Consider the following 115343-nt stretch of genomic DNA (forward strand, 5'->3'; position numbering starts at 1 on the left):
TTTTAAAGAGCGTTGCCAATCCACTTAAGCCACTCAACTTCCTAAATCTAATTAAGATGCTAAGCCCTGTCCGTGTCAGCGAGGGCGTATATTAAAGATCTACAGATTTTGTGCAACCCTTTTCAGAGAAAAAGGCTAATTAATATCGTTTAATTTTAAAATACAGTAAAGATCGATCAAAGAACAAACAGCAAAACTATAAATCGATCACTTACCAATCAACAATCGAGTATTAAAGCCCTTTTTTAATACTTTCCCAATCTACACTGGGAGATCTAAGACCATGTCCACCAGCATAACCGGAGCTTTTTGGTTCTTCCCAACAGTCTAGAGATGAAGGATCTAGCTTATAAATTTCCACCTCTAAAGGATGACAAGTAGATAGTGGATCTTTTGCATCAGGCCCCCATAGATCAACAGACAAATCCCCACCAGGGCAACAGGATAAAGCACACAAAAGATCCATCTCTGCAAAGAACTCTAAATAATCTCCTTTTTTTGCAGGGCAAGCTTTCATGAAATATTTATCGTCATCATTAAGCCCTGTACACTGAAAAACATTTAATACATCATGCACATCAAACTCAGTTAAACCATAGGGTAAAACAGCTCGAACAAGATTCGAATGACAATGAAAATCAAAATCTTCGCCTGTTAAAAGTTTATTAACATACGGGTCACAGCGCGTTCCTAATAAATCATGGACTCTACCACCCTCAGCATCCTGGCCATAATCAGCAAGCGTGTCATCTATTATCGTTGCCATTGGTCGAAGAAATGGTAAGGTTGACCAAAGACGGTCATAAGTGCTGACATGCGCACTTTGTAATTGACGAGTACGAGATGCCCACATGCGCTCACGAGGATCATGCTTATTCCACATATTAAAATCCCCAACCTGCGGCCCCTCAGAAACACGAATACGAAACACATGCCCTGCAGGAACTTCCCAAGCCTTTCCTGATCGCATAGGGATTTTAATCGTGTCTACCAATGTTCGCTGAGCACTCCCTTCTTTTAAAGAACTATAAAAAACTTTATCTACTGCTAACTTTGACCCTGATCCTGCTCTGTAGGCCGCTTCAACATTACTCATAATCGACTCCATTTTATTGAATATTTGACTTAGGCTAATGAAAGTGGAAACTCAAATAAAATGACATTTTTTAAATATACATGACAAAAATTAATGAGATTCAATAATGAGGCATCCGTATACTGCGCTACACACTTTTCATCTTGTTGTGCGTTTCCAAAGCTTAAAGCACACTGCAGATCACTTGCACTTAACTGAGTCTGCAGTCAGCCATCAAATCAAACGCCTCGAAGCCCAACTTGGATACAGTTTATTTTATAAATCAGGTCGGCAGCTTAAAACGACACCCGAAGGAAAACGGCTATCCTTGGAATTGTCTGCTCCTTTTGATCATATCGACCAAATACTTTCTGAACCCAAAAACACCACTCACAATACAATTACTCTTTATTGCCTACCGTCATTAATCGAATTTTGGCTACTTCCTCGATTATTAAAATTTAAGGCAGAACACCCTAATTATGAGCTTATTATTAAATATCACTCCTCCTCTCCAGACTATTTGGACGAACACAGCTTACGCATAGGCAGTCATGAACAGGAAAGCCATACACCTTATATACGTTCAAAAATTTTGTCTGGCGAAACAATCCCTGTATGCAGTCCAATTTACATGAATCGACAGCACGTTTTTTCCAGTAAAGATTTATTAGAAACAGACTTATTGCATGACCACACAGAGGAAGGCTGGAGAAATTGGTTTGCTCTTCAAGGCCTCACTTTGAATAAACCAACCCAACTTGTCTATGAAGATTTTCACCTCTTAAAAATGGCCACTATTGCAGCACAAGGCGTTGCTCTGTGCCCAGAAGCACTCATTCAAGAAGATTTAAAGAGTGGAACGCTCATCGCACTGTCGACTAAGAGGAGTAATATCGGTCATTACTATGCTATCGAACAAAATAAGTATGCACATACCAACATCAACACATTAGTTGAATACCTAATTTAAAATCAAAAAGGCCTCCTGATTTTTCAATTAGGAGGCCTTTAAAAGCAGTTACTAATGGACTATTAACCCAACCACTTTCTCGCGTTTTGGAACAAGCGCAACCAAGGTGCTTGCTCTTCCCATTCACTTGGGTGCCAACTGTGTTGAACCGTGCGGTAAACACGCTCTGGGTGAGGCATCATAATAGTCACTCGACCATCTTCTGATGTTAACCCTGTTACCCCTTCTGCAGAGCCATTTGGGTTAAATGGATAGCGTTCTGTCGCTTGTCCATAGTTGTCTACATAACGAAGCGCCACTTGAGCAGATTTCGCCAATGCGGCAATATCACCTTCATTACGATACTCCGTTTGACCTTCACCATGAGCCACCGCAATTGGCATTCTTGAGCCTTCCATTCCTGCTAACAAGATAGAGTTCGATTTCTGAACTTCCACTTGCACAAGACGAGCTTCAAACTGTGCCGATTCATTACGCACAAATTTCGGCCAATGATCCGTACCCGGAATAAGTTCATGTAAAGTCGACAACATCTGACAACCGTTACACACACCTAACGTAAAGGTATCTTTGCGTTTAAAGAAGGACTCAAATTGATCACGAGCTACCTCATTAAAGAGAATGGATTTCGCCCAACCTTCACCAGCACCCAATACGTCACCGTATGAGAAACCACCACAAGCAACTAAGCCGTTAAATTCATCAAGCTTAGTTCGACCAGACAAGATATCACTCATGTGAACATCGACTGGCGTAAATCCTGCTTTGTGGAAAGCCGCTGCCATTTCAACCTGACCATTGACGCCTTGTTCACGTAAAACCGCAATTTTCGGTTTTTTCTCTGCACCAAGGAATGGCGCCATAACATCTTCGTTAAGATCAAAGGTCAATTGTGCCGTTAAACCAGGGTCTTTGGCGTCTAACAAATTATCAAATTCTTGTTGAGCAGATTCAGGATTATCACGCAAAGACTGAATTCGGTAACTTGTTTCAGACCAAACACGTTGCCAGTTAATGCGCGTTTCTTCCAATACAGTTTCACCAGCAAAACGAACACGGATAGTATCGTCACCAGACAAAGTCGCGACAGGTAATACAGATACACCAACTTTTTCGTAAGCGGCAACAATCTCAGCAACATCGAATTCATTTACCTGAACCACCGCACCTAGCTCTTCGCTGAATAATGCTGGCGCAACTTGTGCACGATCTGACACAACAGCATCAAGGTCAATATTCAAACCTAAATGACTCGCAAAGGACATTTCTGTCAACGTAGCAAATGCACCGCCATCAGAACGGTCATGATAAGCAAGTAATTTGCCTTCTGAATTTAATGCTTGAGTCGTATCAAAGAAACCAGCCAATACAGCAGCATCATCCACATCCGGTGTTTTCTGACCAAGCTTGTTATACACCTGAGCAATCACAGAACCACCCAAACGATTTTGGCCCGCACCCAGATCAATCAATAACAAACGCGTATCGGCTTTGTTTTGTAATTCTGGCGTCAAGGTTTGACGAACATCCGCAACAGGGGCAAACGCAGTAATCACAAGAGACAATGGAGAAGTTACGGCTTTTTCTTCACCTTCCTCTTTCCAAACTGTCTTCATAGACATAGAGTCTTTACCAACAGGAATCGCGATATCCAATGCTGGACACAATTCCATACCAACGGCTTTGACTGTTTGATACAGCTTTTCGTCTTCTCCTTCATGACCGGCCGCGGCCATCCAGTTTGCAGACAATTTAATATGGTTACGCTTTGTGATTTTAGCGGCAGCCAAGTTAGTCAATGCTTCACCAACGGCCATACGACCTGATGCTGGCGCATCCAATAACGCCATTGGCGTACGCTCACCCATTGTCATGGCTTCACCGGTATAACTGTCTAATGACGACGTCGTCACCGCCACATCAGCAACGGGCACTTGCCAAGGGCCAACCAACTGATCACGCGCGACCATACCTGTGATCGAGCGGTCACCAATAGTAATCAAGAAGTTCTTACTAGCAACGGTTGGCAAGCTCAAAACACGCTGCGCGGCATCAGCAAGATCAACGTCTACTGCAGTAAAGTCATCCCCAGCAATCACTGATTTATTGCCTTCACGATGCATTTTTGGTGGCTTACCAAACAATACAGACATAGGCAGGTCAACTGGCTTATTACCAAAGTGCGAATCTGCCACTTCTAAATGTAGCTCTTCTTTCGCATCACCAACAATGGCAAATGGGCAACGTTCACGTTCACAAATCGCGGTAAATTCATCAACGCGATCTGGAGAAACAGCCATCACGTAACGCTCTTGCGATTCGTTACACCAAATTTCAAGAGGCGACATGCCAGGCTCATCATTCAGCACTTTACGCAAATCGAAGCTACCGCCGCGCTCACCGTCTTTTACCAATTCAGGCAAGGCATTAGACAAACCACCTGCACCTACGTCATGGATAAAGCTGATTGGGTTTTTGTCACCCAACTGCCAACAACGGTCAATCACTTCCTGACAACGACGTTCCATTTCTGGGTTACCGCGTTGAACAGATGCAAAATCAAGATCTTCGTTACCGTCAGAGGACGCCATTGAAGAAGCCGCACCGCCACCGAGACCAATCAACATGGCAGGCCCGCCCAAGACGATTAACTTCGCACCGACCTTAATTTCCTGTTTTTCAACATGTTCTCGGCGAATATTACCTAAGCCACCCGCCAACATAATCGGCTTATGATAACCACGCACCTCTTCTTGAGAAGCGCCTTGAATTTTTTGTTCGTAAGTACGGAAATAGCCTAAAAGATTTGGGCGGCCAAATTCGTTGTTAAACGCCGCACCACCAATAGGCCCTTCAATCATAATATCCAAAGGCGTCACAATACGAGAAGGTTTGCCGTAATGACTTTCCCATGGTTGTACAAAATTAGGAATCTTCAAATCTGAAACCGTGTAGCCACTCAAACCTGCTTTTGGTTTAGAGCCAACACCTGTTGCGCCTTCATCACGAATTTCACCGCCAGAGCCAGTTGCCGCACCTGAAAAAGGTGAAATCGCCGTTGGGTGATTATGCGTCTCAACTTTCATCAGGATATCGATGTTTTCTTGACTAAAATCGTATTCGCGATTTTCAGGAGACGGATAAAAGCGTCCAGCGAAATGCCCTTCCATCACGGCAGCGTTGTCTTTATAAGCCGACAAAGTACCTTCTGAATTATGCTCGTGTGTGTTCTTAATCATCTTAAACAAAGAGCGCTCTTGCTCTTCGCCATCGATCGTCCACGATGCATTGAAAATTTTATGGCGACAATGCTCAGAGTTCGCCTGTGCAAACATCATTAATTCAATATCAATTGGGTTACGACCCAATTCAACAAACGACTCAACAAGGTAGTCAATTTCATCGTCTGCTAACGCTAAGCCTAACGTTTGGTTTGCCTCAACCAACGCTGCACAGCCACCAGCCAACACATCAACACTTGCCATTGGTGCAGGCTCTGCATGAGAGAACATACTGCTTGCGTCGCTTAATGCCGGAAGCACGCTTTCAGTCATTCGATCATGAAGAATCATCGACAACAAATCTAACTCTTCCAGCGTTAATGGCTGAGAACTGTGAATAAAGTATTCCACGCCACGCTCAACACGAGACACAGTTAACAATCCACAGTTATGGAGAATATCCGTCGCTTTAGATGACCAAGGTGAAATGGTACCTAAACGAGGAACCACTAACACGCTTTGTTCAGACGAGTGAATTTGGGAAGATTTAGGACCGTAAGCCAAAGCGCGTTCAAGAACGGCCTCTTGCGCAACCGTAAGTGTTTGATGGTCAGCCAACTCCACGAAATGGAGAAATTGAGCATCCACATCAGTAACCGATGCAACAGATGCTTTCATATTGGCCAATAACTTTGCCTTGCGAAACGCCGATAGCGCTGCGGAACCATGCAGGGTTAGCATGTTGAGTCTTGCCTCATTTTGTAGTTTTGGGGGAAATGCTGCGGTATTTTAAATCAATGAGGCAAATAGAGGCTAGCGGAGTCTGAAATTTCTGCGCAAATTAATGAAAAAAAGTGGTTAAGGTGATTTTTTAGCCAGTTCTTTTAATTTCTTCTTTTGCTCACGGCGCATTTGAAAAAACGTTGTTAATTGCACTGACGCCTGTTCGGACAACACGTTTTCTGTCACCTCGACGCGATGATTTAAAAAAGGCGCATCAAAAAAACATCCTTGGCTCACCACCGCACCACTTTTAGGTTCCGTCGCGCCATACACCACCCGACCAATGCGAGCATGAACAATCGCACCCGCGCACATGGAACACGGCTCTAACGTCACATATAGCGTGGCATTCGGCAAGCGATAATTACCAACAGCTTTACACGCCATGCGAATAGCCTGAATTTCAGCGTGCGCCGTTGGATCACATAATGAAATCGGGGAATTATAACCTTCGCCTATCACTTCTCCCTCTAATACAACAATCGCACCGACTGGAATTTCATTTTCTGATGCCGCTTTGCCCGCCAACTCAAGCGCTCTTTCCATCCATTCTTGATCTTTCATTATTGATTCACCTCAAAGCGCTGACATTGCTTTAAATACATAATTGCCTTTCATGCACAAACCGCTCTACACTCAGTTCAACAAGATAATAAACACAAGGAGATTGAACTCATGCAAACAGTGGCAGACTTAATGTCGAAAAACTTAATTACTCTAAAAGAAAATGACTCCTTAGCGAAAGCCAAAGAGTTGATGCACGAAAAAAACATCAGAAATATTCCTGTTCTCAATGATCAGGAGGAATGTGTTGGCATGTTGACGCAACGAGAATATCTACGTCACGCCTTTCATTTGGTTAGTCAGTTTGGCACCCAACAAATATCCAAAAAAGAGCAACAAACACCTATCGCCAATGCTATGAACAAAGACATATTAACAGTCAACCCAGACATGAAGTTAAGTGCCGCGGCAGAATTTTTCATCGAAAACAAATATGGGTGCTTGCCAGTTATTCAAGATGACAAACTTGTCGGCATACTCACACCCATTGATTTCGTAAAACTAGCCAACAAAATGCTCAAAGAATCAGCCTAACTAAGCACTCGCTAAATGTTCATTGGAGCTAGAAGCGGAAAGTTTCGCTTCTGACTCTATATGAACATCAAGAGCTTGAACCCCAAAATCCGTATCGGACAAGATAAAGCTCACCGCTTGGCCTTTTCGAAGTGTTTTATGCCCATCACGAACGATAGATTTGTAATGTACAAAGACATCACTCTCTTCCTCTCTTTTGATGAAACCAACACCTCTAGCGTCATTAAACCACTTAACTTTTCCAGTTAATCGTTCCATTACCTTCGCCTCTTTTTTTATTTTTATTAAAGTAAGCGCAAGACGGATTGTCGATATGACAACCCGCCTTTGTCTATTTTACAAAGATTCTATATTGATTTTTTGTTCTTCTAGCTTGCTAACCGTCAACTGTAAGTCGTCACATTTAGCGCGCTCTTTCTCAACAACGACTGCCGGCGCTTTCGCCACAAAACTTTCATTCGATAGCTTACCTTGTATACGCTGTAATTCTTTGGACGCCTTATCGATTTCTTTCTGTAATCGAACCAACTCGGCGCCTTTATCAATTAGACCTGCCATTGGCACTAACACTTCCATGTCACCAACCAGTGCTGTCGCAGACATAGGAGCTTCATCACCCGACTCCAACCAAGTCACTGTGCCTAGTTTCGCCAATGTTTGCAAGAAAGTCAGGTTCGCTTCAAGGCGTAATTTATCCTGATCTGAGCCATTACGGAACAGCACGGTCAAAGGCTTAGAAGGAGAAATATTCATTTCACCTCGAATATTACGAACACCTTCGATAACGCCTTTTAACCAATCAACATCCGCTTCCGCTTGAGCGTCTTTTTTACTCTCTTCAGCTTCTGGGTATTGCGCCACCATCACAGTGTCACCACTTACGCCAGCCAATGGAGCAACGCGCTGCCAAATCTCTTCGGTTAAGAATGGCATCATAGGATGAGCTAAGCGTAAGAAAGCTTCTAGAACACGCACTAGAGTGCGACGAGTTCCAGTCAATTGAGCCGCTGTTGCATTTTCATCCCACAGAACAGGCTTAGACAATTCCAAATACCAATCACAGTATTCGTGCCACATAAACTCATACAAAGCCTGTGAAGCCAAGTCATAACGGTGAGTTTCAAAGGCATGATTCACCGCTTCTTCCGCATGCTGCAAACGTGAAATAATCCATTTATCAGCAAGAGATAACTCAACATCAGCACCACTTTGTCCGCAATCTTGATCTTCTGTATTCATCAACACATAACGCGTTGCATTCCAGATCTTATTACAGAAGTTGCGGTAACCTTCTAGGCGATTAAGGTCGAATTTAATATCACGACCACCAGAAGCCAAAGAGCATAGAGTGAAACGCAAAGCATCTGTTCCGTAAGCTTGAATGCCTTCTGGATAAGTCTCACGGGTATTTTTTTCAACTTTCTCTGCCAAGCGCGGCTGCATCATACCGTAGGTACGCTTTGCAACCAGTGACTCAATATCAATACCGTTAATCAAGTCTAAAGGATCAATAACATTCCCTTTTGATTTCGACATTTTATCGCCACGTTCATCACGAATAAGGCCTGTAATGTAAACTGTTTTGAACGGCACTTTATTGGTGAATTTCAACGTCATCATAATCATTCTGGCAACCCAGAAGAAGATAATGTCGAAGCCTGTTACCAATACATCGGATTCACTAAACTCCGCGAAGTCCTGTGTTTCTTCGGGCCAACCTTGTGTTGCAAAGGTCCAAAGCGCGGAAGAAAACCACGTATCTAAAACATCTTCATCTTGTGTTAATTTAAGATCCGCCGCCAAGTTATATTTAACTCGTACCTCTGCCTCATCTTTGCCTACATAGAACTTACCATCAGCATCGTACCAAGCTGGAATTTGATGTCCCCACCACAGTTGACGAGAAATACACCAATCTTGTAAATCACGCATCCAAGCAAAATAAGTGTTCTCCCACTGCTTAGGAACAAACTGAATATCACCATTTTCAACCGCTTCGATCGCAGGCTTCGCCAAAGTCTCAACAGCAACGTACCATTGATTGGTTAGATAAGGTTCAATGACGGTATTACCACGCTCACCACGAGGTACTTTTAGTTTGTGATCGGCTATCTTCTCAAGCAAACCTAATGCGTCGAAATCGGCAACAACGGCTTTACGAGCTTCAAAGCGATCCATTCCACGATATTTTTCTGGAGCAACGTTATTAATCGCCGCATCATCCGTCATAACATTAATCAGCGGCATGTCATGACGTTTACCCACTTCATAATCATTAAAGTCATGAGCAGGGGTAATTTTCACACAACCAGTACCAAACTCTTTATCTACATACTCATCCGCCACAATAGGAATACGGCGACCAACTAATGGCAACTCAACCTCTTTACCAACCAATGCAGTGAAACGCTCATCATCTGGCGCTACTGCAACTGCAGCATCACCAAACATAGTTTCAGGACGTGTCGTAGCCACCACAATGTAATCTTTACCGTCTTCTGTTTTTACACCATCTGCTAGCGGATAACGGAAGTACCACATAAAGCCATTTTCTTCTTCAGAAATCACTTCCAAATCAGAAATAGCCGTATGCAAAACGGGATCCCAGTTAACAAGACGCTGACCACGATAAATTATGCCTTCATCGAACAGGCGAACAAACACTTCTTGGACCGCCGCAGACATACCAGGATCCATAGTGAAACGTTCTTTATCCCACGCAACAGAGTCACCCAAGACTCGCATCTGATCAGAAATAGTGCCACCAGACTCGCCCTTCCATTCCCATACTTTTTCAAGGAATTTCTCACGACCAAGATCATGACGAGTTAGATTCTGTGCAGCCAACTGACGCTCGACCACCATTTGTGTCGCGATACCCGCGTGATCACTACCTGGCTGCCATAATGTTCGGCTACCTTTCATACGTTCACGACGAATCATGGCATCCATCAAGGTATGCTGGAAAGCATGCCCCATATGCAGACTGCCAGTCACGTTAGGCGGTGGAATCATGATAGAGAAAGGCGTGCCGTTGCCTTGAGGTGAAAAATATCCACCTTCTTCCCAACGTTTATAAATAGGTTGTTCAATACTCTGAGGTTGGTAGTTTTTTTCCATTATGGTGTCTTATAGCTCTTTATGTAGCGGTCAATTTGATTTTGCGGAATTATAGCTTGTTGAAACAAGATAAAAAATAACATGCACACTATTAAACGTATCAACCGTGTGCAAAACACAGAAGATTAATCTTTTTTGTAAGTACTACTGGAGGAATACAAGGCCTCCATTACTTCAGAAACCAATTCAGGTAAGCGTTTTTCAAGAACACCCGCAATGGTTTTTGCAATAAGTTCTTGCGAAAAACCAGCAGAGGGAACGTCTTCCACTTTGTCATTATTCAAGCCATCGAGCGTCTGCGTCAAATGGTCTTCTTGGCTAGCACATGCAGCCACTTGCTCAGCAACAACATCCATCAAAATTGGAATATCATCTTGATTTCTCAACGCTGAAATCAATGTATCTTCATCTGGTTCAAAAACTTCGTTCTTTTGAGTGGCGACATCTGACATAAGGTAAACCAATATTCAAAAACAATATTCGACAGCTGAGCACATCAAGCGGCTCATCCCATTATTTATCTTTTCAACTTTCGCATTGCAGCACTTAAAAGTCCACCCTCACCCACTTTTCCCGACCAACAAGCAAGCCAAATAAAAAAATAAAACCTTGATAGCATTCACTTTTATATACAAAAAAGCAGTGGTAAAAAATCACCACTGCCTTTTATTCACCATTGATTTTTAGCTTATACTTTCGCTAACAGATAACGAGTCAATAAAGCAACAGGACGACCACTCGCACCTTTGCTTGCGCCTCCAGTCCAAGCTGTACCAGCAATATCCAAATGCGCCCAAGGGTAAGATTCCGTAAAACGAGAGAGGAAACAAGCTGCTGTTACTGAGCCTGCCTCTGGACCACCTATGTTAGCAATATCCGCAAAGTTACTGTCCAGTTGTTGCTGATATTCTTCATCTAATGGCATTTGCCAAACCTTATCTGCTGCCGTTTGACTCGCCGCTTTCAGTTCAGAGGCCAAGTCATCGTTGTTAGCGTACATACCAGAATTCACGCTACCCAAAGCAACAACACACGCGCCCGTCAAAGTAGCAATATCGACTACAGATTTCGGCTCAAAACGTTCGATGTATGACAACGCATCACACAATACCAAACGCCCTTCTGCGTCCGTATTCAAAATTTCAACGGTTTTGCCAGACATCGTTTTCACAATATCGCCCGGCTTCGTCGCACGAGCGCTCGGCATGTTTTCTGCCGCCGCGACCACGGCTGTGAAGTTAAGCTTAGGTTTCAATTCGCAAATGGCTTTCATCGTTCCGAAGACACTTGCCGCACCACACATGTCGTATTTCATTTCATCCATTTTCGCGCCAGGCTTCAATGAAATACCACCCGTATCGAAAGTAATACCTTTCCCTAACAAGACATGAGGCGCATCGCCTTCTTCGCCACCGCGATAATGCATAACGATCAAATAACTTGGCTGATCACTACCATGCCCGACAGACAATAGGCAGTTCATACCCAATTCGTCCATTTTAGATTCGTCTAACAACTCAACATCGATAGAAAACTCTTCTGCTAATTGTTGAGCTTTTGACGCTAAATAACTTGGCGTACATACGTTGCCAGGCAAGTTGCCCAACTGACGAGCAAACGCCGAGCCATTTGCTGTTGCCGTGCCTATCGTCAATGCTGTTTCATCCGAACCTTGGATCAACAAAGACGCCACCTTAGTTGCTTTCTCAGCATCACTCTCTTTAAAGCCAAGAAAATTATAAAAGCCTTCGTTTAGCCATTGAGACACCAATGCAATAATGTCCGATTCAGAACGCCCTTTTAAGGTCAGCGCCGCACTGGCAACCGCAACAGATTCATAAGGCAAACCTTTAATTTGAGCCGCAACCGCCGCAATCACTTTACGTGCCTGCATATCACTCAATTCAGCGTCTTTACCAATACCTACCAACAAAACAGCTTGAGCAAAATCTTGCGTCATAAGTGGAAGCAATAATGTCTGTGCCACACCGCCTTTAAAGACGGCCGTGTCACGTAACTGGGAAATTTGCCCAGCAACGTTTTCATCAATCCATGCGGTAGATTCAGGCAATGCGCCTTCTGCAGGAACAAAAGCAACAAGCAAATCTGCTTGCACTGTAGATAAGCGATCAAATAGCGCCATATTCATGAAAAAACCCTCAAGCAAATAACTTTCAAAAAAAACTGGATAATGTCCTTCTTACCACGAGATAATGGGGCCTTTCGAAATGTAATCAACTCTACGTGTAAAAAAGTAGAATTCATCCAGAGGTGACTTTGAGACTATTCAGATACTTAGCGAAAGAAGTACTTGTGTCAACCGCTGGCGTTACCCTTATTTTATTACTTGTGACGCTAGGCAGCCGCTTTTCTTCCTACCTAAGCCGCATAACCGAAGGCAAAATGACTTTCGAGTTCTTATTCATCATCCTTGGTTACCACATTCCAAGCTTCATACAAATGGTACTACCGCTAGCTTTCTTCCTATCTCTATTACTCGCTTTCGGTCGTTTGTACATAGAAAATGAAATGTCAGTCCTCTTCTCCAGCGGCATCAGCAAAATGAAACTGGCAGGCTACACTCTGGGCATTGCGATGATTGTAGCCACAATAAGCGGCAGCATTAATTTCTGGATTGCACCGTACAGCGAATACAAAGCCGAAGAAGCATCGCAAGAACAAAGCCAACTCTCTTCTTTCGATTTATTAATACCTGGCCGCTTTGAAGGCAGTGGACAAAAGACTATCTACGCAGAAAGTTTCACCCATGATGAAGGCTGGATAAACCAAGTCTTTCTTTCAGATATTGTTCACAAACAAAGTGGCAATACACTGGTACAGACTCTCGCCGCTTATGTTGAACAGATTTCTGTTCCCGCTGAGAACAACCAACGCTATCTTGTTTTTAAAGATGGCACTCGATACGAAGGCAAACCAGGCACTGCGAATTATCGAGTGACCCAGTTTGATACTTACGCTGTCCAAATAGAGAATAGCTCCACAGGAGTTATTGACAAACCTCACACAAAAAGCCTTACTGAGCTCATAAAAAGCTCAAAAATCTTAGATCAAGCAGAACTCCAGTGGCGAATTTCTCTCGTTATCATAATTCCAGTCTTAGCCATCATTGGGCTTTCCCTGAGCCAGGTAAATCCTCGACAAGGACGCTTCTTTAAAATGCTGCCCGCCATTCTTATTATGATCTTTTACATAGCCATGCTTATTTGGGGGCGAACCGGCATAGAGAAAGGCCGCATTCCTACCTATTTAGGCTTATGGTGGATTCATGGCGTCTTTACTATTATAGCGACTGTACTTTTCATGCAATACAACCAAGTATTTGCACGTCGCAGAAAAGCATCAACAAGCCAACTAAAGCAAAGCTAGCGAGCAAAAGTACTTATGAATAAAATAGATAAATACATCTCCAGCAGCGTTTTATGGTCTTTTTTAATAGTGTCATTAGTACTACTTGGTTTAGATTTCACCATCACATTTATCGAGCAAATCAAAAAAGTAAATGAAAGCTATACTATTCAATCTTTACTCCAAGTAATGACCCTACGTTTACCCGGAAAATTCGCAGAGTACATTCCGATCGCTTCTTTAATTGGCACTCTCATTGGCCTAGGCTCGCTTGCTTCCACATCGGAATTAACTGTCATGAGAGCCGCAGGAATGCCTATCTGGCGAATCGGCCTCTCCGCATGCCAACCCATTCTTTTCATCTCATTACTAGGGATAGGCATTTCTGAATTTGTGGCACCCGCCGCAGAACAAAAAGCCAACTTAATAACAAAAGTTGAAGACCAAAAAAATGGTGAGTTTTCATTAAGTGGTGGAGTCTGGTTAAAAGCGGATAATAACTTTGTTTATATAGACGCAGCAGACAGTGAAGGAAAGCTCTATGGAGTACAAATTTTCTCACCCAATGATCAGCAACTCAGCCACATCATTACTGCCGAAAGCGCTCAACATATAGAAGACTCCACGTGGCAGCTCAATAGCGTTATGGAGACAACCTTCTACCCAGATCATATTGATTCAAAAAGTCTTATTCAAAACACCTGGACAATAAACATACAACCAGAACATTTATTTCTGGCTTCTCAAGACCCAGAGGCCTTGTCCTTAAGCCAACTAGTAAGCTACCAAAAATACCTTAGCCTACAAAAGCTCGACTCATCCCAATACGAGTTACAGTTTTGGATGACAGCGTTACGACCTCTAGCCTCTCTTGCTTTGGTTCTTGTGGCCTTATCAAGCGTCTTTGGGCCATTAAGATCATCCACTATGGGCGGGCGAATTTTCTCTGGCGTATTAATAGGAATTGCATTTCAGAACGGATTAAATTTATTTGGTCGAATGAGTGTTGCTGTCGACTTTCCACCTATTTTTGGTGTGAGCATTCCCATTTTGATCTGCTTTTTGGCTGGCGTCATTCTGATTCGACGAAGAGGTTAAGCATCACCAAAGACACTCAACCTTCCACGTAAACCGATAACATAAAACAGCTAACTTTTTATGAAGCGAGCAATTCTATTCAAGGCTTCTTCTAATCGCAGCTCATCACAAGCATAAGCAAAACGAACGTATTTATGGGCATTTTTAACCCCAAAATCGGCTCCTGGGGTTAAAGCCACTTTTTCACTTTCCAATAAAGCCAGACACCATGCCATTGCATTCTCAGTAATAGAGGAAACATCTACATAGACATAAAAAGCACCGTGCGCTGGCGCAACAACGGGCAAGCCAATATTCTTAAGCCCTGCCAATAAAACCAATCTACGTGCATTCAATATTTTTCGACGCTCTTCGCATTCACTAAGCACAGCAGGAGAAAAAGCCTCAATGGCAGCATATTGAGAAACACTTGGAGCAGAAATAAATAGATTCTGCGCCAACTTGGTCGCCCCCTCTATCGCCCACTCAGGTACAACCAACCAACCTAAACGCCACCCCGTCATTGCAAAATATTTTGAAAAGCTATTAATAACAAAAATATTGTCATCAATTGATAGTGCTGAGAAATCTTCACCTTCGTAAACAAGCCCTTGATAGATTTCATCAACCAACAAATGACCGCCCTGTTCCTGCACTTCTTCCCAAGCATTCGCTATGTACTCTTTACTCAGTACCGCTCCTGTTGGATTAGACGGCGACGCTAACCACAATCCTGTCGTCTTATCACTCCAGTTTGATGGCAAGCGAACCAGATCCATCTCGAACCCACGCTCAACGTCAGTCTCAATAAGCTTAGCAGTCGCTCCTACCTGAACAAGAAAATGCCGATTACAAGGATAACAAGGGTCCGGCATCAAAATCTCATCTCCAGCATCCACCATTAAAGACGCCATTAACAACAAGGCTCCAGAAGCACCCGGCGTCACAATAATTCTTTCCGGTGCCACATCGACTTGATAGCGACTGGCGTAATCCTGACTAATTGCCTGTTTTAGCTCTGGCAAACCTGTCGCCGAGGTGTAACCTGTTTTACCCGCTTCGATCGCCTGAATACCTGCTCGATTCACCTCTTCTACCGCGACAAAATCCGGCTCACCAATTTCAAGATGAATAACATCTTCCCCTTGCGCCATTAGCGCCTTCGCTCGCTCCAAAATAGCCATTACTTGAAACGGTGCAATGTCATCAACTCGTGCCGCCAATTTATGCTTTTTCATTAAGCGCTCTCTACCTTTTTTAAACTTTTCATAGACGTTTGCGTAAAAAATAGTGGTTTACAGTGAAATTATCTGGTAAGTTTCCGGCCGAAAATTAAACCACCTAATCTTATTAGTTTACAGGTTACCACAAGGGACACCTGCGAAGTGAGGCAATGCTATGCCAGAAATGAACCCTGATTCATTAATGAAAGACTTCACCCCTTATGTTGCTAAGGATGGCGAAGAATACATGAACGAGAACCAGTTGGCGCACTTTAAAAGCATTCTATTCAACTGGAAGCAAAATCTGATGGAAGAGGTTGATCGTACGGTTCATCACCTCAAAGAAGAAGCAGTAAACTACGCTGACCCTAACGACAGAGCCAGCCAAGAAGAGGAATTCAGCCTAGAACTTCGTGCTCGTGATCGAGAACGTAAACTGGTGAAGAAGATCACTCAGACAATGGAACGCATTGACGCCGATGACTACGGTTTCTGTGATGAGTGCGGCATCGAAATCGGCATTCGCCGCTTAGAAGCTCGCCCAACAGCAACCATGTGCATCGATTGCAAAACATTGGCTGAGATTAAAGAGAGACAAATCGGCGGCTAATTTAGTGCCCAACGATCTCCATTCATTGTCGATCAAGTATCGAGGCCGTTTTGCGCCTTCGCCAACCGGCCCACTCCATTTTGGCTCCCTAGTCAGCGCATTAGCGAGCTATTTGGATGCAAAGAAACACCAAGGTGACTGGCTTATCCGCATCGAAGATGTCGATGGTACTCGCTGCAAAGAAAGCTTTGCGAGCCAGATTCTCAACACCCTCCATAGCTACAACCTTTTCTCTGACGAAGATATCAGAACACAAAGCAACCACACTCAAATATACGAGCAACAGCTCTCCAATTTAAAAAGCAAACAACTCGTTTTTCCATGCAATTGCACACGACAATCTCTTACTCAAAATAATGGACTCCATCCAAGCACCTGCAAAAGCACGACAAACCAACCTCACTCTTGGCGTTTAAAAGCCAGCGATGCAGTCTATGAATACGAGGATCTCATTCAGGGAACCTTGAGCTTTGCCAATGATTTAAAAAACAACACGCCCATCCTTAAAAGAAAAGATGGCTATTTTTCCTACCAACTTGCTGTTGTCGTAGACGATCATTTGCAAGAAATCACACACCTCGTAAGAGGTGCGGATTTAATCGAAACCACAGCACAGCAACTTTACTTATACGATCTGTTTGAGTGGACTCCACCGAGCATTTGTCATATCCCACTTATCACCAATAAAACAGGCGACAAGATCAGCAAGCAAAACCACGCTAAACCGATTAAAAATGGCGATATTTCAACACTTCTACGCGCACTCCATTATTTAGAAATAAACCTAAACTCGCCGCAGTCAATCGAAGAAGCCTTACAGCTAGCAATAGACGCCTGGAAACCAAATAAACTGCGCAACATCAAATACCTACCTCTCGAAGAACAAGACCAGCACTTCATTTCTTAATTCTCACTTGAGAGTTAAACTCCAGATACCCTTTACTCGCCTTCACATAATACGAGATACACTAACTCGACCACCTTATAATTACGTGTGTATAATGGTTACATCAGTTACAAGAGGTGACACTTAATGCACAGCATAATGATTATTTGCCCGGATCACTCGCCACTCAAAGAGTCTGAAAAGTGGTTATCAAGGTACGGCTTTCAAGTAAATTCAGGTACATCCCTTGAGCAAGTAGATAAATATTATGAAATCAGTGAGTTCAACCTTTTATTGGTTGATCAAGAAATCATCAACCACTTAAATAACAACAAAGCAGCGCTCCCACAAACACCTCGCCATATCATCTTAGACGCTAGACCCAGCCTAAGCACAGGCACATATAACATGTCACAAGGGGCAGCTTACTACCTTCCCCTACCAACAGATTCAGAAACACTACTCAAGCATGTAGTTGATGTACTCGAGCAAAAAGAAAGCATAGAACAAACCACTCCAGTTCTTTTCTCTAACACTAGCTCTCACACGAAAGATTCACTCCCACTAGGAACACCAGGCAGCGACATCATTGGACAATGCCCTCCAATGCTCGACCTTTTCAGAGACATTAAAAAAATCGCTGCAACCGATGCCACAACACTCATTCGCGGAGAGTCTGGAACGGGCAAAGAATTAGTCGCCAAAGCCATTCATAACACTAGTCTCAGAAAGCACAATCAGATTGTCAGCATCAACTGTGCAGCAATCCCAGAAAACCTAATAGAATCAGAGCTTTTTGGCCACGAAAAAGGGGCATTTACAGGCGCCACAGCCGCCCATGACGGTTTAATAAAAACCGCAGACAAAGGCACACTTTTTCTTGATGAAATAGGCGAATTACCCTTAGAAGCACAAGCAAGACTATTAAGAGTTTTACAAGAAGGCGAAGTTCGACGAGTCGGTGCAACAGAGTACAAAAAAGTCAATATTCGACTAATTGCAGCGACGCACCGAGATCTATTCGACATGGTCAAAAAAGGTCGATTTCGAGAAGATTTATATTACCGTTTATACGTTATGGAATTACTCCTGCCACCTCTGAGAGAACGAGGAGACGACATATCTATGATCGCGAAAGCCCTGCTCGAAAAAGCCTGCCAGAAACACAACAAACCCACCAACCACTACAGCCGAACATTCGACAAAGCGATTCGGTCACACCACTGGCCTGGAAATGTACGAGAACTTGAAAACGCCATAGAAAGAGCCGTTATTTTAAGCCCACCAGAAAGAGTGGAAGCAGCTAACTTAAAACTGGCCGCCCAGCAAAATAAGCCAAACAATCTCGACAAGGCATTGGAGTCTAATACCACCTCTCAGAAAGGCACAACATTGGACGACTACCTAAAACACTTCATCCTTACGCACCAACACAAGATGACAGAAACCCAACTTGCACATTCTTTGGGCATATCAAGAAAAAGCTTATGGGAAAGACGACAAAAATTGACAATCCCCAGAAAAGTAACAGAAAAAAGGTAACACTTGATACCAAAATACCCAAAAAATAAAAACAATATTGTAAAAAAAGTGTCCAATATTTTCATAAAACACAATAAAATCAGCATCTTATTATTTTTGGCACAACAAATGCTTTATAGATTTCACAACGATAAGAAGATTGACAAAGAATAAGAATAAGTTAGTCGTCGTATGTAAGTTCTTAAAAATAAAAATAAAATATAAGAACACCATGACCTCTTCAAATAAAAATAAAAAATTGAGGTCGTGGGTGGAAAATCGCTTTGGATAATTGATTTTTTTAGATATTCAAGCCCTAGGGCAATGAAAACAATGCAAAAATAAAAATAATACAGAAGTAGAACTGCAAAAGCAGCACTAACTTTGTTTTCGGAACTAGTATCTTCATGTATCCAAAGCGATTATTTTGTTTACTACTTAAGTAAATCAACTATCGCTTCAATAACACCTCAACCTCGCATCGAATTAAATCAGCCCTTTATCCGTGTAACTTCACAGCATCACGTGTAGAATATATATTTTCGTTAACTTTAAAATTTGTTGTCTAATGTTTACAGGATTAAAATCTCTGGTACACAAAGCTACCTCACTGTTATCTTCACCCAAGATACAGTCATACCCTATTGTTATCCCTCGCGACCAACACAGCTTATCTCGTCAAGACTTAAGTCCAAATGCGGTCAAAGTACTGTATCGTTTAAATAAAGCAGGTTATGACGCGTACCTTGTTGGTGGCTGCATTCGAGACCATATCATTGGCGCGAAAACAAAAGATTTCGACGTAGTAACAAACGCCACGCCAGAAGAAGTTCACGCAACCTTTTCAAACTCTAGGCTGATCGGCCGTCGCTTTAAACTCGTCCACGTAACCTTTGGCCGAGAAATTATCGAAGTATCTACTTTTAGAGCAAACACAGCTCAAGATGACAAAGAAAGCACGCCACAAACTTCCTTGAAAGGTAAAGACTCTGCCCGTTCAACTCACGGCATTGTGTTACGAGATAATGTTTATGGCAGCATTGAAGAAGACGCCGAACGACGCGACTTCACTTTCAACGCCCTTTATTACAATGTTCAAGATTTCAGCATCCACGATTTCTGTGGTGGACTAAAAGACATCGAAGACAAAAAAATCCGCATCATTGGCGATCCTAGACAGCGCTATCAAGAAGATCCTGTACGCATGCTACGAGCCATTCGTTTTGCCGGTAAACTAGGATTCGAAATAGAAGCATCAACAGCAGCGCCAATTAAAGAAATGGCGCATTTGCTAGACCATATTCCACCTGCTCGCCTTTTTGAAGAAGTATTAAAGCTACTAGGCAGCGGCAACGGCATAGAAACCTTTGCCTTATTGCGCCAATACGGATTGTTCCGTTATTTGTTTCCAGATACTGACGCCTTACTGCAGAGCGGCTGGAAGCGAGATGATATCGATCCGGAAGCCTTCATCTTGCAAGGTTTAAAAAATACCGACAATCGCATTCAAAACGATAAAACCACTGCGCCGTATTTCTTATACGCGATTCTACTTTGGCCGAGCGTTACCTTACGTCACGAAGAATTTGAAGCGCAAGGTATGCCGACAACGCCAGCGCTACACCAAGCTGCTAACATGGTGCTCGACAATCAGGTTGCTTCAACAGCAATCCCACGTCGTTTCTCTACACCAATGAGAGAAATTTGGGATATGCAGTTCCGCCTACCAAAACGCTACGGCAAACGCGCCTTCGTATTACTTGATCATCCTCGTTTCCGTGCCGGATTTGATTTCTTACTTATCCGAGAAATGAGTGGCACTCAACTTAATGACTTAGGTGATTGGTGGGAAGCTTTCCAACACGCGACGGAAAGCAAGCAACGTGAATTAATCAAAAGCATTGACGCTCGCACCAACGACAAAGAAGGCCCTAAAAAACGTCGCCCTCGTCGTCGTAGAAAAAGCAACGGATCCGCTAATAAAAACACCAATACAACAAGTGAAGCTGCTAGCGAATAAGAGGACGACGCTGTGATACAAGCTTATATTGGCCTCGGCAGCAATCTTGAAAACCCCGTTGCGCAAATTCAGCAAGCCATTAAGACGCTACGAAATCATAATAGCGTGCATGCTTTTCACGTCTCACCCATCTATAGCAGCAAGCCCGTTGGCCCACAAGATCAACCTGACTACATTAACGCCGCCGCAACGTTTATGACGGAACTTTCTCCTCTTACACTGCTCGATTTATTACAAAATATTGAGCAAGCGCAACGAAGAATCAGAGAGCGCCATTGGGGACCACGCACACTCGACTTAGATCTGTTATTGTATGGCCAAGAAACCATACAAAACTCAAGACTCACAGTACCTCATGCATTTATGTTGGAACGTGGGTTTGTTATGCAACCACTTAGTGATCTTGCTCCCGATATGCTCTTGGCCAACGGCAAAACCGTGACCGAGCAGTTACACCAACTTGATACCAGCGATTTGGTCTTTATCAAAGAAGAATAAACTATGTATTCAGATAACACGCAAAGAAAACTCACCAAGCCTGTGACTTTATCGACTCTAAAACAGATGAAGGCAGACCAAGAAAAGATTTCCGTACTTACCGCTTATGACGCCTCTTTCACTAACGTAATGAACGCCGCCGGCGTGGAAATGATTTTAGTCGGCGACTCTTTAGGCATGGTAATACAAGGTCGAGACAGCACACTTCCTGTCACCATTGAAGATATGTGTTATCACACGGCGGCGGTAAAGCGAGGCAACACCAACGCCTTTATTTTCAGCGACATGCCTTTCATGAGTTACAGCAAACCAGAACAAGCCTTGGACAACGCAGCTAAGCTGATGCAAGCCGGCGCGAGCATGATCAAATTAGAAGGCGGCAGCTGGTTAGCGGATACTGTTCGACTGCTCAGCCAACGCGGCATTCCAGTTTGCGGACATTTGGGCTTAACACCTCAGTCTGTGCATAAATTTGGTGGCTATAAAGTACAGGGCAAAACTCAAGAAGCCGCGGATTTATTACTCAAAGAGTCTTTAGAGTTGGTTGACGCTGGGGCGGACATGCTGCTGTATGAATGCATTCCAACCGAACTGGGTAAAACCCTCACCGAAGCCGTTCCAGTGCCAACCATTGGCATTGGCGCTGGCCCGCATACAGATGCTCAGGTTTTAGTGGTACAAGACATGATTGGTCTAAACCTTGGTCACACACCTCGTTTTGTGAAAAACTTTTTAACCGACGGCCGTAACATTACTGAAGCCTTTGAAGCCTATGTTAAAGAAGTGAAAGACATGACGTTTCCAGGCCCTGAACATGGATTCAAATCATGAAAACTTTCCACACCGTTGCCGAGCTAAGAGCCGCACTAAAAGTTGAACGACTTAAAGACAAAAGCATTGTCTTTGTACCAACAATGGGGAACTTGCACGACGGCCACATGTCTTTGATTCGTCGAGCAACAGAAGAAGGCGACGTCATTGTGTCGTCTATTTTCGTCAACCCAATGCAGTTTTCCGCCAACGAAGACCTGGAGCGTTACCCAAAAACATTGGCGGAAGATCAAAAGCTACTTGAAGCAAACGGCTGCCATTACTTATTCGCACCCGATGCGCTAGAAATGTACCCAGATGGCAAACGCAGCCAGACGCAAATTGAAGTCATCGGTTTGTCAGATATTTTATGTGGTGCATCGCGTCCGGGTCATTTTGTTGGTGTTTCCACTGTCGTCACAAAATTATTCAATATGGTTCAGCCAGATTGTGCCATATTTGGTAATAAGGATTTTCAACAACTGAAAGTTATTGAAGACATGGTGCGTGATTTAAGCTCCAACGTTCGCATCATTGGAGTAGACACAGCGCGCAACGAAGATGGCTTAGCCATGAGTTCACGTAATGGCTACTTAACAGAAGAAGAAAGACGCATTGCACCTGCAATGTACCAAACCTTGTTATGGGCAAAAGATCAGCTCATGACAAACAGTGCGAGTCACGAGGACATTCGCGAACAAGCTCAGCAGAAGCTTGAAGCGGTTGGTTTCCGTCGTGATTATTTTGAAATACGCGCACAAGATAATTTACAAATACCATCAGAGAAAGAGAAGAGCCTAGTCATTTTGGCTGCGGCATACCTAGGAAGCGCACGTTTAATAGACAACTTGTGCCTTGAATTAGCCTAATTCACTTTTAGTGAAAGTGTTGCATTGATATGCAACGCTCTTTCAACAAATTAGGGAGATTGTAATGAGCTCACCCACAAAATTAACTGCATGGAAAAAATTAGCTGACCATCAACAACAACTGAACGCAGTTGATATGGCTTCTTTATTTGCGGCAGACCCAAAACGCGCAGATAAATACACAACCCAAGCCGCTGGCTGGACATTGGATTACGCCAAGAACCGCGCCAACGATACAACCCTTGCCCTACTTACCGATCTGGCGAAAGAAGCCGGATTAGAAACGGCCATCAAAGGCATGTTCAGTGGCGCCCATATCAACAACACAGAAGACCGCTCAGTATTGCACATCGCGCTACGCGCCAGCCAGGCACAAGACTCGCTCATGGTAGATGGCGTCAATGTTTTAGAAGAAGTTCGTTCTACCCTAAAGCAAATGGGAGACTTTGTTGCCCAGCTTCACAGTGGCGAATGGAAAGGCTACACAGGCAAAAACATCACAGACGTAGTTTCCATCGGTATCGGTGGCTCTTACCTTGGCCCTAAAGTGGTTGCAGAAGCCCTAACACCTTACGCCCAAGAACAAGTGAAAGTGCATTTTGTGGCAAACATTGATGGCTCCGACATCACTGGCAAGCTAAAGCAAATGAACCCAGAAACCACACTTTTCGTTGTGGCATCAAAAACCTTTGGCACATTAGAAACCCTTTCCAATGCCAACGCCGCACGTGACTGGTTCTTAGCAAATGGCGGCACTCAAGAGACAGTGAGTAAACACTTCGCTGCAGTGAGCTCTAACGTGAAGAAAGCCGTCGATTTCGGCATGGCGGAAGAAAACATCTTCCCAATGTGGGATTGGGTTGGCGGTCGCTACTCTCTTTGGTCAGCCATTGGCTTACCGATTGCCATTGCTGTTGGCATGGGCAACTTCTACGCACTGCTCGATGGTGCACACCAAATGGATGAGCATTTTCGCACAGCACCATTTGAAGAAAACCTACCTGTCATCATGGGCGCACTTGGCGTGTGGTACATCAATTTCCACAACGCACAAACTCACGCCTTAATTCCTTATGATCATTACTTACGCGCCATGCCTGCTCACATTCAGCAGCTAGACATGGAAAGTAACGGTAAAGCGAATCTATTAAATGGCGATGGCGTAGAAACCGACACTGGCCCAATCATCTGGGGCGGCGCTGGCACAAACGGCCAACACGCCTACCACCAGCTTTTGCATCAAGGCACACGCCTTGTACCTGTGGATTTCATCGCGCCTTTGGTAAGCCATAACCCAATTGGCGATCATCACGCACAATTGTTTGCAAACTGCCTAAGCCAATCACAAGCTTTGATGGTGGGTAAGACCCTTGAGCAAGCCAAACAAGAACTGCGTGATGCTGGCGCATCGGATGACCAAGTAGAAGCCATTGCGCCTCACAAAGTCATCAAAGGCAACCGCCCAAGCAACACTCTGTTAACAGATAAAATGACACCAGAAACCGTTGGCGCCTTGATCGCCCTTTATGAGCACCGTACTTTTGTACAAGGTACAATCTGGGGAATCAACTCATTTGACCAATGGGGCGTGGAACTGGGTAAAGTACTGGGAACAGACATCTTTAACCGCCTTGTTAGCGACAGCGACAACAGCGCACTGGATGCCTCAACCCAAGCTTTGATTGAAGCTTTCAAGAAAGCTCAGTCTTAGCTTAAAAAGAGAAACTCAGCTTTCTAGCACTGAACTAAAAACACCAGCCTCGGCTGGTGTTTTTAGTTATCTCTGCAAACATCGTAGGGCATCATGAGCGCAGCGTAATCTGCCGTTGAAAACGACCTTTTTGTAGGTCGTGGCTTTAGCCCGACAACTCCATCACATAACATCAAACCAAGCGGCGTTTCTCTTCGAAACTCGCGCCTACCTCATCGAAACACCGCTTGGCTCCACTATAAATTATATTAAATTCTATATATGTCTTATTGTTAAAGAACACTCTTCTTTCTAATCACAGTTTTTTCGCATTTGTATTAGGCAAAGAATGAGTTTTTAATATCAATAAATATACCTGCACTTCGAAATAACAAATGTATACACGATTAATTAACAAGAGTTCTCTTCATGACTGCAATCGAAAGCATCAAACGTCAATTGAAAGACTTTGCACCTCAAAAAGATAGAAAACCAGATTGGATATGGGATGGAAATACAAAACGTTTCTCAATTCCAAGAGACCAGTTTCCTACTCCAAATCTTTTACGATTTCTTTTACAAGGAGTCTGTGAATTCACTTTGGAACGCCCAGAAGAAAAAATGCATTGGATCATACCATTTACTTACAAGGGAGAGAGCTGTGCAATTTCTAATGAGAAATTCGGTTTATACTTTTACTCCGTAAAAAATAGTGAAGCAAAGCCAAAAGAAGTTTTAGGAAAGCTGGAAAAAAACCTCAAATCAGCTGAAAAAAATATTCTTAAAGACTTTGCTAAACAACAAATAAAAGACGGCAATATAACCATCTCAAACCAATTCAACCAGCTTGATAATCGATATCACTATTTTAGAGAACAAGCAGTGTCAAATTACACACCGCAAAAAATTAAAGGTGATATAAAGAGTATTAAAGAGACAATCAAACTATTAAGACTAGAAAGCAACGCTAGTCATGAAGGAGGATATAACGCACTAGCGATGATTGATGCTTATTTTAGTCGTTTAGAGCACTTCTTAGTACTTGCACTTCCTTTTTCCAATTACGACAGAGAACAAGGTGATCTAACAAAGTTTGTCAGCAAAAACTGGTCAGGAAAGCTTAAACATATACTTAATATTCGTGAATCCAAAACGAAGAATCATTACGACACGCTAAATGAAATAAAAGAAAAATATCGGAATACATTTGCACATGGTGGTTTTGAAAAAGAAGGCCAATCATTTTTCTTTCATCTCGGGGATATTGGAATTGTGCCAGCAAGCATATCTGGCAGAAAGCATAGCGTCCACTTCAATCATTTCCCGATAGATAAAGAAATATTCGAGAATATCTGCTCACAGCTCGATGCTTTTGATAAATATCTGTCCGACTCCGTACTTCAAAATGCTTGGAAATTCGCTCTAAGTGGACTAAACCTCGCTATGGATGATGACAACTTACAAGACATGCTTGAAGCAGCAAAGAATCCAGACATGTTTGACGCTTGGATTGAACGGCAACAAGACCTTTCTGATAGATATACTAATGCAGAATATTAATGAAAGACTTATTTATTAATAACTAGAGCTCCACCCCATATCTTGCACTCCTGCCGCCGCCTTCTAAGCGACACAAACACTCTTTCTCAACCAAGTCACTAAGGTCACGGGTTGCGGTGGCTTTGGAGCTGCTGGTGATACTCATGTATTTCTTCGCCGTCATGCCACCTTCAAAGCCGTCTGCTCCGGCATCCAAGAGTTTGTTAAGCACTTTCTTTTGACGTTCGTTCAATTCAGTGTACTTATGTTTCTCCCAGAATTTGGCCTTTTTCAGCACAAAGTCAACTTTCTGAGCGGCTTCTTGTTGCGCCAATAAAACGGAATTGACGAACCATATAACCCAATCTGTGATGTCTAAATCGAACTGGCTGGCTTTGTTTAGTCCGTTGTAATAGGCGTTTTTATCTTTCTCTATTACTGTAGACAGGCTCAATAATGGCGGTCGGTTCAGATCTTGAGCCAATGCCATTTCAGCAATCGCTCGCCCAACTCGGCCATTGCCATCATCAAATGGGTGAATGGTTTCAAACCACAAATGGGCAATAGCGGCACGGACAGGGCCAGACAACTCAATTTCTCGCTCTGCTGTTAATGGATTAGAGCGGTTAAACCAATCTAGAAATCGGTTTATTTCTGTATCAACTTGATCAGCGGGTGGCGCTTCGTAATGCACTTTTTCATAACCAATTGGACCAGAGACGATTTGCATTGGTTCTTTGGAATCCCGCCATTGACCAATCTTAAGGTCACGAGGAAGCAAGCTGTTTTCTTTCTGTGGAAGAACCAACCTATGCCACTGGAACAAAGTGTCTTTTGTAAGTTTATCTGCAAAGTGATTACGCACATCTACCATCAAAGCCGCCATACCTTCTGCTCGTGGGTCAGCAACTCGTGTCGTAGGATGACTCAAACCTAAGAAGTTCTTGATAGAAGAACGCACGTCTTCTCGATCCAAACGTTCGCCTTCTATTTGGCTGGTATGAATGACCTCACTCACCATAAGGTCAATGTAAGCGTCGTATTGCAGAGCACTTTCAAGTTGACTCATTCCACCTGACAAACGCCCTGCTTCCAAGGCGTAACGATACAAAGCCTCTTTGCATTGCGATTCCTCAAAGGTAAAGTTTGGCCAATCTGGGTGTTGCCAGCTGTATTTCATAAACATGAGCCGATTAATCAATCTATTCGGCTCATAATATCATACTTTTATGAGCCGAATAAACACTCTATTCGGCTCATACTACATAACCAAACCTTCGTCACTCTATGGTAGACACGCAAGTGCGTGTATACTACGCGCGCCTTTATTGGCCCTGTCGTAGCACCAGGTAAAAAACACGAACCTAAATTTTTTAGGGGATGAGTGCTGCATTGTTATTAATCACTAGGACAATGCATTATGTTTCGTATTCGTAAATCATTTCAATTTTCTGCCTCGCACCAATTACAGGGTTTGCCTGATTCTCACCCTTGCAGTCGTCTGCATGGCCATAATTATGAAGTCATCATTGAGCTGGCTTCCGATACATTGAACAGTACTGGGTTTGTTCGGGATTACCGTGAGCTTGCTGATTTCAAAACCTATATCGATGAAACGCTCGACCATCGTCACTTAAATGATGTGCTTGGCGCTGAGAACACTACTGCTGAGCGTTTGGCTCAACACCTTTACCATTGGAGTAAAAACCACTGGCCAGAAGTCAGTGCGGTGAGCGTGTCTGAAACCCCAAAAACATGGGCGGAGTATCGACAATGATTGCCATTTCAGAAATATTCGGCCCGACCATACAAGGCGAAGGGTCACTCATTGGCACGCCAACTGTGTTCGTACGAACCGGTGGTTGCGATTATCGTTGCAGTTGGTGCGATACACTTCATGCAGTGGATAAAAAATACAAGAACGATTGGATAGACATGTCTGCCAGAGATGTTTTCAATCAAGTCGAAGTATTAAGCGGTGGCAAACCTATTCTGGTCACTTTGTCTGGCGGGAATCCTGCCATTCAAGATTTATCAGAATTAATCAGACTTGGTAAAACCAAAGGTTATACATTTGCCATGGAAACCCAAGGCAGTGTCAGTGCGGCTTGGTTTGCTGAGCTTGATTACCTTACGCTCAGTCCAAAACCACCTTCTAGTAAAATGAAATTCGACAAAATGCGTTTTGATATCGCTTTAGAACAAGCAGGAAACGCAGATAAAACGTTAAAGATCGTCATTGCTGATGAGAACGATTTAATCTGGGCGGAAGAAATAAAAGCCTTATACCCAAATCTCCCTCTGTACCTTCAGCCTTGCAACTTTGAATTAGAAGATGCTCCAAGCATAGATACTCTGACATCGAAAACGCTGAATTTAGTAGATGAAGTTATTCGACGTGGTTGGTTCGATGCCACCGTTTTACCACAACTTCATGTGTATTTATGGGGCAATGAGAAAGGCGTGTAAATCATCCATGCGGTTCTCACTAAGCTGAGAACCGCAGGAAATTACACAAGGGATATTAAGCAACTGTCTTCACAAACCAACTTTTCATTTCCTCTAAATTACTCTTATGGTTTGGGTAACGCTCAATAAGCTCATCTACACAATGCGCAATAGCGTCAGGAAGATAAGGAACGTCAATCAGGCGCTTCGCCAACTCTTCTATAGGGTCTGGAAATAAACTGTCGGTGAAAGTTTGCGCTGAGGTTATTTTCGCCTTTTGCAAATTCAGGTGAATTTCCACACCCCCCCACTTAAATCGCTCATCCAAATAGTGTGTAAACTCTGGTGATTTTCCGAAGTTCCAATCCCAGCTTTGTTGCTTTTCAAACTTTTCAACAAAATCTGGGAGATCAGGCAAAGCGTCTGGAGAAATCATTTCAATACGCGGCGTTTCACCAAAGTACTCACAAAACGCCTCAATGATGGCATCAGATGCCAATTCATGATTAATGCCTGGTGTAATGTCATTAAGGTTTGTCACACGAGAACGAACAGACGTGATGCCTTTTGATTGAAGTTTTTTTGGATCAGGATTTAAGTAATTGGCTAAACGACTTAAATCTGCGCTGAGCAATAAAGTCCCATGATGAAAGCCTCGGTCTTTTGTTTCTTTATAAGCTGAGCCAGAGAATTTACGCATCTCATCACCTTCTCCAACCACCAAATCATTACGACCGTTGGCGTAGCCTTCAATACCAAGCTTTTTCAAACCATCTAAAACAATCCGAGTAGACACTTCTTTGTCGTATTCAGATTTACCAGCCATAAAAGTAAAATTCGTGTTGCCTAGATCATGGAACACCGCTCCGCCACCACTTTGACGACGAGCAAGGCTAACAGAGTCTTCTTCCATCTTCTTCAAGTTACACTCTTTCCATGGATTCTGTGCTCGACCAATTACAACTGTGTCAGCATTTCGCCACAAAAAAAGCACTCGTTGATCCGCTGGCATAGACCGAAAAATACAGTCTTCCACCGCGAGGTTAAAGTGAGGGTTATTAGAATTGGACAACAAAATACGACTTGCCATTGAGTATCCTTACAAATGATGAAACAAACGCCAAATATAGCATAACAGCGAAAACTAGGTTCCAGATTCCTAAACACATGGTTTTTATCCCCTTTTGATCTATATCATTTATTACAACTCGCCCCTCTATTAAGTTAAAATCTACTAATCGATATTTCCTATAAACCTTCTCAAACACTCAACAGGAATTCCAATGTCTGATGTAACGCAAACGCTGATAAAAAATCTAAAAAACATCGTTAGTCAACAGTACACCCTAACCAGCCCAGACAAGATGCAGCCTTATTGCAAAGGGTTCCGGTTTGGTTCTGGCGAAGCGATTGCCGTTGTACGCCCGTCAACACTGTTAGAAGTTTGGGAAGCGTTGAAAGCTTGTAATGAAGCAGATGTTATCGTCATCATGCAGGCCGCAAATACTGGCTTAACAGGAGGTTCAACACCTGACGGCAAAGACTATGATCGCCCAATCGTGATTATCAACACTATGCGCATCGACCAGATTCAACTAATAGACGAAGGGAAACAAATCGTCGCACTGGCTGGTAGTACTTTATTTGGTCTAGAAGAAACCTTAGCGCCTTATGGACGTGAGCCTCACTCAGTGATCGGTTCTTCTTGTATCGGTGCCTCTATCGTCGGTGGTATTTGTAATAACTCTGGCGGCGCACTGGTTCAACGTGGTCCAGCGTACACAGAGCTTTCTATTTTTGCTCAAGTAGAAGCGGATGGCAGTTTATCCTTGGTAAACAATTTGGGAATTCACCTTGGTGATTCTCCTGAAGAAATTCTTACCAACCTGCAAAACCAAAGATACCAAGCAAAAGACATCGAATTTACTGAAAAACGTGCTTCTGATAACGAGTACCATGAACGTATTCGTGACGTAGACGCAGATACTCCTTCTCGTTTTAACAATGACGGTCGTCGCTTACACGAATCGGCAGGTTGTGCTGGTAAATTAGCCGTCTTTGCTGTTCGTATGGATACTTTTGCTATTCCAGAAAAACAACAGGTTTTCTATGTAGGCACAAATGACACAGAAGACTTTTATCACATTCGTCGTCACATGTTAGGCAACTTTGAGAATCTTCCAGTCTCAGGTGAATACATTCATCGCCAATGCTATGACGACTCTAAAATATACGGAAAAGACACTTTTATTGTCATTGATAAGCTAGGCTCAAAATACATTCCAAAACTGTTCGGACTAAAACGTACCGTAGATCGTATTGCGGGGAAATTCTCGTTTTTACCAAGCAAATTGTCTGATCGAATCATGCAAGGGCTGAGCTATTTGTGGCCAAATCATTTGCCTAAGCGCATGGAAGAATACCGTGACAAGTACGAACATCACTGGATCATTGAAACCAGCAATGGTGGTGTCGATGAAGCTCGTAAATACTTAACAGAGTTTTTCAAAGATAAAGACGGCAGCTTCTTTGAATGTACTCCAGAAGAAGGTGAAAAGGCTATCTTACACCGTTTTGTGGCTGCCGGTGCGATCGGACGTTACCATGGACTGAACAGTTCAGACTTAGGCAGCATGATGACCATAGACGTGGCTTTCCCTCGCAATGAGAAAGAATGGTTTGAAACATTACCACCTGAAATCGAAAACCAAATAGCTCGTAAATACTATTACGGTCATTTGTTCTGCCATGTTATGCACCAAAACTACATCGTGAAAAAAGGTGTGGACAGCAAAGCCTTGAAAGATCAAATCCTAGCAAGCTTTGACAAAAGAGGCGCAGAATACCCAGCAGAACACAATGTAGGCCATGAATATGCAGCAAAAAACACACTCAAAACCTTCTACAAGAAAATCGACCCAACAAACAGCTTTAACCCTGGTATAGGTAAAACCTCCAAGTTAAAGCACTGGGCTGAAGCCGCTGGTGAAGACAGCTGTGGTTGCTGTGGGAGCCAACAAGACTAAGTCATTTCTCGCTTAGATAAACAACAAAAAAGAGCGCCACAATGGACGCTCTTTTTTTATTTCATATCTTTTTGACAGGCATAAAAAAGCCGCTTAGTGATTTCACTAAGCGGCTTTTAAGCTTACTTTTATATCAATCAGATATATTCAACTTTTTCGATTTCGTAAGTAGCTTCGCCGCTTGGGATTTTAACAGCAACTTCATCGCCTTCTTCTTTCCCAATAATGGCTTTCGCGATGGGCGATGCATAAGAAATTTTCTTCTCTTTCACATCCGCCTCATCATCACCCACAATCTTATAAGTAACCGTATCTTCCGTATCCACATTATAAAGTGTGACGGTTGTACCAAAAATCACTTTGTTTGATACAGGCATAGAGGCAACATCAATCACCTGTGAATCTGCAAGTTTTCCTTCAATCTCTTTAATACGACCTTCAGCAAACCCCTGCTCTTCACGAGCGGCATGATACTCTGCATTTTCTTTTAAATCGCCATGTTCACGAGCCGTTGCAATGTCTGCAATTACGCGAGGACGAACTACAGTTTTAAGGTGGTTTAACTCGTCTCTAAGACGAGCTTCACCTTCTACTGTCATTGGTACTTTTTTCATTATTTCCCCAAGTGCAAATCTTGTAGTCTTCTGACTTTAGTTTCGCCAGTTAGGCCTATTGCCAAACTAGTCGCTTCAGCGCCAGCTAATGTTGTAGTGTAACAAACCTTGCGCTGTAATGCTGTACGGCGAATCACAGAAGAATCCGTAATAGCTTGAGTTCCTGATGTGGTGTTAATGATGTAATCAATTTCACCATTTTTCATCATATCAACAATGTGTGGGCGACCTTCGTTCACTTTATTGACTTTACGAACCTCAACACCATTTTCGGTCAAGTATTTTGCTGTGCCTTCCGTACCAACTAGGTCAAAGCCTAAATCGGCCAAACGGCGGGCAACGGCAACCGCACCTTCTTTGTCCATATCGCGAACACTGATGAAAGCACAGCCCGATGTTGGCAACACAGTACCGCCACCAAGCACCGCTTTACCAAAGGCTTCAGCAAAAGTATCGCCAACACCCATGACTTCACCAGTCGATTTCATTTCAGGCCCAAGAATCGGATCAACGCCTTGGAACTTGTTGAATGGGAAAACCGCTTCTTTCACGCTGTAGTAAGAAGGGATAATTTCATCTGTGAAACCAAGCTCTACCAAGGTTTTGCCAGACATAACCAAAGCGGCTAACTGAGCCAAAGAACGACCAATACACTTAGACACAAATGGCACAGTACGCGATGCACGAGGATTCACCTCGATCACATAAATTTCACCATCTTGCACTGCAAGCTGAGTATTCATCAAGCCGATAACACCAAGCTCTAGCGCCATACTCTTAATCATGTCGCGAATCTTGTCTTGAACTTCGCTCGACAAAGAGTATGGAGGCAAAGAACAAGCTGAATCACCAGAGTGAACACCCGCTTGTTCGATGTGCTGCATGATACCGCCGATAACCACTTGATGACCGTCAGAGATACAATCGATATCGATCTCAATCGCAGCATTCAAGAAGTGATCAAGCAAAACAGGACTGTCGTTAGAGACTTTCACAGCGCTTGTCATATAACGCATCAATTCTTTTTCGTTATAAACGATTTCCATCGCACGACCACCTAATACATAAGATGGACGAACAACTAACGGATAACCTATATCTGCTGCTTTTGCCGCCGCTTGTTCAACACTACGTACCGTCGCGTTATGAGGTTGTTTGTAACCTAAGCGTTGAATCATGCTTTGAAAACGCTCACGGTCTTCCGCACGGTCAATAGACTCAGGCGTTGTACCTATAATAGGCACACCTTCATTTTGCAAAGCTCGAGCAATTTTCAGAGGTGTTTGACCACCGAATTGTACGATAACGCCTTTTGGTTTTTCTTTACGAACGATTTCCAAAACGTCTTCTAGCGTTACCGGCTCGAAGTACAAACGGTCAGATGTATCGTAATCCGTAGAAACCGTTTCTGGGTTACAGTTCACCATGATGGTTTCGTAACCGTCTTCACGCAAACCTAATGCTGCATGTACACAGCAGTAATCAAATTCGATACCTTGACCGATACGGTTTGGACCACCACCTAAGATAATCACTTTATCTTTATCACTTGGTGCTGCTTCACATTCTTCTTCGTACGTTGAGTACATGTACGCCGTATCTGTTGCGAATTCCGCAGAACAGGTATCCACACGCTTGTAAACAGGGTGAACATCCATCAAGTAACGACGCTCACGCATGGATTTTTCAGTCACATTTAACAAATGTGCAAGACGAGAATCTGAAAAGCCTTTACGTTTCAAACGACGGATAACGTCGTAAGTCATGTCAATCAAGCCTTTATCAGCAAGCGCGTTTTCTTCCTTGATCAAATCTTCGATTTGTACCAAGAACCAGTGATCAACGCCTGTAGCTGCGTAGACTTCGTCTATTGTCATGCCTGAACGGAATGCATCGCCAATGTACCAAATACGATCCGCACCTGGAGATTGCAATTCATAAGCTAATTTTTCTTTGCTGTTCTCTTCAGCAAGGTTTAACTGAGGATTGAAACCGTCAGAACCCACTTCTAAACCGCGTAATGCTTTTTGCAAAGATTCTTGGAAAGTACGGCCAATCGCCATTACTTCACCCACAGATTTCATCTGAGTGGTTAAACGATCATTGGCTGTTGGGAATTTTTCGAAAGTGAAACGAGGAATTTTAGTCACAACATAATCGATTGCTGGCTCGAAACTCGCTGGCGTTTGACCACCTGTGATGTCGTTTTGCAACTCATCTAATGTGTAACCGATCGCCAATTTCGCTGCGATTTTCGCAATTGGGAAGCCTGTCGCTTTCGATGCCAAAGCAGAAGAACGAGACACACGAGGGTTCATCTCGATGACTACAAGACGGCCTGTTTTCGGATCCATACCAAACTGTACGTTTGAACCACCTGTCTCAACACCGATTTCACGCAATACCGCCAAAGAAGCGTTACGCATGATTTGATATTCTTTGTCTGTTAGCGTTTGTGCTGGCGCCACTGTGATCGAGTCACCCGTGTGGACACCCATGGCATCGAAGTTTTCGATGGCACAAACGATGATGCAGTTGTCTTTTTTGTCACGGACAACTTCCATCTCGTACTCTTTCCAACCGATTAGAGATTCATCGATTAGCAATTCGTTGGTTGGCGATAAATCCAAACCGCGAGTACAAATTTCTTCGAACTCTTCCATGTTGTAAGCAATACCGCCGCCGGTGCCGCCCATGGTGAAAGAAGGACGAATGATACAAGGGAAGTTAACTTCCGCCTGAACTTTCAATGCTTCTTCCATGTTATGAGCAATACCAGCGCGAGGGCATTCTAGGCCAATCGCTTTCATTGCTTGGTCGAAACGGTTACGGTCTTCCGCTTTGTCGATAGCATCTGCCGTCGCACCGATCATTTCAACATTGTATTTAGCTAGTACACCATGACGCTCTAGATCCAAAGCACAGTTCAAAGCTGTTTGACCACCCATAGTAGGTAGAACCGCATCTGGACGTTCTTTTTCAATGATCTTCTCGACTGTCTTCCACTCGATTGGCTCAATGTAAGTCGCATCGGCCATCACAGGATCTGTCATGATTGTTGCTGGGTTAGAGTTGACAAGAATGACTCGTAGGCCCTCTTCTCGTAACGCTTTACACGCTTGCGCTCCAGAGTAATCAAACTCACAGGCCTGGCCGATGATGATCGGTCCAGCACCTATAATTAAAACGCTTTTTATATCAGTACGTTTTGGCATAGTCTTTCGTTCCGCTCCCTTTAGGCTTTTGAGGCTGTGATGTTTTCAATGAACTGGTCGAACAAAGGCGCAACATCATGCGGCCCTGGGCTTGCTTCTGGGTGACCTTGGAAGCTGAATGCACTTTTATCTGTACGAGCAATACCTTGCAGAGATGCGTCAAACAAAGATTTGTGAGTCATCACAAGGTTCGTTGGTAAAGAACCTTCATCTACCGCAAAACCGTGGTTTTGGCTGGTGATCATCACTGTGCCTTTTTCAATCGCTTGAACAGGATGGTTAGCGCCATGATGGCCGAATTTCATCTTCTTAGTTTTCGCACCGGATGCCAAAGCCAACAGCTGATGACCAAGACAAATACCAAATACCGGGATTTCAGTTTCCAGAATTTCTTTGATGGCTTGAATCGCGTAATCACAAGGCTCTGGATCACCAGGGCCGTTAGATAGAAAAACGCCATCAGGATTCATTGCCAACACTTCACTGGCTGGCGTTTGCGCTGGCACAACCGTCAAACGGCAACCGCGCTCAACCAACATGCGAAGAATATTGCGCTTCACACCAAAGTCGTAAGCAACTACATGGAACTCAGAAGAATCTGCCGTTGTGTGACCTTTCACAAGATCCCAAGTAGATTCTTTCCATTCATATGCTTTCTCGACAGTCACTTCTTTCGCTAAATCCATACCTTTCAGACCCGGGAAAGCTTGTGCTGCAGCGATCGCTTCTGCTGTTTTGTCTAAAGCGTCATCACCTGCGATGATGCAACCCGCTTGAGCGCCTTTTTCACGCAGAATTCGAGTTAGCTTTCGTGTATCGATGTCGGCAATACCCACAACACCTTTACGTTTTAGGTAAGCATCAAGAGATTCTTCAGAACGCCAGCTGCTAGAGATCAAAGGAAGATCACGAATAATCAAACCTTCGCACCATACATTGCTGGATTCTTCATCTTCAGAGTTAACGCCGGTATTCCCGATGTGGGGATAGGTCAAGGTGACCATTTGTCGAGCATAGGAAGGATCGGTAAGAATTTCTTGATAACCAGTCATTGAGGTATTGAATACTACCTCAGCAGTTGATGAGCCATCAGCTCCGATCGACACACCTTTAAATACTGTGCCGTCTTCCAGAGCTAGAATCGCTGTTGTTGCCAAAGGAACCTCCCGTTTAAAGCCTATTCAGGTTGCAAAAAAGCGAGACGAACCTAGATTCATCTCGCTTTTAAATAATTGCGTTTTTGATGCCGGTTTATCTTAGCTTTTCCGATAAATCTCTCGATCAAAAAATCTGAGCAATTTTACTACCATACGCAACCAGCGTCCACCTTGAATCCCAAGTAAATCGCCAAAAACGCTCGTTTTTCACAGCTTTTTAATTGACTCTTTAGTCAGAAATTAGCAATCCCTAGCAGAGTAAATCATCCGCTACTTTTTGTGCGGTTTCATATCCTTTCAAATTACCCAAAACAGTCAATGCAAAGACCATTGCAACAGCCGGCCCTTTTCCAGTCAGAATGTTCTCATCCATCACAACAGGAAGATCGGAAATGTATTCCGCGCCCGTTAAGCCGTCTTCAAAACCTGGGTAACAAGTTGCTTGTTTATCCACCACATAACCGTGGGAGCCAAACACAACAGACGGTGATGCACATACTGCTGCCAACAAAGCATCTTCTATATCATGTTTTTCTAACATGTTTGTTAACAATTCACTGTCGCGCAAATGTTCAGCACCTGGCATACCACCAGGTAAAACAATAGCGTTATACATTTCATCGGCGACTTCAGCCAACAAAACATCCGCTTCTAACTTACAGCCATGCGCCATCGTCACTTGTTTAGCGTCATGCACACTCGCCACAGTCACTTCCACACCACCACGACGCAATACATCAATAATAGTAATGGTTTCAATATCTTCATTGCCATTGGCAACAGGCACCAACACTTTGCTCATACTCATGCTAAAACTCAGCCTTTTCTATTATTCAATTCGTTTCATATTTTTAAAGTAAACAAGCAAGCCGATTCACGACCTTGCTCTGTTTGGTAATAATTCTTTCGACGCCCGACCAGTTCAAACCCCAACGATTCATATAAAGAGACAGCGCCTACATTTGACTCTCGAACCTCCAGCAGACATTCCGTCACACCTTCTTGTTTTGCAAAGCCCAACCATTCATTCATCAGTTTTTTGGCCAAACCTTGGCGACGTGCCGCCTTGCTCACAACCACCAATTCTAATTCTGACTGATCCCCCCATTGAGATGCCGTTAACCATCCAAGTATTTGATTCTCAGCCTGTTCTGATTCTTTATCTGCGGTCTCCACCAGCCAGTTTTTTCGTGTTTTCAAGGCATCTAGAATCAAAAACTCCCCCCAAGGATGCGGGTTTGATAAAGCATCAAGGCGAGCAATGTCAGAAAGGTCGGAATCAACGCAGGCAGGACGAATACAAGACGCTATCATTTAGCGCTTGTCTCTAAAAAAGCTAGCTTGCATCGCTTGCCATGCGTCTTTGCGTAACTCTGGAATTCGGTAAAGCTCAGGCAGACTGACAATACGAGCTGTTGGGTATTGTTTCAGAACACTGTTTTCAGGCAAGTCATCAATGAGTTGAGTGATTTGATTGCCAGCCAGTACCAACATAGGCGCATCGGAAAAACTGTTCGCCAATCGGCCAACATAACTTTCTACCGCACCAAACAACCAGTCTGAACGCCCTAAGAAATGCGGGTTTTTTAAAGCATCTGGCCACGAAAACGCACTGCTTTGCCATTCTTCAACAGACTCTTTTAATAAGGCTTGCCCCATCTTTAGAGCAAGACGCTCAATGTCTTCTGCTTGAGAAAAAACATGTGGCACATCACTCAGAATCAATAACTTATTCGATAAAGCATAAGCGCGAATGTCTAAATGCATCATTTGATGCTTCGTTTCTGGCTGAGCCTCAACCGCAATATCTACCGCCAACTCTTCAATTGGCTGCAAATCCTCTACGATAATCTCAGGCCCAGCATTTAATTGTTCACGCAGATAATTAACCGACTTTTCTTTCTCTTCGGGCAAGACTTTAACAATAGGCTCAGGGATAGCAGCCCCGAAACCTCCGATGTCTGTCGATTGCTCTGCTGACGAAAACACACTATCGGAAGGCAACTCAATCACAGAATCAACGCCTGTCACCGCCCAAGGTTGCGCTGGTGAAAAGACGGTTCCAGCAACCCCTTCCGGTGCGGACAACCAAGACGCCACGCCCATTTGCGCTAGGCAATGAGTTTGAAAAGCTTCATTTGGAGTAAGTTCGCGGAACATATACTTTTAATATCTCTGTTTAAGACTACTGAAAATAGATCGAATAATACTGTTTAAACGCTGTCAATTGTTGATTGCAATCATCACACAAATATACGCTGATAGAACACAAGATGCCACTTACTCACCGCAAGATTCAATGGTCTGGTATTCATCTCCTGTGTATAATCACGCCATTGATAAGTCCCCGAAAAAAAGCTCATCTTCGAATAAGGTACACATTATGATCTCTATGCTATCCCGCTTAGCTATTATTGCGGCCGTGTCTATTAGCAACTTAAGCTTTGCCAACGGTTTACCTGATCTAAAAGGCCGCACTATTTCAGCCGTCACCGAAAACGCCTACACACCTTTGAACTTTGTTGATCCAGCGACTGGTAAAGGCATTGGTTGGGAATACGATGCCATGAATGAAATCGGCAAGCGTCTTAATGCCAAAATCGAATGGCACTTAAGCAGCTGGGACACTATGATCCAAGCCGTAAAACAGGGCCAATACGACGTTGGTATGGATGGCATCACGATCAACGAAGAGCGTGCACAACAAATTGATTTTTCTGATGCTTACATGACATCACAACAATTCATGCTGGTTCGTGCTGATGAAGATCGCTTCACCGATGCAGAATCTTTTGCTGCAAATGATGACTTTCATTTTGGCGCACAAGCAGGCACAACCAACTTTTACGTTGCGGTTTACGATGTATTAGATGGTAACGAAGACACCCCTCGCATCACCTTGCTAGAAACCTTTGGCGCATCTGTTCAAGCGCTGAAATCTGGCGACGTAGACAGCGTACTCATGGATGCGGCTTCTGCTCGTGGTTACATTGGGGCAAATCCTGGCGCATTCAAAATTATCGGAGGCCCTCTAGGCTCAGAAGATTTTGGTTTTATTTTTACGCCCGGCTCTGACCTTGTCGCTCCGGTTAACGCAGCGATTAAGAGCATGAAAGACGATGGTACATTCGACGCACTGAATAAAAAGTGGTTCTTCGACTACAACCAATAACCAGCTTATAGACAAGGATTCTTTTTAAAGAGTCTGCTCGTAACCGATCTTCTCAGAATAACCAGAAGATCGGTTTTTTCTTTATTCAACCACCTGTAAATGGTTTTGCCATTACCTAATGATGCCCTTGAAACGAACTCTAGAACGCACACCTTGGTGGTTAGTCACTGCCATTATCATCGGTTTAGTCTTGCTGTGGAACATGGCAACCGACCAAAGCTACCAACGCATCGCAGGCGCTTTAAGCCAAGGGTTGCTCACAACCATAGGCGTTAGCTGGCTTTTCTCGTCATCGAATTATTCGAGAATGCGCCCGCTTCTACGTGGAAATATTTCGAGGCGTACCAGTACTCGTTCTCTTGTTCTACATCGCTTTTGTTGGCGCACCGGAAATGGTCAACCTCTACAATTGGACACTGCAAATTCCAATTGAAGCAGGTTGGATTGAAAAAGCCCGTACGCGAGACTTCACTCTACTTTGGCGAGCTATCATTGCTCTTGCGATTAGCTACAGCGCCTTCATTGCAGAAGTTTTCCGAGCAGGAATTCAAGAAGTCAGTAAAGGACAGACAGAAGCAGCGAAAGCATTAGGACTTTCCAATTGGCATCGATTTCGACTGATCACCTTGCCGCAGGCCATGCGCAAAATATTACCACCGCTCGGCAACGACCTTGTGGCCATGATCAAAGACTCAGCTCTCGTCTCCGTGTTAGGCGTTCAAGACATCACACAGCTCGGGAAAGTTTTTAGTTCCTCGACCTTTCAATTCTTCGAAACCTACAACGTCGTCGCCTTTATGTACTTGGTACTGACGTTGAGCTTATCTTTATTGATTAGAGCCTTTGAAAGTCACTTAAGGCGTAATGATCATAATTAATAACAGAAGAGCCCTTTGCACGATGCTACGAGCGACGATAAAACAAGTCTTTTCAACCCGTTATTCGCAAGCGCGGTGATCGTGCAAAGGTTTCAGGTTATTTTTCTGAAATGCCAGCTGATTTTATAAGCGGCGCCCAAGTACTGATAGAGTCCGCAACAAACTGAGTATATTCCGCACTGGTCATTGCACTATGAGTAATACCTAACTCTATTAATCTTTCTTTAACAGCGTCACTAGAAAAGATTGCAAGCACGGTATCATTAATGGTTTCTGTCATCTTCGCATCCATTCCTGCAGGAGCAGTAAGACCAACCCAGTTTTCAATAACAACATCGTAACCTTGCTCTCGGAAAGTCGGTACATCAGGTGTTTGAGGGTTACGCTCTGGGGATGCAATGGCGATTGCAATCGCTTCTCCATCAGCAATCATGTCTTTGTTCTGAACGACCATGTCGTAGAACATATCAAGAACACCTGCGCGGAAATCTTGAATAGCGGGCGCACTTCCTTTATATGGAACATGGATAGACTTTGTATCTAATTTCGCATCAACCGCTTCCCCAAGAATGTGGGAAATCGAACCAACGCCACTTGAGCCATAGGCTAATTCTTTTGATTGAGCGTAAGAGATATATTCCTTCACCGTCTTAATTCCTAGCTCTGGCTGGACGAAAAGCCCTGGAGCTGAAGCGCCAATATAGGCAACATGAGTAAAGTCTTCGATCGGTTCATAAGGAATCGTTTTGAACCTTGTAGGTGAAATGGTAAAGGGTGCATTGTTTGCGAGCAGTAACGTGGTTCCATCCGCTGATTGGCGGCTAACATAATCTGCTGCAACCGTGCCTGCTGCTCCTGGGCGATTATCAACAACCGCTTTCTGGCCGTAGTCAGAATCCAAATGCTTGGCTAATAAACGAGCCACAAGATCACTGGTTCCACCCGGTGGGAATGTCACAACGATTCGCACAGGCTCACTGCTCCATGCTCCTGGTGCAGCAAGAGAGACAGGCGCTAATGTCATGGCAAGTGTAGCCAGTCCGGCACCTAATAATACTTTTCGATTATGAATCATTTGTTGTTCCTCTGTTATTTAGTAGGTTGAGTTTTAGATGTTCTAACATGACGATAATTTGAAATGGATTTGTACACAGTAAAGGCAAGAATCCCCACTGTGATAGCAATTAAGGTGGCGCTGATTGGGCGTTCCAAAAACACCATCGCATCACCTCTAGCAAGGAGCATTGAGCGGCGTAAGTGTTCTTCCATCAAAGGCCCTAATACAAAACCGATTAGCAAAGGAGCTGGCTCAAACCGATACAGCCGCATGACATAACCAATAGCGCCTATAACTAACGTTAACCAAATATCGAAAACATTATTATTTAAGCTGTAGACCCCCATACAAATGAGCACCATGATGGTTGGGTACATGTACTTATAAGGAATCTTTAATAAACGTGTCCAAATACCAATAAGGGGAATATTTAGAATCAGCAGCATGATGTTCCCGATAAGGAAACTAGCAACCAGCCCCCAAAACATATCTGGGGCTTCTGTTAATAGCCTTGGTCCAGGTGTGATGCCATGAATCATTAAGGCGCCAATAACAAGCGCCATTGGAGGGCTACCAGGAACCCCAAGCGTTAATGTCGGAATGAAAGCGGTTTGTGTGGCTGAATTATTTGCAGCTTCTGGCACAGCAACAGCAGGAAGAACCCCAGTACCAAATTTTTTCTTTTGTGGAGAAATACGTTTTTCAACGGCATAGGCAATCGCTGCCGCAATGGTTTGACCGGTTCCAGGTAAGGCGCCAAAGAAAGAGCCAATAGATCCGCCACGTAAAATAGGTGAAAGAAGGGATTTCCATTCCGCTTTAGAAGGATAAAAATCATTGTAATCAATCGATTGCGTTGTACTTCCCTCTCGATTATCCCGTATGGATGCAATGAGTTCACTGACGCCAAATAGCCCCATAGCGACAATAACAATGTGAACACCATCACGTAGTTCTGGAATACCCATTGTGAATCTTTGGTCACCTGTTGTTAGGTCAATGCCGATTGTGCCAAGCATTAACCCCAAAACCACCATAGCAATACCTTTTAGAGCACTGCCATTACTGACCGCAGAGGCTGCAACCAAACCAAGTAAAATGACCGCAAAATAATCAGGAGGACCAAAAGATAGTGCCAACTGAGCGAGCGAAGGTGCTAGCGCAGCCATGACCAGCATACCGATAATTCCGCCACCAAAAGAGGCCATAGCGGTAGAAAAAAGCGCAACGCCAGCACGGCCTTTTTTAGCTAATGGATATCCGTCAATGCATGTAATCGACGCAGCAGGTGTGCCCGGTATGTTCATTAATATTGAAGCGATTGAACCGCCATATTCGGCGCCATAATAGACACCTGCAATCATTACCAAAGCGGATGTGGGATCCAAATAAAATGACAAAGGTAGAATCATTGCTATCGCGGCAAGTGACCCAATACCTGGTAAAACGCCAATGAAGGTACCAAGAAAAACACCAATGAAGCAGTACATTAAATTTTCTGGCTGCAAAACAATGGATAGCCCTTGTGCGAAGTTCGCTAAAATATCCATAATTAAAATCCCACGAAAGGTTTGAAAGGTAAATTCAATAGTTCAATAAATAGGATCCAGCAGGCGATACCGACACAACTACCCAGCACAGTTTTACTGACTAGAGATAAGTTTCGCTCTGGCAAGCTTGCAACAAAGACAGTCAAAAACGCCGCAGGAACCAAGCCTAATCGCTCCGCCGTTAATGCAAAAACAGCCAATGCAGCACAGATCGCCGCAGATCCAATCCAATCTGGTGTACTTGATAGGCCATCACCTCGTAGTTCATAAAAACAAATAGCAAGCGACAGCGCTCCTAGGATCAAACCTGTGATAAAAGGAAATGCTCCTGTCCCTAAACGAAATGGCGAGCCAAGCCCTAGCTCTATACCACCAATCACAAAAACAACACTGATGATAAAAAGAACGCCCCCACCAATAACGCCAGACCATACCGCAAGGCTGGAAGTAGGGTGATTTGATTTAACGCTGTGCATTGTTTTGCTTTCGGCGTTGGTGTTACCAACACTAGAAAGTGTTTGAACACGTGCACTACTAACAGCATGAATTTGTTCAATGGCTCTTTGGACTTCTGCTTCACGACTATCAGCAAGGCGCATTTCAAAGCTTTGTATTACGCTTCCCATGTCCTCATGGCAAGCAAGCGCAACGATAAAAGGGAAACCGAATTTTTCTTGGTATTGATCATTTAAACTAGAAAGTTTTTCTCGATACTGGCTATCTTGTGAGGTCAGGCCGTGACGTGCTTGCTCCTGTTGTGAAGCTTCTGTCATTAAATGTGGCTGATTTGGCGCAAGCTCAGGATGAGCCCTAAAAAGTGCAAGAGACTCTTCTTCATTCAATTTGCGCAATTCATGAAGAATGGCATCACAAAGCGCTTTATCATCAGCAAAAGGACGATGTTCGGACACTCTTTTCGCAACAATGGGCGCCCGTTCGATCAAAGGTAAAATCATCGAAAGCGCTAGATCATCATCTGCATCATTAAGTTTAGAAAGAGTATTCATACGACCCTAGAATCTATGGATTTAAATAGAGATTAGGGCGTTATTTCATTCCCGTCTATAGAATAATATCGAACCTTTTATTCTAATTAATAGAATTCAATTTATAATAATATCTTCAGCTTTCTAGGACATAAAGGAAGAAAAGTAAAAATAAATTAAGGGGTAAATAGATTATCTAAAGAGTCGTTAGATTGTTCTAACAATTGCTCAGCAATATGAATGATTTTCGTACCGACATCCGGTAATGGCATTTGGGCGTTCGATATTATTGCAATGGATTGTTGAAAAAGGTCTTTGTCGCTAATCGGAATAAACTTCAATGCACCTGATTTTATTTCAGGCCCTGCATCCACTTCGGAAGTCACGGAAATATATTTCCCTGATACTGCCAGTAACTTCATGAGCTGGACTGAACTCACCACAACAGAGTTCACCGCTTTTTCAAAAATCCACCCATGTCGCGCTTCCAAGAGCTTTCTTATGGGAAGTGAAGAGCTTTGAAATGCCACAGGAAAGGTCACAAACTCTTCTAAACTGATGCTTTTTTTTGCTGCAATAGAGTGATCTGGCGAAGCAATACAACCTAATGGAAACTCCTTTGACCAATGGTAAATAAGATCAACATCAGGCTGAGGATTTGCCACAATGGCAATATCAAAATCGCCATTGATAACGCCTTTCACAGCACGATCAGGACTGGTTATCTCAAATTCGGTTTGGACCCGAGGAAACTTATCACCTATTTCACTGGCTAATTCGAGTGCCAGCCCATTTACCATACCATCCATTGCGGCAATTCGAATATGACCGTATTCAACACCTCGATTAGCTTGCATAAGTGTCCAAAGTTTGGCGCTATCAAATCGCCAGTTCCTTGCTAAATCCAATACCAACCGACCAGCAGGAGTGAGCACCATGCCTTTTACATTGCGATCAAAAATCAATTCTCCTAAATCTTCTTCAATCGCTATGATTTGACGATGAATCGCGGACGCAGATATTCCTGTTTCGCGAGAAGCGGCCTGAATGGATCCAAGATGAGCAACTTGCTCGACGTACTGTAGCGAACGAGGAACTAAATGAAGAGCCATGTTATTTTTCTCACACAATGAATAGAAAGTAGATACTTAGATTGCATTCTAAAGCACACAAGCTTTCATGAATTATACCAACCTTGTAAAGGTCGTTAGAATCGAATAATCCTTTTTCGGACCGACTACCGAGAAGCTCAATTGAAATTGTCTGTCAGATAAAAACTCAAACTTTGCGTCATAATGATCTTTGATACACAAATGGTGTGACTTGAGAGTACTGGCTTGAGTAAAAGCGAAACTCAAAAACAAATCGCCCTTTGTTGCGCCATCAGAGAAGAAAATATCAAAGCCTTCATCGGTCATTCGATATTGATAAGTACGGAACGCATTTGGCTTTTGATCTTGGCTTTTATTCTGAATATTTGACAGAACCATCGCTTCTTGGAAATCCAAGCATTGTTCATGCTCATCATTCACCTGAAACGTAGCTTGCCCAGTAATTTCTCCAAAGCCAGAAATCGCTCGCTGTACTTTCCAACTGCCTACAAAGTAAGACAACACCTCTTTTGCTTCTATTTCGTGCATTATAATTCTGAACCTGTAGACGTTTTGCTTAAAAGAAACCGAGAATGTTACCACCAGTTTTTAATAAATCATTAAAAGCCAATACTTATCGAAAAAACATTGTGCAAAATAATTTTGAATAACCCTCTATTCAGCGAAGGTGTATCTCTTTTTCTATTATTTCTACTACAGAAACATGCAAACTCTTCGACCTAATATGCTTATTAGGGATAATTCAACGTCCAGTTTTGAAGCTTTCTTGCTCATTTGCAAGAAACAGTCTGATGCGTACTTATTTTGCTAAAAATCTGCATATTTCGGCAATTATGCACTTAAAATCGCCTATTCGGCAAAGACAAGGGAAGCGTCTTTTCAGCTATTTCAATCCCAAAAAATTCCTCTAATATGAACTTCATCAGACGGGGATTTGCTTACCAAGTCCCAAGTAGAAATTAAATATATAGAAGGAAAACATCATGAAAAAATTAGCAGCAATCGCAGCAACTCTTGTTACAGCAACTGTTTTATCAACTTCCGCTTTTGCATTAGACAATGACAACCCTCGTGAAGAACTTCGTAGCGCTAAAGTTGGCGTTGAAGCATTAGCAGTAACGTTAGAAAACCTAGGTCAAACAGTTGATACAAGCGTTGATTTGAATGGAGCTTACACTCTTAGCCAAAAAGAAGCTGTTTACAACGCTAAACAGGCTGAGCTTCAAACTCAATTTAATGAATTCCGTGCTCAATAAGAGCGTAATTTAAAATTAACGATTAAATTCAATTTTAAAAGGATACTACCATGAAGAAATTAACAGCAATCGCAGCAACTTTTATCACAGCATCAGTTCTATCTACTTCAGCTTTCGCATCAAATGACGACAGCCCTCGTGAAGAGCTACGTAGTGCTAAAGTAGGTGTTGCAGCACTAGCGGTAACACTAGAAAACCTAGGTCAGACTGTTGACACAAGTGTTGATTTAAATGGTGCGCACACATTCGGTCAGAAAGAAGCGGCTTACAATGCTAAGCATGCTGAACTTCAAGCACAATTTGATTCACTGCAACTAACTTCAGCGGAATAATCCTCTTTTCCGTTTCATTTTAGATGCCTCCCCTTGAAAGAAGCCTCAATGTTGATTCCCCTTCGTTGAGGCTTCTTACTTTTTTACCCTTTCATTCCTTCACTCTTCATCACTAACGCATCTCACAAACTAAAAAGTCAGCCTCTAAAACGTAAGTTCTCTCTAGATAGTTGATCAACAGAAGTTTTGCCCATTAGTTTCATATCTCGCTCAAGCTCCGTACGCATGAGCCCTAACGCACGCTCAACACCAGGTTGACCAGCTGCAGCAAGTGGATACAAATACATTCTGCCAATACCCACTGCTTTTGCACCAAGCGACAAAGCTTTCAATACATGAGTGCCACGCTGCACACCACTGTCGAAGATCACATCGATTTCATCCCCAACTTCATCAACAATTTCGGCCAGTTGATCAAACGAACTACGAGAACCATCCAACTGTCGGCCACCGTGGTTAGAAATAATGACGCCTGTGCAACCAATTTCGACCGCTTTACGTGCGTCTTCTCGGCTCATAATACCTTTTAGACAAAACTGACCATCCCAGAATTTCACCATTTCGGCGACATCATCCCAGTTCATTGAAGGGTCAAGCATATTGGTAAAGTAGTCACCAATAGATGTAGCACCACTGCCCATGTCAATGTGTTCATCAAGTTGCGGCAAGCTGAAAGGTTCGTGTGTGACATAATTAATGCCCCACATGGGTTTCAGAACAAATTGCAGTATGCCTTTCAAGTTGAGTTTAAAGGGAATAGAAAAGCCAGTCCTCAAATCCCTTTCACGATTGCCTCCTGTAATGGAGTCCACCGTTAGCATCATAACTTGTACACCGGCGTCTTTTGCCCGCTGCATCATGGCGCGATTTAATTCTCGATCTTTGTGAAAGTAAAACTGATAAACCTGAGGTGTATTGGTTTGTTTTGCAACTTCTTCCATACTGACTGTACCAAGAGAAGACACACCAAACATGGTGCCGTATTTCTCTGCCGCGCCAGCAACGGCACGTTCACCATCATGGTGAAATAAACGCTGTAACGCCGTTGGAGAGCAGTAAACTGGCATATCTAGCTTCTGACCCATCACAGTCACAGAAAGATCGACATCCTGAACACCAGTTAAAACACTCGGCACCAAATCACAGGTTTCAAAAGCGGCCGTATTGCGACGATAAGTCGACTCATCATCAGAACCACCATCGATATAATTAAAGATCGGGCCTGGCAAACGCTTTTTAGCTAAAACCCGAAAATCATGAAAGTTATGACAATCTTTTAGTCGCATCATTGTGTTCCTTATTTTTTAGTTGCTCACTTAATCAATTCAGTCACTATAGTACGAGTTTCATTTATGATAAATATGACACAAAATAATAAACTCTTTCTTAAAATGGCGTAATAATAGTGAATGCAGCAGATTTAACACTTTTTGTTTACGTGGCCGATACAGGTTCTTTCAATAAAGCCGCCCAATTAGCAGAGCTATCCACCCCCGCTTTAAGCAAAAGAATCAGTCGCCTTGAACAAGCACTTGGCGTGCAATTAATTCACCGAACAACAAGACGGCTTAGCCTGACAGAAGCAGGAGAAAACCTTTACATACATGCTAAAAACATAGAAGGACAAGTCAGCGACGCCGTGGCGGCGGTATCTGCTTTCAGTCACGGGCTAAGTGGGCACATAAAAATCTCTGTGCCCACCATTTCTGGAGAGTTACTACTGGCCGAAGCGATCGCTGAGTTTTGCCAAATGTACCCAAACATCACAGTGGATATGCGCCTAGAAAATGACTTTGTGAATCTGGTCGAAGAAGGGCTCGATCTTGCGGTTCGCACCGGAAAATTAGAAGACTCCAGCTTAATCGCCAAGCCATTGATTCAATCCAATTGGGTGGTTTGTTGCTCACCAAGTTACATTGAAACACACGGTAAAATCACTCTTCTAGAAGAACTAAAAGAGCACAATTGCCTCGCCTATACGTATCAGGCACAAGGCTCATTCGATTGGCGCTTTATTAAAAATGAGATAGGTAAAGGTTCGACAGAAGAAAACGTGCGAATCAGCGGAAGTTTAGCCACCAACAACGCTCAAGCCTTACGCAAAGCCGCTTTGGCAGGCTTCGGTATCGTTTATGTACCTCGCTGTTGCGTCTATGAAGATCTACAGAAAGGCTCTTTACAAGCCATTTTGACCAACTACCAACCACGACAACTTGGCGTCTACGCAATTTACCCACAGACTAGATATTTACCAGAAAAACTTAGGCTACTGATAGAGCATATAAAAAAAGCCTATCAAAACAAGAAAGAGTACTTTTAAAAAAAGTATCAAAACAAAGGCATTTGGTCGCCTTCTTTAGGCGGTACTTTGAATTGTCGACAATCAAGAAAGCTCAGTCGATTACCATCCAGCCCATGTTTTCTTCTGGCCATATGAAAACGCTGACTGATCAAGTCCGCAAACACACCCTCGCCAGTCATACGTTTGCCGAATTGACTGTCGTAAAGCTTTCCACTTCGCATGTCCATAATACGCTGCAATACATGATCGGCCCTATCTGGGTAATGTTGCTTTAACCAATCTTTAAACAATGGAGCTACTTCATGGGGAAGGCGCAACATAACGTAGTTAATAGATTGCACACCTACCTCAGCGGTTGCCGCGACAATCTCTTCTAATTCATGGTCATTAATAAAAGGTATGACAGGCGCAGCCAAAGCACTAACAGGAATACCCGCTTCCCGCAGCGTTCGGATTACCTTCAAACGTGTTGCTCCAGAAGCGGTTCTTGGCTCTAAAATACGCTTTAAATCATTATCCAATGTGGTCACACTGATGGCCACATGAATCAGGTTCTTCTCGGCCATTTGCGCCAAAATATCAATATCACGCAGAATCAAAGTGCTCTTAGTAATAAGGGAAATCGGCTGGCGATGAGCCAAAGCGATTTGTAATAAATCGCGGGTGATTTTCAGCTCCTTCTCAATAGGTTGGTAGGCATCAGTATTAATCCCAATCGCGATCGGCTGGCAACGATAATTCGCGTGAGCCAACTCTTCTTCGAACAAATACGCGGCATTGGTTTTCGCCACCAGCTTTGTCTCAAAATCCAATCCTGGAGATAAATCTAAATAAGCGTGAGTTGGTCGAGCAAAGCAATAAATACAGCCATGTTCACAACCTTTATAAGGGTTAATGGATTGACTAAACGGCACATCTGGCGAACTGTTGCGACTAATGATGCTCTTAGTTCTTTCGTGGCGAACCTCTGTTTTCGGTGACGATGCTTCCAATAAAGCCACATTTTCGTCATTTTCATCCACTTCCACCAAAGTAATGGCAAAACGCCCAGCTAAATTATTGGCTGTACCTCGCCCCTTAATTGGCGAATGAAAAGGATTCGTATTATTTGAAATAGACATAAATAAATCCAACAAATACTGTATATATATACAGTTATTTTGAGCATTTTAAATTCACAATGCAAGGCTTATTCACCTTAATTTCCTGTTAGCATAAAAGGCATTCAATGATTGTTTTTGGTATTTGTTGGAGAAAGCTTTTATGTCAGAATACTTTGCTACTGTGGAATGGAAACGTTATTCACAAAACTTTCTAAACCGGCAATACAGCCGCGCCCATGAATGGAAATTTGAAGGTGGTGTGGTGGTGCCCGCCTCCTCTTCCCCTCATATCGTTCCTATCCCCATGTCTGTTGCTGACAACGTGGATCCAGAAGAAGCCTTTGTAGCTTCTATCTCAAGCTGCCATATGTTGTTCTTTCTCGACTTCGCTTCCCGCAAAAAACTCATCGTAGAACAGTACATAGACAAAGCGGTCGGCACTTTAGCCATTGGGCCAAATGGCAAGCAGATGATGACAGAAGTGGTATTAAAGCCAGAGGTAATCTTTGTTGGAGAAAGGCCAAGCCCAGAAATATTAAAGGCCCTACATCACCAATCCCACGAGGCCTGCTTTATTGCTAACTCAGTGCTGACCAATGTGAGAGTGGATGAGGTCTTTTACAAGTGATGACTTACAAGGCATTAATAAATAATGCGTAAGCGTTTAAAAAAACTACAAATGCAAAATTGAAATATAAGCTTTAAGGGCACGGCTTCACCAATTCAAATTCACAATAGCCGTAATCCGCTCCATTTATTCTCACTGAAACGGCATGCGTTCCTGAGTAATATTGACGAGTTGTAATGACTTTAAAAGGATGCGTTTTTTGTATGGTTAATGTTTCTGAGGGCGAAAGCGTGACACTCTTCCATTTAAAGACTTTCGCTGTTAATGAACCATTGGCTTTTTTATGATGAACCAAATAGTCAATAATCAAGGTTTGTTCATGCTCTGCTGAAGACGCTATTATCAACTCGAATGTTATATCATCGCCTATGCATACTGAGCTTGTTAACGTGTTCAGCGCGTTCAATGTAACTTGTGCAGGGTGAATACCAAATGCCGCTAAGGCCTCTGGATGACCTTGTTTGATTAAAGTACGGCACGCGTGTTTTACCAATCGCAGACGATTCTTTTGTTGGTCTTTATTTATTGGCTGAGCTTCTGCTTGTAACCAATCTTTCGCAATACTTGCGACCTTATCTGGGTGATCTTTAGCAATATCATTTAGGTGATTTGCTACCGAGCGTCTAACATATTCTTCCTCGTCATCCCTTAATACTGTTAACAAAGGTATTAGCGGCGAAGGGTCTTTTATCAAGTTAGGCAATTGCATGGCCCAAGGTAACCTTGGCCTTGTGCCTTCGCTCACCAAACGACGAACATGATAATCATCGTCATATACCCAAGAGGAAGTAATAGCGAGTGCTCGTTGCTGATCGGCAATGATAAAAGGTCGAATATCGAACTCTGAGGAAAAGTACGACGTCATGTCTTTAAGCAAATTTAGACTTAGCTCAAAGTTTTCTAACCCATGCTGAGCAACAACCATACCTAGCGGCATCATCGCCCAGCCGCATAAACCCTCTTCATCACTTTGTTGTGAGACTTTAAGGTTAGCATGGGGCCGAGTGTGTAACATCCGCCTTAATATTGAATACCTAAGGTTTAGCTCTACTGGCAAGACTTTGTGCATCTCGTCGGCAATAAGTTGCGCTCGCTGTTTTAGCTCTAAACTATCGAGCTTCGCTTCTATAGTCCGACAAAATGCTTCTTCGTTAAAATTTGGTTCAGAAGGAAGTTGTTTGGATAGATGAAACGCAAATAAGCGCACCAACGACATCGAGAGTTTATCTTTGAAAGCTTCCATCACAGTCCCCTAAATATACGTTCAATGGCGAATCTTTATAGGCCATTACAAGGATGATGTAACCTAAAGCCTTCACTTTACAATGAAAACCTATTTTACTCTTCAGAAATGGTATAAAACCTTTCTACCTGTTGAGTCACCTTACCCCAATGTGACGCCTTCACTCGGCCTTGGTGCTTTTCAAAAGCGGACTTGTCGGTGAACTCTTCATAAACATCGAAACGGTACGGATTGTTTGAATCTTGGGTGACTGTAAAAGTAATGCAGCCAACTTCTTGATGAGTCAGTGCGATATGGTTTGGCAATTCACTCTCAACCGCTTCCAAGTCTTCCCTTGGCACTTCAATATAACCGCTTAATCTTATCTTCTTCATACTTTTCCCTAGTGTTTAAAAGACAATTTCCAATCAAACTTTACCGCACACACCGCCAGTAATACCAGTAAAACCCCCAGCCCTTGCCATAAACTGATTTGTGTTGAAAAGGCAGCATAATCGACAAAAAGAGCGGTAACAGGGTAAATAAAAGACAATATGGCGATTAAACTGGTCGGTAACTTTTGGAAACTGTCGTACATGATGATGTACATAAACCCTGTTAGTACGGCACCAAGAACCAAGAGATCAATCCATTGACTTGTCTGGGTTGGTAAGTGAGAAAAATCCATAAAAGGTAATAGCATAAACACACCAATAACCACCTGAACCAAAGCAACAAAGGTGGACGGCACTTGGCTAAATTTTTTGGTTAGCAGAGTTGTTACCGTATAAAGTAGGGCGGCACCTAAGGCGAGCAATAAACCAATGATTGCAGAAGGCTCAGATGAAAAATCCGCATCACCCGCGAAGAGCGCCGCGATTGCTTTTAGGTCTAGCTCAACAATTAAGAATAAACCGATAAATGCCATACTGAGCCAAAAGAGTAATGAGCTTGACAGTTTTTCTCGAGTAATAAGTGCGCCTGCTAGTACCAAAAATAACGGTTGCATGTGATACGCCACAGTGGCGATGGAAAAGGGAATGTAGTGAAACGAAGCAAAGAGAAAAATCCAATTCGACACCAAGGTGATACCACCTAAAATAATCGCCCATAACACACTACGCTTGAAAAACTCACGACGTATTAAACCAGAAAAATACGCATAAACACCTAAGACAGTCGCGCCTATAACGCAGCGAAAAAACACTACATTCCATAAAGACTGTTCAGAACTGATAACAAAATAACCTATGGTTCCTGACAATATCATAGCGAGGACAAGCTCAATCGTGCCGACGCTGGTGGCTGAACGGTTCATGGTTTTCTCCTTAGTTTTGCATTGGGTGAACAAACTGCTCTATGGTGAGTAGAATAAAGACTAATCAACGCCATTGGCAGACATAAAAAAGGCAAATATAGAGAGTTACCCTTTATTTTGGAGGCAAAAATGCGAAATGACTTTAGAAAAAATGAATTCCACCTAGATGGTATTGATACCAAGCTAATTGAACTCTTGTACGATAATGCGAGAACCCCAGTGAGTGAGCTTGCTCGCACTGTTGGTATGACGGCTCCCAGTGTTAATGAACGTTTAAAACGGCTTGAAGAAAGTGGTGTGATTGCAGGCTATCGAGTGGATATTAATCCTGCTGCTCTAGGCTACAGCTTAATGGCGATAGTACGTATGCGCCAATTTCCCGGAAAAATGCAGGAATTAGAAGCACAGATTCGCGCCATTCCCGAAATCGTAGAGTGCGATAAAGTCACCGGAGACGACTGTTACATCGCGCGTTTATATCTAAAAGATATCAGCCAACTTGACCCTATTCTAGACAGCATATCGGAGCTTGCCGACACCAGCACCGCCATCGTCAAATCGACACCCGTAAAACGGCGACTGTTGATATAAACAGACGCCCACAATGTTTTACGAAACATTCAAAACCCTCTATCCCAGAACAGAAGGGTCTTGCTGGATCATCAAAGCCTTCATTTCTTCAAAGTGCTGACGAGAGAAGTCTTCTATTTTTTCCCAATCACGGGCTGTTTTTTCAGCGACTTCATCAGACAGTACATTCAATTCTTGACCAGTAGACAACGCCGTAATAAAGATTTGGCAGGCGCGCTCTAATGTCCACATATCATCGAATGCCACGCCAATATCTGTTCCCGCAACCATCACCCCATGGTTGCCCATCAATAAGCGGCTGTTATTTTTCAATAAGCCACACAGTCGCTCACCCTCTTCCACGGTATCTGCCATGCCACCAAACATAGTATCCACAGAAACACGATTAAAATAACGGGCGGTATTTTGATCGACAGGAAGAATTTTGGGGTCTTTCATCGTAGAAACGGCCGTGGCGTATACAGGGTGCAAATGCATGGCAACACGCACATGGGGTAATTTTTGATGAAGCTGACCATGAATAGACCAAGCGGTTGCATCCACATCAGGACGTTCTGCCGTAGAAGGATCATCCGCATCCAAAAGCAACAGATCACTGGCTCTTATGCGTGAGAAGTGCTTCCACTTAGGGTTAATAAGAAATTTCTTCCCATCTTCTGATACGGCCGCACTAAAATGATTGGCAACAGCTTCATGCATGCCAAGATGGGCAAAAATACGAAAAGAAGCCGCTAAGTCGATTCGTATTTGTTCTTCACTAGGGAAAGACATTGTTATCTCCTAAAAAATATTTCCTAATCATAAAAACCTGTGCAGACTCGCATCCACACAGGTTTTTATTGACCATTACATTAATTAAGGCATAAGATTTTTAAGGTCTTCTGCGTTTGGCGCTTGGAAGTTATATTTTTCTAATAACGCTGTGTATTCAGATGTTTTACTGAATTTTTCAATACCAGCAATCAGTGTATTTTTGACTTCATCATTGCCCTTTTTAACCGCGAAGCCATTTAATACAGGGTAAAGAATTGTATTAGAAGACACACCAATACGCCCGTTCAGCTTTTTCACAACACCTTTAGCAATAGAAGCATCGGTAACTTGCACTTCAACGGCACCAGATAAGACAGCTTGAGTCGCTTCAGGGTCTGTTGGGTACTCACTGATTTTAATAGAACCTAAACCGTTAGCATCACAGTAATCCACTGATATGCTTTGCACTTGTTTAAGGAATGCCGTACCTGCCATTGTCCCTACTTTATGACCACATAGATCTTCAAATACTTTAGGCTGAAAATCCTTGGCCGTAGGCGCTACGATAGATTGGCCACTTTTTAGATAAGGAATCATATCAATTACTTTTACTCGCTCAGCCGTAATATACATAGAGGAGTTAATAATATCGTAGCGACCACCTTGCAAGCCTGGAATTAAATTGGCCCAGCGAGTATCAAGGTTTTCAGATTCAATCCCCATTACTTTCGCAACACCCGCTAAAAATTCAATATCAAAGCCAGCAGGCTTGCCCTTATCCATATATTCATAGGGCGCATAAGTCATATCGGAGCCCGCAATGATCTTCCCTGTTTCTTTAAAGGCAAAGGCACTTGCGGAAGATAAAATTAAAGCGGCACTCACAGCAACAGTTGCAACACCAGTAACCAGTGAACGAGTTTTACATTCAGAATATTTCATTGTATTTCCTTTCATTAATTTAAGGGATTAATCTTGATTAGCTTGTTGAACAAAAAACGATGCGCCTTTGGGTTTCTGAGGCAACTTCAACGTGTTCTCTACACTTCTGACTTGACCACTTTCTTGTCCCCAGACCATTTCGCCTGAGTGAACACTAGGGAGTGGGCTCTCTCCATATGGGAGAGCATCTTCAGCGGCGTAAACATTAATAAATATGGTACGAGGCAACTCTGTGTCATTCGGGCTTGATGCGTGTAATAAACGCGAATGCATAAAACAAACGGAACCCGCTGGACCATAGCAAGATACAGGGCTCTGGCAGCGCTCTTCTTCCACCTTTTCGCTTATGGTTCCCGTAAATACGCCATCATGCCAATGGGTAAACAACTCTCTTTTATGACTACCAGGAATCACTTGCAGCGGGCCATTTTCTGGTGTGACATCACTGACCATCAGTAGACTTGTGATTAAGTCATCATTACTGTGAGGCGTAAATGGGAAATCTTGATGCCATTTCACTTGCGTCGCCGTATGAGGCAATTTGGAGTTAATTTTTCCGTGGTGAAAACGCGCACCCGAGCCACCAATCAACTGACCAGAGTACTGGGCCACTTTCGATTCTAAGGCGATCCTTTTGTATGTATCAGATACTTCTGTCGGTGATGCGACTCTTCGCAAAGATGGATGCTCTGCACTGTGATCATGCTCAACATCAAAACGAGCACGGCCATCAATGGTTTCACCGTACGCTTGCGTCTGTTTACGGCTTTCTTCAACCCAGCCATTGAAGTCTTCCAACAGGGCAGAAATGTCTTGTGCATTTAATACATTTTCAACAAGCAAAAAACCGTCTTCGTGGTATTTATCAATTTGCCATTGTTCTAGCATCAGATACTCCAAATTTACTCAGTTAAGCTTAACGATACGTCTTTAAGGAAAGCTTCTACGCGTGGATTATCTCCTCGTCTCAATGCCTCAGGTGATTCATCACACACCACGCGGCCTTTTTCCATGAACACAATTCGATCAGAAACGTTAAAAGCGAAATTCATTTCATGAGTGACGATCACCATGGTGATGCCGTCTTTCGTCAAATCTTCAATCACTTGCAACACTTCATTCACTTTTTCAGGGTCTAATGCAGAAGTCGGCTCATCAAACAACATAATGCTTGGCTTCATCATTAAGGCTCTGGCAATCGCAATGCGCTGCTGCTGCCCACCAGACAATTGATGAGGGTATTTCCAAGCGTGCTCTAACATTCCAACCTTGTTCAAAAGTTGGTACGCCTGCATTTCTAACGCTTTTTTCGGTGCCAATTTGTGGTAACGGGGCGCCAATAGTAAGTTGTCCATAACAGACAAATGCGGGAACAGATTAAAACTTTGGAACACCATCCCGATTTCTGTTCTATGTTCAGGATGTTCAATGACACGTGGCTTGCTTGAAACTTGACGAAGCAATTTGATAAATGGGTTGCCATTCAACTTGATTTCACCGTTATCAAGTTGCTCCAAACCGTTCAGGAGTCTTATCAAGGTTGTCTTACCAGAACCTGAAGGCCCTATAATAGACACCACTTCACCGGTCTGTACGCTCAAATCAACGGCACCAAGTACTTCCACATCGTTATAGCTTTTGTGTAATTTATGAGCCTCCAATGCTGGCCCATCAATCTCTGCCGCTTTTTCCGCTTTCAATTGCGGAGCGTTCGATATTTCCTCAATCAATTCTGCTGAAAGCTGCTGTTTTGGCTTCGCTTTCGTTACATCCAAGGCGTTCTCTAAAAAGCGTAATAAGAAATCAAAAACCGTCACGATCATCACATAAAAGATCGCCACAGCGGCCATGGTTTCCAATACCAAAAAATTCTGTGTATAGAGTCGCTGACCAACGAGCAATATTTCTGTTAGCGACACCACGGAAACCAACGAGGTTAACTTCACAATAGAAACCAGCTCATTGGTTAATGCAGGCAACGCCACACGAAAGGCTTGAGGAATGATGACCAAGTACTGAGCACCAACAAAACGAATACCGAGCGCCTTCGCAGCCTCACCTTGCCCCTTCGCAATAGAGAGTAAACCGCCGCGATGTATCTCAGCGATATAGGCGCTTTCACACAACACCATGGCAAGTAAGCCAGCAAGGAAAGGATTGGATAAAAAGTCCCCTGTAGCAGGAAATACCAAAGGCATGTTGTAAACAAACATCAATAAAACGAGAAGAGGTAAACTGCGAAACAACCAGATATAAAATTTTGCAGGGATATTTAAAATGCCGTATTTAGATTGTCTGCCCAAGGCAAGAACAAAACCAAACACAATACTGATTAACCAACTGGCAATACTGAGCTGTACCACAGTCCAACTTGCCAACCAGAAGTCCGATAAGCTGAACAAGCTAAACAAATATTCCCAATCAAATACCATAATACTCGTATCCTCATTTCAACCAGTTTGTTACAAGCGATTAATTAACAAGCGACAGACATAAACCAAAAGTCGATCCTTGCTTGAATTTATAATCAGTATGTAGGGGGCTGAGTATGGCTAGCAATTAGTATTTTTTTCTCTTCTGCTTCGGAAAAAACTATCTAAAAGGCTCGCACCACAAAATAATATTTGTTCAGGTTTTGCACTAAAATGATTCGTTTTTTTCCCTGTAGCATTCACTCTAGCAAGAAACAAAAGTCATATAAAATCCTTATATTTCAATAACAAAGGCGTTATAGGCGCAAACATTGCATAGATAAAAAGTATTCTAAAATTATATTTGAGCATATTTTTTGTATAGGCAGTCACGATGAGACATTTCACTCTAAAGCAACTCCATTACTTCACCACTACGGTTGAAAAAGAAAGCATCGTTGAAGCATCCAGAAAACTACACATTGCCCAACCTTCTATCTCGACAGCCATAAAAAACCTAGAAAGCTCATTTGGGCAGCAGCTCCTTATCAGACATCACGCTCAAGGTATTTCACTGACGCCAAGTGGCCGTCGCTTTTATGATAAGGCCAAAGAATTACTGCGAGCGTCCTATGAGTTTGAGCAAAATTCATTGGCAGACAGTGACATTATCAGTGGCAAAATATCCATCGGTTGTTTTGAATCCGTCGCACCACTTTACATTCCTAAACTCATCTCAGGCTTTAAAGAAACCTATCCAGGTATAGACATTCAGCTGCATGATGGACAGCAACACGAAGTGATGGCTGGGTTGCATCGTGGGCAATTTGATCTTGCACTTTTATACGATTTAGAAATTGATAATTCGGTACGAAAAGAGCCACTTAACGCGCCTCATAAACCGTATGCTCTATTACCAGAAAACCACCCACTTGCCCTTAAGGAATCCGTCACACTAGAAGAGTTAAGTCAAGAACCAATGATATTGTTGGATGTTATTCCAAGCCGAAATTACTTCTTAAACATCTTTGCTGAAAAAGGCTTGTACCCAAAAGTCGCCTACACTTCCCCATCCATTGAAATGGTGCGCTGTATGGTGGGACAAGGCCAAGGCTTCTCTATCTTGGTCACTCGCCCTTGCAACAAGATGACCTATGACGGAAAACGACTGGAATATGTTGAAATTGAAGACGATATGGAAAGCTCAATGTTGATCATGGCTTACCTGAAAACTGACGAGCCAACCAAACCAGCTAGACTCTTTATGGATTACTGTTTAAACACAGATTTAGAACCTTCTTTCTAAAAAGCACGACTTAAAAGCCGCACCAACATGGCGCAGAGAATCACAGAAAACACCTTTTTCATAGGTGTTTTTTTATAGTATCCCCCCTCATATAAACCCAATAATGCTTAGATATTATTTTCCTATTCAGTTAACACAATTATTGTAATTTACCTGTTTTTTTGACTGCCATAAGCTAACAAGACCTCTAGATATTTTTAAATTAAGAAGGCACGCAAATGACAGTCAATATTAAAGAAGTGGATACTTTAGTCGTAGGTGCAGGACAAGCCGGCATAGCAATGAGCGAACATCTCACTCGTCAAGGCGTTCCTCACCTTGTACTAGAAAAGAATCGAATTGCCGAAGCTTGGCGAACAAATCGGTGGGATTCTCTTGTGGCGAACGGCCCAGCTTGGCACGACCGCTTCCCAAGTATGGAATTCTCAGATGTGGACCAAGACTGCTTCGTACCAAAAGATCAAGTCGCAGACTACTTCAACGACTACGTCAAAAAATTTGAGTTGCCTGTTATAAGCGGTATTGAAGTCTCTAATGTAGAGAAAAACAAAGAAGGCTCTGGTTTCATAGTACAAACCTCTGACGGCGTTTTTCATGCTCAGCATATCGTTTCTGCAACAGGCCCATTTCAATCGCCTGTTATCCCTTCTATCGCAACTGAGGATCACGGCATCCATCAAATGCATTCAGCGGATTACCGCAACCCAGAAGCACTTCCTGAAGGCGCGGTGCTCGTAATAGGCGCTGGCTCTTCTGGCGTACAGATTGCTGATGAGCTATTGCAATCAGGGAAAACGGTTTACCTTTCTGTTGGCCCTCACGATAGACCACCTCGCAGCTATCGTGGCCGTGATTTTGTTTGGTGGTTAGGCGTATTAGGCCTTTGGGACGTTCCAGCTAACGAACCGGGTAAAGAGCATGTCACCATCGCAGTAAGTGGTGCCGAAGGCGGCAAAACCATCGACTTCCGCCAGCTAGCGGAACGAGGCATGAAATTGGTCGGGCGCACTCAGTCTTTCAATCAATCAACCGTCCTCTTTAGCAACGATCTAGCCGACAATATCCGCGCAGGTGATGATAACTACCTATCGCTACTAGATAGAGCTGATGCATACATTGCTGACAATGGTTTGGACCTTCCAGAAGAACCTGAGGCAAGAGAACTATTACCTGACTCTCATTGCATGACGAATCCAACCATTGAACTGGATATGAAAGCCGCAGGCATTCAATCCATTATTTGGGCAACAGGTTACTCAACCGATTATAGCTGGCTCAATGTGGACGCTTTTGATGACAACAATCAACCTAAGCACCACCGCGGTGTATCGAAGCAAACTGGCGTTTATTTCTTAGGTTTGCCATGGCTGTCACGCCGAGGCTCTTCATTCATATGGGGTGTTTGGCACGATGCAAAATACATTGCTGATCAGATCGTCATCCAACGCCAATACAAACAATACAAACAATACACTAGCCCAGCGGCTAAATAGGGGAAGTTATGCCTACTCACACACGTATCAGAATGTTTAACACCAAAGAAACCTACCCAAATCAGTCTCTTGATAACGACCTTTGCCAAGCCGTTGTGGCAGGCAATACGGTGTATGTAAGAGGACAAGTCGGTACCAATTTCGACGGCAAGCTTATTGGTCTTGGCGATCCAGCCGCCCAGGCAGAACAAGCTATGAAGAACGTGAAGCAGCTATTAGAAGAAGCTGGTAGTGACCTGTCTCATATTGTCAAAACAACCACCTATATCACAGATCCTCGTTTTCGTGAGCCAGTGTATCGCGAAGTCGGCCGTTGGCTAAAAGGCGTTTATCCCATTTCAACAGGCTTGGTTGTCGCTGGTTTGGCGCAACCAGAATGGTTGATGGAAATTGACATTATCGCCGTCATTCCAGATGAAAAATAACGAGGAGGTAAGATGACTATTTCTATCACAGCGTATTGTCCTGAAACCGGTCAGTTAGGCATCGCCATCAGCTCTTCCAGCATCGCGGTCGGCGCGCGTTGCCCATGGTTACTAGCCGGTGTTGGTGCGGTATCCAGCCAAAACATTACGCTGCCATCCTTAGGCAGCAAAACCCTTGAATACATGGCGAATGAGCTGTCGCCTGAGGAAGCTCTCAAGAAAGCCTTATCGGAAGATGAGTTTAGCGATTATCGCCAAGTCACTGCGATCAATACCAAAGGGGAAACTGCCTGTTTCAGCGGCGCACAATCCCTTGGGATTTACCATACGGTGGCAGGGAAAAACTGCATTGCCGCGGGTAACATGCTTTCTAAACAGTCGGTGATTGATGCCATGATCAAAGCCTTTGAAGCGTCCTCAGGGGAACTGGGTGATCGGCTTTTATTGGCTCTAAACGCAGGCGCTGAAGCCGGTGGCGAAGCTGGCCCTGTGCATTCAGCGGCTTTGAAAATTGTCGAAAGTTGCTCTTGGCCTCTTGTTGATTTGCGTGTTGATTGGGCAGATGAGCTGCCAATAACTGCTCTGTCAAAGCTGTGGAGCGATTATAAGCCTCAAATGCAAGCCTACGTGACTCGTGCTTTAGACCCTCGCCAAGCACCGAGCTACGGAGTACCGGGAGATGAGTGATTCTCTTGCAGACTTTTCACCGTCCTTGCAGCACATTTTCAAGAAATTGCTGCAATTTGACACGGTGAGTCGACATTCCAATATTGCCTTAATTCGATTCATAGAAAGCTACCTTAATGAGCTAGGCATTGCGTCCCAGCTTATTATGAATGACGAGAAAACCAAGGCGAATTTGTATGCTCGATTAGGCCCAAAAACAGAAGGCGGCATTATGCTTTCTGGGCACACAGACGTTGTGCCTGTGGACGGCCAGAACTGGACAGTTGATCCATTCAAACTCACTGAGTTAGACGGAAAATGCTATGGTCGAGGCAGCGCTGATATGAAAGGCTTTATTGCCTGTGTTCTGGAATCCGTACCACGCTTTAAAGAATCCAATCTACGACTTCCCTTGCATTTGGCCTTTTCCTATGACGAAGAAATAGGCTGCTTAGGCGTCCGATCCTTAATCGAGCACATCCATTCATCACCCGAAAAACCCGCCATGTGCATTGTTGGCGAACCCACGAATATGGAACCCGTTTATGGTCACAAAGGGAAAGTGGCGATGCGCTGCAATGTACATGGTCATCCATGTCACTCTGCTTATGCGCCACAAGGTGTGAATGCGATTGAATACGCCGCCAAATTAGTGAATAAACTGTCTGATTTAGCTGAGCCACTAAAAGAGCATCAAGACGAGCGTTTTGATCCACCTTACAGCACTCTGCAAACTGGCGTCATAAAAGGCGGAACGGCACTCAACATTGTGCCCGAACACTGTCACTTTGACTTAGAAATGCGCTATTTACCGCAAGCGGATCACAGTGCCAGCTTGAACGCATTGCAGGACTACGCGAAAAACACCCTTGAACCAAAGATGCAATCGGTTAACGCCAATACAGGGATTCAATTCGAAGTCTTAGCGTCTTATCCGCCACTGCTTACAGACCCGCAATCGGACTTTGCCCAATGGGTGGCGAACTGGAGCAACAGTCAAAATTTCGGCACCGTAGCCTTTGGCACCGAAGGCGGGTTATTCGACGAAGCCGGCGTCGCCACCATCGTCTGTGGCCCAGGCAGTATGGAGCAAGGCCATAAGCCCGATGAGTTTGTCAGCGTAGAACAACTGAAAAGCTGCCACCACATGCTGGAAAACCTGCGCCACTGGATGAGCGAATAACACCTTAACCTCTCCTGACAGTTTTAAGGAAAGCCAATCACTACGAGGAAGAACACACATGACAGCGAAGAAAAAAGTCGTTTATTACAACATGCCCGGCGACCTGAGCCATGAAGAAAAGCTGCTCAAACAGTGGGGAATAACCGATCTCGAACTGGTACAAGTCAATGGCAATAACCTCCTAGAAGATGTGAAAGAAGCCGACTCTCTAACGCTTGAATACACAGAAGTCAGTGCTGACACCTTGAGAAAACTGCCTAATTTAAAAATCATTGCCCTACAAAGCATTGGTACGAACGAAATAGACATCGACGCGGCAGACAAAGAAGGTATTTACGTCACCAATACGCCAGCCTTTTGCGCTTACGAAGTCGCCAGCCACGCCATGGCATTACTGCTGAATCTCAGCCGCAAAGTACATATTTATAGCAAAAGCGTAAAAGAAGGTGCTTGGGACGCCAGCATTGGCGGTAGTTTGTCTAAACTCAAAGGCAAAAACTGTGGTCTCGTGTCACTCGGCTCCATTCCCCGAGCACTCATTCCTATGTTAAAAGGCTTTGGCATAAATATGTATGTATATTCGTCATCAACGTCGAAAGAAGAAGCCGAACGTTTGGGCATTTCAAAATGCGACTCTTTGGATGAGCTACTCAATATCTCAGACATACTCTCCCTCCACTCACCCCTTCTTCCAAATACACAAGGCATGATCAACGAGCACGCTTTTGCACAGATGAAAGAAGGCGTCATCCTGATCAATACGGCTCGTGGTGAACTCATTGATGAAACCGCATTGATCAAGAATTTAAAATCCAACAAAGTCGCTGCCGCAGGTTTGGATGTACTGGCTGACGAGAAAAAGCCCAATCGCGAACTCATCGCCATGGATAACGTAATAGTCACACCTCATATGGCTTTTTTATCTAAAGAGTCTTTATTAGAAAGTAAAAGGATCTCTCTAGAGCAAGTTGTGACGCGCTTATCCAAAAACCAAACGCCAGAGCATATCGTCAATAAAAACTTCACATTACCCAAACATTAGCAGCCATGAGCGAATAACATTGAGATAGGGCGCCTAAGAAAGCACCTTATTTCAAGATAAAGTGAAAATTCGGTAAAAAACATTGTGCAAGTTACTTTTTAGTAAAGCTCAGTTTATTTATCGTATTCGCCTTTTTCTGTCTTTTTACGTTTGAAAAGTATGTAAGATTTTTGGTTCCGTGTGCTTATTTATTAAGATGCTACATAACGATTTGAGAATTCTGTCCTTATTTTCTCAAAACAGCCTATTTCATGCTTAATTAGCGAAAAACCTGCATATTTAAGCAAATATGCAGGTAAAAGCCTGCGATTCGACAAACACAAGGGAAGCGTCTGAAACGCTATTTCAATCTAATTTTTTTCCTCTAATATGAACTTCATCAGACGGGCACAGCTTACTGGGCTCAATATTAAATAGACATATATAGGAAAATAATCATGAAAAAATTAACAGCAATCACAGCAACTCTTATCACAGCATCTGTTCTATCTACTTCTGCATTCGCTTCTACTGGTGACTCTGCACGTGAAGAATTACGTAATGCTAAAGTTGGCGTTACCGCACTGGCAAACACGCTTGAAAACCTAGGTGCGACAGTTGATGCCAGTGTTGATTTGAATGGCGCGTCTACTTTATCTCAAAAAGAAGCGATTTATGATGCGAAATACTCTGAACTACAAACTCAGTTCAACGAACTAAACGCTCAATAAGCACTGAATAGAGATTCCCCTCTCGATTTAGTATCACTGAAAGCGTCAGATAAGAACCCCAATGTCATCCCCTTCATTGGGGTTCTTTCGTTTGATTGGTAAAGTAGGCTATATAAGATCTACAGCCATTTCTCGATGAGTACCTCATCGAGAAATACGCCCTTCACTCTAGCGTGTTTTTTCGCCGTGCCAACCACCTTAAAACCTTGCTTCAAATACACCGCTAACGCCCGCTCATTATCGCCTCGAACATAAGCAAACAATTTTAAGTAGCCTTTCAACTTAGCGTCTTCAAAAGTCGATTCAAACAACCGCTTCGCCACCCCTCGGCCTCGATAGTCACTATCACAAACGTACCAATAACGCCCACATGATCAAAGGCTTTCGTGTACGATGCGAATGGCTCGATATTTTGGAATCCCACCACCGTGGAATCATCATCCAAAACCGCCACATTAAACACACCACGAGCAGGAAACGCTTCGATAAAAGCACGCTCCTGTACTGTTGTAAACGTCGTGTCCAACACCGTATAACGACCTTCTTCGATAATAGGATTTAACAGATTCGCCACGCCTTCGGCGTCACTTGGTATAACCGCTCTGATATTCAAATGAATGCTCTTTTAAATGAAATGACTGGATTGGACTTTAGTTTAACTAAACATTACTGATGAATAATTATAATTTTCAGGAAGCAAAAAAAGCCACGGACAATACATCATGTAAGATTCGAGCTAATGTCGAAATGATGTATTGCCGTGGCTTTGGTATAGAAAGTTCTATTTTAGATTAGTGACGTTACGCTTTGTTAAAAGCTGGAATCACTTCTTTACCGTATTTGGCGATGATTTCTTCTTCGTCGCCACTGTCTAGGTAGATGTTGAATTGCGTTGTGCCAGCCGCTTCAAGGTCTTTGATTTTGGCAATATGCTCTTCAGGCGTACCTAGAACACAGAAGCTTTTCACGATGTCTTCTGTGATGAAGTCTAGGAATGGGTTATCACTTTGACCGTGTTTCGAGTAGTCGTAGCCTTTACGGTTTTCGATGTAGTCCGTTAAGCTTTTCGGTACTAAGCCAGAATCGGCACCGTATTTTTCAACGATGTCAGCCACGTGGTTACCAACCATCGCTGGGAACCATTTTGTGTGTTCAATGCAGTAATCCATGTCGCCAAAGTACGCTGGTGCCGCCGCTTGAACTTTGAAGTTGGACATATCGCGGCCCGCTTCTTCACCCGCTTTGAGCGACTGATCCGTAAACCATTTAACAAGATCTGGATCGCCAATTTGCAAAATCACACCGTCACCCACTTGACCCGCCGTTGCCAAGGCTTTCGGGCCGTACGCGCCGATCCAAACTGGCAATTCGTAACCTGTCGCCCAAGGCAATTTCACTGGCTCAGGGCATTCGCCATATTCCACTTCTTCACCACGAACCATGGCTTTCACCTTGGTAGTGAATTCAGACAAACGCGCTAAAGTCGCTGGTTTTTTCCCCATCACTCGCATAGACGAGTCACCACGACCAAGACCAATATCGAAACGGCCATTACTTTGATGCGCCAAACTTGCGTATAAGCTGGCAGACAAAGACCAATCTCGAATATTCGGGTTCGTCACACAAGGCCCAAAACGCATGGTTTTCGTATGTTCCATACACATTGCCATGGCAACAAATGACTCACGCCAAAGAATGTGCGAATCGTAAAACCAGCAATAAGTGAAACCCGCTTCTTCCGCCTGACGAACCAAATTTCGTGCGCGGTCTGGGCTAACAAAACCTTTAAACGTGATACCAAATTCCATAATGTGTTCCTCTTGTCATAATATTTTTAATTAGTTTTTTAATTTTTTAAATTTCCAATAACTTTTCACGACGTAGTGAGCGATTAGTGCTCTGGTGGGCAAATACGCACACCCGCATGACTAAACGGCACCTCTTTCGAAATATTCAAACGAATCAAAATAGGCGTCAGCGCTTCAATACAGCGGGCACTTTCTGCCAACCCTGCGTTGTAGGCTTTGGTGCCCATCAGTTCGATAAGCGCCATGACTTTCTTCTTCGCGGCAAGGTCATTACCGCACACTAAAATGTCGCAATTAATCGCGCGGGAAAGGTCGTTCAGGGTGACGGCAGAGACGTTATGCAAGGCGCCAACCACAGGAATGCTTTCGCCCAGTAAGGCTTGCGCGGCTTCGGTTACAGAACCTTCTTTTGGCATTTCAACAGCTTTTGGATTGCCCGGCGCTAATGGCACAACAATGTCCACCAACACTTTATCTGTGAGCAAAGGCGCTAGAGCGGTCAATGTTGCGTCGTGGCCGCTGTAAGGCACGGAAAGGATTACTAATTCGCCTGCGGCTTTGGTGGCGTCTTCCATCGACAAACCAGTTATGTCTGCTTTACAGTCTTTTTCTGCCAATAAAGTGACCAGTTCTTTCGCTGTTTCTGCTGCTTTCGTTGCATCACGAGAGCCCAAAACGACACTGACCCCAGCCAACGCCAGACGCAATGCGAGGCCTTTACCTTGCGGGCCTGTACCGCCAATAATTGCTACTTTACTCATACATTCCTCTTTCTTTTTATCGAATATCAATGTGTTAAATCGGGTTATTTATTTGTGCTCTTAACCATGATTTATCGGAATAAATCCTCGTTATGGGCGCGCATTAAATCTTTGCTTGAGCTGTCGGTTCTCGGCCAATCCAAACCACGGAAAACAATCACAGGTGACTTGGCGCTTTTCTCCATGAGTAAGCCAGATGCGGCAGCGAGTTCGTCCGCAAAAGCCGGTGCGGTAACACTAAGCGGACGACCAAACGCGTCTTCTTCCCCCAACATGTGCATCACGCCCGGCACATTCGCCAAGCCAATCGCCACGTTGGTTTGGCCTAATCGCCAAGGTCGACCAAAGGTATCGCTGATGATGACACCCAGCTCACAGCCAAAGTGTTTTTCTAAAGCAAGACAGATTTCGCGGGCGCTTTTGTCTGGGTCTTCTGGCAGTAAAATCAATTGCCCCGGATGATCTGCGTTTGACTCATCGACCGCAGCATTGGCGCAGATGTAACCGTGTTTGTGTTCAGCAATCAGAACGCCTTCGTCTTGATCTGGACGTTTCATGGCGCGTACCACACGGCTTGATTGAGAAAGAATCACTTCGACCTTTCGCGGGTCTTTATTCACCGTTTTGGCCAATTCAATGGCTTCTTCGCTTGGCGTGACGTCTTCTAAATACGCGCACGCGCCTTCGCTTTTAGATACCACCTTGTGAGCAATGACTAAAATATCGCCGGCTACCAAGGTTTGTTTTTGAGAGATAAAAGTATCAATAATTTTCTGCGCTAAATCGTCGCCTTGTTGAAAATCTGGCAAACCCATTAGGCGAAACATACTCATAGAATCAGGCATATTGATGTTCCTTAACGGGTGATATAAAACACGATTTCCATGCATTGAAACGTTCTGGTGCTTGTATGACCGCTTGTTTCAAGTCATCACTTTGGTCGATGTCTAACGCCAAATCAGTGAAGTTCAATGAACGACAGCTCAAGCCGTTTTCAAATGCATTGCCTTTATGAAGTCTCGCGGACTGATGGCCATATTCAAATTCAATGGCGTCTGGCGGAGATGTCAGCAAGGCGTTTGTGCCGCCGTCTTTTGCCACTGCAATCACCACTTCCGCGTCATCCGCGACCGCGATTAATGCTTGGATTTCATCTGGATTCAGTACGGCAATGTCACCGGGAATAATCAATTGGCTGTCATAACCAGACTGTTTCACCCAATCACAGGCAAACGTGAGTGCACCGTTTAAGCCGCTCTCGCCATCATCAAATAACGTATTGGCGCCATAAGATTGGGCAAGCCCCAAAACCTCTAATGACTCACTGACCACCAACACATCCAACCTAGGAAAATGTGTTTGAAAAAACGCCAAGGTGTTTTGAAAAAGACTCAACGATAAGCTTTCGCGAGCTTCGTCCGTCATGCTGTGAGCAAGACGCTGTTTGGAACGTTGTGGGGATTTCATAGGAATCACCACACACAACTTTTCTTCTAAAAAGGGCATTACTTTTTTCCTCCCTTAGAACGCTGGCTCAAAGCAAATTGAACGACGCTGGATAACAAGTCTGATTTTTCTTCTGTGGTCTTCATTAAGGTGGGCGTGACCAAAACGTCTAGGCCTTTTTGCTCTAACCCAATCACTTCATCTTGATCCACAGTATCGATAACTAAAGCATTCAGAAAGGAGGCATAACATGCATAGATACCGTTTGAATCGATGCTTTTACCTGCACTTTCGAGCATTTTGTCGGCAGGTCCTTTAATGGTTTTTCCACCAATAAGTGGCGACACAGCGATGACATAAGCCCCACTGCTTTCAATGGCGTGTTGAATTTCTGACACCGCGAGAATCGCACCGATGCTGACGATCGGGTTACTTGGCGCAATGACAATCACATCGCTGTTGGCTATTTGCTCCAGAGCGGCTGGCGCTGCACTCGCCTTAGTAGCGCCTTTGTACTCAACGTCTAACACATCTGGTTTGCAGTGTTCACGGACAAAGAACTCTTGAAATGACAACCAGCCTGTTGGCGTTTTGACTCGGGTTTGCACCACATCGTCAGTCGGTAACAAAATCGGCATAGTCACGCCATGACGCTTTGCTAAACGATGAGTAATCTCGCTGGCGCTGACGCCCTTGGCTTTTTGGCTAGTGCGATAAATATGCGTCGCTAAGTCCAAATCTCCTAGCGTCATCCAAGTGTCTTGGCCTAATGCACTCAATTCTTTTAACACTTGGTGGGTTTCGTTTTTGCGTCCCCAGCCTTGTACTCGGTCAATTTGATCACCGAGGGAATAGATCAAGGTATCGATGTCTGGCGACACCCACAAACCATGAAACTCATCATCGTCGGCAATGTTGCCAATGATGCTGGTCGCACTGGCGTATTGGCTCGCCGCCAAGCCTTCCGCGGCTTTTGCGCCACCGACGCCGCCCGCTAACAGGGTGATTTTTAATTCAGACGCGCTGCTCATTAGGCAACGCCTTGAATAGCAATGCGATTAGCGTCGATAGACGGGCTCGCTTGATGAAAAACACGTGGTGCGTCTTCGAAGGTTTTGACCACACCGTATTTGGTGTCCCGTTGAACGGCGGTTAACCCTGCACTTTGAATGTTCGCCACCATGTCTTCAGGAAAGACTTCTTGTCCGTGGGTGGCGCCAGCGGCTCTTGAAATACTTTCGTTCATCAAGGTGCCTCCCAGATCATTCGCGCCAGATTGCAACATTTTGGTCGCCACTTCTGGGCCCATTTTCACCCAAGACGCTTGAATGTTATCGATGTGACCTTGCAACATAAGTCGCGCAATGGCGTGCATTTTAAAATGCTCGTCTTGGGTTGGCCCAGTACGAACCTTGTCAGGGTTGTCGTTGTACAAGCGGGTTTCATAATGAATAAAACCAAGCGGAACAAACTCCGTAAAACCGCCAGTTTCTTTTTGAATATCACGCAATAATTTAAGATGATTTGCCCAATGAATCGGCTGATCCACATGACCGTACATAATGGTCGAAGTCGTCGGTACGCCAACCGAATGGGCGGCTTTGATAATGCGAACCCACTCTTCTGTGGTGAGCTTGTTCTTGGTCAATTGCTTACGAACTTCTGTGTCTAGAATCTCTGCGGCGGTGCCCGGCATGGAACCTAAACCCAGCGCCTTCAATTCAGACAAAAACACTTCTGGCTCCAATTTGGCTTTCTTGCAGCCGTACCAAATTTCAAACGGTGAAAAGGCATGAATGTGAATGTCTGGCACGCGCTTTTTCACCGCGATAACCAGTTCTCGGTAATAATTCGCGTCGATGTCTGGATGCAAACCACCTTGAATACACACTTCGGTGGCACCGCGATTCCACGCTTCTTCCGCTCTGTCTGCGACTTGTTCTACGCTCAGAAATTCCGCTTCTTTATCGCCTTTTTCTTTGGCGAAATTACAGAAGCGACATCCCATATAACACACGTTGGTAAAGTTGATATTGCGTGTAATAACAAAGGTTCCTGTGTCGCCAACACGTTTTTCACGCACCTTATCTGCGGTATTTAAAACCGCTTGCGCATCTTCCCCCTGTGTCGCAAAAAGCACACAAGCCTCTTCCACATTTAACTCTTCACCTAGAAGAGATTTTTCTAAAATGTCACGAACGGCTGGTGTAATCTGATCGTTAAATAAAAGCGGATTCGGTGATTTCTCTGTGGTTACGTTCGATAAAATCATGCGATGGCTCCTCTTACATGAGCAGCACAACCCACCAGTGACGCCGCTCTTTGTATTAAATTAGGGGTTAGGTATTTATCGTTTTGATCTTGAAAACGAGAATAAATCGTCAGACGCTCGCCCAACGAATAACCCAAACCTTCACAAGCGGTCGCCACACTATTGATTTGCGGCCATGCGCGTTCTGGGTTGATAAAGTCTTTGGTGAGCGGTGAGATGCCACCGAAATCATTGATGCCGGCGTTGATGTAACTGCCATATTCAATTTCTAAATTCGGTGGTGCTTGTATGCTGATTTCTTCAGGAAGGATCAATCGAGCCACAGCAATTGTGCGCTTCATGTCGTCTAAGTCAGGTTCTTGGCAACCTTCCATTGCGGTACCGTCTTTAGCACGAAAGTTTTGGACAATGACTTCTTGAATGTGTCCGTAAGTAAGATGGCGATCTCGAATCGCCACCAAACTGCGAACTCGATCTTCCCAGCTTTCACCAATACCGATCAAAATACCCGTGGTGAAAGCGATGTCGAGTTTGCCTGCTTGTTCTATCGTATCGAGTCGGCGTTTCGGCGTTTTATCTGGGCAAGCGTAATGGGCTTGGCCCCGTTTTAATAAATCGGTGGAGACATTTTCCAGCATCATTCCCATGCTAGCAGCGACGGGTTTGAGTTTTTTCAACTCGTCATAAGACAAAGCGCCAGCATTCACATGAGGCAATAAACTGGTATTAGTTAATACGTTTTCACATTGATCATGAAGGTAATCTAAGGTGTTTTCATAACCGAGGTTGGCCAGTAAATCACGGGCTTTTTGATGACGCTCTTCTGGTCGCTCTCCCAAGCTAAACAAGGCTTCTTTGCAATCCAAAGCTTGGCCTTCTCGTGCGGTTTTCAACACTTGTTCCGGTGTCATGTAATTAGAGTGAATCGAATCTGGCGATTGCACAAAGGTGCAGTAGCCACAGGAATCACGACACATATTGGTTAAAGGAATAAAGACCTTTTTAGAATAAGTAAGCTTCTTTCCCCAGTAGCTATTACGAATCTGGGCAGCTTGTTGGCAGAGTGCATACAAGTCTGGCCCAGTGGCAAACTCATAAGATATGGCTTCAGATATTGAGATCATATTCACTCCGCGATGTGATGATTAATTAACTTTTTTACCATTTGGTATAAAAATTAATAGCAATCATTTGAACGAGAGTAAATCGTTTTTTTTAGTGCAAATCGCGCACTAAAACGGCACTTTGTGCGTAAAGTTTAGTTAAGTAAAAAGTTAACCAAAAGGTTAAGATCATGAAAAACTGCACTTTTTCTCCACATTCAAAGTTCAAAAGTGTGTCGAAAAAAAACCGAACACACGGAAAAATGAAACAGGAAAAAAAATTATTCCTTTGTTTTGGCACCAATAGCGCGCATAACAAAATCTGTCACTGCGATTTCCGCTCTTTCAAAGTCTTCTGCTTCCAAACGAGGCTTACCTAACAGTACTTCCATTTGCACAGAAAAATCAGCGTACGTTTGCGTCGCTGCCCAGATCGTAAAGAACAAATGTTCAGGGTCAATATTTTCCACCAAACCTTCGTCTATCCACGTTTTGACGAGAATCACATCGCGATCAAACTGAGGCTTCAAATGGCTAACAAGGTATTCTTTAAGCATTGGCGCGCCGCTGATAATTTCGTGAGCAAAGACTTTCGAACCATTTGGGTATAAGCGAGAAAGTTGCATTTTTTCACGAACGTAACGACGAATAATCACTTCCGGTGTATCTTGATGATCCGCACCGTTTTTTTCTAGGAAAGAAAGCTTTTCAATCCATACATCAAGCATTTCAGTCAGCACTCGTTTATAAAGTAACTCTTTGTTTTTAAAGTAATAAATTAAATTTTGTTTGGAAATATTAGCGGCCACAGCTATCGCTTCCATCGATGATCCGCTGTAACCTTTTTCTGCAAACAATACTTCCGCTGCGCGCAAGATTCGAGACTCCAATTCTTCTCGATTAATGGATTGTCTCGTCCGTTTCGCTGTTTTCACTGTCGCCATGAGCTTCGCCTTAAAAAATTATTCATTGGTTTTTAATAAACACACAAACCATTGTTTTATATATAAAATTCTTAAAATTTATGAATCCAAAATAACATAATAACCGTCCGTTAACGACGCTTTCATGGTGCTAGCCTAACAAACTTGGCCTACTTATTGCTGAATCGAAGCCATTGATGCAAATATTTTTTTACCATCATTTTTTACCTTTTGGTAAGTCTTTTTCTCTCACCTCTTTATATAGGTGCGTCACTGAACAGGAGCAAAACCATGCAAGACCTTCGTATCAACGAGCAGCGACTTTGGGACACGTTAATGGAAATGGGCGAAATCGGCGGCACAGAAAAAGGCGGCTGTAATCGTCTTGCAGGCACCGATTTGGATAAGCAGTCCCGTGACCTCTTCGTATCTTGGTGTAAAGCCTGCGGCTGTGATGTGGAAGTCGATAAGATAGGCAATATTTTTGCGCGTCGCCCTGGAAAAAACAATGATTTACCTGCGGTTGGCACAGGCAGTCATTTGGATACACAACCAACAGGCGGTAAGTTTGACGGCGTATTCGGCGTGCTGTCTGGCGTCGAAGTCTTGCGCACATTGCATGACAACAACATAGAAACCCCAACCCCAATGGAGTTTTCCGTCTGGACGAACGAAGAAGGCTCTCGCTTTCAACCTGCCATGCAAGGTTCAGGAACATACGTTGGTCGCTTCGATCTAGAAACCGAATTAAACAAAACCGATGTGAACGGTATCCGCCTTGGCGACGAGTTGGAACGCATTGGTTATCTTGGCGATATGGAATTAGGCAGCCGCAACATGGGCGCATTTTTTGAAGCGCACATAGAGCAAGGCCCTATTTTAGAAGACGAAGAAAAATCCATCGGTATCGTACGTTTGGGCCAAGGCATTCGTTGGTACAACGTGGAAGTGGTTGGTCGCCCTTCTCACTCGGGCACAACGCCAATGCATTTGCGTAAAGATGCCATGTTCGCCGCGTCGGCCATCGTCACAGAAATGAACGCCATCGCACTTCGTCACGAAAATGGTTTAGGCACCGTAGGCTTTATGCAGGTTTGGCCAAACTCACGCAACACGATTCCAGGTAATGTGAAGTTCAGCGCCGATCTACGTAATCCTCGCCCAGATGTTCTATTAACCATGCACGAAGAGCTCACTGCATTTTGTGAAAAAATCGCTAAAGAGCATGATGTAGAAGTCAATCTCGATCCTTTTTGGTATTTCGCGCCAGTGGAATTCAACGCCTCAGACGATGTGAAAGCCGCCACAGAAAAATTGGGTTACAGCCACATGGACATTTACGCGGGTGCAGGTCACGACGCGTGTTACATGGCGGACTTAGTCCCAACAGGGATGATTTTCACGCCTTGTTTAAACGGCATTAGCCATAACGAAGCGGAATACAGCTCACCAGAAGAATGTGCCGCTGGCGCGAACGTACTGCTGCACACCATGCTCGAAGCCAGTGAACGTATTGCAAAGGAACAAGGTTAAAAAATCACACTGAGAAAAAAATAATCAGTGAATCAAAAATAGAAAAAGGGGAACAATATGACCAGTAAGTCTATTCAACAAGGTGAGTTTTATGAACTGGAGGTCGATTCCGATCTCCAACAAAGCTCAGCGTATAATGACGATTTAGCACCAACAAAAATCAAAGACAGAACGTGGAATAAATGGAACATTGCGGCGTTATGGGTCGGTATGTCTATCTGTGTGCCAACCTATACGTTAGGTGGTGTACTTACCGCTTACTTTGGATTATCGGTTACTGAGGCCTTATTAACGATCCTGATTGCCAATGTCATCTTGCTGGTTCCACTGACATTGAACGCCTACCCAGGCACAAAATTCGGCGTGCCTTTCCCTGTGTTACTGCGCTCTTCATTCGGTATTGTTGGGTCAAACATTCCCTGCTTGATTCGTGGCTTTGTCGCGTGTGGCTGGTTCGGTATTCAAACCATGTTTGGTGGCTTGGCGATTCACTTGCTCTTATCGGCCATATCAGATGGCTGGGCAAGTTTGGGCGGCGTCGGTGAAGTGATTGGCTTCTTCTTATTCTGGGTATTGCAAATGGTTGTCGTCATCCGTGGTGCGGAATCCATTAAATGGCTAGAAACGCTTTCCGCTCCTCTTTTATTGATTGTCGGTCTTGGTTTGATGTTTTGGGCTGGCGGTAAAATTTCTGTGTCAGAAGTTCTGTCTATTCCTGCAAATCGTCCTGCTGATGCTGGTTTTATGGGTTACTTCTTTGGTGGCTTAACGGCCATGGTAGGTTTCTGGGCGACTTTGTCTTTGAACATTCCTGATTTCAGCCGTTACGCAAAATCTCAGAAAGACCAAGTGGTTGGTCAAATCATTGGCTTACCAATCACGATGTTTTTCTTCGCGGCACTGGGCGTGGTATTAACAGCGGCTTCGACCACATTAGTTGGCGAAACCATTTCCGATCCTATTTCGTTGATCGGCAAAATCGACAGCCCATTTTTAGTCGCTATCGCTATGGTGTTGATCATCATCGCAACAATTTCTACTAACACAGCGGCGAACATTGTGTCTCCGACCAATGACTTCCAAAACATCGCGCCAAAATACATCAACCATACTCGTGGCGTATTGTTAACTGGCCTTGTTGGTATTCTTTTAATGGGTTGGGAATTGTTGAAAAAAATGGGCTGGATCGAATCTGACGTCAGTGTGGAAAGCATGTATTCCAACTGGTTGTTAGGTTACTCAAGCTTATTGGGGCCAATCGCTGGCATCATGATTGTCGATTACTTTGTGACAAAAAGTCAGCATTTGGATTTGGTGTCTTTGTACAAACCAAACGGTTTATACCCAGCCTTCAACAGCGCAGGCCTTATCGCTTTCGCCACACCTGTTGTGATCACCATTCTTGCTTTGAACATTTCAGCGCTTAGCTGGTTCTATAGCTACGGTTGGTTCACAGGCGCATTTACAGGTGCCTTGGTTTACTTCTTATTAACTAAGTCTAAAGCCTAGGCAAGTAACGCCTCAGCTTAATATCAAACGTTACCTCAGTTGGCGGTGTCTTCCGCGCCGCCAGCTTTTTTATTTTTTCTAACTTTATTTTTTTTACTGCTTTTCGACATATAGACACCATAAGAGGACACACTATGAGCTTATTAATCAAAGGTGGCACAATCGTCACTCACGAAGAAACCTTCAAAGCGGATATTCTTTGTAAAGATAACAAAATCGTCGAAATTGGTAGTATTAGCAATATACCCAAAGACGCAGAAATCATTGATGCCACAGGCAAACTTATTATGCCGGGCGGAATCGACCCACACACTCACATGCAGCTGCCTTTCATGGGCACGGTAGCGAAAGATGATTTCGCTTCTGGTACTGTGGCGGCGCTGGCTGGCGGTACAACAACCATTATCGACTTCGTCATTCCAAACCCTCAACAATCTTTAATGGAAGCCTATAAGCAATGGCGTGAATGGGCGGAAAAAGCGCACTCAAATTACACCTTCCACGTGGCGATCACTTGGTGGGACGAAAGCGTTTCTAAAGACATGGCAACACTGACAGAAGAATATGGCGTCAACAGCTTTAAGCATTTCATGGCGTACAAAAATGCCATCATGGCAACCGATGATATTTTAGTGTCCAGCTTTACCCGTTGTTTAGAATTAGGCGCGGTGCCAACAGTTCACGCGGAAAATGGCGAGCTCGTTTACCACCTACAAAACAAATTATTAGCGGAAGGGATGACAGGTCCAGAAGCACATCCGTTGTCTCGCCCTTCTTCTGTAGAAGGCGAAGCCGCGAACCGTGCGATCAGCATTGCCAATACATTGGGCGCGCCAATTTACCTTGTTCATGTATCGACAGAAGAAGCGGTTGATGCGATTCGTTATGCGAAAGACAAAGGCCACACGGTGTTTGGCGAAGTCTTGGCTGGCCACTTAACGGTGGACGAGAGTGTCTACCAAAATACCGATTGGGCGACTGCCGCGGCTCACGTTATGAGCCCTCCGTTCAGACCGAAAAAACACCAAGACGCATTATGGAATGGCGTACAAGCTGGCACACTGCAAACCACCGCAACCGACCATTGCGCGTTCTGTGCAGAGCAAAAAGCCATGGGCAAAGACAACTTCGCGATGATTCCAAATGGTACTGCTGGCGTGGAAGAGCGCATGATGGTGTTATGGGAAAAAGGCGTCAATGCAGGCAAAATCACACCGAATGAATTTGTGGCTTTAACGTCCACCAACTCAGCAAAAATCTTCAACATGTACCCTAATAAAGGCTGCATTCGAGTCGGCTCAGACGCGGATTTAGTCATCTGGAACCCAGAAGCGACTAAGACCATTTCTGCGAAAACACACCATTCTAATATCGAACACAGCGTGTACGAAGGAATGGAAATTAACGGCGTACCAGAAACCACAATTTGTAACGGTAAATTGGCTTGGCACAACAACACGTTATTGTCTAAATCTGGCGATGGCAAATACATCGACCGACCAACCTATGCGCCTTTCTATGAATCACTGAAGAAACGCAAAGAACTCAATAAACCACTGGCGGTTAAGCGCTAACATTTGTTTTTTGTATTAAAGGTCGGTTTTTGTATTAAGAATCAGCTTTTTTGAACCCACAACCACCGATAACAGATCCTTCCGACGCGGGCGCGACCCCTGCAGGATCCGTTATCGGTGGTTTTTTTTTATGGCAATAGAGTAGAACTCGCAGAAAAGAAACACGATAAAAATGCTTAAATTATCTGTCTTGAAACTTAAAGCGTACGGTCAAAATACTCACTAAAGCAACAAGTGAAAGTAAACCAATCATAGACGTCATAGGAACAGCACTCGCGTTATACAATAGGCTCACAATATAACCACACAAAGCCCCCAGTGCCGCCTGACAACAACCAATCCACGCCGCAGCAGAGCCTGCCATTTTAGGAAATGGCATGATGGCCAAAGACATCGCCGTTGGCATTACAATGCCGTTTCCCAGAGCGTATAGAAACATAGGGCCAACAATAGTAGGAACGGTCACAACATCCAACCAAGGCAATACCGCCATGCAAACACCACCGATTGATAACACCAAAGCGCCATACAATATCGTCGAGGTACTACCAAGGCGACTATTGAGTTTGGCGGCGACCAGACTGCCGCTGAACATCCCAAAAGCACTGATGCTAAACAGCAAACCATACACCGTCGTCGGTACGGCTAACAATTCAATTAAGATAAAGCTTGATGCTGAGGTATAGGTTAAAACCCCAGCAATAGAAGCACACACCGCCAAGGAGTACCCAACAAATTTGGGCTCTTTTAACAGTCGTGCGTAATTACCAAACAGGTGCTTAATGCGTATCGCGTCTGGGTTGAGGTTTTTGTTGGATTCCTGATAGCCGAACCACGTCCATAAAATAAGAATCACACCGAATAGAGAAAAAATAAAAAACAAACTGCGCCAGCCGAATGCGACACCAACAAAGCCACCTATCACTGGCGCTAACAAAGGTGCCATGGAAAAGCCTGTCGTCATATAAGACATGACCTTGCCCATCTCTTCTGGTGGATACACGTCTTTGACAATCACTCGACTCAGTAAAACACCAGCACAACCACCCAGCGATTGCACAAAGCGCGCTCCAATCAGTAAGGAAACATCGTTTGCCAAAGCACAAACCAAAGAAGCCACGACAAAAACACAATAACAAATCAACAATATGATTTTGCGCCCAAAACGATCAGATAACGGTCCGACAATTAATTGCGCACCAGCAAACCCCATGAGGTAGACACTCACTGTTTGCTGGATGGTCGCGGCACTGGTCGAAAAATCCTCCGCCATACTGGGCAATAAGGCCAAATAAAAGTTAATCGCCAATGGCCCTGATATACTCAGAATCAGAAGGAAGCCTAGAAATGCCACAGAATGACGAGCGTTCATATTTACCCTTATGTGATTAAAGACGCTTAAGTAACGTCGTCATAGCATCGATGAGTTGTTGATTTGCTTGCTCACTGCCTACGGTAATCCGAATATGGTTAGGGTAGGAAGGATGATTCCAACCGCTACATAATACACCGGCCTCTTTTAAGGCTGGTAAAGATTGCACCGCTGGAATAGGCAAGCTCACCGACACAAAGTTGGTGTCCGACTTGAGCGGCTCAAGTCCTAATGATTGCAATTCTTGATATAACCACTCGCGACGCTCACTGACCGTTCGCACCATATCGGTTAAAAAGTGTTTGTCTGTATAAACCGCATAAGCCGCTGAAAAAGACAAACTCGAAACAGGAAAATTCAAACCAGATTCAATGAGGCGATGTGCGACATCGTCACTGCTGCATAAGGCATAACCAATGCGCGCAGACGCTAGCGCATAAGCTTTCGAGAAACTACGCAACACAGCCCAGTGCCCTTGGCGGTGTTCTCGTAACAACGCGATGATGTCGAGTTTCTTCTGTGCAAATTCAAAATACACTTCATCAATTAGGAAAAGGACATCAGAAGGAATCTTTTGCGCCAATTCGATTAAGTCCTTTTCTTCCATTGAAATACCCGTTGGACTTCCAGGTGTCACAACACTCACCAACCCAGTGTTTTCGTCCATCGCTGCCAAAATGTCCTTGGCGTGTATTTGATAATCATCAGCGATTTCAACACGGCGGATATCCACTTTTGTTAAACCATAAATGCGCTCGTACCCCCAGAACGTTGGCGTAGGTGCGATGGCATTCTTGCCAGCATGACTGACAGCATTAAAAGCTCGATAAAGTAAATCACTGGCACCAGCTCCCCATGCTTGGCAATTTGTCTCTACACCTGTTTTTTTAGCAACGGCACGACTCAATGGCCCACGCTTAATATCTGGGTAGCGATTCAGAGATTCAAGTGTCTGATTAATATCACCTTTTACCAACTCAGCGGGTGACTCAAAGGCTTCATTAAGATGCAGTAAGTTAAGCCCATCAAATTGGCCTGCGTTATCTAAAATATGATCATTTGTCAGGGGTGTTTTTAAGGTAAAACCTTCTTCCATCAACCAAGGCATAGTGTTTCCTTTGTATAAATTCGAATGTATAAATCCGAATGTGTAAGTTCGAGAACGTAAATTTGAAAGTGTTATTAATCTTTATATCAATCGGCTGCTTGTGAAGTATTCCTATCGCTATAGCGCTCTTTGCTTAATCGCCAAATGGCAAACATCGCGGCAACAAAAAAGAAAACGCCAATCGGATAGTCCAGCAACTTAATGAGGTCACCATCAATCAATGTGATGGTTTGGCCAAGTGAGCTTTCGAAACGCGGGCCAAGGAAAAATGCAATAATAAAAATGATGGTGGAATAACCAAACGACATCATCACATAACCCAGAATGGCGAAAATCAGCATAACAGCCACACCAAATAAACCGCCTGTCGCCAAACCCACACCAACAAAGCAGAGCAAAATAGACGTGCTGTAGATGAAAGATTCTGGTGCGACCAAAATGCGTGACCATAGGCGTAAACCCAATAACCCAACCACAAAATTAATAACATTCGCGATCAGCATGGCACCAAATAGGCCGTAAACCAGTTGCCCTTGGCTTTCAAAAAGTAATGGGCCGGGTTCAAACCCTTGAATCATCAGCGCCGATATAATCAGAGCAGCATTAATACTGCCCGGAATACCTAAAGTGAAAAGCGGAATCATACTGGCGCCTGTCACAGCCGAGTTTGCCGATTCAGCCGCCGCAATACCTTGAATATTTCCTTTACCAAAAGTTTCAGGCTCTTTAGAGGCTTTCTTCGTTAAGCCGTAGGACAAATACGCCGCCGCGGTTGAACCAACACCTGGAATAATACCGATCAGCGAACCAATCACGGCGCCACGCAAATACACAAAGCGACTCGTCCAAAATTCTTTTAAGCTGATACTACGATCTTCTCGAGGTTGATTTTTCGGAATACATATGACGGATTGTGACGTTTCAAAACGTTTAGAAAGCTTTTTCAGTATTTCAGAAATAGCCAGCATACCGATGGCGACAGACGCTAACGGTAAACCGTCATACAATTCAAACCATTGAAAAACAAAACGAGGTGTAAAGTGCTGTGGATCTGAGCCTACCGTGGCCACTAATAAACCTAAAATAGCCGACACAATGCCTTTAATAATGGAGTCACCAATAAGCCCTGCAATAACAGCAAAAGCACCTATCATCAAACCCAATACTTCTACAGGCCCCATTTGCAACGCAATAATGGACAGTGGCGCCGCAATAGTGATTAACAAAATATCCGCGAATATATCTCCTGTTACAGAAGCATAAAGCGCCATTTTCATCGCTTTTAGTGGCTTCCCTTTTTGGGACAAAGGGTAACCATCTTGTGCAGTAGCGGCCGCATCCGGTGTCCCCGGTGTATTCATCAAAACAGCGGGTATAGCCCCTCCCACCAATCCGCCTTTATTAATACCAATTAGCAAACCAATGGCGGCTAACGGACTCAACACAAAAGAAAAAGGGATCGTAATGGCCATCGCCATCACAGGGCCTATACCGGGAATCGCACCAACAAATTGACCGATCACCACGCCCAACAAAACATAAAGAATAGTAGTGAGTGTAAAGGCATCTGACAGCCCAGCAAACATCGTTACTAAATCCATAATAAAGCCCCTAGCGATAATACATTCGTGAGATAATCAACTTGCTCATTTGCTAACGTCATCAGATAAGCTCTCTTCCCAACATGACATCAACAATGAGCCAGATGCCAATCGGAACGGCAAAGACACCAAGGCCAAGCCAAAGCGGTCGCCTTTCATTCATGAAGTACATCAACACAAACGCCAATACAGGTGAAATGAATATAAAGCCCGTAAAAGACGAAACATAAATAACGAGAGCAAAGCTCGAACATAGAAAAACAATCCGCAGTAAACCACTTGGCATTTTGACGGCGGATTTATTTGCAGCAATAAACTGAATTACGCCTGCAATCACCATCAACCAAGAAAGCCAAACTGGAAAGGTCTTTGGCGTTAATCCGCTGACATCGACGCTCTCTACGCCAAAAGGAATGACAACATACAACATCAACAATCCCATCAGGGCGATAAATGCACCACTAAATCTATCTATATTCATCACTGTGCCTCGCTATTGAAGAGATGTGTTATTTGAACAACACTTGCACACCATCAAAACCGTTATCCAGCATGCTGCGTGTTCCTTGAGATCCAAGGTTATTCGCTTCTGTTGCCAACACATTTTGAACAATGGTTCGCACTTCTTCAGAATTTACTGCGTTGTTAATTGCCGTCTCAAGCGCTTCTTTTGCTTCTGGTTTTAAGCCTTTAGGCGCCATAAAGTAAAAAGCAGGATCAACAAAAAGATTAAAGCCTTGCTCAATGAGCGTTGGCGTTTCAGGCGCGTAGCTGTGACGTTGAGAGTTTGCGCTCGCCAACATTTTTAGCTGACCTGTTTTAAGATAAGGAATGTGCTTACCTGATAGCAGACCAACAGCGGCCTTACCGCCTAATAGAAATTGCAATTGTTCTGCAGAACTTTTGGTAACCAATATATTAAAGTCAGCATCGGTTTTCTCAGCAATGCCTTTCATGATGAGTTCTTGAGGCTTCGCGTCCGTGACAATGGCTACACCACCGTTTTCTTTTGAGTAAGCAGCCATTTCTTCAATCGTATTAAATGGTGCGTCCGCAACAGCAACAACGGCCAACACGCCTGAAGCAATCGTGCCTAGATAGTCAAAATCATCCAAATTAAACGGTAATGTGTCGCCTCGTAATACTAGGTTAACTAACACTGGCATATTGACCGCCAAACCAATGCTTTTACCATCTGGTCGTTTGTTTAACATGGATGACAGCATGGCAATGCCTGCACCGCCCGGCTTATTCTGAGTAATTACCTTCCAACCTGTTTGCTCTTCCAGTACTTTGGCAAAAGTACGGCCAATGGCATCCGTTTCACCGCCTGCGCCAACACCGATATCAAATCGAATTGGGCCAGATGGCTTCCAGTCACTCGCTATTGTCGCAGTAGAAAGCACAAGCGATGTCGCCAGTACCATATTTTTCATAAAATTAGTGATATTCATTTTGCGTTCCTTTCCTTATTAAAATGGGTAATAAGCACAAATTTGTGCCGCCATTGTTGTTATGAGTTTTCTGGTCGTTTGTTCACTACGATTGCCGCCACCTTGGCGCTCAGTTGAACATAAGTTTCAAGCTCTGACGCTGTCAGCGAATTGGTGAGTTCTTGATGGAAACTATCGACGATAGGGCTCAATTGCGTGTGATAAAGTTGCCCTTCCTCTGTAATAGAGAATCGCCAACTGCGTTTGTCTTCTTTTGATCGTTGTGAAATAACAAAGCCCTTTTTTTCTAAATCTGTCAGGGCACGACTCATCTGCCCTTGGTCTACATTGGCAAATTGGACCAATTCTTTTTGAGAAGAGCTTTCAATCGTGGATAAGCCTCGTAGCGCACGCCAACTGGCCAAATTTAGGCTTGAGTTATTTTTAATCAGACTCTCAAGCTCAAGCAGCAAGAGGCTCGATAATTTATAGGAAATGTGTGTCACTAGGCTCGTACCTGGCGTATAGCCTCCACCAATAGATGGCAAATCGTCCAATATCTGTTGAGTGGGCTTATTCATCATGATCACCTTTAAATGTATGTCTAAACATATAATGTCTAGTCATACATACCAAAATCATGCCAACTAAATAATCCTCATTAAAAACATAAAGTTAGAAAAAAACATGAGAGTCTGAACGGTATCTTTTGTTAAAAGTGATAGATATTAATGCAAGGAAAAAAGGTCAATGCACTGTTTTAAAACAGTACTGAAAAGAATAAAAATGCCCGATGATCAAAAGGAATCATCAGGCATTATGTGAAATAGAGTGGTAGTGCTCTTTGCAAAAGCAGAAACTTAGAAAACGAAGTGCGCCAAGGCTTGTAGAACAACGAACGACATGACGCCTGCTAAGATGTCGTCGACCATGATACCGAAGCCGCCGTGGACGTTTTTGTCGATCCAAGAGATGGGCCAAGGTTTGAGTATGTCGAATAGGCGGAATAAGACGAAACCTAAAACAATGTATTCCCAACCTGCTGGCGCGAGCCACATGGTTATCCAGTAGCCAACGAATTCATCCCAAACAATGCCTGAATGGTCATGAACACCTAAGTCTTTCGACGTTTTACCACAAAGGTAAAAGCCTACCAGCGAAGTCAAAACCAGCATGACGAAGTATTCGGTGTTGGTTAAGCCTTCCAAAAGCCATAAATAAATAGGCACTGCCGCTAAGGTGCCAAACGTGCCCGGCGCTTTTGGTGCCGCGCCAGAACCAAGGCCGAAAGCAAGAAAGTGTATTGGGTTGCGCCATACGGACGCTGGGGCAGAGTTTGCCATGAAGTTTAGATTCCTTATTTCTGTGTCAGAACGCACTCTTACAATCATCAAAATGCGTTTTTATAAATCAAAATACGTTTTTAAAAGTGTTGCCAACCTGTGAGCTCGCCATCGTAACCTTTAATGGACAAACCTTTTTCTACGATTTCGCCCACTTTGCAGCAAGGCAAGCTTAGTGTTTGAGTAATAAGAGCAATTTCAGCAGCTTGTGCTTTTGGTGCGGTAAAACATAACTCGTAGTCGTCGCCGCCCGTTAAGGCCAATGTCGTTGCCGCTTCTGGCTGCCATTTCATTAGTTCAGCTGAAATGGGTAAAGAGTGCGCGTCTAGGTTCGCGCCAACGCCCGACGCTTTCAATATATGTTGAATATCCTGAGCAAGGCCATCTGAAATATCCATCATGGCGTGGACAACCCGTTTTAGCGCCATGCCAGCAATTAATCTAGGTTGAGGGCGCCAATAATGTTCATAAAAATAATCGAATCGTTCACTCGATACTTGCAACTCACCTGTAACAATCGGTACGGCTGCTGCTGCATTTCCGAGTAAGCCTGTCACGTAGATGTCATCGCCAATTTTTGCGCCAGATCGTAAAACAGCCCTCTCTGATTCCACATAACCATGGACTTGGAGTGTAATGGTCAGCGGACCTTTTGTTGTGTCACCACCGACCAAAGACAAACCAATCGGCTCGGCCATTTCTGCCATGCCTTGTGCTAATGCAGCCAACCATTGAGGATCGGATTCTGGAAGGGTTAACGCCAAGGTGAAAAAAGCAGGTTTCGCTCCCATGGCGGCCAAATCACTCACGCAAGTAGCTACTGCGCGATAACCAATGTCTACAGGGTCTGCATCAAGTGGGAAATGACGGCCTTCCACCAAGGTGTCCATTGAAAACACAAGGCTCTGCCCTTGTGGTATTTCCACCTGAGCACAATCGTCACCAATACCTTGCAAGATATCGTCGCGCTGCTGGACGTTTGCCATGACAGAAGCTTGAAAGATGTTTTGTATTAGCTCGAACTCTTTCACAAGGAATCCTTCTATTCAAATCATTAGAACCTAATCTAACCTTATTCTGAACGTTTCGCTCGTGTTTTAGCCACTGGCACAACTTCAAGGTAAAACGATTTCCAATGCTGACTTTCAGCAGAACTAATGTTTGCGTTGATATCGCCTTCGTGAATACGAATCGCGTCTTTGGGCGTTTGACCAAATTTACAGTCGAATCCCCAGAAATCCGCCCCTTCTGGAAGCGTATGCGCTTTTTCCGCTTTGATGTATTTTTTCACTTCATTTTTGGCGTTTTCAATCACACGCTGATAAGACAATTTCGGGTGAGACAGTGAGAAGGTTTTTTTCATTGGAATCCTGTAAGTATTAGAAAAAGCGGAAACAGCCGCTTCAATGACCCACATGATAGCGAGTTAACTCGAATGCAGCCAGAATAAGCGACATTCGCGAAGATCTTTATATGGTCAGAATGACACTGCGTGTCGTGTTATGAGCAATTCACATGTTGCGCTATGAACTTCTTCATCGACCTCATTGTCAGTTGGGTGTAATTTCATGCTGTTCAGTTTGAAGCTCAAGGCGCAAAACACGTCGTTTCTGACTAAGTACAAAAGGTGCGAAACAATCCAATACTTCCACATTTCATCATCGCCTTTCAGAATGGTCAAAACCGGTTCAACGAGTTCCATTCCCAATGTCGATAAACGGTCAGAGACTGGCCCAGCGATTGGCCAATTCAAGTCTTGCAGACATTCTAATAGCTCTGCAATGTGTGGAATTACCTCTTCGTCCGAGGCTTTCGCTAGGTTTTCACAAGCCTTGTTATCTGATTTTTCTGTCGGCACAAGTTTCATCGTATTACCTATTGAGCAAACCTATTCGATTGCTCCTTTGTATAAATCGTGTATTGGGAAAATCATTGTGTAATCGTCCCAATTCAAATTTCCATCAACTAGGTCATCACTTAGAAATGTACGCTCATCTTTGTATTTTTCATAATCAGGATGATGATGTGAAGCAAGAAAAGTCGAAAAATGAAATAACAGAAGAAATAATCCACTAAAACCGTCTTCATTTTTATGAAGCGATTACATTTACTTCAATTCTTCTGACGCATCTCGACTTGCTTGTTCATCCTGCTCGCTCTCAGCCTCGCGTTCCGCTTCTGCATGTTCTACAGCCCATTCTGTCGCTGCTTCAACGGTAACCAGTGACGCTGTTGGCAAAACGCCTAAATAACTGTCTGTTTCTTCCACAGGCACAATATCGCCTTGTTGAGTCATGCAACGCAAAGCATAAACCGCGATACCTGAAAAAGTGACACCAATCACCAACCAAAACGCAGAAGGTCCTAACACTTGCATGGCCCAACCGATTAAGAGCGGCCCGATGATTGCACCCAAACCAAAAGTAAATACAAGTCCGCCCGATGCCGCTGGCATTTCGTCGGCTTCAAGGGAATCGTTTGTGTACGCTAAAAACAAAGCGTATAAAGGCGCGGTCATTCCGCCAGAAATAAATGCAGCGGCCATCAAGGGCCAAAGCTCATTGCCCGTGAACAAACCAAAGAAGCAAGAAGTGCCACCAATACAAGACGCCCCAAAAATCAGCTGACGCCGATCCATTCGATCCGAAATCCAACCAATTGGATATTGCATAAACAAAGCGCCTGCAAACAGCATCGCAACAAACAAAGCAATGGTATTAGGCGTTAATCCAATTTGACTACCGAACACCGCGCCCATTCCCGATTGCGCGGCATAAATTCCACCTAATAAAAAGATTCCCACGGTGCCCAACGGCGAACCTTTAAACAAACGCTTTAATGGCATGGGTTTGGATACTTCGACTGCTGGCACCAAGGCGACCGACAATAAGATCGGCGCAAAAGAAATAGACACCAAAATAGACGCACAAATGAATAGCACAGAAGTCGCTGCATCGCCCAAGGTGAGTAAACCTTGTGCGCCAATAATGCCAAGCGTTTGTGCGATCATATAAGCGGACAACACTTTTCCGCGTGTCTCATTTGTCGCGGCGTCATTCAGCCAGCTTTCTGCAACGACATAAATGCCCGCCATGCAAAAACCCACCAGCATTCGAATAATCGCCCATGCCCAAATATCAGTCAGTAATGGAAAAGAAATAAGCCCAGCCGACATGAAGCTGCCCAATGCTGCGAACACTCGAACATGGCCTACTCTGCGAATCAAACGCGGCGTAAAACGCGCTCCAGACAAAAAACCAATGTAATAACCCGACGCGATAACCGCCAACGACGCGGCAGAAAAGCCTTCGATGCCACCACGCAAACCAATCAAGGTGAAATGCATGCCATTGCCTAGCATAAGAAGAACAATCCCAAGCAATAAAGCCCAAACTGTCGAAAGTACCTGAATCATGAACCACCCTCATGCTTTACTTTACCGCTAGATGTTCAATTGCTCTAAGAGAAACCGAGCAATATAAACGCCCTAAGTTAGGTGGTTTCACTTGCTACTACGCTATGCTTATTCCTCCTTATAAGGTCAACCAAGACCGTCATAATATTGACTACGAACGTCATCAATTTATCTAAAGCTACACACTCTTTTTTGCAAACAATCAGATATAAAAAAGCCCCGTTATTATTTCTAATAACGGGGCTTTTTAAACTTGCTGGTAATCTTTACATCAAACTCGATGGATTACTTATTCGCTTCTCGACGTGCTGCAATTTCTTCACGACGAACGCGTTGTGCTAACTTGTCTAAAATACCATTAACGTATTTATGACTTTCTGTCGCACCAAAACCTTTCGCCAATTCAACACTTTCGTTGATAGCAACGCGGTATGGTACGTCTAGACGTTCTGACAATTCAAATGCGCCAATGCGCATCACTGCCAATTCAATTGGATCAAGTTCACTCAATGGACGATCAAGTAACTCTTCAAACAATCCGTCTAGCTTTTTTGCGCTGGCAGTCACACCTTGCAGAAGCTCACGGAAGTAAGATTTATCACAAGACGCCATGTCTTGATCCATCACGAATTGGGTTTCAATCTCACTCACGGAAGATTGGTTCATCTGCCATTGGTAAACCGCTTGTAATGCCAAACGACGAGAAGCACTGCGCATTTGCGAGCGCGAAGGTTTTTTGGCCTTCTTTTTCGGTGCTGGAGTTTGGTCGTTTGTTGTTTCCACTTCGCTCATTTTTTGCCTCAGTTATCCAGACTATACGGCCTTGTGGCCTAACGCTTTTCGTCTGTTTTGTAGTGCTTATGTTCGTCTGCTAGACAGTGCCTCAAGCCAATATGGCTCAAAGCACAAATATAGGTTTCATCTTGGCCGGCGATTATAGCAATTTTTATTCTACGTTTCTCTGCAAACTTCTCTAAAAATCACAAAGAAAACATCATTTTCTTACTCTCAAGATCAAGAAGCGAGAAAAAGGCTTACAAAGCAATGTGGTTCGCCACCAGCCGCAAGAAAATTACTTTCTTTAACGACCTTTAAAACTCGTCATCTTCCAAATAAGTTGGCTGATAGACCAAACGTAAATCTTGACCAACCTGACGCACAGATTTGAGTTCTAACTCCACCGCTTCATCCATCGTTTCTAAAGGCAGTTGAAACAAAGGACGCGCACTCGAACCCAATAATTTAGGTGCCATGTACACAACGATTTCATCCACTAATCCTGCTTGTAAAAAGCCACCAGCGAGTTCGGAGCCTGTTTCAAGCAAAACCTCATTAATGCCTGCATCAGCAAGTTGTTCCATCGCATCCAACAGATCCAAACGGCCGTCTTCACCAGGAGGGGAAAAGCGCACAGTCACGCCTTTCTTCTTCAGCACGTCTAAATGTTCTTCTTCGATTTCTTCTTCGATGGAAAAGATATACGCTTGAGACGTTGGATAAAGAATCTTAGCCTCTGGAACAATCGACAAGGCCGTGTCCATCACAACCCGCAAAGGCTGGCGTACGGTTTTCGGATCCACTTCTTGATCATCACTGTCGATACGAACTGTCATGCTTGGATTATCCGTCAATACAGAGCCAATCCCTGTAACAATGGCATCACTCTGGGCACGTAAACGCTGCACATCAAGACGTGCATCGCTTCCAGTAATCCATTGGCTTTCGCCAGATTCCATCGCTGTGCGGCCGTCCAAACTCATCGCCAGCTTCACTCGCACATAAGGTAGACCTTCACGCATGCGCTTGATAAAGCCAAGATTAATCGCTTCACATTCCGCTTCTAAAACAGGGCCAATGACTTCAATACCGGCTTTTTTCAATTTTTCTAAACCACGACCTGATACCTCAGGATTTGGGTCTTGCATGCCAAAAACCACACGACTCACACCGGCTTTAATCAAAGCGTCGGCGCAAGGCGGTGTTTTGCCTTGATGACTGCATGGCTCTAAAGTGACGTAAGCGGTCGCGCCTGTTATTTGGTCTGATGCGTTATTCTTCGCATCCGCCAATGCATTAACTTCCGCGTGACCTTCGCCAGTTTTGAGATGAAAGCCTTGACCAATCGACTGATCGCCATTCACCAAAACACACCCAACACGAGGGTTTGGATGAGTGGTATAAAGGCCTTTTTTCGCCAGTTGAATCGCCTTCGCCATCCAGTATTCGTGGTTATAAACTGTCATTCTTTCTCTTCTTTAGATTCGTATGCTTCCGCGCTATTACTTTCTAGGCGATCAATCGCTTCACGGAATTCACTGATGTCTTTAAAGCTTCGATAAACCGAGGCGAAACGAACATAAGCCACTTGATCAAGCTGCTGTAATTCATCCATTACCGCTTCGCCCGTCCAACGAGAAGGCAATTCTCGCTCACCTGTGGCCTGCATTTTTTCTTTAATTCGAGTAATGGCTGTTTCCACAGCTTCACTGCTCACTGGGCGTTTTTCTATCGCTTTGATGATGCCGTTACGTAACTTATCTTCATCAAAGGCTTCACGGCTTCCATCGCTTTTGATCAGCTTTGGCATTTGTAGTTCAGCCACTTCAAACGTGGTGAAACGTTCGTGACACTGAATACAAGTGCGGCGACGGCGTACTTGTGCGGCTTCCGAAACCAAACGGGAGTCGACAACTTTAGTATCTAGAGTTCCACAAAAAGGGCATCGCATGGCGCTTCCAATATCACTAATTTGGTGTAAGAATGCCTTGATAAAGGCCATCATTTTCTGGCTCAAATCATATCAATCCCGCCAACATATAGCTACAAACGTACTTTTCAAAAAAATGTACTTTTTCACTTCTTCTTGGCAAGGAATAAAGAGGAATTATGCCGTTTGCAGAATTAGCTGGCTTGGTTGCCGCATTGTGTTGGACTGTTTCTAGTCTCATGGCGCCCAGATTAATCGAGCGTTTTGGGAGCATGCGTTTCAACACGGTAAGAATTTCTATCGCCAGCCTAATATTGTTACTTATTTGTTTCGTTGGGCAACGATTTAGCGATCAACTATGGCAACACTCAGAGATAATTGTCCTCTCTGGCGTCGTGGGAATTTTTCTTGGCGACACCATGTTATTCAGTGCTGTATATCGCCTTGGCCCCAGACGGACGGGCGTTCTTTTTGCAACCAATGCCCCTATGTCAATTGTACTTAGCTGGCTGTTCTTAGGTGAACACTTATCATTGAATCAATTATTCGCCTGTGGATTGGTTATGACTGGCGTCATCATCGCCATACTGTTTGGCAAACGGAGCAATAACCATGCTTGGGAACAAACCAAAGGCAAATTAAGTATCGGAATTCTAATGGCATTGGGCGGTGCGCTTGGCCAAGCCAGTGGTGCATTGCTCAGCAAACCTGCTTTATTAGATGGCGCAGATCCTATTGCGGTGTCTGCATTGCGCGTTAGCACAGGCGCTATCGCACTCATCCTTGGTTATGGGTTATTTTATCGACATAAACAACCTGCCAATGCTTTGTCTCTTTGGCAGTTAAAAGCGACGGATTTTCTCGGCGCCATTGCAATGGCAACCATTGGCATGGTGACTGGCATGAGCGTTTTGGTGTGGGGAATCGGCAACGCTAATGTTGGCATTGTCACTACGCTTTCTGCTGTTGTGCCTGTTCTTATCTTGCCGGCATTGTGGATTACCACAGGTCAACGCCCTGCGTTTGGTGCTTGGCTAGGCGCAATTTTAGTGGTCACAGGTGCCGCGCTGATTATTCTGCATTAGCAACAGCTGTGTTATTCTTACCTTACTTTCAAATCATTCAATAAGTGACTCATTTTATGGCTCAGTTTGTATACAGCATGAACCGCGTTGGGAAGGTCGTTCCTCCTAAGCGTGAGATTCTTAAAGACATTTCTCTTTCTTTCTTCCCTGGCGCAAAAATCGGTGTTTTGGGCCTTAACGGTTCTGGTAAATCCACACTTTTACGTATTATGGCCGGGGTTGATACTGAACATAATGGCGAAGCTCGTCCAATGCCGGGCATTAAGATCGGCTATTTAGAACAAGAGCCTCATCTTGATCCAACGAAAAACGTTCGCGGCATTGTCGAAGAAGCCTTTGCTGACGTTATCGAAGCCATGGCCCGTTTGGATGCCGTGTACGCAGAATACGCTGAACCCGATGCCGACTTTGATGCACTGGCAAAAGAGCAAGGTCAGCTTGAAGCTTTGATCGAAGCGAAAGAAGGCCACAACCTAGAACGTGCATTAGAAGTGGCGGCAGATGCCCTTCGCCTTCCTCATTGGGATGCGAAAGTTGAACACCTTTCTGGTGGTGAACGTCGTCGTGTGGCCTTGTGCCGATTGTTGCTAGACAAGCCAGATATGATTCTTCTTGACGAACCGACTAACCATTTGGATGCGGAATCCGTTGCGTGGTTAGAACGCTTCTTGAAAGATTATCCGGGTACTGTTGTGGCGATTACCCACGACCGTTACTTCCTTGATAACGCAGCAGGCTGGATTCTTGAATTAGACCGCGGACACGGTATTCCATACGAAGGTAACTATTCTTCATGGTTGGAACAAAAAGATGCGCGATTGGCAAATGAGGCGAAGCAACAAGCGTCTCATCAAAAAGCCATCAAGTCTGAGCTTGAGTGGGTTCGTCAAAACGCCAAAGGTCGTCAATCTAAATCGAAAGCGCGTTTGGCTCGATTCGAAGAGATGAACTCTCAAGAATTCCAAGACCGTAACGAAACCAATGAATTGTACATTCCACCAGGACCTCGTCTTGGCGCGAAAGTCATCGAAATCGAAGGCGTAAGTAAAAGCTTCGAGCACAAAATGCTTCTAGAAGACTTCAACATGGTTGTGCCTCAAGGCGCAATTGTGGGTGTTGTCGGTGGTAACGGCGCAGGTAAATCGACCTTGTTCAAAATGATCGCTGGCATCGAGAAGCCAGACACAGGCACAGTGACCATCGGTGAAACGGTGCAACTGGCTTATGTAGATCAAATGCGTGAATTGGATGGCGAGAAAACGGTTTTCGAAGAAATCTCCGACGGCCAAGACATCATCACAGTCCACAACTACAAAGTGCCTTCTCGTGCTTACATCGGTCGCTTTAATTTCAAAGGCTCGGATCAACAAAAATTCGTTAAGCATTTGTCTGGTGGTGAGCGTAACCGTTTGCACCTTGCGAAACTGCTTAAAGAAGGCGGCAACGTATTGCTACTGGATGAGCCGACCAACGACCTTGACGTAGAAACTTTACGCTCACTGGAAGACGCGTTACTGGCCTTCCCAGGCGCAGCGATTGTTATTTCCCATGACCGTTGGTTCCTAGACCGTATCGCAACTCATATCTTAGCCTACGAAGGCGATTCAAAAGCGGTATTCTTCGAAGGCAACTACGCAGAATACGAAGCCGACTATAAACAACGTACCGGTAACGAAGCCACACCAACACGTATTAAGTACAAGCGTATTGATGCGTAATTGTTAAGTTAAGACTTAAATACAAAAAAACCGCTTTCAGAAATGGAAGCGGTTCTTTTTGTATTGAAATATCATCACATACTTGTACAAGATCTGTGCCTTTTTAATCAGAGAACAAAACTCTTTTTTTATAAATCAAAGTATGACCTCCTTGGGTAGTATTTCAACAATACTCTCAACGTCCTGTGTTTTACTTTTTATCTATATCCCCGTTACACCACTTTCGCTAGGCTTTCCGCTAAGTAAGGTACGTCTTTTTCTCCTAGCCCTGCGATGTTCATTCGACCTCCGTCAACGAGGTAAATACCGAACTCTTCTTTCAAACGTGAGATTTGTTCTGCATTGGTTCCAAGAACAGAGAACATACCTTTATGTTGTTCAATAAAATCAAAAGCTTGGTTGCCTGTTTGCTGTCTAATGGCACCAGCTAACGAAGACCGAACTCCTTGAATACGTTGTCTCATGGCGGTCACTTCCGCTAACCATGCATTTTTTAGTGCTTCGTCTTCCAAGATAATACGAACAATGGCGGCACCGTGATCTGGCGGCATGGTGTAAGTGCTACGCGCGCATTCCATAATGCGGCTTTTAATACTTTCACTTTTGGCTAATGTATCCGCGACAACAACGGCAAGCCCTGTACGCTCGCGGTATAAGCCAAAGTTTTTCGAGCATGAACTCGCCACAAGATAAGCAGGTACTCGCTCTGCCAAATAACGGAAGCCCAAAGCGTCTTCTTCCATTCCATCGCCAAAGCCTTGATACGCCATATCGATGAAAGGCAAGAAGCCTTGTTGATTAGCCAAGTCCGTAATTTTTTGCCATGCGGCATAGCTTAAATCTGCGCCTGTTGGGTTATGGCAGCAACCATGCAACAACACCACGTCGTTTTTACCGAGTGTCGCTAAGGTTTCTAGCATGGCTGGCTCGTTTACCAATTTGATTTCAGGATCAAAGTAAGGGAAATAGGCGACTTCCAATCCTGCTGTTTTCATAATTGGCGCATGGTTTGCGTAACTTAAATCACTCATCCAAACTTTAGCCGATGGATTTGCCATGGCGATGACATCGGCCAACATACGAAGTGCGCCACTTGCGCCAGGCGTTTGTACTGCAACAGCACGAGAGCGACTAGAATTGTCTCCCATAAGTAAGGTCATCATGGCTCGGTTGAAGCGTTCGCAGCCAGCTAAACCAACATAAGCTTTTGTTTCCTGCATATCGAGTAAGCGTTGTTCAGCGGTTTTGACTGTCTCTAAAACAGGCGTTACGCCCTGCTCGTTTCGATATACACCCACGCCCAAGTCCAGTTTATTTGCACGAGTATCTAACTGACATGCGATGGACAAAGACAAAATTGGGTCCTTTACTGCGGGAGTAAGACTCTCAAACATGATGTATTTTCCTTAAAATTCAATAACAAAAATGACTTAATGTGATTTGCGGGGCAACTTCACGATACCACTTGCTAGTACCACACCAATGCAAACAAAACATAACCCTAAAGCCGCCGCCAATCCGATGGATTCTTGCAATAATGGGATCGCCATTATTGAGGCTAACACAGGCGTTAATGCGCCCATTGCAGCAGTTCGTTCTGCCCCTAATAAATTGATGGAGTAACCATAACTAAACCCTGCGAAAAGACCAACCAGAATCGCTTGCACGGCGAACTGCCAAATCAATTCGTCCGTGCTTACTAAGCCAATTCCCGATGTCACGCTTCCGGTTACGAACATCACAAATAAAGCCACCAGCGAAACAACACTCAATAAACCTGTTGCGGCCAAAGGAGGCAAACCGGCAACACGCAAGCTTATGGTGTACACCGCCCAAAAAAAGCTGGCACCTAAAAAGAGTAAATCACCTTTCCAAACATCCTCTTTGAGCGACCACATAGAAATGATTAACAAGGCCAATACACCAAACATAATCGCCAATAAACCAATGAAACGAGGGCGACTTAATGGTTCTTTAAAAACAAAAAACGCAATCGCCGTCACAAAGAGAGGAAAGGTTCCAGGAAGCAGCAAGCCCGCATGAGATACTGGCGCATAATGCATACCTTGTGAGCTTAAAAAGAAAAAGGGAATCCCTGCTCCGAAAACAATACCTAACAAGGTCCAAGCAGGAACCACCAATAAACGACGACGGGATTGATATAAGAAAGGCAGCAACACCAAAGCTGGCAAACCGTATCGCATTAAGGCGAGATCAAAACTGGTTAAAGCAGACTGCACGCCCATTTTGACGCTCACCAGCCAGCTAGCCCAAATACATACCGTAATGAAAGCCGCTAACAAACCAAGCTGGAATGTTTTACCTGTGGCGATATTCCGATAATGCGCTTCTGATGTATTTTTTGAATGAGTGATATCCATCATGATTGCCCTAATAAGATACATATTAACAATGAGTCAGTATCTTCATTATATGGACTGAGCGATGAGCATGTCCTTGCCATTACCTCTTCTAAAAACATCATTTTTGACATAATCTATTAATAATTCGATTTAAATTTCACAGGTATGCTAATTTTGAAAATAGACTCTACCGACAACCAAATCCTGACTCATCTACAAAATGATGGACGCTTGAGTAATGTTGAGCTTGCGGAACACATTCATTTATCTGCTTCTCCTTGTTTACGGCGTGTAAAGCAATTGGAAAATGCAGGCGTTATTAAGCATTACAGAGCAGCATTGGAGCGAAAAAAAGTCGGTTTATCCATGACTGTTTTTATCGAGGTGGGCTTAAATAATCACACCAGCGAAGCCAGTGACGATTTTGAAAAAAGTGTAATGAATTTACCCAATGTCATCAGTGCTTATTTGGTGTCTGGCCATGCAGACTATCGATTGGAAATAGTGGCAAAAGACCTCACGGATTACGAAGGCATTCTTAAAACTATTCAGAATTTGCCACATGTAAAAGACATTCACAGCAACTTCGCCATTCGAGCGATAAAGTCCGACGCGCCTTTACCTATCTGATTTTCGCAGCTGAACAGCGGCTTGAAGAAGTTATAGACAAAAAAGCGCTTACCTTATTGATAAACGCTGTTATGTATTACGAAGAATAGAATAACCTAAACTTTGAAACTGCCCACTTGTTGATCCAGCACTTTGTACAATTTACTGATGTCTTCAGACTGGTGTCCGATAAACAAGCAATTAGCAACCTACAAAGGAAACAGTGAGCCACTATTCTAGACTAAGACACTTACCTTGATAAAACACTCTCGCACAAGTAGAAGGCACACAGCGCAACGAATCGGTCATCTTGGAAGCTTTAGTAGGCACGACATAAAATCCATTTATTCTCTCGATATATATAACTTAGGATTGCTTATCGATAAGCAGTACTTTTGACTAAATGTCAGTTTTTTGCCAGCTCTTTATCCAAGCGCGCCTTAGTTTCATGCATTTTTTGCTCGCAGACTTTGATTAGCTCAACAACATCGGTTTCACTTAAATCTGTAGTGTCGATAGGATCTAGCATTTCTACAATGACTTTTCCATTATTCAAACGATTCAAATGCACCTGCTCATGTGTATTACTACAAACAATAGGCACAATTGGCACACCAGCTTGAACAGCGGCATGAAAAGCGCCTCTCTTAAAAGGTAACCAGCCTCTTCCTCGACTTCGAGTTCCTTCAGGAAACATCCAAATCGACAAAGTATCTTTTTTCATTTTAGCCACCACCTGATCAATCGTAGCGATGGCTTTCTTGCGGTTGTCTCGATTAATCAATATGTTGCCACTTACCCAATATAAAGCACCGAAAAAAGGAATCCAAAGTAAGCTATTTTTCCCTACTGTCACTACGCCTTTTGGTAACACCTTCGCTAAAGTGAATAGATCAAAATTATTCTGATGATTAGCAACATACACAGCTTGCGGACTGTGGCTTGCAGAAGGCGCCACGCGCCCTTCCACCGATAAACCGAATAACGGAGCAACCTTAGCGAATACACGTCCAATATGGTACACGCGATTATTCGAGCCTAACGTGAACAAACAAAAAACAATGCCACAAAAGGTAACCACAACAATGAGTAAGAACAGCAACAAGATTCGCAAAACAAACAACATAATAAAGTAGACCTAAAAACTGCGGAGTATAAACTCAGTTAAGCTTTATGGAAGTTTTCACGCCATTCGAAAAACTCCTCAGAAACCAAAGGCTTAGAGAAAAAATAGCCTTGTATTTTATCACATTCATGTTGTTTCAAAAGTTCAACACCAGCAAGGTTTTCCGCACCTTCAGCCGTAACAGTGAAGCCCAGTGCGTGAGATAAATTAATCGACGCTTTGGCAATAAACTCATCACATTTGTTGCTTTCTATATATTGGATAAATGCTCGATCTATTTTGACTTCATTCACCGGTAATTCACGCAGATAAGCCAAAGAAGACTGCCCTGTACCGAAGTCATCAATGGCTAAATGAATTCCCATATCTTGCAAAGCTTGTAAGACGCTAATAACTTTCTCACGATCTTTCATTACCGCACTCTCTGTCACTTCGAGTGCTAACGCACGTTTCGGTAAATTATTATCAATAAGCGCCTGTTCAATCATTTGAGGCAAAGATTCATTCACCAAATCATGAGCGGACAAGTTCACCGCCACACGGATTTCATGGCCTTGTTCCCACCATTGGCTAAGTTGATACAAGACTCTGTTGATCATCCAGCGGGTTAACTCTTGAATACTGCCCGCATGTTCTAACAGGGCAATAAACTCATCCGGTGGAAGAAAGCCTAATTCTGGGTGAATCCAACGAATCAAAGCCTCGGCTTCCTGACAATCGTTTTTCGCTACGCCTACTTTGGGTTGATACACCACAAATAATTGATTACTTGCCAGAGCAACAGGAAGGTCCCGAATGATGGTTAATTGACGCTGATGGTTTTCATCTTGCCCTTGTTCATAGAAAACACATACTCCGCTTTCTTCACGGGCCTTGTCTGAAATAATATCCAAACGTCTCATCGCGCTATTTACATTGTCTGTAGCATGTTCAAAATGAAGAACGGCAAGACTTACATCAAGACGCATACAGGACTTTGCACCAAAGCACACTTCTGTTTCGAACTCTCTAACAAAAAGCCCATTCAGCTCAAGGCAATCTTGCTCAGAAACATTTTTTTCCAGTATTAATAAGAACTTATCGCCACCCAATCTGGCCAACATTTCTATGTCCTTATCCCACTCTTTCAAGCGCTCTGCGACTTTAGACAAAAGCAGGTTGCCCACATCAATACCAAGCATATTATTAATGCTCTTGAAGTGACGGATATTCACTAACAGCAAACTGCCTCGTTTCTTCGGTAAATTATCCGCTAAATGACGTTCAACAGCATGTTGGTTGTACAAGCCAGTTAACGCATCATGAGAAGCTCGAAAAGACAACTCTTCTTCTCGATTCTTGATTGAGCTTTGCATGGCCGCCATTGTATTCGACAAAACACAAAACTCTCCGCTTAAATTTGGTGCTTGAACCTTCTCTTTACCCAAACCAATCTGTTGAGCGTATTCGACTAATCGATTGATTGGTAAGGTCATATTTCGGGCAAAAGCAGCTCCTAACAACAAAGCCAATGCCAACGCCGCCGAGAAAATTAAAAGTAATTGATTGCGCGTGCTGTTATAGCTTGCCAACCAAGGGCCGTAAGGCAAATGGATAATTCCCCATTGGTTCGGCAATCCTAAATCGATTCCCAAAGACAGGTATTCATCATTATTAGAGAAAATAGGTGTTTCTATCGCCGCATCAAGACCTGCAATGTTTTTGATGTCTGTTAAGAAGTTAGCTTTTTTATCATCTGAAAGAGTCGAACCACCAGAGAAAGTATGCGTATTGACTGCCTCATAGAAAAAACTGATGTCTAAACCTGCAACATTTTTGATTTGCTCTGCTAAAGCTTGATCCAAAAGAAATGCCATACCGACCCAAGCCACCACATTTGGCGCCTTCACAGGCACAAGCACAAATTGATAACCACGATCACCAAAAGCAATCATTGTACTGATAGAAGAACCACCCGTTCTTCGAGCCGCTAACACCAGTTCAGAAATTTTATCATTCTGCTCAAGAGTCTGGGTGGCCGTAATGATGTCGCCACTAGGAGAAACCAACAAAGAAATATCGGCATTAATTCGTGCGCCGTGATTCTGTAAAACAGATTGGATTGTTCCGGTTTCTCTGGTAGCAACGGCTTGCTTAAAAGCAAAGTCCGACGCCAAAATTTCGACACCTTGGGTTAACTGCTCAGCACGAGACTCTAAAAAAAGGTCGAAGATATTTTTCGATACATCAATGGCGTGAACACCTTGAGCGTAATTGTCTTTTTTTAATGATGACAAAACAGCCAATGCGGTTCCTAGTTGAACCAACGCCAATAACACCAAAAGAAACACGATCAATCGTGCTTGAAAGCTTTTTAGCACCTTAAAACCTCTTTAATTATTAACCCTAAAAGACCTTAACAAATAGACTGTTGAGCTTAAACAAAAACAATACGTGACTTTTAAGAATAGTCGATCTTATAACATTTTATGCAATATTCACCTTAAAATGCTTGCCTAATTCAACTTGTTAACATAAGTTATTTTTTTAAACTCTTGTTAACAGCATTATGAAAGATCAAACTTATCGCGTGTATGAAGCCATCAAGCTCGATCCATTAGCCTCTCAACAGGCTCTGGCAGACCGACTTGATATGAGCCGAGAGTCAGTAGCAGGACACATTATGCAACTGACTCGACAGGGATATATATTAGGCAAAGGCTATTTATTATCTGAGCAGAACACCTACATAGTGGTTGGTGGTGCAAACGTGGACATTGGCGGACACAGCACATCCTTGCTCATACAAGGTGATTCAAACCCTGGCAGTATTTCACAAAGCCCCGGTGGCGTTGGCCGTAATATCGCCGAAAATCTTGCCAGACTTGGGGAAAATGTTCATTTAATTTCGCCTATTGGTTTGGATCAACGAGGTGATTGGCTAATAGAAAAAACACGTCTAAGTGGCGTGAATACACACAATGTTCTTCGTCATGACACCTTACCAACAGGCACATACCTTTCCATTAGTAATGAAAACGGTGAGTTACAAGCTGCTATTGCTGATATGCGCATTATTGATACATTAGACGAAGCAAAACTGGACTCGAAACAAGCTCTATTGAAAAGTGCTTATCGAATTATTGTTGACGCCAACTTGCCTGAAAATCTCATTGATTGGCTATCCAAACAGCCGTTATCAGCCGAGTTTGTCGCCGATGCCGTTTCTACCGCAAAAGCCCCTAGACTAGGCTCGATTCTCTCACGACTCGCTTTATTAAAAGTGAACCAAGACGAAGCCAGAGCCATTCTTGATGTAGATGAAACAAGCCCTGAAAAGCTCGCACAAGCATTATTAGAAAAAGGTGTTCGAGAAGTGCTTCTCAGTTTGGGTAGCCAAGGCGTTCTTTACGCCAGCGCCAAGCAACAGATCAAGCAGGCTTGCCATCCAAGTCAACCAAGCAGCGACACAGGAGCAGGTGATGCTTTGCTTGCTGGATATTTAAGTGCGTGCCAGCAAAATAAAGGCGTAGAAGAAACACTTTCTTTCGCATTGGCTTGCGCTGCACTCACATTAGAAAGCCCCCACGCGAACAACCCAAACCTTACCGTTCAAAATGTAACCCAATGGATAGAAAACCTATGAATCAGTACCTAGATATCAACCCAGATGTTGCGGCAGCCATTGCTGCTGGAAAACCAGTTGTCGCTTTAGAAAGCACTATTATTTCCCATGGCATGCCTTGGCCACAAAATGCGGAAACAGCGAAAAAAGTAGAGCAAATTATTCGTGATAACGGAGCGGTTCCAGCAACCATCGCTATCATTGATGGTCGTCTTAAAGCGGGCTTGAGTAATGACGAAATTGACACTTTAGCGAAAGCGGGCTTGTCTGTTACTAAATGCTCTCGTCGTGATTTGCCTTTTGTTGTGGCACAAAAACAACATGGTGCAACCACAGTTGCGGCAACCATGATTATTGCAGCTATGGCTGGTATTAAAGTGTTTGCAACAGGTGGAATTGGCGGCGTTCACCGTGGTGCGCAGCAAACCTTTGATATTTCTGCTGACTTGCAAGAACTGGCAAAAACAGATGTTGCTGTTGTTTGTGCAGGTGCAAAATCCATTCTAGATCTTGCCTTAACTCGTGAATATTTAGAAACGCAAGGCGTGCCTGTATTGGGTTACAAGACAGATACGCTACCTGCTTTTTATACTCGTGAAAGTGATCAAACCGTAGATTACAACTTGTCTTCTGCCAACGAAATTGCGGACTTTATTAAGGCGAAATGGGAAATGGAATTACACGGCGGCGCTATTATCGCCAATCCAATTCCTGAAGAGTTTGCTATGGACAAAGCAGCGATTGATTCAGCAATCAATCAGGCCTTAGCTGAAATGGAAGAGCAAGGTGTAGCGGGTAAAGAATCGACTCCTTTCTTGCTAGCACGCGTTGCCGAACTAACAGGTGGAGACAGCTTAGCCAGCAATATTCAGTTGGTATTTAATAATGCTCGACTAGCAGCCACAGTCGCAGCCGCTCTTTAATCTTTTTAAGGCATTCGGATCGGAAGCTTTTCAGCTTGAAAAGCTTCTTAGCTTTGCCAATAGTTGTCTTTCCAATAGTCGATTTGATCGTTTTCAAGAAAACTCCACGCGACAAATCGACTAATTTTCTGACCTTGAGCCATTTCGATGGTCTTTACTTGGCGGGCACCAGCTTGCTTTAATGTGCGATAAATCGCCTCAAGATTCCCCTGACGTGCAACTAGGGAAGTAAACCAAAAGCAGCGATCACCGTATTGAACACTTTCTTTTACCATACGAGTGATAAAACCAGCTTCTCCGCCATCGCACCACAATTCCGGTGCAGTGCCACCAAAATTCAAAGTAGGCTTTTTCTCGTTCGTTTTGCCTTTCACACCGCGCCATTTACGCTGAGTTTCATCAAGCATAGCGGATTCACTGGTGTGAAAAGGGGGATTGCACAAGGTTAAATCAAAACGCTCTTTCTCGTTCCAAATGCCGCCAAACAAGTTTTTTGACTGTGATTGCAAACGAGTCGAAATCACACTTTTTAGACAAGCGTTTGATTTAATAATGGTCTCACAAGTCGCTACAGCAACAGGATTCACGTCCGAACCAACAAACTGCCAGCCATATTCTTGATGACCGATAATGGGATAAACACAGTTCGCACCGACACCAATATCCAATACCTTTACGCCTTTTCCGCGAGGAATCACGCCATCGTTACTGGTTGCCAGTAAATCGGCCAAATAATGAATGTAATCTGCGCGCCCAGGAATAGGCGGACAAAGGTAGCCAGGAGGAATATCCCAAAAAGAAACACCGTAAAAGTGGTTAAGCAAGGCTCGGTTGAGTGTTTTTACCGCTTCTGGATTAGCGAAATCAACCGATTCGTTTCCATATTGATTGAGCTGAATAAAGCGTGACAGTTCTGGGCAAGAATCCGCTAAGAGCGCAAAATCATAACGCGCACGATGCGGATTACGAGGGTGAAGCTCTAGTTTGTTCGTCCGTTTACTTTTCGTATTCTTACTTTTTAACACCACAGTCATGCCATTTATTGAAGCTAGAAATCGAGTATAACCGAATTATCTGGCACGGACTAAAGAAGCCTCAAAGCCAGAGTAAAAAAGGCCCAATAGAAACACCAAGAATAAGTGCAACCGTAAACAGGGTAAAAAGAGCTTCTACAGGTTTTTGGCAAGCATGTTGTAAATAACCTAATACCCATTGCCCAAATGACGGCGACACTATGTCTTTCGCTCGTTCTACTTGATCCTCTCTGATCAGTTCTCTGGCTTTTAAAGCTTGCTCTTTGTCTGTCACCCACAATCCAGCCATAGAAACTTGCCAGCGACCGGCGCTGGTTTCATAAAAAACAATATCATGATCGGTTAGCAATTGACGAATGTCGTCCGCTTCTTCATCGGGTACATATTTAAGTCGAAAAACCAGTGTCGCCATGAAATGAAACCTTGAAAACCAAACAGAAGCGCTAAAGGGTAAGAGAAGACTACCAAGAATACAATCTTGCATTGCTCTTGTGTTTTACTTCTCGTTTTTTTCTTCTAGCCACTGGATAATTTGGTCGCCGGGTAAAGGCACGCTAAAGAAATAACCTTGAACACTGTCTACACCCAGTTCCATGATGGCATCCAATTGCTCTTGTTCTTCAATGCCTTCTGCCACCACTCTCATATTCAATTCTCTAGCGAGCTTAGTGACTGAAGTAAGTATTTGTCGGGTAAATTGGTCGCCCTGTAAACTGGAAACAAACACTCTATCCAATTTAAGAACGTCATAAGGAAAACGTCGCAAGAAATCTAAACCGGAATAGCCCGTACCAAAATCGTCCACTGACAACTCAATACCTAAGGCTTTAATGCGCTCAAATTGGCTAACCATAATAGGCAGCTCGTTCATATTCAATGCGCTGGTTTCCGTGACTTCTAACCCGAGTCGTCCTTTTAATTCTGGAAACTCAGCAAGGATTTGTTTCAGCTCCGGTATAAAAGATTCCTTGAGCAAACTATGGCGATCAACATTAACAGCAATAGATACATCTGCCAGTGTCACTGAGTTTTCACGATAAAAACGCCCTACTTTACGAATAACCATCCAAGTAAGGTTATCAATCGCACCTAATCTGTCGGCTATTTCAATAATAGTTAAAGGTGACACTTGTCCATGATAAGGGGATTTCCAGCGGATAAGAGCTTCCATATCACGAGTTTTTTGATCATTAAGTGAAATAATCGGCTGAAAATACACATCCATTGCTTCTTCTTTAATCGCTTTTTTTAGACTGTGCGACAGGGAATAGCGGTAATACAAAATGGTCCAGTAGATTGCGCAACAACCTGCAAAAAGCAGAAACCATAAAGCCGCGAATAATGTCATTGATTGACCAAAGTACTCCCAATACAAATAAGACGGTAAAGAAACCACCAAAGACATTGTCCACTGATCTAATGCCACAGTCCTTTGACTTAACACACTGAAATCAGAGTCCACTTTTTGTGATGAAAGAATACGCTTACCAACCGTTAAGCTGTAAGGATATTGACTTGAAAGTAAGTGTTCTAATTCAACTACAAGGCTTTGTGGCGGCGCAAGCCCGTTTACGCCTATGCCATTTTCGCCTTGGTAAAAAGTAAAAAATGTTTGATGCCCCAAAGTTTTGGACTGAACTAAGGAGACAGTAATACCGTCTTTGCTTTCTTTTATTCGTTTTGAAATGGAAGAATAAATGGTGAAATTTTGAGGACCCAAATTATTGCAATAAACTCGGTAATCTTCATTGAACAAGCCATATTCTTTGAACATAGGAGAGTAAAAGCTTTTCTCGATTAAATTTCTGACATCTGCTTTTTCACAGGATAAGGTGACGTTTTGTGCGACATCTTTCAACTCGACCAGAATAGTGTTCATTTTATGAGTTAATATAGATTCAGCTGTGAGCGTTTTTTCCTCTAAATCTTTTAAAAGATATAAATACAAGCCAACACTGAAAATAACAAAACTGAGCAAGAGAGAAATAAACGCAGATAAAGAAATAACTCTTATTTTAGAGGGCATTGGGGATTTAATATTTTGATACATAACGAAACTGCCCCCTTCTATATGTCATTAAAAAAACTAAAAAGCCATAATTGAGGAAGTTAATTAATGTATTTTCTCTAAGCCCTTCACTTATATTAAAGGGGAATTACCTACAAAAGGCAATTCCCCTGAAAAAAGCAGTGCAATAAGAACTTAGTTTTTTACTTTTTTAATCATGATCGATAAATAACCCACTTCAAAACCAAACTTTGTCATCACAGATTCATTCATAACAACACCATCTTTCACCATATACATTCGGTCATCAACTTTCACTTCCAATGTGTCTCCTTTGTAAGACACTTGTAGAATATAATCCATAAATAAAGCATTTCCGGCGATTTTTACTTCACCAAAGCCTGTTACATCATTCGCAGTGGCTATGTATTGTCCTTTCTCATCTGGAGTCATAGTCCAAGTTCTATTTTGGATTTCGCCATCATCAAATAAAAACTCTTCCGTAAGTGTTCCAACACCATTTTCCCAACGACCTTCTAATATCGCATTGAAATAGCGGATTACTTCGCCACTACGATTTTTAAGAATGCCATGCGCAGTTAATGATCCAGAAAAGAATTCTTCTAGCTCGAATTTAGGCTCATTACTCGCATACAAAGAAACATCTGGAGCAGAACATGCCGACAAAATAAATAAACAGATCACAACCAGTATTTTAGTTTTAATTGGTTGCCAGAAATTACGCATAATATTTCCTTTGAATCACATCATTTTAAATAACGATATTGAATGTCGACGCTTTCATATTTGCCTTCTGAGTTGGCAATATTTCCTCGCCCGGTAAAACGCAATAATGTTTTTTCTGTGGCATCATAAGCCAGCACAATAGGATCTACGGCTAATTTCACAAACCAAGAAATAGGCGACAATGAAAAACATACTGCTCCCTCTTTTGTTCCGCTTACACATGAAGAACGACTCAAACGAAACTGAAACGTCGTCTGTTTACTAGGCACAAGAAAATCCACATCCAGTTCTTTTCCATCCATCAAAACCAGCCAATATTGCTGGATAAAACCATTAAAACCCGCGTCCACAACCATGCCAGCGGTAAGTTCTAATTGCTTCGTCTTTTGCTTCGCGGATGCGTCTTCTTTGTAGTTCACAATGAGCTTTCTGCCTTCTTGAGCAACATCAATCGCTTCACCATTGCGTTCGTTTAATTGGCTAAAGCCTGGTGTAACAAAAGACTTGGAAAGATCGATGGTTTTACGACCAAAAACACTGCCGTCGGGTTCTGAATATTCCACTTTACGAAGTGTGTCTTCGATTTCAAAGTAGGATTCTCGATACAATAAATCCCCTGTTTTTAAACTAAAAGCGCTGCCGACAATATGAGGCTCAACAGCTTGAACCATATTGTTCAAACCAAACACAGTGCTAAGAAGAACAGTGGAAAGAACAAAGTTTCTTTTTAATTCTGTCGATAACACAGCAAACACTCCTTTCAGCAACCTATTATAAGTCGTTAAATAAACGCCATTTATCACTGAGCCAAAAACCCAATGGCAAGATGATCGACCAAATCACGGCCACAACACACAGAGAAAGCCATAATGGATCAGCCAGTGTAATACCTGCTAACTTAGCGCCAGCAAAATAACTCATAGTTGGCCCAATTAAGCCGAGAACCGAACTCAATAAATATCGAGATCTTAAAAACGCCAAACTATGAGCAAATACACTGGCAGTACAAACCCAAAGACATAATAACCAAATAGGCGGCACCACAATCGAGCCAACTGAATCATTGTCAAAAAAAACGCCAAGTTGAAACAAGGCGCCATCCACAATAAAACCTAAACCGACAAACACACCCAATAAGCGCCATTCTCGACGAGTATTCATGAAATAACGGTCATGCAAAAACAAATACAAGACCGTTGCAGGCAAAGCCCAAAAGCTGCCGCCGAGCAAACACACAAACCAGATAATCTGAAACAAAGCAGCATTTAGAAAACGTTTCATAGGATTTGCCACCTGCCTCTTCATCTGAACGAAGACATTATTCGATCGTCAAGCGATGCTCTGGTTTGGCAAATACAAACTGCCCAGTACTGATTGCTCGCTCTGTAAAGCCGCCTTCACAGTAAGCGAGGTAGAAATCCCACATGCGACAGAAAACATCATCAAAACCCATGTCCATCACATGATGACGCGCTTCATGGAAACGTGTGCGCCAGTCCGCCAGAGTTTTCGCGTAATGCTCTGTAATATCTTCTAGCCCCACGATTTGCATGTCTGTTTTAGAGGCAATTTTATGGGCAATGACTTGGTTAGATGGAAGGCAACCACCAGGGAAAATATAGCGTTGAATGAAGTCAACTGAACGACGCGCATAATCATAACGCTGGTCGGCAATGGTGATGGCTTGAATCACCATCACGCCATGAGGTTTCAATAATTCACTGCATTTGGAAAAGTAACTGTCGTAGTATTCGTGACCAACAGCTTCGATCATTTCGATCGAAACCAGCTTGTCATACAGACCTTCCAAATCGCGATAATCCTCAAGCAGCAAGGTAACTTTATCTTGCAAGCCTTCGGCTTCTACTCGCTCTTTAGCAAACTCATATTGCTCTTTGGAAATGGTCGTAGTGGTTACTTTACAGCCATAATGTTTCGCTGCATGAATGGCCATGCCCCCCCAACCGGTTCCGATTTCTAACAGGTGATCTGCTTCTGTGAGCTGTAATTTCTGACAAATGCGGTCTAATTTATGTACCGCAGCTTCTTCTAAAGGCGCTTCTTTCTGAGGGTAAATCGCAGAGGAATACATCATAGTTGGATCAAGAAAGAGAGAGAAAAAATCGTTGCCCAAATCATAGTGAGCAGAGATGTTATCTTTTGAACCTTTTTTAGTATTAGCATTCATTCGATGTACGATTTTTGCACCGATACGACTCAAAATAGGACGTTTCGCATCCAGTTTATTAATCAAATTTAAGTTCGCCACCATCAAACGAATAACCGCAACCACATTAGGAGAGGTCCATCCACCTTTCATGTAGGCTTCGCCCGCACCAATACTGCTGTTTAAAAAGACATCTCGGTAAGTATTAATATCGTGAACATGAATGTGGGCGATATGTTGAGCACTGTCTTTGTCCTCACCAAAGAAATAAGTACTGCCGTTTTCTTCTAGGATTAAATGACCAACTTCTAGTCGCTCTAACATGGAAAAAACCATTTTTCGAGCAAGTCTATCGAACCATGTCGTTGTGTGGTTTTTTCTCACTTTCTGATTATCCATACTTACGGAGTTCATACTTTTTCATCTCCTCAATGAGTTAACTGGTTTCTGGCCAATAATTAATGACTAGGATGTGAGTGAAAAGGCACTCTTTTCGCCCATAATTTAAGTGCTTGCCAATAGATGCCAAATGCCACTTTCATCGTCATCACAGGATAACTAAAAATCACTTTAGCCATAGAAGAAGACGTCATCGGTGTACGCGCTAAAGATAATGTGGCATCAAATACACATTGTTCACCAAGTAATTCTTTATTCTGCATGTGTACGGTAAGTTTCTTCGCCGGAAGATTGCTACGCCAATCATAAAAGTGATCCATCGGGTGGAACGGCGACACATGCATTTCCTTATTAAATTGAATACGTTGAGTAGACTGGTTTGGATCACATTTCAAAACATAGGCAATTTTTTCTCCCCAAGGCGTATTCGTCACTTCTAATAACATCGCTTGTAATTGCTCGGTTTCATCGAAGCAGTAATAAATGGTGATGGGATTAATAATGAAACCAAAATAACGACAGTTGGTTAGCATTCGCACAGAGCCAGACAGGTTTAAATCTAGCCTCAGGTTTACTTCGTTTAAGACTGAGTTCTTGATCGACACAGACCCATCGCCAAAATAATCGTTACGATTGAAGCGCGCGAGCGACCAAGATTTCACTGACCACCAAGAGCTTAGTGCCAAAGCAGAATCCAGCTCATCTAAATCAAAATACATCATGAATACGCGATATTTAAAGGCATGTGATCGAGGCGAAAAACGGCGATGACGCACTGTGCCTTGGTAAATCGCACTGTGTATTATCTCTTTCTGCTCATGCATAACTTCTGTAGGCTGATTCACCATGCCACACCCAACCCATTCGCCACACGAACTCCACTCCAGCAACCGTCTTCGTGGAAACCGTTGCGCCAATAAGCGCCGCAAAACCATGTTCTGTTGATGCCATTAATGTCAGACCAACGATCCTGCGCCTTGATGCCTTCCAGAGTAAAAGTAGGATGCGCGTATTTGAAACTGCCAAGAATCTTATCTGGCGCGATCATATCGGTTTGATTCAAGGTAACAACATAAGTTGTATCGCTTGAGAAATGCTGCAAGATGTTCATGTTATAACTGAGTGTAGCAGGCTTACTTTGGTCTGTCCCAAGATGATAATTCCAGCTAGACCAAGCCAGTTTCGCCTTTGGTAAAACACTCGTATCTGTGTGTAGCACCACATCGTTATTACGATAGGGAATCGCCGACAAAATGTTTTTTTCGTCTTGGCTTGGGTCTGTCAATAAAGCCAAAGCTTCATCGCTGTGACATGCAAATACCACTTGATCAAATACTTCTTCAGAATCATCTTCTAGCTGAATCACCACATTATCGGCCAAGCGTGTCACTTGCTTTATTTGGACACCTAGACGGATTTTGTCATGAAAGCTCTTAACCAAAGGTTCTAAATACGCAGAGGAACCACCTTCAATAACTCGCCATTGAGGACGATCATTCACGCTCAATAAACCGTGGTTCTTGAAGAAACGAACGAAAAACACCAAAGGAAATTCCATCATTTCATCCAAAGTGGATGACCAAATGGCACTTCCCATTGGAATCAAATAATGACTAGCAAAACGCTCTCCATAACCTTTCGCTTTGAGATATTCACCTAGTGTCACACCTTCTCGAAGATCGCCGCTTTCTAAATCCTGAATCGATTCTTTGTTAAAACGAAGTATGTCTTTTAACATGCCAAGGAAAGGAAAGTTAAAGAGGTTTCGGCGCTGAGCAAATAAGGTATTTAAGTTATTCCCGCCATATTCCAGTCCGGTACGCTGGCAACTAACGCTGAAGCTCATTTCTGTCGCTCGAGACGAAACGCCAATTTCATCCATCAGACGAATGAAGTTAGGGTAAGTCCAGTCATTAAAAACAATAAAACCCGTATCAATTCCTCTGGTACGATCCTCTTCTTGAACTTCCACTGTTGCGGTGTGGCCGCCAATTCGTTGCGCAGACTCAAACACAGTTACATCATGTTCGCGCTGAAGAAGATACGCGCTAGTTAATCCTGAAATCCCTGATCCTATAATGGCTACTTTCACTTACTTGTCTCCTTAAAACTCAGCGCCTTCTGTACTAGGCACGATATTGTGTTCTGTCAGCTCCACTGCTTTTTGGAGCGTTATTTTTTGAATGTCTTTGTGTTATTAGGTTTGGGCGCCAGCATTGAAAGCCACAACTTGGGGAAGTGACGACCAATCCAAAGCATCATCGAAAGCCGTTTGGGAAAAGCAAATTCATATGGACGAGACTGCAAAGCTTTGTACATTCTCTTTGCCGCTTCATCTGCGGACATCAGAAAAGGCATAGAAAAGGTGTTTTTCTGGGTGAGAGGTGTATCGACGAAGCCAGGAAGCAAACAAGTCACATCAATGTTAAATGGTTTCAAATCCATTCTAAGGGACGACAAAAAATACTGTGTCGCGGCTTTGCTTGCGCCATAAGCTTCAGCTTGTGGAAAAGCGGCTTGAACAGCCTGAGAACTCACGCCAACCAAGTGCGACTGAGGTGCTTTTTTCAATAGAGGCAAGCAAACATCAAGACTGTTAACCAAACCAAAGAAATTCACTGACATGACACGATCCATCATTTTCCAATCAGGATTTTCCTCGTTAATATCTAGATATTCACAGGTTCCGGCATTCAGCACAGCGCAATTTAGATGATCCATATGAGTTGCTAATAGATTACGAACAGACTCAATTTTTCTGTCATCAGTCACATCAAAAGGAATGAACTTCAAGTTGTCTTCGTGCTCCAACAGAAGAGCCAAATCTCCCTGTCGACGCGCACTGGCCAACACCTGCCAACCTGCTTTTAAATAGCATTGTGTTAAGGAAAAACCGATTCCTGAACTGGCGCCTGTTATCCAAACCGTTTTCTGAGCTGTATCCTTCATGGCGACTTCCTTAGATTAACCCGCTAAACGTTTTTTTAAGCCTTTCACGACTGTGCCTAAAACCGGCACATGCTCGTAAATAAGTTGCCCAAGGTCATATACATCTTCATGAAAATAAATACGGTCATTAAACTGAACCTGACTCATGCCGCGAACGGTAATGGTTTTAGGCCCCAACTTTGGATGGATAAAATGCATATTCCATTTAATATAAGCCGTTCCGTCAGAAATAATTTGATCTAAATACTCAAAACGTCCATTTCGAACATTAAGACTCATTTCAGATAAATAAGAATGGAGTACTTCAACGCCTCGCAATTCATGAACAGGGTCTTTGAACAACACGTCATTTGCGTAAATGTCATCTATTTTGTCTAGCTGTGGATGTTTTACATCTTTATAAAAAGTCTTAAAGCTCTCTATTAAAAGCTCACCTGTTTGTGGCTCACTAGCCTGTTTCGTTTCCTGCGTTAGCACCTTTAACCTCCTTTGCTCGCCATCGCATCGAGCAGATAAATTCTTACGTTAACAAGTAAACGTAGCGAACCCACTTCTGGATCATTAATAAATTAAAAACCGTCTGAAAGCGCTTATCCGTGCTTTTTTCTTTTCAATGCAAATAAAGTGATCCACACTTCAATATGACTCGTATCCCTTTTATACACATTGAAACAGCGTCATACAGCCTTCCCTCTTTTCGGAGCTATTAATGGAACGCGCCACGGAACTAAAACACGACGATCAGCACCTAATGGACATTTTGGCCATTGCGGAGCACAGAGACCAAGCCGCACTAGTACGCTTGTTTGATCACTATGCGCCAAGAGTAAGAGCTTTTTGCCTTGCCAAACAGCCAGGTGCCAACCTCATGGCGGACGATATCGCCCAAGAGGTCATGATTCGTATTTGGAACAAAGCACATACTTACAAAAAAGAGTCTGCTTCATTAAATACATGGGTTTTCACGCTAGCAAGAAATGCTCGCATTGATTATCTGCGTAAAAACAGCCGCCATCAGTCTGATATTGATCCTGAATATTTATGGCAAAAGGTTGTAGATGAAAATGCAGACCCGTTCAAAGATGCTCAACAACACAGAGATCAAGAACGTATTAGAGAAGGTCTAGATAAATTGCCTGCTGATCAAAAACAAGTTCTGGCCAAAGTTTATTTAGAAGGCAAAACGCACAAAGAAGCTTCGGAGGAATTGTCGCTTCCATTAGGAACGATCAAATCCAGAGTTCGCCTCGCCTTACACAAACTCACTATTTACATTAAGAGGTAGTATCGATGACTCTTTATCATCCATCGATTGAAATGCTAACTGACTATGCTGCTGGTTCATTACCTCTGGCACATTCATTATGCGTGTCAGCTCATTTAGAGCATTGTCGCGAATGCCAGCAACAGGTAAGAAAGCTAGAAATGGTTGGCTCTCATCTTTTTGATCAAGCAGTGACAGATCACCACCACCTTAATTCACTGAAAGAAAGTCTGCTTAACAAGCTAACAACACAAGCTGAAAACAAGCAGGACGAAGAAGTGCTTCAAGCTACGGCCGAGCTAGAAACCACAGAAGAAAAGTTTTGGGATAACTACAAAATTCCAAACAGCCTACGTCAATTTATCAGCAACAGTTATGAAGAATTAAACTGGGTGCGACTGTCGCCTTCATTCAGAATTGCAACATTACATAATGAAAAAGGCGGCGCTCAAATTGCCTTAACCAGAGTGAAAGCTGGCTCGCATATGCCTCATCACGCTCACACCGGTGAAGAAATCACCTTGGTTTTAGAAGGCGCTTTCTCAGATGAAAGTGGCGTGTACCGCAAAGGCGACTTTATTAGTCGTGATGCGAGCCATAAACATAAACCTATTGTCACTAAAGACGCTGAGTGCATCTGTTTAACCGTGCTCGATGCTCCGATTGAATTCACAGGGTGGTTGGCTCGACTGCTGAATCCAATTATTCGCCGATATCACCCTTATTCCAGAGCCTAACAGCGAATAGTCGTAATTTTCACAGTAAAACAGTAGCTTATGTGGCTAAACACTAACCAATAACAGGCAAGTTAACTGAATTTCTGATATAGTCCTTGTTCACTCAAATAACAAGGACTATTTATTATGGCAACTAAAAAGAAACAGCCAGCTGCTTCGGAAACTTCGGAATCCATTGAAAAGCAGATGCAGGAGTTCCTTGCTCGCGGTGGACAGATAGATAAAATCGACTCAGGTGTTAGCGGTCAATCTCAACTAACAGGCTCACGTCATATCTCTCTAGGCAACAGTAAAACAAAGGCACAATAAGCATTTGGGATTCCCTAAATTTATTGGCTTTTTCCATTTGTACGCCAACTCTATAAACACTGTTTTAGAAAAAACTCTAAACAAACAATAGGTTGGCGCATCAAATTTATAAACCGACTTTTTATAGAACGAAAATCAATCTATGCTAACAAAATCTGATCGCGCTTTTTTTCGTCCTAAATGGCGACGAGTCACAGCCACTGTATTTTGCGTTGCTTGGTCTATTCTTGAATGGGTTTCTAACGAGCCGTTCTGGGCAGTGGTTGCTGCTGGTTTCGCCTTTTATTGTCTTTGGAATTTTTTCTACGCGTACAAAGAAGAATAAGACTGTCTCTAAATAAACGACTCTTTCTCTTCTCGACTATCTTCCAGATAAAAACTGGTCACATTTTCGACACACAATTGTCATCCAGTTGTCATATGCTCATTCTACTCTTCTATAAGATATAAAAATTCTTTTCAGAGCGGAGCAACACTGTGATACAAGTCGAGCAAATGATTGCTAACAAATCACCTCAATTTTTCGACAAAAGCCCCCTTATTACACGCCCTACGTTAAGTGTCTTAAAACGCTTATTCCACGAAAGTGAAGTAAACCAATTTCTGGAAAGAAACGATGGCTGTGTCGGCTTCGAATTTATTGATCGTGTGTTAGATCATTTCAACTTTAGTTATCACGTAAGCCAAGTAGATCGCCGCAATATTCCTGCAAGCGGACGCACAATGATCATTGCCAATCACCCTCTTGGCGCCTTGGACGGATTGGCTCTGTTAAGATTGGTTGGCGAAATTCGCCCTGATGTCAAAATCGTCGCAAATGATTTACTCATGGGGTTTGATGGATTAAGAAACCTTGCTCTGCCTGTCGATAACATCGGCGGCAAAACAGGTCGTCAGCAACTCAAAGCCATTATGAGTTGTCTGCACAATGAAGAAGCCGTAATTATCTTCCCTGCTGGCGAAGTGTCGCGTATTTCTCCAAGTGGCGTAAAAGACCAGAAATGGAACCAGAACTACCTAAAGCTGGCACAAAAAACCAACAGCCCGTTATTGCCTGTTCATATTGGTGGCCGTAACTCTATGTTGTTTTACACCAGTTCAATTGTCTACCGCCCT

114 protein-coding genes (1 of these 114 running past the window's edge) are annotated in these 115343 nt (G+C 43.6%); 45 read left to right on the plus strand and 69 right to left on the minus strand.

Translation table 11 applies throughout. The features are described 5' to 3' along the window. Positions 1–232 precede the first annotated feature (232 nt). A complete protein-coding gene (locus tag ABFY09_RS09680) occupies positions 233–1096 on the minus strand; it encodes a DUF1989 domain-containing protein (protein WP_347984112.1) in 864 nt (287 codons plus the stop codon). A 106-nt stretch (positions 1097–1202) separates the two neighbouring features. Between ABFY09_RS09680 and ABFY09_RS09685 the strand changes: the two genes are divergently transcribed. Continuing rightward, positions 1203–2048, plus strand: a complete 846-nt coding sequence (locus ABFY09_RS09685; RefSeq protein WP_347984113.1) for a LysR family transcriptional regulator — start codon at positions 1203–1205, stop codon at positions 2046–2048. 62 nt (positions 2049–2110) lie between these two features. Here ABFY09_RS09685 and purL read toward each other — a convergent pair whose 3' ends face one another. After that, positions 2111–6010: a phosphoribosylformylglycinamidine synthase gene (gene purL, locus ABFY09_RS09690; RefSeq protein ID WP_347984114.1), complete on the minus strand. Its 3900-nt coding sequence runs from the start codon at positions 6008–6010 to the stop codon at positions 2111–2113. A gap of 117 nt (positions 6011–6127) precedes the next feature. Then, positions 6128–6616 carry a tRNA adenosine(34) deaminase TadA gene (gene tadA, locus ABFY09_RS09695; RefSeq protein ID WP_347984115.1) on the minus strand — a complete coding sequence of 163 codons (489 nt, stop codon included), beginning with the start codon at positions 6614–6616 and terminating at the stop codon, positions 6128–6130. 111 nt (positions 6617–6727) lie between these two features. Between tadA and ABFY09_RS09700 the strand changes: the two genes are divergently transcribed. Beyond that, positions 6728–7150, plus strand: a complete 423-nt coding sequence (locus tag ABFY09_RS09700) for a CBS domain-containing protein (RefSeq protein ID WP_347984116.1) — start codon at positions 6728–6730, stop codon at positions 7148–7150. On the opposite strand, the gene ABFY09_RS09705 is transcribed toward ABFY09_RS09700, so the two are convergent. The 4 genes from ABFY09_RS09705 to ABFY09_RS09720 form a co-directional block, all read right to left on the minus strand. After that, positions 7151–7408, minus strand: coding sequence for a cold shock domain-containing protein (locus tag ABFY09_RS09705; protein ID WP_347984117.1), 258 nt, complete (start codon positions 7406–7408; stop codon positions 7151–7153). It lies immediately after the preceding gene. A 78-nt stretch (positions 7409–7486) separates the two neighbouring features. Continuing rightward, positions 7487–10270 carry a valine--tRNA ligase gene (locus ABFY09_RS09710; RefSeq protein WP_347984118.1) on the minus strand — a complete coding sequence of 928 codons (2784 nt, stop codon included), beginning with the start codon at positions 10268–10270 and terminating at the stop codon, positions 7487–7489. A 125-nt stretch (positions 10271–10395) separates the two neighbouring features. Beyond that, positions 10396–10722, minus strand: coding sequence for a hypothetical protein (locus ABFY09_RS09715; protein ID WP_347984119.1), 327 nt, complete (start codon positions 10720–10722; stop codon positions 10396–10398). Between the two features lie 236 nt (positions 10723–10958). Further along, positions 10959–12419, minus strand: a complete 1461-nt coding sequence (locus ABFY09_RS09720) for a leucyl aminopeptidase (RefSeq protein ID WP_347984120.1) — start codon at positions 12417–12419, stop codon at positions 10959–10961. A gap of 122 nt (positions 12420–12541) precedes the next feature. Here ABFY09_RS09720 and lptF point away from each other — a divergent pair, with 122 nt between their 5' ends. Next, on the plus strand, positions 12542–13657 hold the full coding sequence (gene lptF / locus ABFY09_RS09725; protein ID WP_347984121.1) for an LPS export ABC transporter permease LptF: 1116 nt from the start codon (positions 12542–12544) through the stop codon (positions 13655–13657). A 15-nt stretch (positions 13658–13672) separates the two neighbouring features. After that, positions 13673–14734, plus strand: a complete 1062-nt coding sequence (lptG, locus tag ABFY09_RS09730; RefSeq protein WP_347984122.1) for an LPS export ABC transporter permease LptG — start codon at positions 13673–13675, stop codon at positions 14732–14734. A 50-nt stretch (positions 14735–14784) separates the two neighbouring features. Here the strand turns inward: lptG and ABFY09_RS09735 are convergent, their stop codons facing one another. Beyond that, positions 14785–15951, minus strand: a complete 1167-nt coding sequence (locus ABFY09_RS09735) for an aminotransferase class I/II-fold pyridoxal phosphate-dependent enzyme (protein WP_347984123.1) — start codon at positions 15949–15951, stop codon at positions 14785–14787. A 160-nt stretch (positions 15952–16111) separates the two neighbouring features. On the opposite strand from ABFY09_RS09735, the gene dksA reads away from it, so the two are divergent. From dksA to ABFY09_RS09780, 9 genes are all read left to right on the plus strand, one after another. Further along, positions 16112–16546 carry an RNA polymerase-binding protein DksA gene (gene dksA / locus ABFY09_RS09740; protein WP_347984124.1) on the plus strand — a complete coding sequence of 145 codons (435 nt, stop codon included), beginning with the start codon at positions 16112–16114 and terminating at the stop codon, positions 16544–16546. 4 nt (positions 16547–16550) lie between these two features. Further along, positions 16551–17453, plus strand: a complete 903-nt coding sequence (gene gluQRS, locus ABFY09_RS09745; protein ID WP_347984125.1) for a tRNA glutamyl-Q(34) synthetase GluQRS — start codon at positions 16551–16553, stop codon at positions 17451–17453. A gap of 126 nt (positions 17454–17579) precedes the next feature. Then, on the plus strand, positions 17580–18974 hold the full coding sequence (locus tag ABFY09_RS09750) for a sigma-54 dependent transcriptional regulator (protein ID WP_347984126.1): 1395 nt from the start codon (positions 17580–17582) through the stop codon (positions 18972–18974). 547 nt (positions 18975–19521) lie between these two features. Continuing rightward, positions 19522–20973, plus strand: a complete 1452-nt coding sequence (gene pcnB / locus ABFY09_RS09755) for a polynucleotide adenylyltransferase PcnB (RefSeq protein WP_347984127.1) — start codon at positions 19522–19524, stop codon at positions 20971–20973. 12 nt (positions 20974–20985) lie between these two features. Then, entirely contained in the window at positions 20986–21471 is a 486-nt protein-coding gene (gene folK, locus ABFY09_RS09760; protein ID WP_347984128.1) for a 2-amino-4-hydroxy-6-hydroxymethyldihydropteridine diphosphokinase, read from the plus strand. Positions 21472–21474: 3 nt separating this feature from the next. Then, positions 21475–22302 carry a 3-methyl-2-oxobutanoate hydroxymethyltransferase gene (gene panB / locus ABFY09_RS09765; protein ID WP_347984129.1) on the plus strand — a complete coding sequence of 276 codons (828 nt, stop codon included), beginning with the start codon at positions 21475–21477 and terminating at the stop codon, positions 22300–22302. After that, positions 22299–23150: a pantoate--beta-alanine ligase gene (gene panC, locus ABFY09_RS09770; RefSeq protein ID WP_347984130.1), complete on the plus strand. Its 852-nt coding sequence runs from the start codon at positions 22299–22301 to the stop codon at positions 23148–23150. Before panB ends, panC begins: the two co-directional genes overlap by 4 nt. A gap of 64 nt (positions 23151–23214) precedes the next feature. After that, positions 23215–24861 carry a glucose-6-phosphate isomerase gene (pgi, locus tag ABFY09_RS09775; protein WP_347984131.1) on the plus strand — a complete coding sequence of 549 codons (1647 nt, stop codon included), beginning with the start codon at positions 23215–23217 and terminating at the stop codon, positions 24859–24861. A 408-nt stretch (positions 24862–25269) separates the two neighbouring features. After that, positions 25270–26400: a hypothetical protein gene (locus ABFY09_RS09780; protein WP_347984132.1), complete on the plus strand. Its 1131-nt coding sequence runs from the start codon at positions 25270–25272 to the stop codon at positions 26398–26400. Between the two features lie 22 nt (positions 26401–26422). Here the strand turns inward: ABFY09_RS09780 and ABFY09_RS09785 are convergent, their stop codons facing one another. After that, on the minus strand, positions 26423–27559 hold the full coding sequence (locus tag ABFY09_RS09785) for a Fic family protein (RefSeq protein ID WP_347984133.1): 1137 nt from the start codon (positions 27557–27559) through the stop codon (positions 26423–26425). A gap of 240 nt (positions 27560–27799) precedes the next feature. Between ABFY09_RS09785 and queD the strand changes: the two genes are divergently transcribed. Together queD and queE are read left to right on the plus strand one after the other, a co-directional pair. Beyond that, positions 27800–28156, plus strand: coding sequence for a 6-carboxytetrahydropterin synthase QueD (gene queD, locus ABFY09_RS09790; RefSeq protein WP_347984134.1), 357 nt, complete (start codon positions 27800–27802; stop codon positions 28154–28156). Next, positions 28153–28848 carry a 7-carboxy-7-deazaguanine synthase QueE gene (gene queE / locus ABFY09_RS09795; RefSeq protein WP_347984135.1) on the plus strand — a complete coding sequence of 232 codons (696 nt, stop codon included), beginning with the start codon at positions 28153–28155 and terminating at the stop codon, positions 28846–28848. Before queD ends, queE begins: the two co-directional genes overlap by 4 nt. A 55-nt stretch (positions 28849–28903) precedes the next feature. Here queE and ABFY09_RS09800 read toward each other — a convergent pair whose 3' ends face one another. Continuing rightward, complete coding sequence (locus ABFY09_RS09800; protein ID WP_347984136.1) at positions 28904–29917, minus strand: lipoate--protein ligase; 1014 nt, start codon at positions 29915–29917, stop codon at positions 28904–28906. Positions 29918–30110: 193 nt separating this feature from the next. Between ABFY09_RS09800 and dld the strand changes: the two genes are divergently transcribed. Then, on the plus strand, positions 30111–31853 hold the full coding sequence (dld, locus tag ABFY09_RS09805) for a D-lactate dehydrogenase (RefSeq protein ID WP_347984137.1): 1743 nt from the start codon (positions 30111–30113) through the stop codon (positions 31851–31853). Positions 31854–31990: 137 nt separating this feature from the next. Here dld and greA read toward each other — a convergent pair whose 3' ends face one another. The 6 genes from greA to ABFY09_RS09835 all read right to left on the minus strand — a co-directional run bounded on the left by greA (position 31991) and on the right by ABFY09_RS09835 (position 38999). Further along, the gene (gene greA / locus ABFY09_RS09810; protein ID WP_347984138.1) at positions 31991–32467 is read right to left on the minus strand and encodes a transcription elongation factor GreA; all 477 of its coding nucleotides are present in this window, start codon (positions 32465–32467) and stop codon (positions 31991–31993) included. Further along, entirely contained in the window at positions 32467–35682 is a 3216-nt protein-coding gene (gene carB / locus ABFY09_RS09815; RefSeq protein ID WP_347984139.1) for a carbamoyl-phosphate synthase large subunit, read from the minus strand. Before carB ends, greA begins: the two co-directional genes overlap by 1 nt. 20 nt (positions 35683–35702) lie before the next feature. After that, the gene (gene carA / locus ABFY09_RS09820; RefSeq protein WP_347984140.1) at positions 35703–36839 is read right to left on the minus strand and encodes a glutamine-hydrolyzing carbamoyl-phosphate synthase small subunit; all 1137 of its coding nucleotides are present in this window, start codon (positions 36837–36839) and stop codon (positions 35703–35705) included. 250 nt (positions 36840–37089) lie between these two features. Then, positions 37090–37647, minus strand: coding sequence for a DJ-1 family glyoxalase III (locus ABFY09_RS09825; protein ID WP_347984141.1), 558 nt, complete (start codon positions 37645–37647; stop codon positions 37090–37092). Positions 37648–37682: 35 nt separating this feature from the next. Next, positions 37683–38153, minus strand: coding sequence for a GNAT family N-acetyltransferase (locus ABFY09_RS09830; RefSeq protein WP_347984142.1), 471 nt, complete (start codon positions 38151–38153; stop codon positions 37683–37685). Then, positions 38154–38999, minus strand: a complete 846-nt coding sequence (locus ABFY09_RS09835; protein WP_347984143.1) for a hypothetical protein — start codon at positions 38997–38999, stop codon at positions 38154–38156. A 223-nt stretch (positions 39000–39222) separates the two neighbouring features. On the opposite strand from ABFY09_RS09835, the gene ABFY09_RS09840 reads away from it, so the two are divergent. The 3 genes from ABFY09_RS09840 (at position 39223) to ABFY09_RS09850 (ending at position 40889) form a co-directional block, all read left to right on the plus strand. Further along, positions 39223–40011 (plus strand): transporter substrate-binding domain-containing protein, encoded by a 789-nt coding sequence (locus ABFY09_RS09840; RefSeq protein WP_347984144.1) that lies wholly within the window; start codon positions 39223–39225, stop codon positions 40009–40011. 127 nt (positions 40012–40138) lie between these two features. Beyond that, positions 40139–40444, plus strand: coding sequence for a hypothetical protein (locus ABFY09_RS09845; RefSeq protein ID WP_347984236.1), 306 nt, complete (start codon positions 40139–40141; stop codon positions 40442–40444). After that, on the plus strand, positions 40335–40889 hold the full coding sequence (locus ABFY09_RS09850) for an amino acid ABC transporter permease (RefSeq protein WP_347984145.1): 555 nt from the start codon (positions 40335–40337) through the stop codon (positions 40887–40889). Before ABFY09_RS09845 ends, ABFY09_RS09850 begins: the two co-directional genes overlap by 110 nt. Before the next feature lie 97 nt (positions 40890–40986). Here ABFY09_RS09850 and ABFY09_RS09855 read toward each other — a convergent pair whose 3' ends face one another. The 5 genes from ABFY09_RS09855 to ABFY09_RS09875 all read right to left on the minus strand — a co-directional run bounded on the left by ABFY09_RS09855 (position 40987) and on the right by ABFY09_RS09875 (position 46122). Next, positions 40987–41964, minus strand: a complete 978-nt coding sequence (locus tag ABFY09_RS09855) for a tripartite tricarboxylate transporter substrate binding protein (RefSeq protein WP_347984146.1) — start codon at positions 41962–41964, stop codon at positions 40987–40989. A gap of 14 nt (positions 41965–41978) precedes the next feature. Next, complete coding sequence (locus ABFY09_RS09860; RefSeq protein WP_347984147.1) at positions 41979–43496, minus strand: tripartite tricarboxylate transporter permease; 1518 nt, start codon at positions 43494–43496, stop codon at positions 41979–41981. A gap of 2 nt (positions 43497–43498) precedes the next feature. After that, entirely contained in the window at positions 43499–44503 is a 1005-nt protein-coding gene (uraD, locus tag ABFY09_RS09865) for a 2-oxo-4-hydroxy-4-carboxy-5-ureidoimidazoline decarboxylase (protein WP_347984148.1), read from the minus strand. Between the two features lie 155 nt (positions 44504–44658). Further along, positions 44659–45594, minus strand: a complete 936-nt coding sequence (locus tag ABFY09_RS09870; RefSeq protein WP_347984149.1) for a LysR family transcriptional regulator — start codon at positions 45592–45594, stop codon at positions 44659–44661. Between the two features lie 72 nt (positions 45595–45666). Continuing rightward, positions 45667–46122: a DUF6314 family protein gene (locus ABFY09_RS09875; protein ID WP_347984150.1), complete on the minus strand. Its 456-nt coding sequence runs from the start codon at positions 46120–46122 to the stop codon at positions 45667–45669. Between the two features lie 455 nt (positions 46123–46577). Between ABFY09_RS09875 and ABFY09_RS09880 the strand changes: the two genes are divergently transcribed. Further along, positions 46578–46850, plus strand: coding sequence for a hypothetical protein (locus ABFY09_RS09880; RefSeq protein ID WP_347984151.1), 273 nt, complete (start codon positions 46578–46580; stop codon positions 46848–46850). Between the two features lie 50 nt (positions 46851–46900). Beyond that, on the plus strand, positions 46901–47182 hold the full coding sequence (locus tag ABFY09_RS09885; protein ID WP_347984152.1) for a hypothetical protein: 282 nt from the start codon (positions 46901–46903) through the stop codon (positions 47180–47182). Between the two features lie 137 nt (positions 47183–47319). Here ABFY09_RS09885 and ABFY09_RS09890 read toward each other — a convergent pair whose 3' ends face one another. After that, complete coding sequence (locus tag ABFY09_RS09890; protein ID WP_347984153.1) at positions 47320–48471, minus strand: alpha-hydroxy acid oxidase; 1152 nt, start codon at positions 48469–48471, stop codon at positions 47320–47322. A 116-nt stretch (positions 48472–48587) separates the two neighbouring features. On the opposite strand from ABFY09_RS09890, the gene ABFY09_RS09895 reads away from it, so the two are divergent. Further along, positions 48588–49502, plus strand: a complete 915-nt coding sequence (locus ABFY09_RS09895; protein ID WP_347984154.1) for a LysR substrate-binding domain-containing protein — start codon at positions 48588–48590, stop codon at positions 49500–49502. 8 nt (positions 49503–49510) lie between these two features. On the opposite strand, the gene ABFY09_RS09900 is transcribed toward ABFY09_RS09895, so the two are convergent. Beyond that, positions 49511–50605 carry a PA0069 family radical SAM protein gene (locus tag ABFY09_RS09900; protein WP_347984155.1) on the minus strand — a complete coding sequence of 365 codons (1095 nt, stop codon included), beginning with the start codon at positions 50603–50605 and terminating at the stop codon, positions 49511–49513. A gap of 142 nt (positions 50606–50747) precedes the next feature. Here ABFY09_RS09900 and ABFY09_RS09905 point away from each other — a divergent pair, with 142 nt between their 5' ends. Further along, entirely contained in the window at positions 50748–51215 is a 468-nt protein-coding gene (locus tag ABFY09_RS09905) for an OsmC family protein (RefSeq protein WP_347984156.1), read from the plus strand. Positions 51216–51288: 73 nt separating this feature from the next. Here ABFY09_RS09905 and ABFY09_RS09910 read toward each other — a convergent pair whose 3' ends face one another. The 3 genes from ABFY09_RS09910 to ABFY09_RS09920 all read right to left on the minus strand — a co-directional run bounded on the left by ABFY09_RS09910 (position 51289) and on the right by ABFY09_RS09920 (position 53755). Further along, positions 51289–52458 (minus strand): DNA alkylation repair protein, encoded by a 1170-nt coding sequence (locus ABFY09_RS09910; protein ID WP_347984157.1) that lies wholly within the window; start codon positions 52456–52458, stop codon positions 51289–51291. Positions 52459–52553: 95 nt separating this feature from the next. After that, positions 52554–52832: an antibiotic biosynthesis monooxygenase gene (locus tag ABFY09_RS09915; protein ID WP_347984158.1), complete on the minus strand. Its 279-nt coding sequence runs from the start codon at positions 52830–52832 to the stop codon at positions 52554–52556. Between the two features lie 8 nt (positions 52833–52840). Beyond that, a complete protein-coding gene (locus ABFY09_RS09920; protein WP_347984159.1) occupies positions 52841–53755 on the minus strand; it encodes a DMT family transporter in 915 nt (304 codons plus the stop codon). Between the two features lie 129 nt (positions 53756–53884). Between ABFY09_RS09920 and ABFY09_RS09925 the strand changes: the two genes are divergently transcribed. Further along, complete coding sequence (locus tag ABFY09_RS09925) at positions 53885–54346, plus strand: Lrp/AsnC family transcriptional regulator (protein WP_347984160.1); 462 nt, start codon at positions 53885–53887, stop codon at positions 54344–54346. A gap of 39 nt (positions 54347–54385) precedes the next feature. Here ABFY09_RS09925 and ABFY09_RS09930 read toward each other — a convergent pair whose 3' ends face one another. From ABFY09_RS09930 to ABFY09_RS09945, 4 genes are all read right to left on the minus strand, one after another. Further along, complete coding sequence (locus ABFY09_RS09930) at positions 54386–55117, minus strand: class II aldolase and adducin N-terminal domain-containing protein (RefSeq protein WP_347984161.1); 732 nt, start codon at positions 55115–55117, stop codon at positions 54386–54388. 84 nt (positions 55118–55201) lie between these two features. Then, positions 55202–56041: an ABC transporter substrate-binding protein gene (locus tag ABFY09_RS09935; protein ID WP_347984162.1), complete on the minus strand. Its 840-nt coding sequence runs from the start codon at positions 56039–56041 to the stop codon at positions 55202–55204. A 27-nt stretch (positions 56042–56068) separates the two neighbouring features. Continuing rightward, positions 56069–56929 (minus strand): phytanoyl-CoA dioxygenase family protein, encoded by an 861-nt coding sequence (locus ABFY09_RS09940; RefSeq protein WP_347984163.1) that lies wholly within the window; start codon positions 56927–56929, stop codon positions 56069–56071. Between the two features lie 14 nt (positions 56930–56943). Beyond that, positions 56944–58473, minus strand: a complete 1530-nt coding sequence (locus ABFY09_RS09945) for an amino acid ABC transporter permease/ATP-binding protein (RefSeq protein ID WP_347984164.1) — start codon at positions 58471–58473, stop codon at positions 56944–56946. A 373-nt stretch (positions 58474–58846) separates the two neighbouring features. Here ABFY09_RS09945 and ABFY09_RS09950 point away from each other — a divergent pair, with 373 nt between their 5' ends. The 7 genes from ABFY09_RS09950 (at position 58847) to ABFY09_RS09980 (ending at position 65277) form a co-directional block, all read left to right on the plus strand. Beyond that, positions 58847–59758 carry a LysR family transcriptional regulator gene (locus tag ABFY09_RS09950; RefSeq protein ID WP_347984165.1) on the plus strand — a complete coding sequence of 304 codons (912 nt, stop codon included), beginning with the start codon at positions 58847–58849 and terminating at the stop codon, positions 59756–59758. A 218-nt stretch (positions 59759–59976) separates the two neighbouring features. Continuing rightward, positions 59977–61251, plus strand: a complete 1275-nt coding sequence (locus ABFY09_RS09955) for an NAD(P)/FAD-dependent oxidoreductase (protein ID WP_347984166.1) — start codon at positions 59977–59979, stop codon at positions 61249–61251. A gap of 8 nt (positions 61252–61259) precedes the next feature. Next, positions 61260–61676, plus strand: a complete 417-nt coding sequence (locus tag ABFY09_RS09960; RefSeq protein WP_347984167.1) for a RidA family protein — start codon at positions 61260–61262, stop codon at positions 61674–61676. Between the two features lie 12 nt (positions 61677–61688). Beyond that, a complete protein-coding gene (locus tag ABFY09_RS09965; protein ID WP_347984168.1) occupies positions 61689–62363 on the plus strand; it encodes a DUF1028 domain-containing protein in 675 nt (224 codons plus the stop codon). Next, a complete protein-coding gene (gene argE, locus ABFY09_RS09970) occupies positions 62356–63525 on the plus strand; it encodes an acetylornithine deacetylase (protein WP_347984169.1) in 1170 nt (389 codons plus the stop codon). Before ABFY09_RS09965 ends, argE begins: the two co-directional genes overlap by 8 nt. Positions 63526–63583: 58 nt before the next feature. Beyond that, a complete protein-coding gene (locus ABFY09_RS09975) occupies positions 63584–64567 on the plus strand; it encodes a C-terminal binding protein (RefSeq protein WP_347984170.1) in 984 nt (327 codons plus the stop codon). A 437-nt stretch (positions 64568–65004) separates the two neighbouring features. Beyond that, complete coding sequence (locus ABFY09_RS09980; RefSeq protein WP_347984171.1) at positions 65005–65277, plus strand: hypothetical protein; 273 nt, start codon at positions 65005–65007, stop codon at positions 65275–65277. A gap of 119 nt (positions 65278–65396) precedes the next feature. On the opposite strand, the gene ABFY09_RS09985 is transcribed toward ABFY09_RS09980, so the two are convergent. The 10 genes from ABFY09_RS09985 to ABFY09_RS10030 all read right to left on the minus strand — a co-directional run bounded on the left by ABFY09_RS09985 (position 65397) and on the right by ABFY09_RS10030 (position 73611). After that, complete coding sequence (locus ABFY09_RS09985) at positions 65397–65588, minus strand: GNAT family protein (RefSeq protein WP_347984172.1); 192 nt, start codon at positions 65586–65588, stop codon at positions 65397–65399. After that, on the minus strand, positions 65555–65890 hold the full coding sequence (locus ABFY09_RS09990; protein WP_347984173.1) for a hypothetical protein: 336 nt from the start codon (positions 65888–65890) through the stop codon (positions 65555–65557). The genes ABFY09_RS09985 and ABFY09_RS09990 overlap by 34 nt, the downstream gene beginning before the upstream one ends. A gap of 187 nt (positions 65891–66077) precedes the next feature. After that, the gene (locus tag ABFY09_RS09995; RefSeq protein WP_347984174.1) at positions 66078–67085 is read right to left on the minus strand and encodes a TIGR03842 family LLM class F420-dependent oxidoreductase; all 1008 of its coding nucleotides are present in this window, start codon (positions 67083–67085) and stop codon (positions 66078–66080) included. Positions 67086–67168: 83 nt separating this feature from the next. Continuing rightward, positions 67169–67846: an NADPH-dependent F420 reductase gene (gene npdG / locus ABFY09_RS10000; protein WP_347984175.1), complete on the minus strand. Its 678-nt coding sequence runs from the start codon at positions 67844–67846 to the stop codon at positions 67169–67171. A 71-nt stretch (positions 67847–67917) separates the two neighbouring features. After that, the gene (gene cofE / locus ABFY09_RS10005; RefSeq protein WP_347984176.1) at positions 67918–68691 is read right to left on the minus strand and encodes a coenzyme F420-0:L-glutamate ligase; all 774 of its coding nucleotides are present in this window, start codon (positions 68689–68691) and stop codon (positions 67918–67920) included. Then, a complete protein-coding gene (gene cofC, locus ABFY09_RS10010; protein ID WP_347984177.1) occupies positions 68684–69352 on the minus strand; it encodes a 2-phospho-L-lactate guanylyltransferase in 669 nt (222 codons plus the stop codon). The genes cofE and cofC overlap by 8 nt, the downstream gene beginning before the upstream one ends. Then, entirely contained in the window at positions 69352–70323 is a 972-nt protein-coding gene (gene cofD / locus ABFY09_RS10015; RefSeq protein WP_347984178.1) for a 2-phospho-L-lactate transferase, read from the minus strand. Before cofD ends, cofC begins: the two co-directional genes overlap by 1 nt. After that, positions 70323–71564, minus strand: a complete 1242-nt coding sequence (gene cofH, locus ABFY09_RS10020) for a 5-amino-6-(D-ribitylamino)uracil--L-tyrosine 4-hydroxyphenyl transferase CofH (protein ID WP_347984179.1) — start codon at positions 71562–71564, stop codon at positions 70323–70325. Before cofH ends, cofD begins: the two co-directional genes overlap by 1 nt. Further along, entirely contained in the window at positions 71561–72688 is a 1128-nt protein-coding gene (cofG, locus tag ABFY09_RS10025; protein ID WP_347984180.1) for a 7,8-didemethyl-8-hydroxy-5-deazariboflavin synthase CofG, read from the minus strand. The genes cofH and cofG overlap by 4 nt, the downstream gene beginning before the upstream one ends. A 260-nt stretch (positions 72689–72948) precedes the next feature. Then, positions 72949–73611, minus strand: coding sequence for a TetR/AcrR family transcriptional regulator (locus ABFY09_RS10030; protein ID WP_347984181.1), 663 nt, complete (start codon positions 73609–73611; stop codon positions 72949–72951). Positions 73612–73881: 270 nt separating this feature from the next. Between ABFY09_RS10030 and ABFY09_RS10035 the strand changes: the two genes are divergently transcribed. From ABFY09_RS10035 to hydA, 3 genes are all read left to right on the plus strand, one after another. After that, positions 73882–75123 carry a Zn-dependent hydrolase gene (locus ABFY09_RS10035; protein ID WP_347984182.1) on the plus strand — a complete coding sequence of 414 codons (1242 nt, stop codon included), beginning with the start codon at positions 73882–73884 and terminating at the stop codon, positions 75121–75123. Positions 75124–75180: 57 nt separating this feature from the next. Further along, complete coding sequence (locus ABFY09_RS10040; RefSeq protein ID WP_347984183.1) at positions 75181–76632, plus strand: NCS1 family nucleobase:cation symporter-1; 1452 nt, start codon at positions 75181–75183, stop codon at positions 76630–76632. Between the two features lie 134 nt (positions 76633–76766). Then, the gene (gene hydA, locus ABFY09_RS10045) at positions 76767–78206 is read left to right on the plus strand and encodes a dihydropyrimidinase (protein ID WP_347984184.1); all 1440 of its coding nucleotides are present in this window, start codon (positions 76767–76769) and stop codon (positions 78204–78206) included. A gap of 181 nt (positions 78207–78387) precedes the next feature. Here the strand turns inward: hydA and ABFY09_RS10050 are convergent, their stop codons facing one another. From ABFY09_RS10050 to ABFY09_RS10100, 11 genes are all read right to left on the minus strand, one after another. Further along, positions 78388–79578, minus strand: a complete 1191-nt coding sequence (locus ABFY09_RS10050) for a multidrug effflux MFS transporter (RefSeq protein WP_347984185.1) — start codon at positions 79576–79578, stop codon at positions 78388–78390. A 16-nt stretch (positions 79579–79594) separates the two neighbouring features. Continuing rightward, complete coding sequence (locus ABFY09_RS10055; RefSeq protein ID WP_347984186.1) at positions 79595–80686, minus strand: histidinol-phosphate transaminase; 1092 nt, start codon at positions 80684–80686, stop codon at positions 79595–79597. Positions 80687–80772: 86 nt separating this feature from the next. Beyond that, positions 80773–82287 carry a tripartite tricarboxylate transporter permease gene (locus ABFY09_RS10060; protein ID WP_347984187.1) on the minus strand — a complete coding sequence of 505 codons (1515 nt, stop codon included), beginning with the start codon at positions 82285–82287 and terminating at the stop codon, positions 80773–80775. Positions 82288–82348: 61 nt separating this feature from the next. Then, positions 82349–82768, minus strand: a complete 420-nt coding sequence (locus ABFY09_RS10065) for a tripartite tricarboxylate transporter TctB family protein (RefSeq protein ID WP_347984188.1) — start codon at positions 82766–82768, stop codon at positions 82349–82351. A 28-nt stretch (positions 82769–82796) separates the two neighbouring features. Next, positions 82797–83741 (minus strand): tripartite tricarboxylate transporter substrate binding protein, encoded by a 945-nt coding sequence (locus ABFY09_RS10070; protein ID WP_347984189.1) that lies wholly within the window; start codon positions 83739–83741, stop codon positions 82797–82799. 59 nt (positions 83742–83800) lie between these two features. After that, a complete protein-coding gene (locus ABFY09_RS10075; protein ID WP_347984190.1) occupies positions 83801–84304 on the minus strand; it encodes a MarR family transcriptional regulator in 504 nt (167 codons plus the stop codon). A gap of 276 nt (positions 84305–84580) precedes the next feature. Further along, positions 84581–85063: a phosphatidylglycerophosphatase A gene (locus ABFY09_RS10080; RefSeq protein ID WP_347984191.1), complete on the minus strand. Its 483-nt coding sequence runs from the start codon at positions 85061–85063 to the stop codon at positions 84581–84583. 80 nt (positions 85064–85143) lie between these two features. Next, positions 85144–86094, minus strand: a complete 951-nt coding sequence (gene thiL, locus ABFY09_RS10085; RefSeq protein ID WP_347984192.1) for a thiamine-phosphate kinase — start codon at positions 86092–86094, stop codon at positions 85144–85146. A gap of 41 nt (positions 86095–86135) precedes the next feature. Next, positions 86136–86426 (minus strand): DUF6172 family protein, encoded by a 291-nt coding sequence (locus ABFY09_RS10090; RefSeq protein ID WP_347984193.1) that lies wholly within the window; start codon positions 86424–86426, stop codon positions 86136–86138. A gap of 114 nt (positions 86427–86540) precedes the next feature. Beyond that, on the minus strand, positions 86541–86930 hold the full coding sequence (locus tag ABFY09_RS10095; RefSeq protein ID WP_347984194.1) for a DUF5071 domain-containing protein: 390 nt from the start codon (positions 86928–86930) through the stop codon (positions 86541–86543). 240 nt (positions 86931–87170) lie between these two features. Continuing rightward, positions 87171–88478, minus strand: a complete 1308-nt coding sequence (locus ABFY09_RS10100) for an MFS transporter (RefSeq protein WP_347984195.1) — start codon at positions 88476–88478, stop codon at positions 87171–87173. Between the two features lie 11 nt (positions 88479–88489). Between ABFY09_RS10100 and ABFY09_RS10105 the strand changes: the two genes are divergently transcribed. After that, positions 88490–88654 carry a hypothetical protein gene (locus ABFY09_RS10105; RefSeq protein WP_347984196.1) on the plus strand — a complete coding sequence of 55 codons (165 nt, stop codon included), beginning with the start codon at positions 88490–88492 and terminating at the stop codon, positions 88652–88654. Between the two features lie 109 nt (positions 88655–88763). On the opposite strand, the gene nusB is transcribed toward ABFY09_RS10105, so the two are convergent. From nusB to nrdR, 3 genes are all read right to left on the minus strand, one after another. Beyond that, positions 88764–89270: a transcription antitermination factor NusB gene (nusB, locus tag ABFY09_RS10110; protein ID WP_347984197.1), complete on the minus strand. Its 507-nt coding sequence runs from the start codon at positions 89268–89270 to the stop codon at positions 88764–88766. 299 nt (positions 89271–89569) lie between these two features. Beyond that, complete coding sequence (gene ribD, locus ABFY09_RS10115; RefSeq protein WP_347984198.1) at positions 89570–90721, minus strand: bifunctional diaminohydroxyphosphoribosylaminopyrimidine deaminase/5-amino-6-(5-phosphoribosylamino)uracil reductase RibD; 1152 nt, start codon at positions 90719–90721, stop codon at positions 89570–89572. Then, positions 90718–91206, minus strand: coding sequence for a transcriptional regulator NrdR (nrdR, locus tag ABFY09_RS10120; protein ID WP_347984235.1), 489 nt, complete (start codon positions 91204–91206; stop codon positions 90718–90720). Before nrdR ends, ribD begins: the two co-directional genes overlap by 4 nt. Positions 91207–91364: 158 nt before the next feature. Between nrdR and ABFY09_RS10125 the strand changes: the two genes are divergently transcribed. Then, complete coding sequence (locus tag ABFY09_RS10125; protein ID WP_347984199.1) at positions 91365–92270, plus strand: DMT family transporter; 906 nt, start codon at positions 91365–91367, stop codon at positions 92268–92270. A 56-nt stretch (positions 92271–92326) separates the two neighbouring features. Continuing rightward, positions 92327–93988 (plus strand): energy-dependent translational throttle protein EttA, encoded by a 1662-nt coding sequence (gene ettA, locus ABFY09_RS10130; RefSeq protein ID WP_347984200.1) that lies wholly within the window; start codon positions 92327–92329, stop codon positions 93986–93988. Between the two features lie 212 nt (positions 93989–94200). Here ettA and ABFY09_RS10135 read toward each other — a convergent pair whose 3' ends face one another. Both ABFY09_RS10135 and ABFY09_RS10140 read right to left on the minus strand, forming a co-directional pair. Further along, positions 94201–95382 (minus strand): amino acid aminotransferase, encoded by a 1182-nt coding sequence (locus ABFY09_RS10135; RefSeq protein WP_347984201.1) that lies wholly within the window; start codon positions 95380–95382, stop codon positions 94201–94203. A gap of 36 nt (positions 95383–95418) precedes the next feature. Then, positions 95419–96372: a DMT family transporter gene (locus ABFY09_RS10140; RefSeq protein ID WP_347984202.1), complete on the minus strand. Its 954-nt coding sequence runs from the start codon at positions 96370–96372 to the stop codon at positions 95419–95421. Between the two features lie 153 nt (positions 96373–96525). Here ABFY09_RS10140 and ABFY09_RS10145 point away from each other — a divergent pair, with 153 nt between their 5' ends. Then, entirely contained in the window at positions 96526–96981 is a 456-nt protein-coding gene (locus ABFY09_RS10145) for an Lrp/AsnC family transcriptional regulator (protein WP_347984203.1), read from the plus strand. Between the two features lie 385 nt (positions 96982–97366). On the opposite strand, the gene ABFY09_RS10150 is transcribed toward ABFY09_RS10145, so the two are convergent. Further along, positions 97367–98086: a 1-acylglycerol-3-phosphate O-acyltransferase gene (locus tag ABFY09_RS10150; RefSeq protein ID WP_347984204.1), complete on the minus strand. Its 720-nt coding sequence runs from the start codon at positions 98084–98086 to the stop codon at positions 97367–97369. A 38-nt stretch (positions 98087–98124) separates the two neighbouring features. After that, positions 98125–100446: a bifunctional diguanylate cyclase/phosphodiesterase gene (locus tag ABFY09_RS10155; RefSeq protein ID WP_347984205.1), complete on the minus strand. Its 2322-nt coding sequence runs from the start codon at positions 100444–100446 to the stop codon at positions 98125–98127. A gap of 188 nt (positions 100447–100634) precedes the next feature. On the opposite strand from ABFY09_RS10155, the gene ABFY09_RS10160 reads away from it, so the two are divergent. Together ABFY09_RS10160 and ABFY09_RS10165 are read left to right on the plus strand one after the other, a co-directional pair. Then, complete coding sequence (locus ABFY09_RS10160; RefSeq protein ID WP_347984206.1) at positions 100635–101711, plus strand: PfkB family carbohydrate kinase; 1077 nt, start codon at positions 100635–100637, stop codon at positions 101709–101711. Beyond that, complete coding sequence (locus ABFY09_RS10165; RefSeq protein ID WP_347984207.1) at positions 101708–102613, plus strand: pseudouridine-5'-phosphate glycosidase; 906 nt, start codon at positions 101708–101710, stop codon at positions 102611–102613. The genes ABFY09_RS10160 and ABFY09_RS10165 overlap by 4 nt, the downstream gene beginning before the upstream one ends. Before the next feature lie 47 nt (positions 102614–102660). Here the strand turns inward: ABFY09_RS10165 and rlmF are convergent, their stop codons facing one another. The 11 genes from rlmF to ABFY09_RS10220 all read right to left on the minus strand — a co-directional run bounded on the left by rlmF (position 102661) and on the right by ABFY09_RS10220 (position 112394). Next, positions 102661–103647, minus strand: coding sequence for a 23S rRNA (adenine(1618)-N(6))-methyltransferase RlmF (rlmF, locus tag ABFY09_RS10170; RefSeq protein ID WP_347984208.1), 987 nt, complete (start codon positions 103645–103647; stop codon positions 102661–102663). Between the two features lie 61 nt (positions 103648–103708). Further along, on the minus strand, positions 103709–104059 hold the full coding sequence (locus ABFY09_RS10175; RefSeq protein ID WP_347984209.1) for a DUF6164 family protein: 351 nt from the start codon (positions 104057–104059) through the stop codon (positions 103709–103711). Positions 104060–104143: 84 nt separating this feature from the next. Continuing rightward, positions 104144–105697, minus strand: coding sequence for an EAL domain-containing protein (locus ABFY09_RS10180; RefSeq protein ID WP_347984210.1), 1554 nt, complete (start codon positions 105695–105697; stop codon positions 104144–104146). 153 nt (positions 105698–105850) lie between these two features. After that, positions 105851–106402 (minus strand): DUF3833 domain-containing protein, encoded by a 552-nt coding sequence (locus ABFY09_RS10185; protein WP_347984211.1) that lies wholly within the window; start codon positions 106400–106402, stop codon positions 105851–105853. Between the two features lie 20 nt (positions 106403–106422). Then, on the minus strand, positions 106423–107148 hold the full coding sequence (locus ABFY09_RS10190; RefSeq protein WP_347984212.1) for a hypothetical protein: 726 nt from the start codon (positions 107146–107148) through the stop codon (positions 106423–106425). A gap of 25 nt (positions 107149–107173) precedes the next feature. Then, entirely contained in the window at positions 107174–107683 is a 510-nt protein-coding gene (locus ABFY09_RS10195) for a DUF2878 domain-containing protein (RefSeq protein ID WP_347984213.1), read from the minus strand. Between the two features lie 37 nt (positions 107684–107720). Beyond that, complete coding sequence (locus tag ABFY09_RS10200; RefSeq protein ID WP_347984214.1) at positions 107721–108983, minus strand: cyclopropane-fatty-acyl-phospholipid synthase family protein; 1263 nt, start codon at positions 108981–108983, stop codon at positions 107721–107723. Between the two features lie 44 nt (positions 108984–109027). Further along, positions 109028–109816, minus strand: a complete 789-nt coding sequence (locus ABFY09_RS10205) for a DUF1365 domain-containing protein (protein ID WP_347984215.1) — start codon at positions 109814–109816, stop codon at positions 109028–109030. After that, complete coding sequence (locus tag ABFY09_RS10210) at positions 109810–111060, minus strand: FAD-dependent oxidoreductase (protein ID WP_347984216.1); 1251 nt, start codon at positions 111058–111060, stop codon at positions 109810–109812. The genes ABFY09_RS10205 and ABFY09_RS10210 overlap by 7 nt, the downstream gene beginning before the upstream one ends. Positions 111061–111140: 80 nt before the next feature. Next, positions 111141–111917 carry an SDR family NAD(P)-dependent oxidoreductase gene (locus ABFY09_RS10215; protein WP_347984217.1) on the minus strand — a complete coding sequence of 259 codons (777 nt, stop codon included), beginning with the start codon at positions 111915–111917 and terminating at the stop codon, positions 111141–111143. 15 nt (positions 111918–111932) lie between these two features. Further along, positions 111933–112394 (minus strand): nuclear transport factor 2 family protein, encoded by a 462-nt coding sequence (locus ABFY09_RS10220; RefSeq protein WP_347984218.1) that lies wholly within the window; start codon positions 112392–112394, stop codon positions 111933–111935. 232 nt (positions 112395–112626) lie between these two features. On the opposite strand from ABFY09_RS10220, the gene ABFY09_RS10225 reads away from it, so the two are divergent. From ABFY09_RS10225 to ABFY09_RS10245, 5 genes are all read left to right on the plus strand, one after another. Next, a complete protein-coding gene (locus tag ABFY09_RS10225) occupies positions 112627–113202 on the plus strand; it encodes a sigma-70 family RNA polymerase sigma factor (protein ID WP_347984219.1) in 576 nt (191 codons plus the stop codon). A 5-nt stretch (positions 113203–113207) separates the two neighbouring features. Beyond that, entirely contained in the window at positions 113208–113918 is a 711-nt protein-coding gene (locus ABFY09_RS10230; RefSeq protein ID WP_347984220.1) for a ChrR family anti-sigma-E factor, read from the plus strand. Between the two features lie 126 nt (positions 113919–114044). Next, positions 114045–114227 carry a hypothetical protein gene (locus ABFY09_RS10235; protein WP_024025667.1) on the plus strand — a complete coding sequence of 61 codons (183 nt, stop codon included), beginning with the start codon at positions 114045–114047 and terminating at the stop codon, positions 114225–114227. Positions 114228–114369: 142 nt separating this feature from the next. Further along, positions 114370–114552 (plus strand): hypothetical protein, encoded by a 183-nt coding sequence (locus tag ABFY09_RS10240; RefSeq protein WP_347984221.1) that lies wholly within the window; start codon positions 114370–114372, stop codon positions 114550–114552. A 152-nt stretch (positions 114553–114704) separates the two neighbouring features. Next, positions 114705–115343, plus strand: the 5' end (the start) of a protein-coding gene (locus ABFY09_RS10245; protein ID WP_347984222.1) for a lysophospholipid acyltransferase family protein. It continues 1077 nt past the right edge of the window; the window shows 639 of its 1716 coding nt (coding positions 1–639); its start codon is at positions 114705–114707; its stop codon lies off the right edge, out of view.

This window comes from Marinomonas sp. 5E14-1 (genome assembly GCF_039939215.1).
Classification (GTDB): domain Bacteria; phylum Pseudomonadota; class Gammaproteobacteria; order Pseudomonadales; family Marinomonadaceae; genus Marinomonas.

What these genes read in the sequence shown, in the direction of transcription:
- ABFY09_RS09680 (WP_347984112.1), bottom strand. Translation starts at nt 1,096, where the DNA reads ATGAGTAATGTTGAAGCGGCCTACAGAGCAGGATCAGGGTCAAAGTTA.
- ABFY09_RS09685 (WP_347984113.1), top strand. Translation starts at nt 1,203, where the DNA reads ATGAGGCATCCGTATACTGCGCTACACACTTTTCATCTTGTTGTGCGT.
- purL (WP_347984114.1), bottom strand. Translation starts at nt 6,010, where the DNA reads ATGCTAACCCTGCATGGTTCCGCAGCGCTATCGGCGTTTCGCAAGGCA.
- tadA (WP_347984115.1), bottom strand. Translation starts at nt 6,616, where the DNA reads ATGAAAGATCAAGAATGGATGGAAAGAGCGCTTGAGTTGGCGGGCAAA.
- ABFY09_RS09700 (WP_347984116.1), top strand. Translation starts at nt 6,728, where the DNA reads ATGCAAACAGTGGCAGACTTAATGTCGAAAAACTTAATTACTCTAAAA.
- ABFY09_RS09705 (WP_347984117.1), bottom strand. Translation starts at nt 7,408, where the DNA reads ATGGAACGATTAACTGGAAAAGTTAAGTGGTTTAATGACGCTAGAGGT.
- ABFY09_RS09710 (WP_347984118.1), bottom strand. Translation starts at nt 10,270, where the DNA reads ATGGAAAAAAACTACCAACCTCAGAGTATTGAACAACCTATTTATAAA.
- ABFY09_RS09715 (WP_347984119.1), bottom strand. Translation starts at nt 10,722, where the DNA reads ATGTCAGATGTCGCCACTCAAAAGAACGAAGTTTTTGAACCAGATGAA.
- ABFY09_RS09720 (WP_347984120.1), bottom strand. Translation starts at nt 12,419, where the DNA reads ATGAATATGGCGCTATTTGATCGCTTATCTACAGTGCAAGCAGATTTG.
- lptG (WP_347984122.1), top strand. Translation starts at nt 13,673, where the DNA reads ATGAATAAAATAGATAAATACATCTCCAGCAGCGTTTTATGGTCTTTT.
- ABFY09_RS09735 (WP_347984123.1), bottom strand. Translation starts at nt 15,951, where the DNA reads ATGAAAAAGCATAAATTGGCGGCACGAGTTGATGACATTGCACCGTTT.
- dksA (WP_347984124.1), top strand. Translation starts at nt 16,112, where the DNA reads ATGCCAGAAATGAACCCTGATTCATTAATGAAAGACTTCACCCCTTAT.
- ABFY09_RS09750 (WP_347984126.1), top strand. Translation starts at nt 17,580, where the DNA reads ATGCACAGCATAATGATTATTTGCCCGGATCACTCGCCACTCAAAGAG.
- pcnB (WP_347984127.1), top strand. Translation starts at nt 19,522, where the DNA reads ATGTTTACAGGATTAAAATCTCTGGTACACAAAGCTACCTCACTGTTA.
- panB (WP_347984129.1), top strand. Translation starts at nt 21,475, where the DNA reads ATGTATTCAGATAACACGCAAAGAAAACTCACCAAGCCTGTGACTTTA.
- panC (WP_347984130.1), top strand. Translation starts at nt 22,299, where the DNA reads ATGAAAACTTTCCACACCGTTGCCGAGCTAAGAGCCGCACTAAAAGTT.
- pgi (WP_347984131.1), top strand. Translation starts at nt 23,215, where the DNA reads ATGAGCTCACCCACAAAATTAACTGCATGGAAAAAATTAGCTGACCAT.
- ABFY09_RS09780 (WP_347984132.1), top strand. Translation starts at nt 25,270, where the DNA reads ATGACTGCAATCGAAAGCATCAAACGTCAATTGAAAGACTTTGCACCT.
- ABFY09_RS09785 (WP_347984133.1), bottom strand. Translation starts at nt 27,559, where the DNA reads ATGAAATACAGCTGGCAACACCCAGATTGGCCAAACTTTACCTTTGAG.
- queD (WP_347984134.1), top strand. Translation starts at nt 27,800, where the DNA reads ATGTTTCGTATTCGTAAATCATTTCAATTTTCTGCCTCGCACCAATTA.
- queE (WP_347984135.1), top strand. Translation starts at nt 28,153, where the DNA reads ATGATTGCCATTTCAGAAATATTCGGCCCGACCATACAAGGCGAAGGG.
- ABFY09_RS09800 (WP_347984136.1), bottom strand. Translation starts at nt 29,917, where the DNA reads ATGGCAAGTCGTATTTTGTTGTCCAATTCTAATAACCCTCACTTTAAC.
- dld (WP_347984137.1), top strand. Translation starts at nt 30,111, where the DNA reads ATGTCTGATGTAACGCAAACGCTGATAAAAAATCTAAAAAACATCGTT.
- greA (WP_347984138.1), bottom strand. Translation starts at nt 32,467, where the DNA reads ATGAAAAAAGTACCAATGACAGTAGAAGGTGAAGCTCGTCTTAGAGAC.
- carB (WP_347984139.1), bottom strand. Translation starts at nt 35,682, where the DNA reads ATGCCAAAACGTACTGATATAAAAAGCGTTTTAATTATAGGTGCTGGA.
- ABFY09_RS09825 (WP_347984141.1), bottom strand. Translation starts at nt 37,647, where the DNA reads ATGAGTATGAGCAAAGTGTTGGTGCCTGTTGCCAATGGCAATGAAGAT.
- ABFY09_RS09830 (WP_347984142.1), bottom strand. Translation starts at nt 38,153, where the DNA reads ATGATAGCGTCTTGTATTCGTCCTGCCTGCGTTGATTCCGACCTTTCT.
- ABFY09_RS09835 (WP_347984143.1), bottom strand. Translation starts at nt 38,999, where the DNA reads ATGTTCCGCGAACTTACTCCAAATGAAGCTTTTCAAACTCATTGCCTA.
- ABFY09_RS09840 (WP_347984144.1), top strand. Translation starts at nt 39,223, where the DNA reads ATGATCTCTATGCTATCCCGCTTAGCTATTATTGCGGCCGTGTCTATT.
- ABFY09_RS09855 (WP_347984146.1), bottom strand. Translation starts at nt 41,964, where the DNA reads ATGATTCATAATCGAAAAGTATTATTAGGTGCCGGACTGGCTACACTT.
- ABFY09_RS09860 (WP_347984147.1), bottom strand. Translation starts at nt 43,496, where the DNA reads ATGGATATTTTAGCGAACTTCGCACAAGGGCTATCCATTGTTTTGCAG.
- uraD (WP_347984148.1), bottom strand. Translation starts at nt 44,503, where the DNA reads ATGAATACTCTTTCTAAACTTAATGATGCAGATGATGATCTAGCGCTT.
- ABFY09_RS09870 (WP_347984149.1), bottom strand. Translation starts at nt 45,594, where the DNA reads ATGGCTCTTCATTTAGTTCCTCGTTCGCTACAGTACGTCGAGCAAGTT.
- ABFY09_RS09875 (WP_347984150.1), bottom strand. Translation starts at nt 46,122, where the DNA reads ATGCACGAAATAGAAGCAAAAGAGGTGTTGTCTTACTTTGTAGGCAGT.
- ABFY09_RS09880 (WP_347984151.1), top strand. Translation starts at nt 46,578, where the DNA reads ATGAAAAAATTAGCAGCAATCGCAGCAACTCTTGTTACAGCAACTGTT.
- ABFY09_RS09885 (WP_347984152.1), top strand. Translation starts at nt 46,901, where the DNA reads ATGAAGAAATTAACAGCAATCGCAGCAACTTTTATCACAGCATCAGTT.
- ABFY09_RS09890 (WP_347984153.1), bottom strand. Translation starts at nt 48,471, where the DNA reads ATGATGCGACTAAAAGATTGTCATAACTTTCATGATTTTCGGGTTTTA.
- ABFY09_RS09900 (WP_347984155.1), bottom strand. Translation starts at nt 50,605, where the DNA reads ATGTCTATTTCAAATAATACGAATCCTTTTCATTCGCCAATTAAGGGG.
- ABFY09_RS09905 (WP_347984156.1), top strand. Translation starts at nt 50,748, where the DNA reads ATGTCAGAATACTTTGCTACTGTGGAATGGAAACGTTATTCACAAAAC.
- ABFY09_RS09910 (WP_347984157.1), bottom strand. Translation starts at nt 52,458, where the DNA reads ATGGAAGCTTTCAAAGATAAACTCTCGATGTCGTTGGTGCGCTTATTT.
- ABFY09_RS09915 (WP_347984158.1), bottom strand. Translation starts at nt 52,832, where the DNA reads ATGAAGAAGATAAGATTAAGCGGTTATATTGAAGTGCCAAGGGAAGAC.
- ABFY09_RS09920 (WP_347984159.1), bottom strand. Translation starts at nt 53,755, where the DNA reads ATGAACCGTTCAGCCACCAGCGTCGGCACGATTGAGCTTGTCCTCGCT.
- ABFY09_RS09925 (WP_347984160.1), top strand. Translation starts at nt 53,885, where the DNA reads ATGCGAAATGACTTTAGAAAAAATGAATTCCACCTAGATGGTATTGAT.
- ABFY09_RS09930 (WP_347984161.1), bottom strand. Translation starts at nt 55,117, where the DNA reads ATGTCTTTCCCTAGTGAAGAACAAATACGAATCGACTTAGCGGCTTCT.
- ABFY09_RS09935 (WP_347984162.1), bottom strand. Translation starts at nt 56,041, where the DNA reads ATGAAATATTCTGAATGTAAAACTCGTTCACTGGTTACTGGTGTTGCA.
- ABFY09_RS09940 (WP_347984163.1), bottom strand. Translation starts at nt 56,929, where the DNA reads ATGCTAGAACAATGGCAAATTGATAAATACCACGAAGACGGTTTTTTG.
- ABFY09_RS09945 (WP_347984164.1), bottom strand. Translation starts at nt 58,473, where the DNA reads ATGGTATTTGATTGGGAATATTTGTTTAGCTTGTTCAGCTTATCGGAC.
- ABFY09_RS09950 (WP_347984165.1), top strand. Translation starts at nt 58,847, where the DNA reads ATGAGACATTTCACTCTAAAGCAACTCCATTACTTCACCACTACGGTT.
- ABFY09_RS09955 (WP_347984166.1), top strand. Translation starts at nt 59,977, where the DNA reads ATGACAGTCAATATTAAAGAAGTGGATACTTTAGTCGTAGGTGCAGGA.
- ABFY09_RS09960 (WP_347984167.1), top strand. Translation starts at nt 61,260, where the DNA reads ATGCCTACTCACACACGTATCAGAATGTTTAACACCAAAGAAACCTAC.
- ABFY09_RS09965 (WP_347984168.1), top strand. Translation starts at nt 61,689, where the DNA reads ATGACTATTTCTATCACAGCGTATTGTCCTGAAACCGGTCAGTTAGGC.
- argE (WP_347984169.1), top strand. Translation starts at nt 62,356, where the DNA reads ATGAGTGATTCTCTTGCAGACTTTTCACCGTCCTTGCAGCACATTTTC.
- ABFY09_RS09975 (WP_347984170.1), top strand. Translation starts at nt 63,584, where the DNA reads ATGACAGCGAAGAAAAAAGTCGTTTATTACAACATGCCCGGCGACCTG.
- ABFY09_RS09980 (WP_347984171.1), top strand. Translation starts at nt 65,005, where the DNA reads ATGAAAAAATTAACAGCAATCACAGCAACTCTTATCACAGCATCTGTT.
- ABFY09_RS09995 (WP_347984174.1), bottom strand. Translation starts at nt 67,085, where the DNA reads ATGGAATTTGGTATCACGTTTAAAGGTTTTGTTAGCCCAGACCGCGCA.
- npdG (WP_347984175.1), bottom strand. Translation starts at nt 67,846, where the DNA reads ATGAGTAAAGTAGCAATTATTGGCGGTACAGGCCCGCAAGGTAAAGGC.
- cofE (WP_347984176.1), bottom strand. Translation starts at nt 68,691, where the DNA reads ATGCCTGATTCTATGAGTATGTTTCGCCTAATGGGTTTGCCAGATTTT.
- cofC (WP_347984177.1), bottom strand. Translation starts at nt 69,352, where the DNA reads ATGCCCTTTTTAGAAGAAAAGTTGTGTGTGGTGATTCCTATGAAATCC.
- cofD (WP_347984178.1), bottom strand. Translation starts at nt 70,323, where the DNA reads ATGAGCAGCGCGTCTGAATTAAAAATCACCCTGTTAGCGGGCGGCGTC.
- cofH (WP_347984179.1), bottom strand. Translation starts at nt 71,564, where the DNA reads ATGATTTTATCGAACGTAACCACAGAGAAATCACCGAATCCGCTTTTA.
- cofG (WP_347984180.1), bottom strand. Translation starts at nt 72,688, where the DNA reads ATGATCTCAATATCTGAAGCCATATCTTATGAGTTTGCCACTGGGCCA.
- ABFY09_RS10030 (WP_347984181.1), bottom strand. Translation starts at nt 73,611, where the DNA reads ATGGCGACAGTGAAAACAGCGAAACGGACGAGACAATCCATTAATCGA.
- ABFY09_RS10035 (WP_347984182.1), top strand. Translation starts at nt 73,882, where the DNA reads ATGCAAGACCTTCGTATCAACGAGCAGCGACTTTGGGACACGTTAATG.
- ABFY09_RS10040 (WP_347984183.1), top strand. Translation starts at nt 75,181, where the DNA reads ATGACCAGTAAGTCTATTCAACAAGGTGAGTTTTATGAACTGGAGGTC.
- hydA (WP_347984184.1), top strand. Translation starts at nt 76,767, where the DNA reads ATGAGCTTATTAATCAAAGGTGGCACAATCGTCACTCACGAAGAAACC.
- ABFY09_RS10050 (WP_347984185.1), bottom strand. Translation starts at nt 79,578, where the DNA reads ATGAACGCTCGTCATTCTGTGGCATTTCTAGGCTTCCTTCTGATTCTG.
- ABFY09_RS10055 (WP_347984186.1), bottom strand. Translation starts at nt 80,686, where the DNA reads ATGCCTTGGTTGATGGAAGAAGGTTTTACCTTAAAAACACCCCTGACA.
- ABFY09_RS10060 (WP_347984187.1), bottom strand. Translation starts at nt 82,287, where the DNA reads ATGGATTTAGTAACGATGTTTGCTGGGCTGTCAGATGCCTTTACACTC.
- ABFY09_RS10065 (WP_347984188.1), bottom strand. Translation starts at nt 82,768, where the DNA reads ATGAATATAGATAGATTTAGTGGTGCATTTATCGCCCTGATGGGATTG.
- ABFY09_RS10070 (WP_347984189.1), bottom strand. Translation starts at nt 83,741, where the DNA reads ATGAATATCACTAATTTTATGAAAAATATGGTACTGGCGACATCGCTT.
- ABFY09_RS10075 (WP_347984190.1), bottom strand. Translation starts at nt 84,304, where the DNA reads ATGATGAATAAGCCCACTCAACAGATATTGGACGATTTGCCATCTATT.
- ABFY09_RS10080 (WP_347984191.1), bottom strand. Translation starts at nt 85,063, where the DNA reads ATGGCAAACTCTGCCCCAGCGTCCGTATGGCGCAACCCAATACACTTT.
- ABFY09_RS10090 (WP_347984193.1), bottom strand. Translation starts at nt 86,426, where the DNA reads ATGAAAAAAACCTTCTCACTGTCTCACCCGAAATTGTCTTATCAGCGT.
- ABFY09_RS10095 (WP_347984194.1), bottom strand. Translation starts at nt 86,930, where the DNA reads ATGAAACTTGTGCCGACAGAAAAATCAGATAACAAGGCTTGTGAAAAC.
- ABFY09_RS10100 (WP_347984195.1), bottom strand. Translation starts at nt 88,478, where the DNA reads ATGATTCAGGTACTTTCGACAGTTTGGGCTTTATTGCTTGGGATTGTT.
- ABFY09_RS10105 (WP_347984196.1), top strand. Translation starts at nt 88,490, where the DNA reads ATGCTTTACTTTACCGCTAGATGTTCAATTGCTCTAAGAGAAACCGAG.
- nusB (WP_347984197.1), bottom strand. Translation starts at nt 89,270, where the DNA reads ATGAGCGAAGTGGAAACAACAAACGACCAAACTCCAGCACCGAAAAAG.
- ribD (WP_347984198.1), bottom strand. Translation starts at nt 90,721, where the DNA reads ATGACAGTTTATAACCACGAATACTGGATGGCGAAGGCGATTCAACTG.
- nrdR (WP_347984235.1), bottom strand. Translation starts at nt 91,206, where the DNA reads ATGCGATGCCCTTTTTGTGGAACTCTAGATACTAAAGTTGTCGACTCC.
- ABFY09_RS10125 (WP_347984199.1), top strand. Translation starts at nt 91,365, where the DNA reads ATGCCGTTTGCAGAATTAGCTGGCTTGGTTGCCGCATTGTGTTGGACT.
- ettA (WP_347984200.1), top strand. Translation starts at nt 92,327, where the DNA reads ATGGCTCAGTTTGTATACAGCATGAACCGCGTTGGGAAGGTCGTTCCT.
- ABFY09_RS10135 (WP_347984201.1), bottom strand. Translation starts at nt 95,382, where the DNA reads ATGTTTGAGAGTCTTACTCCCGCAGTAAAGGACCCAATTTTGTCTTTG.
- ABFY09_RS10140 (WP_347984202.1), bottom strand. Translation starts at nt 96,372, where the DNA reads ATGATGGATATCACTCATTCAAAAAATACATCAGAAGCGCATTATCGG.
- ABFY09_RS10150 (WP_347984204.1), bottom strand. Translation starts at nt 98,086, where the DNA reads ATGTTGTTTGTTTTGCGAATCTTGTTGCTGTTCTTACTCATTGTTGTG.
- ABFY09_RS10160 (WP_347984206.1), top strand. Translation starts at nt 100,635, where the DNA reads ATGAAAGATCAAACTTATCGCGTGTATGAAGCCATCAAGCTCGATCCA.
- ABFY09_RS10165 (WP_347984207.1), top strand. Translation starts at nt 101,708, where the DNA reads ATGAATCAGTACCTAGATATCAACCCAGATGTTGCGGCAGCCATTGCT.
- rlmF (WP_347984208.1), bottom strand. Translation starts at nt 103,647, where the DNA reads ATGACTGTGGTGTTAAAAAGTAAGAATACGAAAAGTAAACGGACGAAC.
- ABFY09_RS10175 (WP_347984209.1), bottom strand. Translation starts at nt 104,059, where the DNA reads ATGGCGACACTGGTTTTTCGACTTAAATATGTACCCGATGAAGAAGCG.
- ABFY09_RS10180 (WP_347984210.1), bottom strand. Translation starts at nt 105,697, where the DNA reads ATGTATCAAAATATTAAATCCCCAATGCCCTCTAAAATAAGAGTTATT.
- ABFY09_RS10185 (WP_347984211.1), bottom strand. Translation starts at nt 106,402, where the DNA reads ATGCGTAATTTCTGGCAACCAATTAAAACTAAAATACTGGTTGTGATC.
- ABFY09_RS10195 (WP_347984213.1), bottom strand. Translation starts at nt 107,683, where the DNA reads ATGAAACGTTTTCTAAATGCTGCTTTGTTTCAGATTATCTGGTTTGTG.
- ABFY09_RS10200 (WP_347984214.1), bottom strand. Translation starts at nt 108,983, where the DNA reads ATGAACTCCGTAAGTATGGATAATCAGAAAGTGAGAAAAAACCACACA.
- ABFY09_RS10205 (WP_347984215.1), bottom strand. Translation starts at nt 109,816, where the DNA reads ATGGTGAATCAGCCTACAGAAGTTATGCATGAGCAGAAAGAGATAATA.
- ABFY09_RS10215 (WP_347984217.1), bottom strand. Translation starts at nt 111,917, where the DNA reads ATGAAGGATACAGCTCAGAAAACGGTTTGGATAACAGGCGCCAGTTCA.
- ABFY09_RS10225 (WP_347984219.1), top strand. Translation starts at nt 112,627, where the DNA reads ATGGAACGCGCCACGGAACTAAAACACGACGATCAGCACCTAATGGAC.
- ABFY09_RS10230 (WP_347984220.1), top strand. Translation starts at nt 113,208, where the DNA reads ATGACTCTTTATCATCCATCGATTGAAATGCTAACTGACTATGCTGCT.
- ABFY09_RS10235 (WP_024025667.1), top strand. Translation starts at nt 114,045, where the DNA reads ATGGCAACTAAAAAGAAACAGCCAGCTGCTTCGGAAACTTCGGAATCC.
- ABFY09_RS10240 (WP_347984221.1), top strand. Translation starts at nt 114,370, where the DNA reads ATGCTAACAAAATCTGATCGCGCTTTTTTTCGTCCTAAATGGCGACGA.